This is a genomic window from Collinsella sp. LCP19S3_A6, assembly GCF_052122015.1.
Taxonomy (GTDB): domain Bacteria; phylum Actinomycetota; class Coriobacteriia; order Coriobacteriales; family Coriobacteriaceae; genus Collinsella.
On record NZ_JBQKDD010000001.1, the window covers coordinates 1 to 115,343 of the forward strand.

General features: G+C 61.1%; 98 protein-coding genes, 4 tRNA genes and 1 other RNA gene. 19 read left to right on the plus strand and 84 right to left on the minus strand.

The features are described 5' to 3' along the window. Window positions 1–118 precede the first annotated feature (118 nt). The gene (thrS, locus tag ACTQVX_RS00005; protein WP_441559849.1) at window positions 119–1,882 is read right to left on the minus strand and encodes a threonine--tRNA ligase; all 1,764 of its coding nucleotides are present in this window, start codon (window positions 1,880–1,882) and stop codon (window positions 119–121) included. A 259-nt stretch (window positions 1,883–2,141) separates the two neighbouring features. Next, the gene (locus ACTQVX_RS00010; RefSeq protein WP_035138069.1) at window positions 2,142–2,573 is read right to left on the minus strand and encodes a double zinc ribbon domain-containing protein; all 432 of its coding nucleotides are present in this window, start codon (window positions 2,571–2,573) and stop codon (window positions 2,142–2,144) included. A gap of 797 nt (window positions 2,574–3,370) precedes the next feature. On the opposite strand from ACTQVX_RS00010, the gene ACTQVX_RS00015 reads away from it, so the two are divergent. The 4 genes from ACTQVX_RS00015 to ACTQVX_RS00030 all read left to right on the plus strand — a co-directional run bounded on the left by ACTQVX_RS00015 (window position 3,371) and on the right by ACTQVX_RS00030 (window position 8,223). Beyond that, window positions 3,371–4,843 (plus strand): NAD(P)/FAD-dependent oxidoreductase, encoded by a 1,473-nt coding sequence (locus ACTQVX_RS00015; protein WP_441559851.1) that lies wholly within the window; start codon window positions 3,371–3,373, stop codon window positions 4,841–4,843. Window position 4,844: 1 nt separating this feature from the next. Further along, window positions 4,845–6,266, plus strand: coding sequence for an NAD(P)/FAD-dependent oxidoreductase (locus ACTQVX_RS00020; RefSeq protein WP_441559853.1), 1,422 nt, complete (start codon window positions 4,845–4,847; stop codon window positions 6,264–6,266). A 2-nt stretch (window positions 6,267–6,268) separates the two neighbouring features. Then, window positions 6,269–6,667: a DUF1667 domain-containing protein gene (locus ACTQVX_RS00025; protein WP_427728710.1), complete on the plus strand. Its 399-nt coding sequence runs from the start codon at window positions 6,269–6,271 to the stop codon at window positions 6,665–6,667. A 467-nt stretch (window positions 6,668–7,134) separates the two neighbouring features. Beyond that, window positions 7,135–8,223, plus strand: coding sequence for a M24 family metallopeptidase (locus ACTQVX_RS00030; RefSeq protein WP_427796221.1), 1,089 nt, complete (start codon window positions 7,135–7,137; stop codon window positions 8,221–8,223). A 239-nt stretch (window positions 8,224–8,462) separates the two neighbouring features. Here the strand turns inward: ACTQVX_RS00030 and ACTQVX_RS00035 are convergent, their stop codons facing one another. The 29 genes from ACTQVX_RS00035 to ACTQVX_RS00175 form a co-directional block, all read right to left on the minus strand. Further along, window positions 8,463–9,806, minus strand: coding sequence for a bifunctional folylpolyglutamate synthase/dihydrofolate synthase (locus ACTQVX_RS00035; protein WP_441559854.1), 1,344 nt, complete (start codon window positions 9,804–9,806; stop codon window positions 8,463–8,465). Window positions 9,807–10,083: 277 nt separating this feature from the next. Then, window positions 10,084–12,780 (minus strand): valine--tRNA ligase, encoded by a 2,697-nt coding sequence (locus ACTQVX_RS00040; RefSeq protein ID WP_441559856.1) that lies wholly within the window; start codon window positions 12,778–12,780, stop codon window positions 10,084–10,086. A gap of 227 nt (window positions 12,781–13,007) precedes the next feature. Continuing rightward, complete coding sequence (clpX, locus tag ACTQVX_RS00045) at window positions 13,008–14,423, minus strand: ATP-dependent Clp protease ATP-binding subunit ClpX (protein WP_427794736.1); 1,416 nt, start codon at window positions 14,421–14,423, stop codon at window positions 13,008–13,010. Between the two features lies 1 nt (window position 14,424). Further along, on the minus strand, window positions 14,425–15,045 hold the full coding sequence (locus ACTQVX_RS00050; RefSeq protein WP_022095182.1) for an ATP-dependent Clp protease proteolytic subunit: 621 nt from the start codon (window positions 15,043–15,045) through the stop codon (window positions 14,425–14,427). A gap of 163 nt (window positions 15,046–15,208) precedes the next feature. Beyond that, window positions 15,209–16,510, minus strand: a complete 1,302-nt coding sequence (tig, locus tag ACTQVX_RS00055) for a trigger factor (protein ID WP_441068066.1) — start codon at window positions 16,508–16,510, stop codon at window positions 15,209–15,211. 88 nt (window positions 16,511–16,598) lie between these two features. Next, a tRNA-Leu gene (locus tag ACTQVX_RS00060) sits at window positions 16,599–16,682 on the minus strand. A gap of 265 nt (window positions 16,683–16,947) precedes the next feature. Further along, the gene (locus ACTQVX_RS00065; protein WP_441559857.1) at window positions 16,948–19,779 is read right to left on the minus strand and encodes a molybdopterin-dependent oxidoreductase; all 2,832 of its coding nucleotides are present in this window, start codon (window positions 19,777–19,779) and stop codon (window positions 16,948–16,950) included. Continuing rightward, entirely contained in the window at window positions 19,779–20,681 is a 903-nt protein-coding gene (locus tag ACTQVX_RS00070; protein ID WP_441559859.1) for an FAD binding domain-containing protein, read from the minus strand. The genes ACTQVX_RS00065 and ACTQVX_RS00070 overlap by 1 nt, the downstream gene beginning before the upstream one ends. A gap of 133 nt (window positions 20,682–20,814) precedes the next feature. After that, window positions 20,815–22,170, minus strand: coding sequence for an NADP-specific glutamate dehydrogenase (gdhA, locus tag ACTQVX_RS00075; RefSeq protein WP_154515369.1), 1,356 nt, complete (start codon window positions 22,168–22,170; stop codon window positions 20,815–20,817). A 256-nt stretch (window positions 22,171–22,426) separates the two neighbouring features. After that, the gene (locus tag ACTQVX_RS00080; RefSeq protein ID WP_441540684.1) at window positions 22,427–22,822 is read right to left on the minus strand and encodes a DUF3343 domain-containing protein; all 396 of its coding nucleotides are present in this window, start codon (window positions 22,820–22,822) and stop codon (window positions 22,427–22,429) included. A 15-nt stretch (window positions 22,823–22,837) separates the two neighbouring features. Then, window positions 22,838–23,470, minus strand: coding sequence for a molybdenum cofactor guanylyltransferase (mobA, locus tag ACTQVX_RS00085; protein WP_441540683.1), 633 nt, complete (start codon window positions 23,468–23,470; stop codon window positions 22,838–22,840). Between the two features lie 155 nt (window positions 23,471–23,625). Further along, window positions 23,626–23,722 (minus strand) — tRNA-Sec (locus tag ACTQVX_RS00090). 36 nt (window positions 23,723–23,758) lie between these two features. Continuing rightward, window positions 23,759–25,726, minus strand: coding sequence for a selenocysteine-specific translation elongation factor (gene selB / locus ACTQVX_RS00095; protein WP_441540682.1), 1,968 nt, complete (start codon window positions 25,724–25,726; stop codon window positions 23,759–23,761). Further along, on the minus strand, window positions 25,723–27,180 hold the full coding sequence (gene selA / locus ACTQVX_RS00100) for an L-seryl-tRNA(Sec) selenium transferase (RefSeq protein ID WP_441540681.1): 1,458 nt from the start codon (window positions 27,178–27,180) through the stop codon (window positions 25,723–25,725). The genes selB and selA overlap by 4 nt, the downstream gene beginning before the upstream one ends. Window positions 27,181–27,232: 52 nt before the next feature. Next, window positions 27,233–29,350 carry a molybdopterin-containing oxidoreductase family protein gene (locus ACTQVX_RS00105; RefSeq protein WP_441540680.1) on the minus strand — a complete coding sequence of 706 codons (2,118 nt, stop codon included), beginning with the start codon at window positions 29,348–29,350 and terminating at the stop codon, window positions 27,233–27,235. A 160-nt stretch (window positions 29,351–29,510) separates the two neighbouring features. Then, window positions 29,511–30,350 carry a formate/nitrite transporter family protein gene (locus ACTQVX_RS00110; protein ID WP_441540679.1) on the minus strand — a complete coding sequence of 280 codons (840 nt, stop codon included), beginning with the start codon at window positions 30,348–30,350 and terminating at the stop codon, window positions 29,511–29,513. 39 nt (window positions 30,351–30,389) lie between these two features. Continuing rightward, window positions 30,390–30,893, minus strand: a complete 504-nt coding sequence (gene hycI / locus ACTQVX_RS00115; RefSeq protein ID WP_117820333.1) for a hydrogenase maturation peptidase HycI — start codon at window positions 30,891–30,893, stop codon at window positions 30,390–30,392. Beyond that, complete coding sequence (locus tag ACTQVX_RS00120) at window positions 30,893–31,474, minus strand: formate hydrogenlyase maturation HycH family protein (RefSeq protein WP_099431578.1); 582 nt, start codon at window positions 31,472–31,474, stop codon at window positions 30,893–30,895. The genes hycI and ACTQVX_RS00120 overlap by 1 nt, the downstream gene beginning before the upstream one ends. After that, window positions 31,475–32,257 (minus strand): NADH-quinone oxidoreductase subunit B family protein, encoded by a 783-nt coding sequence (locus ACTQVX_RS00125; RefSeq protein WP_006234107.1) that lies wholly within the window; start codon window positions 32,255–32,257, stop codon window positions 31,475–31,477. Window positions 32,258–32,259: 2 nt separating this feature from the next. Then, window positions 32,260–32,976 carry a formate hydrogenlyase complex iron-sulfur subunit gene (locus ACTQVX_RS00130; protein WP_441559861.1) on the minus strand — a complete coding sequence of 239 codons (717 nt, stop codon included), beginning with the start codon at window positions 32,974–32,976 and terminating at the stop codon, window positions 32,260–32,262. A gap of 1 nt (window position 32,977) precedes the next feature. Continuing rightward, complete coding sequence (locus tag ACTQVX_RS00135) at window positions 32,978–34,750, minus strand: hydrogenase large subunit (RefSeq protein ID WP_441540677.1); 1,773 nt, start codon at window positions 34,748–34,750, stop codon at window positions 32,978–32,980. 3 nt (window positions 34,751–34,753) lie between these two features. Next, window positions 34,754–36,331, minus strand: a complete 1,578-nt coding sequence (locus ACTQVX_RS00140) for a hydrogenase 4 subunit F (protein ID WP_441540676.1) — start codon at window positions 36,329–36,331, stop codon at window positions 34,754–34,756. Window positions 36,332–36,335: 4 nt separating this feature from the next. Continuing rightward, complete coding sequence (gene hyfE / locus ACTQVX_RS00145) at window positions 36,336–36,989, minus strand: hydrogenase 4 membrane subunit (protein ID WP_441540675.1); 654 nt, start codon at window positions 36,987–36,989, stop codon at window positions 36,336–36,338. 10 nt (window positions 36,990–36,999) lie between these two features. Next, window positions 37,000–38,457, minus strand: coding sequence for a hydrogenase 4 subunit D (locus ACTQVX_RS00150; RefSeq protein WP_441540674.1), 1,458 nt, complete (start codon window positions 38,455–38,457; stop codon window positions 37,000–37,002). Between the two features lie 15 nt (window positions 38,458–38,472). Next, window positions 38,473–39,399 carry a respiratory chain complex I subunit 1 family protein gene (locus ACTQVX_RS00155; RefSeq protein ID WP_022095201.1) on the minus strand — a complete coding sequence of 309 codons (927 nt, stop codon included), beginning with the start codon at window positions 39,397–39,399 and terminating at the stop codon, window positions 38,473–38,475. Window positions 39,400–39,411: 12 nt separating this feature from the next. Continuing rightward, window positions 39,412–41,430 carry a hydrogenase 4 subunit B gene (hyfB, locus tag ACTQVX_RS00160; RefSeq protein WP_441540673.1) on the minus strand — a complete coding sequence of 673 codons (2,019 nt, stop codon included), beginning with the start codon at window positions 41,428–41,430 and terminating at the stop codon, window positions 39,412–39,414. After that, window positions 41,423–42,040, minus strand: coding sequence for a 4Fe-4S dicluster domain-containing protein (locus ACTQVX_RS00165; RefSeq protein WP_441540672.1), 618 nt, complete (start codon window positions 42,038–42,040; stop codon window positions 41,423–41,425). Before ACTQVX_RS00165 ends, hyfB begins: the two co-directional genes overlap by 8 nt. 78 nt (window positions 42,041–42,118) lie before the next feature. Further along, a complete protein-coding gene (gene fdhF, locus ACTQVX_RS00170; RefSeq protein ID WP_195239652.1) occupies window positions 42,119–44,341 on the minus strand; it encodes a formate dehydrogenase subunit alpha in 2,223 nt (740 codons plus the stop codon). A 75-nt stretch (window positions 44,342–44,416) separates the two neighbouring features. Beyond that, window positions 44,417–44,935 carry a 4Fe-4S dicluster domain-containing protein gene (locus ACTQVX_RS00175; protein ID WP_441540671.1) on the minus strand — a complete coding sequence of 173 codons (519 nt, stop codon included), beginning with the start codon at window positions 44,933–44,935 and terminating at the stop codon, window positions 44,417–44,419. A 426-nt stretch (window positions 44,936–45,361) separates the two neighbouring features. Here ACTQVX_RS00175 and ACTQVX_RS00180 point away from each other — a divergent pair, with 426 nt between their 5' ends. Both ACTQVX_RS00180 and ACTQVX_RS00185 read left to right on the plus strand, forming a co-directional pair. Next, on the plus strand, window positions 45,362–45,685 hold the full coding sequence (locus tag ACTQVX_RS00180; RefSeq protein WP_441540670.1) for a type II toxin-antitoxin system RelB/DinJ family antitoxin: 324 nt from the start codon (window positions 45,362–45,364) through the stop codon (window positions 45,683–45,685). Continuing rightward, entirely contained in the window at window positions 45,678–46,133 is a 456-nt protein-coding gene (locus ACTQVX_RS00185) for a PIN domain-containing protein (RefSeq protein ID WP_441540669.1), read from the plus strand. The genes ACTQVX_RS00180 and ACTQVX_RS00185 overlap by 8 nt, the downstream gene beginning before the upstream one ends. Window positions 46,134–46,859: 726 nt before the next feature. Here the strand turns inward: ACTQVX_RS00185 and ACTQVX_RS00190 are convergent. The 15 genes from ACTQVX_RS00190 to ACTQVX_RS00260 all read right to left on the minus strand — a co-directional run bounded on the left by ACTQVX_RS00190 (window position 46,860) and on the right by ACTQVX_RS00260 (window position 61,122). Further along, window positions 46,860–46,933: transfer RNA gene (locus ACTQVX_RS00190), tRNA-Gly, on the minus strand. 6 nt (window positions 46,934–46,939) lie between these two features. Then, a tRNA-Pro gene (locus ACTQVX_RS00195) sits at window positions 46,940–47,016 on the minus strand. 91 nt (window positions 47,017–47,107) lie between these two features. Beyond that, window positions 47,108–48,466: a branched-chain amino acid transport system II carrier protein gene (gene brnQ / locus ACTQVX_RS00200; protein ID WP_441540668.1), complete on the minus strand. Its 1,359-nt coding sequence runs from the start codon at window positions 48,464–48,466 to the stop codon at window positions 47,108–47,110. A gap of 67 nt (window positions 48,467–48,533) precedes the next feature. Further along, window positions 48,534–49,673: an aminotransferase class V-fold PLP-dependent enzyme gene (locus ACTQVX_RS00205; RefSeq protein ID WP_441540667.1), complete on the minus strand. Its 1,140-nt coding sequence runs from the start codon at window positions 49,671–49,673 to the stop codon at window positions 48,534–48,536. Next, a complete protein-coding gene (locus tag ACTQVX_RS00210; RefSeq protein WP_427795782.1) occupies window positions 49,670–49,921 on the minus strand; it encodes a DUF3343 domain-containing protein in 252 nt (83 codons plus the stop codon). The genes ACTQVX_RS00205 and ACTQVX_RS00210 overlap by 4 nt, the downstream gene beginning before the upstream one ends. Window positions 49,922–49,940: 19 nt before the next feature. Then, window positions 49,941–50,567, minus strand: a complete 627-nt coding sequence (gene yedF, locus ACTQVX_RS00215) for a sulfurtransferase-like selenium metabolism protein YedF (RefSeq protein WP_441559863.1) — start codon at window positions 50,565–50,567, stop codon at window positions 49,941–49,943. Window positions 50,568–50,627: 60 nt separating this feature from the next. Next, a complete protein-coding gene (selD, locus tag ACTQVX_RS00220) occupies window positions 50,628–51,677 on the minus strand; it encodes a selenide, water dikinase SelD (RefSeq protein WP_441540665.1) in 1,050 nt (349 codons plus the stop codon). Window positions 51,678–51,761: 84 nt separating this feature from the next. Further along, window positions 51,762–52,526, minus strand: a complete 765-nt coding sequence (locus ACTQVX_RS00225) for an acyl-CoA dehydratase activase (protein WP_441068084.1) — start codon at window positions 52,524–52,526, stop codon at window positions 51,762–51,764. Between the two features lie 155 nt (window positions 52,527–52,681). Next, window positions 52,682–53,845, minus strand: a complete 1,164-nt coding sequence (locus ACTQVX_RS00230; protein WP_441540663.1) for a double-cubane-cluster-containing anaerobic reductase — start codon at window positions 53,843–53,845, stop codon at window positions 52,682–52,684. Window positions 53,846–53,993: 148 nt separating this feature from the next. Further along, window positions 53,994–55,277 carry a double-cubane-cluster-containing anaerobic reductase gene (locus ACTQVX_RS00235; protein ID WP_441540662.1) on the minus strand — a complete coding sequence of 428 codons (1,284 nt, stop codon included), beginning with the start codon at window positions 55,275–55,277 and terminating at the stop codon, window positions 53,994–53,996. A gap of 429 nt (window positions 55,278–55,706) precedes the next feature. Then, the gene (locus ACTQVX_RS00240; protein ID WP_441540661.1) at window positions 55,707–56,777 is read right to left on the minus strand and encodes a sulfate/molybdate ABC transporter ATP-binding protein; all 1,071 of its coding nucleotides are present in this window, start codon (window positions 56,775–56,777) and stop codon (window positions 55,707–55,709) included. A gap of 3 nt (window positions 56,778–56,780) precedes the next feature. Continuing rightward, window positions 56,781–58,223: a molybdate ABC transporter permease subunit gene (gene modB, locus ACTQVX_RS00245; RefSeq protein ID WP_441540660.1), complete on the minus strand. Its 1,443-nt coding sequence runs from the start codon at window positions 58,221–58,223 to the stop codon at window positions 56,781–56,783. 68 nt (window positions 58,224–58,291) lie between these two features. After that, window positions 58,292–59,164, minus strand: a complete 873-nt coding sequence (modA, locus tag ACTQVX_RS00250) for a molybdate ABC transporter substrate-binding protein (RefSeq protein ID WP_441540659.1) — start codon at window positions 59,162–59,164, stop codon at window positions 58,292–58,294. A 205-nt stretch (window positions 59,165–59,369) separates the two neighbouring features. Then, window positions 59,370–59,849, minus strand: coding sequence for a MogA/MoaB family molybdenum cofactor biosynthesis protein (locus tag ACTQVX_RS00255; protein ID WP_427794485.1), 480 nt, complete (start codon window positions 59,847–59,849; stop codon window positions 59,370–59,372). A gap of 10 nt (window positions 59,850–59,859) precedes the next feature. Beyond that, on the minus strand, window positions 59,860–61,122 hold the full coding sequence (locus ACTQVX_RS00260; protein WP_441540658.1) for a molybdopterin molybdotransferase MoeA: 1,263 nt from the start codon (window positions 61,120–61,122) through the stop codon (window positions 59,860–59,862). 209 nt (window positions 61,123–61,331) lie between these two features. Between ACTQVX_RS00260 and ACTQVX_RS00265 the strand changes: the two genes are divergently transcribed. Then, a complete protein-coding gene (locus ACTQVX_RS00265) occupies window positions 61,332–62,753 on the plus strand; it encodes a chloride channel protein (protein ID WP_441540657.1) in 1,422 nt (473 codons plus the stop codon). Between the two features lie 86 nt (window positions 62,754–62,839). Beyond that, window positions 62,840–63,802: a diacylglycerol/lipid kinase family protein gene (locus tag ACTQVX_RS00270; protein ID WP_441559865.1), complete on the plus strand. Its 963-nt coding sequence runs from the start codon at window positions 62,840–62,842 to the stop codon at window positions 63,800–63,802. Window positions 63,803–63,835: 33 nt separating this feature from the next. Here ACTQVX_RS00270 and ACTQVX_RS00275 read toward each other — a convergent pair whose 3' ends face one another. From ACTQVX_RS00275 to ACTQVX_RS00290, 4 genes are all read right to left on the minus strand, one after another. Continuing rightward, window positions 63,836–64,216 carry a peptide chain release factor family protein gene (locus ACTQVX_RS00275; RefSeq protein ID WP_441559867.1) on the minus strand — a complete coding sequence of 127 codons (381 nt, stop codon included), beginning with the start codon at window positions 64,214–64,216 and terminating at the stop codon, window positions 63,836–63,838. A gap of 83 nt (window positions 64,217–64,299) precedes the next feature. Next, window positions 64,300–64,878, minus strand: coding sequence for a xanthine phosphoribosyltransferase (locus ACTQVX_RS00280; protein ID WP_441540655.1), 579 nt, complete (start codon window positions 64,876–64,878; stop codon window positions 64,300–64,302). A gap of 58 nt (window positions 64,879–64,936) precedes the next feature. Beyond that, window positions 64,937–65,224: a hypothetical protein gene (locus ACTQVX_RS00285; RefSeq protein WP_441540654.1), complete on the minus strand. Its 288-nt coding sequence runs from the start codon at window positions 65,222–65,224 to the stop codon at window positions 64,937–64,939. A gap of 141 nt (window positions 65,225–65,365) precedes the next feature. Then, window positions 65,366–66,649 (minus strand): O-acetylhomoserine aminocarboxypropyltransferase/cysteine synthase family protein, encoded by a 1,284-nt coding sequence (locus ACTQVX_RS00290; protein WP_427719685.1) that lies wholly within the window; start codon window positions 66,647–66,649, stop codon window positions 65,366–65,368. A gap of 230 nt (window positions 66,650–66,879) precedes the next feature. Between ACTQVX_RS00290 and ACTQVX_RS00295 the strand changes: the two genes are divergently transcribed. Beyond that, window positions 66,880–67,326: a C-GCAxxG-C-C family protein gene (locus ACTQVX_RS00295; protein ID WP_441031849.1), complete on the plus strand. Its 447-nt coding sequence runs from the start codon at window positions 66,880–66,882 to the stop codon at window positions 67,324–67,326. Between the two features lie 67 nt (window positions 67,327–67,393). Here ACTQVX_RS00295 and ACTQVX_RS00300 read toward each other — a convergent pair whose 3' ends face one another. From ACTQVX_RS00300 to rpsA, 3 genes are all read right to left on the minus strand, one after another. Continuing rightward, complete coding sequence (locus tag ACTQVX_RS00300) at window positions 67,394–68,032, minus strand: YigZ family protein (protein ID WP_441540653.1); 639 nt, start codon at window positions 68,030–68,032, stop codon at window positions 67,394–67,396. 354 nt (window positions 68,033–68,386) lie between these two features. After that, window positions 68,387–68,748: RNase P RNA component class A (rnpB, locus tag ACTQVX_RS00305), an RNA gene on the minus strand. Between the two features lie 343 nt (window positions 68,749–69,091). After that, a complete protein-coding gene (gene rpsA, locus ACTQVX_RS00310) occupies window positions 69,092–70,258 on the minus strand; it encodes a 30S ribosomal protein S1 (RefSeq protein ID WP_154515317.1) in 1,167 nt (388 codons plus the stop codon). Between the two features lie 313 nt (window positions 70,259–70,571). Between rpsA and ACTQVX_RS00315 the strand changes: the two genes are divergently transcribed. Then, on the plus strand, window positions 70,572–71,330 hold the full coding sequence (locus tag ACTQVX_RS00315) for an HAD family hydrolase (protein WP_441016252.1): 759 nt from the start codon (window positions 70,572–70,574) through the stop codon (window positions 71,328–71,330). Here ACTQVX_RS00315 and ACTQVX_RS00320 read toward each other — a convergent pair. After that, entirely contained in the window at window positions 71,327–72,646 is a 1,320-nt protein-coding gene (locus ACTQVX_RS00320; RefSeq protein ID WP_441559870.1) for an L-cysteine desulfidase family protein, read from the minus strand. The two genes, ACTQVX_RS00315 and ACTQVX_RS00320, sit on opposite strands and share 4 nt — an antisense overlap. Window positions 72,647–72,915: 269 nt before the next feature. Here ACTQVX_RS00320 and rpiB point away from each other — a divergent pair, with 269 nt between their 5' ends. Beyond that, the gene (rpiB, locus tag ACTQVX_RS00325; protein WP_427719257.1) at window positions 72,916–73,383 is read left to right on the plus strand and encodes a ribose 5-phosphate isomerase B; all 468 of its coding nucleotides are present in this window, start codon (window positions 72,916–72,918) and stop codon (window positions 73,381–73,383) included. Between the two features lie 177 nt (window positions 73,384–73,560). On the opposite strand, the gene ndk is transcribed toward rpiB, so the two are convergent. The 4 genes from ndk to ACTQVX_RS00345 all read right to left on the minus strand — a co-directional run bounded on the left by ndk (window position 73,561) and on the right by ACTQVX_RS00345 (window position 77,531). After that, window positions 73,561–73,965 carry a nucleoside-diphosphate kinase gene (gene ndk, locus ACTQVX_RS00330; protein WP_055251725.1) on the minus strand — a complete coding sequence of 135 codons (405 nt, stop codon included), beginning with the start codon at window positions 73,963–73,965 and terminating at the stop codon, window positions 73,561–73,563. Window positions 73,966–74,350: 385 nt separating this feature from the next. Continuing rightward, window positions 74,351–75,781: an argininosuccinate lyase gene (gene argH, locus ACTQVX_RS00335; RefSeq protein WP_441540651.1), complete on the minus strand. Its 1,431-nt coding sequence runs from the start codon at window positions 75,779–75,781 to the stop codon at window positions 74,351–74,353. A 118-nt stretch (window positions 75,782–75,899) separates the two neighbouring features. Then, window positions 75,900–76,070, minus strand: a complete 171-nt coding sequence (locus tag ACTQVX_RS00340; protein WP_154515301.1) for a hypothetical protein — start codon at window positions 76,068–76,070, stop codon at window positions 75,900–75,902. A gap of 234 nt (window positions 76,071–76,304) precedes the next feature. Then, entirely contained in the window at window positions 76,305–77,531 is a 1,227-nt protein-coding gene (locus tag ACTQVX_RS00345; protein WP_441540650.1) for an argininosuccinate synthase, read from the minus strand. Between the two features lie 554 nt (window positions 77,532–78,085). Here ACTQVX_RS00345 and ACTQVX_RS00350 point away from each other — a divergent pair. Next, the gene (locus tag ACTQVX_RS00350) at window positions 78,086–78,913 is read left to right on the plus strand and encodes a Cof-type HAD-IIB family hydrolase (RefSeq protein ID WP_441068124.1); all 828 of its coding nucleotides are present in this window, start codon (window positions 78,086–78,088) and stop codon (window positions 78,911–78,913) included. A gap of 272 nt (window positions 78,914–79,185) precedes the next feature. Here ACTQVX_RS00350 and polA read toward each other — a convergent pair whose 3' ends face one another. Further along, window positions 79,186–81,936: a DNA polymerase I gene (gene polA, locus ACTQVX_RS00355; RefSeq protein ID WP_441540649.1), complete on the minus strand. Its 2,751-nt coding sequence runs from the start codon at window positions 81,934–81,936 to the stop codon at window positions 79,186–79,188. A gap of 166 nt (window positions 81,937–82,102) precedes the next feature. Here polA and ACTQVX_RS00360 point away from each other — a divergent pair, with 166 nt between their 5' ends. Together ACTQVX_RS00360 and ACTQVX_RS00365 are read left to right on the plus strand one after the other, a co-directional pair. Then, window positions 82,103–83,500, plus strand: a complete 1,398-nt coding sequence (locus tag ACTQVX_RS00360) for an aminopeptidase (protein ID WP_427794724.1) — start codon at window positions 82,103–82,105, stop codon at window positions 83,498–83,500. A gap of 103 nt (window positions 83,501–83,603) precedes the next feature. Continuing rightward, a complete protein-coding gene (locus ACTQVX_RS00365; RefSeq protein ID WP_427727597.1) occupies window positions 83,604–84,413 on the plus strand; it encodes a YaaA family protein in 810 nt (269 codons plus the stop codon). A gap of 40 nt (window positions 84,414–84,453) precedes the next feature. Here the strand turns inward: ACTQVX_RS00365 and ACTQVX_RS00370 are convergent, their stop codons facing one another. Continuing rightward, window positions 84,454–84,969, minus strand: coding sequence for a hypothetical protein (locus ACTQVX_RS00370; RefSeq protein ID WP_427747772.1), 516 nt, complete (start codon window positions 84,967–84,969; stop codon window positions 84,454–84,456). 171 nt (window positions 84,970–85,140) lie between these two features. On the opposite strand from ACTQVX_RS00370, the gene thiC reads away from it, so the two are divergent. Together thiC and thiD are read left to right on the plus strand one after the other, a co-directional pair. After that, window positions 85,141–86,523, plus strand: coding sequence for a phosphomethylpyrimidine synthase ThiC (gene thiC / locus ACTQVX_RS00375; RefSeq protein ID WP_441559872.1), 1,383 nt, complete (start codon window positions 85,141–85,143; stop codon window positions 86,521–86,523). A 129-nt stretch (window positions 86,524–86,652) separates the two neighbouring features. Then, window positions 86,653–87,483 (plus strand): bifunctional hydroxymethylpyrimidine kinase/phosphomethylpyrimidine kinase, encoded by an 831-nt coding sequence (gene thiD, locus ACTQVX_RS00380; RefSeq protein ID WP_441537981.1) that lies wholly within the window; start codon window positions 86,653–86,655, stop codon window positions 87,481–87,483. A 73-nt stretch (window positions 87,484–87,556) separates the two neighbouring features. Here the strand turns inward: thiD and ACTQVX_RS00385 are convergent, their stop codons facing one another. From ACTQVX_RS00385 to ACTQVX_RS00400, 4 genes are all read right to left on the minus strand, one after another. After that, window positions 87,557–88,216, minus strand: coding sequence for an SGNH/GDSL hydrolase family protein (locus ACTQVX_RS00385; RefSeq protein WP_441559873.1), 660 nt, complete (start codon window positions 88,214–88,216; stop codon window positions 87,557–87,559). A gap of 78 nt (window positions 88,217–88,294) precedes the next feature. Further along, window positions 88,295–89,410, minus strand: coding sequence for a TIGR02452 family protein (locus tag ACTQVX_RS00390; RefSeq protein WP_441559875.1), 1,116 nt, complete (start codon window positions 89,408–89,410; stop codon window positions 88,295–88,297). A gap of 136 nt (window positions 89,411–89,546) precedes the next feature. After that, on the minus strand, window positions 89,547–90,242 hold the full coding sequence (locus ACTQVX_RS00395) for a Bax inhibitor-1 family protein (protein ID WP_441559877.1): 696 nt from the start codon (window positions 90,240–90,242) through the stop codon (window positions 89,547–89,549). An 80-nt stretch (window positions 90,243–90,322) separates the two neighbouring features. Then, complete coding sequence (locus ACTQVX_RS00400; protein ID WP_154515278.1) at window positions 90,323–90,661, minus strand: hypothetical protein; 339 nt, start codon at window positions 90,659–90,661, stop codon at window positions 90,323–90,325. 250 nt (window positions 90,662–90,911) lie between these two features. Between ACTQVX_RS00400 and ACTQVX_RS00405 the strand changes: the two genes are divergently transcribed. The 3 genes from ACTQVX_RS00405 (at window position 90,912) to ACTQVX_RS00415 (ending at window position 93,553) form a co-directional block, all read left to right on the plus strand. Beyond that, the gene (locus ACTQVX_RS00405) at window positions 90,912–91,961 is read left to right on the plus strand and encodes an anion permease (protein WP_441559879.1); all 1,050 of its coding nucleotides are present in this window, start codon (window positions 90,912–90,914) and stop codon (window positions 91,959–91,961) included. A 66-nt stretch (window positions 91,962–92,027) separates the two neighbouring features. Then, window positions 92,028–92,651 carry a DUF47 domain-containing protein gene (locus ACTQVX_RS00410; protein WP_441559881.1) on the plus strand — a complete coding sequence of 208 codons (624 nt, stop codon included), beginning with the start codon at window positions 92,028–92,030 and terminating at the stop codon, window positions 92,649–92,651. Between the two features lie 371 nt (window positions 92,652–93,022). Further along, window positions 93,023–93,553 (plus strand): nitroreductase family protein, encoded by a 531-nt coding sequence (locus tag ACTQVX_RS00415; protein WP_441559883.1) that lies wholly within the window; start codon window positions 93,023–93,025, stop codon window positions 93,551–93,553. Window positions 93,554–93,718: 165 nt separating this feature from the next. On the opposite strand, the gene ACTQVX_RS00420 is transcribed toward ACTQVX_RS00415, so the two are convergent. The 20 genes from ACTQVX_RS00420 to ACTQVX_RS00515 all read right to left on the minus strand — a co-directional run bounded on the left by ACTQVX_RS00420 (window position 93,719) and on the right by ACTQVX_RS00515 (window position 115,119). Continuing rightward, the gene (locus tag ACTQVX_RS00420) at window positions 93,719–94,387 is read right to left on the minus strand and encodes a DivIVA domain-containing protein (protein ID WP_154515270.1); all 669 of its coding nucleotides are present in this window, start codon (window positions 94,385–94,387) and stop codon (window positions 93,719–93,721) included. Window positions 94,388–94,449: 62 nt separating this feature from the next. After that, window positions 94,450–94,737: a YggT family protein gene (locus ACTQVX_RS00425; RefSeq protein WP_441041719.1), complete on the minus strand. Its 288-nt coding sequence runs from the start codon at window positions 94,735–94,737 to the stop codon at window positions 94,450–94,452. Window positions 94,738–94,752: 15 nt separating this feature from the next. Then, complete coding sequence (gene sepF / locus ACTQVX_RS00430; RefSeq protein ID WP_154515266.1) at window positions 94,753–95,481, minus strand: cell division protein SepF; 729 nt, start codon at window positions 95,479–95,481, stop codon at window positions 94,753–94,755. Window positions 95,482–95,541: 60 nt separating this feature from the next. After that, the gene (locus ACTQVX_RS00435) at window positions 95,542–96,279 is read right to left on the minus strand and encodes a YggS family pyridoxal phosphate-dependent enzyme (RefSeq protein ID WP_441559885.1); all 738 of its coding nucleotides are present in this window, start codon (window positions 96,277–96,279) and stop codon (window positions 95,542–95,544) included. Window positions 96,280–96,399: 120 nt separating this feature from the next. Beyond that, window positions 96,400–97,257, minus strand: a complete 858-nt coding sequence (locus ACTQVX_RS00440; RefSeq protein ID WP_441559887.1) for a phosphate signaling complex PhoU family protein — start codon at window positions 97,255–97,257, stop codon at window positions 96,400–96,402. A 92-nt stretch (window positions 97,258–97,349) separates the two neighbouring features. Next, window positions 97,350–98,153 carry a phosphate ABC transporter ATP-binding protein PstB gene (gene pstB / locus ACTQVX_RS00445; protein ID WP_089571588.1) on the minus strand — a complete coding sequence of 268 codons (804 nt, stop codon included), beginning with the start codon at window positions 98,151–98,153 and terminating at the stop codon, window positions 97,350–97,352. A 12-nt stretch (window positions 98,154–98,165) separates the two neighbouring features. Beyond that, complete coding sequence (pstA, locus tag ACTQVX_RS00450) at window positions 98,166–99,071, minus strand: phosphate ABC transporter permease PstA (RefSeq protein ID WP_427727613.1); 906 nt, start codon at window positions 99,069–99,071, stop codon at window positions 98,166–98,168. Between the two features lie 3 nt (window positions 99,072–99,074). Next, window positions 99,075–100,001: a phosphate ABC transporter permease subunit PstC gene (gene pstC, locus ACTQVX_RS00455; RefSeq protein WP_441033191.1), complete on the minus strand. Its 927-nt coding sequence runs from the start codon at window positions 99,999–100,001 to the stop codon at window positions 99,075–99,077. 1 nt (window position 100,002) lies between these two features. Continuing rightward, entirely contained in the window at window positions 100,003–100,839 is an 837-nt protein-coding gene (locus ACTQVX_RS00460) for a phosphate ABC transporter substrate-binding protein (protein WP_154515256.1), read from the minus strand. Continuing rightward, the gene (locus ACTQVX_RS00465; RefSeq protein WP_441559889.1) at window positions 100,836–101,636 is read right to left on the minus strand and encodes a polyphenol oxidase family protein; all 801 of its coding nucleotides are present in this window, start codon (window positions 101,634–101,636) and stop codon (window positions 100,836–100,838) included. The genes ACTQVX_RS00460 and ACTQVX_RS00465 overlap by 4 nt, the downstream gene beginning before the upstream one ends. A 210-nt stretch (window positions 101,637–101,846) precedes the next feature. Further along, a complete protein-coding gene (gene ftsZ, locus ACTQVX_RS00470; protein WP_427719199.1) occupies window positions 101,847–102,998 on the minus strand; it encodes a cell division protein FtsZ in 1,152 nt (383 codons plus the stop codon). Window positions 102,999–103,198: 200 nt separating this feature from the next. Further along, window positions 103,199–104,215 (minus strand): cell division protein FtsQ/DivIB, encoded by a 1,017-nt coding sequence (locus tag ACTQVX_RS00475; protein WP_427719196.1) that lies wholly within the window; start codon window positions 104,213–104,215, stop codon window positions 103,199–103,201. 205 nt (window positions 104,216–104,420) lie between these two features. Next, the gene (murB, locus tag ACTQVX_RS00480) at window positions 104,421–105,332 is read right to left on the minus strand and encodes a UDP-N-acetylmuramate dehydrogenase (RefSeq protein ID WP_154515248.1); all 912 of its coding nucleotides are present in this window, start codon (window positions 105,330–105,332) and stop codon (window positions 104,421–104,423) included. Between the two features lie 5 nt (window positions 105,333–105,337). Beyond that, a complete protein-coding gene (murC, locus tag ACTQVX_RS00485; protein ID WP_154515246.1) occupies window positions 105,338–106,756 on the minus strand; it encodes a UDP-N-acetylmuramate--L-alanine ligase in 1,419 nt (472 codons plus the stop codon). A gap of 96 nt (window positions 106,757–106,852) precedes the next feature. Continuing rightward, window positions 106,853–107,968: an undecaprenyldiphospho-muramoylpentapeptide beta-N-acetylglucosaminyltransferase gene (murG, locus tag ACTQVX_RS00490; RefSeq protein WP_441559891.1), complete on the minus strand. Its 1,116-nt coding sequence runs from the start codon at window positions 107,966–107,968 to the stop codon at window positions 106,853–106,855. Continuing rightward, window positions 107,958–109,478: a putative lipid II flippase FtsW gene (gene ftsW / locus ACTQVX_RS00495; protein ID WP_441559893.1), complete on the minus strand. Its 1,521-nt coding sequence runs from the start codon at window positions 109,476–109,478 to the stop codon at window positions 107,958–107,960. The genes murG and ftsW overlap by 11 nt, the downstream gene beginning before the upstream one ends. A gap of 9 nt (window positions 109,479–109,487) precedes the next feature. Further along, window positions 109,488–110,894 carry a UDP-N-acetylmuramoyl-L-alanine--D-glutamate ligase gene (gene murD / locus ACTQVX_RS00500; RefSeq protein ID WP_441559894.1) on the minus strand — a complete coding sequence of 469 codons (1,407 nt, stop codon included), beginning with the start codon at window positions 110,892–110,894 and terminating at the stop codon, window positions 109,488–109,490. Between the two features lie 9 nt (window positions 110,895–110,903). Continuing rightward, complete coding sequence (mraY, locus tag ACTQVX_RS00505) at window positions 110,904–111,923, minus strand: phospho-N-acetylmuramoyl-pentapeptide-transferase (RefSeq protein WP_441540638.1); 1,020 nt, start codon at window positions 111,921–111,923, stop codon at window positions 110,904–110,906. A 3-nt stretch (window positions 111,924–111,926) separates the two neighbouring features. Further along, window positions 111,927–113,351 (minus strand): UDP-N-acetylmuramoyl-tripeptide--D-alanyl-D-alanine ligase, encoded by a 1,425-nt coding sequence (locus ACTQVX_RS00510; RefSeq protein WP_441540637.1) that lies wholly within the window; start codon window positions 113,349–113,351, stop codon window positions 111,927–111,929. Between the two features lie 124 nt (window positions 113,352–113,475). After that, the gene (locus ACTQVX_RS00515) at window positions 113,476–115,119 is read right to left on the minus strand and encodes a peptidoglycan D,D-transpeptidase FtsI family protein (protein WP_427719181.1); all 1,644 of its coding nucleotides are present in this window, start codon (window positions 115,117–115,119) and stop codon (window positions 113,476–113,478) included. Window positions 115,120–115,343 lie beyond the last annotated feature (224 nt).

The following is a 115,343-nucleotide window of genomic DNA, read 5'->3' on the forward strand; positions in this document are numbered from 1 at the left end:
CTGTACCTTTTTGCGCAACAAAAAAGCCGCTCTAACCTGCGGCTCTTCTTCTATAGACAACAAAAAAGGCGACCGCCCGCGAGGACGATCGCCTTTGTTAATTCTTGTATTGATTGTGCTAGGCGCGAGTCTTGATCTCCTCGGTCACCTTGGCAACAAACTCGTCGACGCTCATCTGAACGGTCTCGTTGGAACGATCGCGGACGGAGATGTTGCCGGCCTCGACCTCCTTCTCACCCAGGATGAGCATGTAGGGCACGCGGTCGATGCTGCGGGCCTCGCGGATCTTGTAGCCGATCTTCTCGTCGCGGTCGTCGCAGACCACGCGAATGCCGGCCTCTTCCAGCTTGGCGCACACCTCGTGGGCATAGTCGCGGCTCTTCTCGGAAACCGGAAGTGCCTTGACCTGCACGGGAGCCAGCCAGGTGGGGAACTTGCCCGCAAAGTGCTCGATCAGAATGCCAATAAAGCGCTCGATGGAGCCAAAGCACACGCGGTGCAGCATGATGGGGCGCTTCTTGGTGCCGTCGGCGTCCACGTACTCCAGGTCAAAGTTGAGCGGCATCTGGAAGTCGAGCTGAACGGTACCGCACTGCCAGGTACGGCCGAGCGAGTCCTCCAGGTGGAAGTCGATCTTGGGGCCGTAGAAGGCGCCGTCGCCCTCGTTGACCTCGTAGTCCATGCCCAGCTTCTCCAGAGCGGTGCGCAGGCCCTCCTCGGCGCGCGCCCAATCCTCGTCCGAACCCATGGAGTCCTCGGGGCGGGTAGAAAGCTCAACGTGGTACTTAAAGCCAAACTTCTGGTACACGGAGTCGATAAGGTTGACCACGCCCACGATCTCGTCGGTCAGCTGGTCGGGACGCACAAACAGGTGGGCGTCGTCCTGGTTAAAGCAGCGCACGCGGAACAGGCCGTGCAGGGCGCCGCGCAGCTCGTGGCGATGCACCAGGCCAATCTCGCCGGCGCGGATGGGCAGCTCGCGATAGGAGTGTGGCTTGGAGGCGTACACCAGCACGCCACCCGGGCAGTTCATGGGCTTAATGCAGTACCCTTCGTCGTCGATGACGGTGGAATACATGTTGTCCTTGTAGTGATCCCAGTGGCCCGAGGTCTTCCACAGCTGCTTGTTCATGATGAGCGGCGTGGAGATCTCCACGTAGCCGGCCTTGTGGTGAATCTCGCGCCAGTAGTCCAGCAGCGTGTTCTTAAGGATCATGCCGTTGGGCAGGAAGAACGGGAAGCCGGGGGCCTCGTCACGCATCATAAAGAGGTCCATCTCGCGGCCGATCTTGCGGTGGTCGCGCTTCTTGGCCTCCTCCAGCATGTGCATATGCTCGTCGAGCTCTTCCTTGGTGGCAAAGGCGACGCCGTTGATGCGGGTGAGCATCTTGTTGTCCTTGTCGCCCTTCCAGTAGGCGCCCGAGACGCCGGTGAGCTTAAAGGCCTTGAGGGCCTTGGTGTAGCAGATGTGGGGGCCGACGCACATGTCGATGTAGTCGCCCTGCTGGTAGAAGGTGATGCGGGCGTCGTCGTCCAGGTCGCCGATGTGCTCGACCTTGTACTTCTCGCCGCGCTCCTCCATAAGGGCGATAGCCTCGGCACGGGGCTTCTCGTACACGGTGAACTTGAGGTTCTCCTTGACGATCTTCTTCATCTCGGCCTCGATCGCGGGGAAATCGTCCTCGCTGATCTTGACGCCCTCGGGCAGGTCGACGTCGTAGTAAAAACCGTTGTCGGTCGCGGGGCCGTAGGCAAAATCGGCCTGGGGGTACAGGCGCTTGATGGCCTGCGCCATGATATGCGCGGCGGAGTGGCGGATGACGTGCGTGACCTCGTCCTGCGGGAGCTCGGCCACCGAACCGTCATTGTAGAGTGCCTTCATGGGTATGTTTTCTCCTCTCGGATGCCTTGTGCAAGTGCTGCTTGGCGCCGTGCGGTGTGCATTGCGCTTGCCGGCGCGTGCGTTTTGACTTGCATCATTATAGGCAGGTTACCTAGGTATACAAGCGCCCGCCGCACCTGAATGGCACGGCGGGCGAATTTCTACGCATGCTTCATCGCGTGGGGCGCGTGCGGAGCGCGCGGCGTTCGCGTGGCGCGCGACGTGCCCGTGACTTGCGGCCGGCCCGGCGATGGATGCGCTACTGGATGCGAGTTCGGCAGTAGGGGCAGACCTTCCAGTGCGCGTCGAGCGGGCGATGGCAGCTGGGGCACACGTTGCGAACCTGGGTGTCGCACACCGGGCAGACGACAAAGTCCTTCTCGATGGGCGCGCCGCACTGCGGGCAGGTGCCGTACTGGGCAAGCTGACGCTCGCGCAGGGCCATGTCCAGCTCCTGCTCCTCGCGGTCGGCCGCGTAGGAGTGCGGGCGCAGGACCAGGTAGGCGATGAGACCCACGAACGGGATGAGGGCGATAATGCCCCATGCCACGTAGGCGCTGGCGCCGCGGCGACGAGCGTCGATGAACACATAGACGACCGACAGCACGTACAGGGCGATGATAAAGCCAACAAAGGCATAGACGACGCCCATAAGCTGCGGCGACATGAGCTCGGAGATGTACTTGGACATTACGGGTACCTTTCGGGGTAGTTACAACTCGAGTTAGTGTAACACGGGGGTAAACGATTTGGCAGGTCGCAGGCATGGGCGGATAGAAACATCTCAATCTGTAACAGGTGAGAGCGGAATCCGGGTCCAGATGTTACAGAATTAGACAAACCGATCTCTCCCAGACTTAAATCTCAATCTGTAACATCTTGGCTCCAGAATCAGTCCCTACTGTTACAGATCAAGATGAACGGTGAGCCCTCCGTTAAATATCTCAATCTGTAACAACTAGGGGCCAGAAACCCTTCTATCTGTTACAGATCAAGACAAAGGAAAATGTCCAATCTCAATATCTCAATCTGTAACAACAACTCGGCAAAAACAGGTCAAACTGTTACAGATTTAGACATTTGAAACCGACTGATGGGTTCATCTAAATCTGTAACATCTAGACCCCAAAACGGTCCCGAGATGTTACAGATCGAGACAGATGACCTCTCCCTGACTTTAAATCTCAATCTGTAACACATAGGACCGATTTTCTACTCTTACTGTTACAAATCAAGACAAACAGAGGGCCCGCCTGGCAAACGTCTCGATCTGTAACATCTGGAACCCAACTCTTCTGCTTACCGTTACAGAACGAGACAAACCTTTGACAACAGGGGTGCCAGACGAGGTCACCGATTGACCTGAGTCTCCCCTCGCCTGCCGTTGGCGGATGCAGCGGTGCTGTTCGCCGCATTGCCGCTACGCGGGGGATGCGCACACCGTAGGATAGCCTTATTGACAGCCTGTCAACTCGTCTTGGAGGCACTGTGACAGACACGTTTGATATCGCGATTGTGGGCGCGGGCATCACCGGATGCGCCATCGCGCGGCAGCTCGCACGCTATGACCTGTCCATCTGCGTGGTCGAGGCGGCCAACGACATTGCCCTGGGCGCGTCGAAGGCCAACGGCGGCCTGGTGCACGCCGGCTACGATCCGGCGCCGGGCACGGTTAAGGCCCAGGTCAACGCCCGCGGCTGCGAGCTATATGGCACGTGGGCCCAGGAGCTGGGCTTTTTGTTTTGCCGCACCGGGTCCATGGTGCTGGGCTTTAGCGACCAAGACCGCGCGCAGCTGGAGCAGCTGCAAAGCAACGGGCTGGCAAACGGCGTACCCGAGTTGGCGATCATCGGGGCCGAGCGCATCCACGAGCTGGAGCCGCGCGCCAGCGCCCAGGCCACGTGCGCGCTGTGGTGTCCCTCGACCGGCTATGTCGATCCGTTTGAGGTCGCCATCGCCGCGATGGAGAACGCCGTAGCCAACGGCGTGACGTTTGTGCGCTCCGCACCGGTGGAGACGATCGAGGTAGCTCCCGGCGTTGGCGACAGGAGCGGTGACGGGACCGCTCGTTTTATGCTGGTGACACCGGCCGGTGATGTGCGCTGCCGCTATTTGATTAACGCGGCGGGCAACGGCGCCGCAGACATCTCGCATATGGCGGGCGCCGAGGAGTTCCAGATGGTCTGGCGCCAGGGTAACATTGTGGTGCTGGACAAGGAGCCGCGCGCGCTCATGCCGCTCTACCCCGTTCCCACGCCGGTTTCCAAGGGCGTCATCGTTACGGGCACCGTCCACGGCAACACGGTGATCACCGCGACGGCCGCTGTGCGCGAGGCGGGCGACACGCAGACCTATGCGGGCGACGTAAACGCGCTGTTGGGCGGCGCGCGCAAGCTGGTGCCCGATCTGGATACGCGCCGCGTGGTGCGAGCGTTTGCCGGCGGGCGTCCGGTCATTAAGGGAACGAACGACTTTTTTATTGGACAGTCCGCCGTGGTGCCGGGGCTGTTCCAGGCGGCGGGCATTCAGTCGCCGGGCGTAGCGAGCGCTCCGGCCATTGCCGAGCGCATGGAGCAGGTGCTGCGCGAGGCGGGTGTGGTGCTGCGCCAACGTGGCGACTGGAACCCCGTCCGCCGCGCGCCGGACGACTTCGACCGTGCGCCGCTTGCGCGCAAGGAAGAGCTGATCGAGTCCGACCCCGCGTGGGGGCAGATTGTCTGCCGCTGCGAGACGGTGCCCGAGGCCGAAATCGTGGCAGCGATCCGACGCCGCCCGGGTGCGGTCTCGGTCGAGGGCGTCAAACGCCGCTGCCGCGCCGGCATGGGTCGGTGCCAGAGCGGCTTTTGCCAAAGCCGCGTGGTGGCGATTCTGGCCCGCGAGCTGGGCTGCGATCCCAGCGAGGTACCGTTGGAAGACGATGGCTCCTGGCTGGTAGAGGGACCGTTGAAGGGGGTGCGCTAGGATGGCGACGAGTATCGATATGGGTGCGGTATCGGGCGTCGAGTGCACTTGCGCAGATGCCGACAGGGCATCAATTGCTGCCGGCGCCGTGCAGACGCAGGCGTTTGACGTAGTCGTTATCGGCGGCGGACCTGCCGGCATGGCGGCCTCACTTGCTGCACACAAGGCCGGAGCGCGCGTGGCCATCGTGGAGCGCGAACAGCACCTGGGCGGCATCCTGCGCCAGTGCATCCACCCGGGCTTTGGCCTCTCACACTTTAAGCAGGAACTGACCGGTCCCGAGTACGCACAGCGCTTTATCGACCAGGTGCGCAAAACCGATATCGCACTGTTCCTGGACAGTATGGTGATTGGGATCGACTCAAGCGAAGACAAAGTCGCAGGCGCGGGCGCAAGTGGCGCGGCGAGCGATGCCTCGGCACACACCGTCACGCTCATGAGCCCCGCCGGCATGTTGCAGCTCACCGGACGCGCCGTCGTCCTTGCCATGGGGTGTCGCGAGCGCACGCGCAGCGAGATCAAGATTCCCGGCAGCCGCCCCGCCGGCGTGTTTACCGCCGGCCTGGCGCAGCGATACATCAACATCGACAACCTCAAGCCCGGCTCGCGCGCCGTCATTTTAGGCTCGGGCGACATTGGGCTCATCATGGCGCGTCGCTGCACGCTCGAGGGGATTTCGGTCGAGGGCGTGTACGAGCTTATGCCATACGCCAACGGCCTGCGCCGCAATGTGAAGAACTGCCTGGACGATTTTGGCATTCCGCTGCACCTGTCCACCACCGTCACACGCGTGATTGGGCACGACCGCGTGGAGGCCGTCGAGGTGAGCCAGGTCGACGAAAATCTGGCGCCCATTCCGGGGACCGAGCGCATCGTTCCGTGCGACACGCTGCTGCTTTCGGTAGGTTTGATTCCCGAGAACGAGCTTTCGGTAGGCGCGGGTGTTGAGCTTGACCCGCGCACGCACGGCGCCGTGGTGGACCAGAGCCTGCAGACGGGCGTGCCAGGCATCTTTGCCTGCGGCAACGTGCTGCACGTGCACGACCTAGCCGATAACGTGACGGCCGAGTCCGAGCGTGCCGGTGCAGCCGCGGCGACGTACGCGCTTGGGACCGGCGCGGATGTCGAGACGGGCGCTGGCTGCCAGCTCACGGTCTCCCCTGCCGGCATCGCCGGCTACGCGCTGCCGGGACGCATTACGGCCGTGGCACTCACCAGGCTCAACTTCCGCGTGCGCCGGCCGGTCGATGCCGCCCGCGTGCGCATTCTGGCGGACGACGAGGAACTGCTTACGGGCAAGGTCCGCGCGTTTAAACCGAGCGTTATGGAAAGCTTCCCGCTGCCGGCAAAGGTGATACAGCGAGCGCTCGACCTGGGTGCCAGCGAGATTATCCTTTCCGTCGAGCCCGTCGAGGAGGCATAGCCATGAGCACAAATGCGATCGAGACGCTACAGTTCAACTGCACCACCTGCCCATCCGAGTGCCTCCTTACGGTGGAAGTGGAGCGCGGGGCCGACGACCGCGTGGCGACGGTGCGCGCCGTGACCGGCAACAGCTGCCCGCGCGGCGATAAGTTCGCACATCAGGAGCTCACCTGCCCCATGCGCGTCCTCACTACCACCGTGGCGGTATCAGGCGGCGACGAGGCGCTGCTGCCCGTCCGCACGGCCGAAGCCATCCCGCTCGAACTCCATGCCCAGACCATGGACCTCATCCGCGGCCTAGTGGTCAAAGCCCCCATCCGCATGGGCGATGTAGTCCTCCCCAACCTCCTAGACACCGGTACCGACCTCATCGCCAGCATGGACATCGACCCGGCCTAAGCAGCTCGTTTGGGACGGTGCTCTTTTAGCTACCCCGCCATCCACCCCGCCCCTCCTCAATTGCGGTGAAATAATTCCCGATTTCCGCCAAAACCCCGGCATCAAGGAACTATTCCACCGCAACTTGCCTTGGGATCGGTATTTAGCTTGTGCCTACTTTAGTGCCATTTCAAAACTATGCCGGATTACGGGGCTGATTCGGAGACCCCCACCCATACCGGCAATTTTCGATTTTTGATAAGCCTTCTACCTGCGGTTTTAATTTCGCGATTTTTCCCATGGTCAAGTAATACAGGTCCAGCCCCGTAATCCGCCATAGTTTTGAAACCAGCCCATTTGGGACGGGACCATATTGACTACTTTTACCTATCAGCTCGCATGTTTGACGCAGCTAAAATAGCCCCGTCCCAAATTGACTACCCTGGCATTGGGGATACCATGGTGGCAACCTAACGAAAGGACGATGTATGGCACATGTCGATGACCAGCGCGTGGCACGCGTGCTCGATGCGCTCGAGGCTCAGCACCCCGGCGCGCAGCTGCTCGTAAACGACCCGTGGTCGATTTATTACCTGACCGGCTTTTATGCCGATATGTTCGAGCGTTTTTGCGGCGTACTGCTCGCACGCGGTAGCGAGCCCGTGATCTTGGTCAACGCGCTGCATCAGCTGCCCGAGTATGACAATGCCCGCGTCGCGTACCACACCGATACCGACGTCGTGGCCGACGCCATCGCTCGCGAGGTTGATCCGACCAAACCGCTCGGCATCGACACCGTCATGCGCTCCGGCTTCTTGATGCCCCTTATGGAGCGCCATGCCGCGAGCGAATTCTTCCTAGGCGATTTTGCCGTGACCGCCGCGCGAACCTACAAAGACGCCGGCGAGCAGGAGCTTATGCGCGTGTCCTCGGCCGCTAACGACGCCGTGATGGCCGACGCGATCGAGCTCGTCCACGAAGGCGTGACAGAGCGCGAGATCGCCGACCAGATGCTTGGCCTGTATCGCAAGCACGATTGCGAGGGCTTTAGCTTTCCGCCCATCGTGAGCTTTGGCGCCAACGCCGGCGACCCGCACCACGAGCCAGACGATACGGTACTCAAGCGTGGCGACGTGGTGCTGTTCGACATTGGCGGGCGTCGCCGCAACTATTGCTCGGACATGACGCGCACGTTCTTTTGGGGCGAGCCGGACGAGGAGACGGCACGCATCTACGACATCGTGCGCCGCGCCAACGAGGCCGCCGAGGCGCTCATCGCCCCGGGCGTGCGTATGTGCGACCTGGACCGTGCCGCGCGCGACGTGATTGAGGACGCGGGTTATGGCAAGTACTTTACGCACCGTCTGGGACACTCGATCGGCCTGCAAGACCACGAGCCGGGCGACGTCTCGCTCGTCAACGAGCAGGTCGTGGAGCCGGGCATGACGTTTTCCATCGAGCCGGGCATCTACCTCCCCGGCCGCACCGGCGTCCGCATCGAGGACCTTGCCCTGGTCACCGAGAGCGGCGTCGAGATCCTCAACGCCTACCCCCACGACCCAGTCCGCCTAGACTAGGCAATGCGGCAAAGGGACAGCCCCTTTGCCGCATCACATGAATGCCGCCACGAAATGGGCCTATCTACTACGTTTAACCCGCATGGGGCGACCATGCGGGTATTTTTTGAAAATTGGCAAGCCTTCTACCTGCGGTTTTGATTTTGCGATTCTCGGCATGGTTGAGGGTAGCCGGTCAAACGTAGTAGATAGGCCCATTTCGTGGCGAGCAGGCAAACTTGCTACCCTGCGGAAGGAATCTAGCGTAGCAGACCGGCAACTTCGCCGGCCAGGGTGATGGTACCTGCTGCTACGAAGGGCTCGCCTGCGGCCTCAAAGGCTGCGAGGGCCTCGGACACGCTGGGGTACACGCCCGCGAGCTTATCGGAGTCCACCAGGGCAGCAAGCTCCTCCGCCGGCAGGGCGCGATCGGAATCGGTCTGTGTGACGACCACGCGCGGGAAGGCCGGGATCAGCACGTCGACGATACCCGCCACGTCCTTGTCTGCCAGCGCGGCGCACAGCAACGTGGGGCGATTCTCTACGCACGGATCGATCTCGTCCAAGGCGCTCACAAAGTTCTCGCAACTCTGGGGGTTATGGCAGGCGTCGATCAGCTTGAGCGGGTCGGTTCCCAACACATCAAAACGGCCCGGCGTGGCACAGCCCATAAGCGAAGCATCAAGCGCCTCGTGGTCGAGCTCGCGACCCAGATACCCCTCGCAGAGCATAATCGCGCACGCGGCATTCTGCGGCTGATACGCCGGCTTAACCATGCTCGACGTATAAATCGCACGCGGCGTGGTGCAGCTAAACTCAACCGTATCGCCCACATGCGCCGGCACCTTGGTCGTGGCGTGGCTCACCACCAGCGGCACCACACCACACTCGCGACAACGGGTGTCCATAACGCGCTGAACGCTCGGCTCATGCGTGCCCTCGCCCAGCACAACCAGGCGTCCGGGCTTAATGACGGCGGCCTTCTCCCCCGCAATCGCCTCGAGCGTATCGCCCAGAATGCGCGTGTGGTCGAGTCCGATGCCCGTGATGGCAACGGCAACGGGATCGGTCGCGCTCGTGGCGTCCCAGCGACCGCCCATGCCGACCTCGAGCACGGCGACATCCACGCGAGCCTCGGCAAACACCACAAGTGCGGCGGCCGTCAGCAGGTCAAAAGGCGTGATGGTATAGGCACGCTCCCCCGCCACCACGCGGCGCGCATTCACTCGATGCCCCGCCTCAACAGCAGCAGAAACGCCACGGGCAAACGCCTCATCGCTCACGACTTGCCCATCGACCTCCATGCGCTCGGGATAGCGAACAAGCTGCGGCGACGTATAAAGCGCAGCCTTGAGCCCCTCGCCGCGAAGGATAGCAGCCGAAAAACGCGTGGTCGAAGTCTTGCCATTGGTACCGGCAACCTGAATGCAATCAAAGTACTCGTCCGGCCGCCCCAGCTCATCGAGCATATCGACAACCGTCTCGAGCAGAGGACCAGCATCCCCAGAAATCCGCCCCGTATCGGCAGCAAGCCCAACAGCCTCATCAAACGAAAGCAACTCAAACGAGAAAGGAACGACATACGACCCAGAACGCTTAGCCATAACCCAAAGTCCCCTCAACATAAAAAGAGGCCCGAATCAACAACGAGCCCTTCCCATTCAAAATATCAGCCAAACACCGCTTTGCAGCAGAATCAAGGCCACAGCCAAGTGGCCTAACCCACCAGTTGCAAACAACCACGTAAACGACCTGGGAGCGGTTTGGGGCTTTGCTCGATACAAGTTCCGCACGAGCCGAAGGCCACTTAATGTGGCCTTCGTGCGAGCAGGACTGTCCGCAGTAGCGAGCAATGCCCCAAACCGCGCCCCCAAGTAAACCTTACGAGAAGTCAGCAACCTGAGCAGTCAGCGCCTCCAGGATCTCCTTGAGCTCAGCTGCACGGTCCCTCTTCTTCTGGACCACCGCGGGCGCGGCCTTGGCCACAAAGCCCTCGTTGGCGAGCGTCTTCTCGCAGCCGGCGAGCTCCTTCTGGGCCGCGGCAATCTCCTTCTCCAGACGTGCCTTCTCGGCCGAAAGGTCAACCTTGCCCTCGAGCACCACAAAGACCTCGACGCCGCTGTCGACCACGGCGATGCTCGCAGCCGGCTTCTCAACATCGGTACCCATGACCAGCGAGGCGGTATTGGCCAGCGGCTCGATGGTCGAGCGCAGGCTCTCGAGCTTCTCGATGTCCTCGGCACCGGCACGCACGACCACGTCGAGCTCGGCCTTGGGGCTCAAGCGATAACGCGAACGCGTGGCGCGGGCGGCAGAAACGACGGTGCGACACAGCTCAAACGCGCGCTCGGCGTCCTCGTCGACATACTTGACGTAGTCGGCGGGCTCGGGCCACTTGGCGATCATGAGCGCCTCGGCGCGGTCCACGTTGCCCTCGGCGTCCAGGTCGAGCACGCTCGCCGGCATGTTGTCCCAGATCTCCTCAGTGACAAACGGCATGAGCGGGTGCATCAGGCGAATAGAGGTATCGAGCACAAAGATCAGGTTTCGCTGCGCCTGGAGACGGCCCTCGCCCTTCAGGCGCGCCTTGGTGACTTCGACGTACCAGTCGCAGACCTCGTTCCAGAAGAACTGCTGAACACCGCGGGCCATGTCGCCAAAGGTGTAGTTCTCGATGCCCTCGGTAACCATCTTGACGGCCTTGGCCAGACGGCTGAACATCCAGGCGTCGGCCGGCGTCTCCACGACGGGCTCGCCGGGCGTGTAGCCCTCCATGTTCATAAGCAGGAAGCGGCTGGCGTTCCAGATCTTGGTCACAAACGACTTGGCCTGCTCGGTACGCGGGCTGTCGATAAGCTTCTTGGTCTTCTTGTCGATGTTCGCGTCGAACTTGACGTCCTGGTTGTTGGTGCAGAGCGTCAGCAGGTTGAATCGCATGGCGTCGGCACCGTACATGCCAATGAGGTCCATGGGGTCAACGCCGTTGCCCTTGGACTTGGACATGCGGCTGCCGTCCTTGGCAAGAATCGTCGGGTAGATGACGACATCCTTAAACGGCACCTCGTCCAGGAAGTACAGCGAGCTCATGACCATGCGGGCGACCCACAGCGCGATGATGTCGCGCGCGGTGACGAGTGCCGTCGTGGGGTGATGTCCCTCGAGCAGCTCCGGCTTTTGGGGCCAGCCCTGCGTGGCGAAAGTCCACAGCTGCGAGCTGAACCAGGTGTCCAGCACGTTCTCGTCCTGATGCACGTGATGACCGCCGCACTTAGGGCACACGTCGGTGTCCTCGGTAAGGGCATCCTCCCAGCCGCAGTCCTCGCAGTAGAACACGGGAATACGGTGGCCCCACCACAGCTGGCGGCTGATGCACCAGTCCTTGAGGTTCTCCATCCAGGTGGTATAGGTCTGCGTCCAACGCGCGGGGTGGAAGGTCACCTTGCCGGAGTTGACGGCATCGAGCGCCGGCCCCTTGAGCTTGTCGACGGCCACAAACCACTGCTCGGACAGCCACGGCTCCAGTGCGGCATCGCAACGGTAGCAGTGCATGACGGAGTGATCGTGATCCTCGACGTGATCGAGCAGGCCGTGCTCCTCAAACCACTTGATGACGGCCTCGCGGCACTCCTCGCGGGTCATGCCGGTAAACTCGCCGTAGCCCTCGACGACCACCGCATGCTCGTCAAAGATGTTGATCTGCGGCAGGTCGTGGGCCTGACCCATGGCGTAGTCGTTGGGGTCGTGGGCCGGGGTGACCTTGACAAAGCCGGAGCCAAAGTTGGCGTCGACATGCCAATCCTCAAAGATGGGGATCTCACGGTCGACGATGGGGAGCTTGACGGTCTTACCCACAAAGGCGGCCTTCTCGGGGTCCTTCGGGGAGACAGCCACGCCCGTGTCGCCGAGCATGGTCTCGGGGCGCGTAGTGGCGACGACGATGTAGTCCTGGCCGTTGACCGGCTCGGTCAACGGGTAGCGCAGGTGCCACAGGTGACCCTTCTCGTCCTTGTACTCGGCCTCGTCGTCCGAGATGGCGGTGGTGCAGTTGGGGCACCAGTTGACGATGCGCTTGCCGCGGTAGATCAGGCCGTCGTGGTACCAGTCGCAGAACACCTTGCGCACGGCCTGGGCGTAGTCCTCGTCCATGGTAAAGCGCTCGTTATCAAAGTCGACGGAGCAGCCCATACGCTTGATCTGCTCGACGATGATGCCACCGTACTCGTGGGTCCAATCCCAGCAGGCGTCGACAAACTTATCGCGGCCGATCTCCAGGCGGCTGATACCCTCGCTCTTGAGCTTCTTGTCGACCTTGGTCTGCGTGGCGATACCGGCGTGGTCGGTACCGAGCACCCAGCGGGTGGACCTGCCGCGCATGCGGGCCATGCGGATGATGGCATCCTGGATGGAGTCGTCGGTGGCGTGACCCATGTGGAGCTTGCCGGTCACGTTGGGAGGCGGAATGGTGACAGTGCAGTCGCCCACGCCCTCACGGCGCTTGTAGTAGCCGCCGTCGAGCCACTTCTGCAGGATCGCCGGCTCGTTGGTCGACGGATCGTAGTTTTTGGGCATCTCTTCCATATATCTCTCCCGTCCCACCGGGGAGGAATGTAGGCCCGCCAGGGTCTGCATTCCTCCCCTTAGGTATCGATTACTTCAGTCTGATACGACTTCGCTGAGGCTTAAACAAACACACAGAATAACACAGGTAGTTGGGGTTATTGCGTATATATAAAATAGCCTCCGACCGCGGGTGGTCGGAGGCTATTCAAATTCACATTTGCGAAACCTACCATTTAGGGACAGGTTTACCCGTAGATGCGCTGGGGCTGTTCGGTGCCCTTTACGGAGGCTTCGGTCACGATGACCTTGGCGACTCCTTCCTCGCTCGGCAGGTCGAACATCGTCTGCTGCAGCACGTCCTCGCAGATGGAGCGCAGGCCGCGGGCGCCGGTCTTGCGGGCAAGCGCCATGCGGGCAATCTCGTGCAGGGCGGCGTCCTCAAACTCAAGTTCAACGTCCTCGAGCTGGAACATCTTGCGGTACTGACGCACAACGGCGTTCTTTGGCTCGGTCAGGATCGATACCAGGTCGTCCTCGTCGAGCGCCTGTGTCTGGGTGACGACGGGCGTACGTCCCACAAACTCGGGGATCATACCAAAGGCGTTGAGGTCCTGCGGGAGCACCTGACGCAGCAGGTCGTTCTCGTCGACCGAGGTGGGGCCGGCGATCTCGGAGTTAAAGCCCACGCCCTTGTTGCCCACGCGATCAGCGATAATCTTGTCCAGACCCACAAAGGCACCGCCGCAGATAAACAAGATATTGGTCGTGTCGATCTGCAGCAGCTCCTGCTGGGGGTGCTTGCGGCCGCCGGTGGGCGGAACGCTTGCCACCGTGCCCTCAAGGATCTTAAGCAGCGCCTGCTGAACGCCCTCGCCCGAAACGTCGCGGGTGATGGAGAGGTTCTCGGCCTTGCGGGCGATCTTGTCGATCTCGTCCACGTAGATGATGCCGACCTGCGCACGCTCGATATCGCCATCGGCAGCATTGATGAGCTTGAGCAGGATGTTCTCCACGTCCTCGCCCACGTAACCGGCCTCGGTGAGTGCGGTGGCGTCAGCGATGGCAAACGGTACCTCGAGGATGCGCGCGAGCGTCTGGGCGAGCAAGGTCTTACCGGTACCGGTGGGACCGAGCAGCAAGATGTTGGACTTGGCGAGCTCCACCTCGTCCATATCGTCGTCGAGCCGCGAACCCGCACCCGAGGCCTCGTCAAAGGCCGAAAGCGCGGCGCCGCCCTCGATCACGCGACGGTAGTGGTTGTACACGGCAACCGACATGGCGCGCTTGGCGTCTTCCTGACCCATGACATAGGCCGAAAGCTCGTCATAGATCTCGTGCGGGGTCGGCACGTGCGTGATGACCTGACGTACGTCGTCCTCGAGCTCAAAGCCCTCGGGCTCGGGATCCATGGCAGGCTGCCCGGCAGCCTGACCGTGGTCGTTGAGGAAGCCCGGCAGCTTGCCGTTGCAGGCGGCATCCATAAAGTCCGAAGCCAGCGACTCCTCCAAGATCTCGGAGCAGGCGGCAACGCACTCGTCACAGATAAAGATGTTGGTAGGGCCCTTTACAAGGCGGCGCACCTGACCCTGCTCTTTTCCGCAGAAGGAGCAGCGGATGGGGTTGCCGTTCTCGTCAAAGTTGTCCTGCATGTTACCGGCCATCCTAGGCGTCCTTCGCGGCAAGATCGCGCGAGGTGACGATACGGTCGATCAGGCCGTAGTCAAGCGCCTCGGCAGCGGTCAGGTAGTTGTCGCGCTCGGTATCGGCCTGGACCTTCTCGATCGGCTGGCCCGAGGCGTCGGACAAGATCTGGTTGAGCTCGCGACGGGTCTTCTTGATCTCCTCGGCCACGATCTCGATCTCGGTCTGCTGACCCTGGGCACCGCCACTGGGCTGGTGAATCATGACCTTGGAGTGCGGCAGGCAGAAGCGCTTGCCCTTGGCGCCGGCCGAAAGCAGCACGGCGGCCATAGACGCGGCCATACCGACGCAAATGGTGGAGACCTGCGGCTTGATAAAGTTCATAGTGTCCAGAATCGCCAGGCCGGAGTAGACCTCGCCACCGGGCGAATTGATGTAGAGCGAGATATCCTTCTCGGCATCCTGGCTCTCAAGATGCAGCAGCTGGGCAACGACCAGGTTGGCGCTGACGGAGTTGATCTCCTCGCCCAAGAAGATGATGCGGTCGTTGAGCAGGCGCGAATAGATATCGTAGCTGCGCTCGCCGCGCGGCGTCTGCTCGATAACGTATGGCACGAGGGCGGAATCGAACTTAGCGATCATACGCATCTCCATTTCTCTCTTGCGGACCAAATTGGTTATAGATAAACGAACGGTGCCCGCATGCTATGCATTGGCTGGCACCGTACGAAGCAACCGAATAACCGGTTTATAACTTTACCCCATCACGGGCGCCTGCATGCGCTCGCGAGAAAGGTGGCGAGAATTACTCGGCGTCCTTGGCGGTCTCGTCGACCTCGGTCACCTTGGCGTTCTCGACCAGGTGGTCGACGGCCTTGGAGCGACGGATGGACTCGCGGACGGCAGGCATGCGTCCATCGGCGATGAACTCGGCCTTGGAAGCCTCGACGTCCTTGACGCCAGCCTTCTCGAACTCGGCGTTGACGTCGTCCTCGGTGACCTCGATCTTGAGCTCACGGGCGAGGGCGTCGAGCGCCAGGGACTCGCGGGCAACGTCGTTGGCCTGCTTGTGCAGGTCGCCGATGAACTGCTCCATGGTCAGGCCGGAAGCGGGCAGCCAGGTGTCCAGCGTCATGCCGCGGGCAGCGAGGTTGGACAGGAAGTTCTGGCCAAGCTCCTCAAAGACAGACTGCTCGTAGTCGGCGTCCATCTCCTCGAGCTGCAGACGCTCGGCGAGAGCGGCGACGCAACGGTTCTCCTTCTCGGCCGGAAGGCGGGAAGCCTTGTCCTGCTCGATCTCGAGCTTGATGGCGTCGCGCATAGCGTCGATGCTGTCGAAGCCAAAGTCGGACTTGACAAGCTCGTCGGTGAGCTCGGGGGTGTTGCGGACCTTGATGCCCTTGACGGTGACCTCGACGGTGTGGGTCTCGGCCTCCTCGCCCTCCTCGACCTCGTCGGTCCAGGTGACGGTCTTGACGTCGTCGACGTTAGCACCGATCAGAGCCTCGTTGAACTCCTTGGGGTTGCTGTCGCTACCGGCAATGAGCATGCGGCCCTCGGCAGCGAAGTTGTCGGCGTTCTCGACGGCCTTGAGGTCGACGGTAACGTAGTCCTCGGCCTCGACGGCACGATCCTCGACGTCCTCGAAGGTGGCACGGTAGTTGAGGAGCATCTCGACCTGGTTGTTGATCTCGGACTCGGTGACCTCCGCGGGAGGCATCTCGATCTCGACGGCGTCGTAGGAGGAGAGCTCGGCGGCAGGACGCAGAGAGAACTCGACGGTGTAGGTGTAGTCCTCGTGATCCTTGGCGAGGTCGAGCTCCTTGTAGTCACCGTTCTTGGTGGGGACGATGTCCAGCTCGTTGAGGACGGCGGGCTCGTTGGCGGCGATCAGATCGTTGGTGGCCTGAGCGAGGGTGGCCTCGGCGCCAAGAGCAGCGTCGATGACCGGACGGGGAGCCTTGCCGGCACGGAAGCCCGGGAAGCGGTACTTCTTGGCGGTGTCCTTGTAGGCCTTCTTGATCGCGGCGTCGACGTCGGCGGCCGGGATGGTGACCGTAGCGGTGAGCTTGGCGTCCTTGACGTCAGAAGCGGTGATGTTCAACACGTTCCTCCTCATACTGCCCAGCTTATCTGAGGTGCTGGTACCTTTATGCAACAAAGTGTCGCGACGGCCGAGGCCGACGCAGGTGCGTTGGTGCGGGCGAAAGGACTCGAACCTTCACGGGAATCCCACCAGAACCTAAATCTGGCGCGTCTACCAATTCCGCCACGCCCGCATGAGCGCACAGACTAGGAATGATAGCAGATACGAACGGCAAGCGCACGCACACCTTTTTAGGCCCACGCCCACCCACCTAGATACAGCGAAACAGGTTAGCTATTTGGGCCGGGGGGTTTTTAAGCACCCCCCAACGGGGGGTTACAAAAAAAAGCCCCGTCCCAAATTAGCTACCCCCATCGGCTATCTCCCGCAGCCCACAATTCGGTTGAAAAGTGGGCTGCGGTTTCCTCGGGCTTGCCAAAGAGCGGCGGCTGCCTCGCCTACTCCCCCAGGAGGGCCTTCTCGGGCGTGATCGGCAGCGAGCGAACCTGGTGGCCGGTGGCGTGCGCCACGGCCGAGGCAACGGCGGCGAGCGGCGTGTTGATGACGACCTCGCCGATCGACTTGGCGCCAAACGGGCCCGTCGGCTCGTAGCTCGGCTCAAAGGCCACGCGAATGCTGCCGATATCCAGGCGCGTGGGCAGCTTGTAGCTCATAAAGTTACCGGTGCGCAGGCGGCCGCGGTCGTCGTGCTCGACAATCTCGTAGAGTGCGTGACCGATGCCCTGGGCAATGCCGCCCTCGGCCTGGACGCGCGCGAGTGCCTCGTTGATCACGGTGCCGCAGTCCACAGCCGCCGCATAGTCCACCACAGTCACCTTGCCGGTGGCCTTGTCGACCTCGACCTCGGCAATGCCGGCCATAAACGGCGGAGGCGAAACGGGCAGGCAGGCAGAAGCATGCGAGGTGAGCGCGTCGCCGCCCGCGATGTTCTTGACGCACAGGTTGGCAAAGTCGCGCAGCGTGAGGTAGCGACCGCACTCGCGAGCGGCGCGCTCGTCAGACAGACGCACGTACTGGCCGTCGAAGACCACGTCGGCGGCGTCCACGTCCCACATCTGGGCGGCCTTGGCGCAGATCTTCTCGCGCAGCTCGGTCGCGGCATTCTTGGCTGCCAGGCCCGTCACGTACGTGCCCGAGCTCGCGTACGAGCCGGCATCGAACGGCGAGACGTCGGTATCCACGCCGCGCACCACGATAAGCGAGCTCTCCACGCCCAGCTCCTCGGCGGCAATCTGCGCCAGGATCGTGTCGACACCCATGCCGTTATCGGTGGCGCCGGTGCCGATGGTAATGAAGCCGTCCTCCTCCAGGCGCATGTCGATGCCGCCGATATCCACGTTGGAGATGCCCGAGCCCTGCATGGTGAGCGCGCAGCCCAGAGCACGCACGCGGTCGCCCAGGTCCACGGCCAGCGGCTTGTCGCGCCAGCCGATCATGTCCATCGCACGCAGCAGGCAGCGGTCGAGCGCGCAGGCGTTGAGCTTCTCGTTGTAGTACTGCGGCATAATCTCGCCCTCGCGCACGATGTTCTTAAGACGCAGGTCGGCGGGATCCATGTGCAGCATGTCGGCGAGCTCGTTGACGGCGCTCTCCACGGCAAACTGGCCCTGGGTGGCGCCGTAGCCGCGATACGCACCGCCGCGGTTGGTGTTGGTGTAGACGGCGTCCCACCTAAAGCGGCTCGCCTTCACGTGGTTGTAGATGGGCAGGCTCTTGTGACCAGAGAGGCCGATCGTCGTGGTGGCATGTTCGCCATACGCGCCGGCGTTGGACAACGTGTGCAGGTCGATGGCCGTGATGGTGCCGTCTTTCATGGCGCCCAGCTTGACGGTCATCTGCATCTGGTGACGCGAGTTGCCCGCAGTGATGGTCTCCTCGCGGGTGTAGCAGCAATAGCTCGGACGGCCAGTCTGCTGCGTCACGAACGCCACGAAGATCTCGCAGCAGCCCGTCTGCTTGGAGCCAAAGCCGCCGCCGATGCGCGGCTTAATAACCTGCACCTGCGACTGCGGAATGTCGAGCGACTGCGCGACCATGCGGCGCACATGAAAGGGCACCTGCGTGGAGGTGGTCACCGAGATGCGGCCGAACGCGTCGGTCGTCGCGAAGGCACGGAAGGTCTCCATGGGCGCGGTCTGCGTGGCCTGGCTGGTGTAAGTGCGCTCAAAGACGATGTCGCTCTGGGCGAAGGCCTCGTCCAGGTCGCCAAAATCGCTGGTACCGCTGCACACCAGGTTGCGAGCAACGTCGCCGCCCTGCGGGAACATAAAGGTCACGTCGCCCTCGGGGTGGACCACGATGTCGTTATCGAGCGCCTGGGTAAAGTCGAGCAGGGGCTCGAGCACCTCGTAGTCGACCTTGATGAGCTTGAGTGCCTTGTCGGCGGCCTCCTCGGTCTCGGCGGCGACGATCGCCACCTCCTCGTTTTGGTAGCGCACCAGGTTCTCGAGGATCAGGCGGTCGTAGGGGCTCGGCTGCGGATAGCTCTGGCCGGCGATGGTAAAGCGGCGCTTGGGCACATCCTCGTAGGTGTAGACGCCCACCACGCCGGGCACCTTCAGGGCGCGCGACGTATCGATGGAGCGGATCTTGGCACGGGCATACGGGCTGCGCTTGAGCTTGACGATAAGGGCGCCGGCGGGCACCAGGTCTCCTGTGTAGACGGGACGCCCCTCGAGCAGGGCCTTCGAGTCCTTCTTGGGCTGCTTATGGGTGATCTGCTTGTACGAGACGCCATCGCAGCTGGTGTCGTTGACCGGAAGCTCGGGCATCTCAAAGCCCACCTGCACGCCGGACTCGTTAAGGAAGCGGACGATGGCGCGCAGCTGGCTCTCGTAGCCGCTGCAACGGCAGAGGTTGCCGGCGAGCTGGCGCGAGAGCTCCTCGCGCGTGGCGACGAGGCTCGGGTCCTCCTTGGCGGCGCGGGCAAGCGCCAGCACGTTCATGATGAGGCCGGGGGCGCAAAAACCGCACTGCTCGGCGCCTTCGGCAGCCATTGCGTGGGCGAGCGCCTCGGACTCGGCCTTGAGGCCCTCGAGTGTGGTGACGGAGCGGCCCTCGACGCGCGCAGCGGGAACCGAGCAGCTCAGCACCGGGTCGCCGTCGAGCCACACCGTGCACAGGCCGCAGTTGGTGGTTTCGCAGGCGCAGCGCACCGACGCGCAGCCCTGCTCGCGCAGCAGCGCAAAGAGCATGGTGTCGGGGGCAATCTGAACCTTGACCTTGCGGCCGTTGAGCGTAAAGGAAAGATCGATGAGTTTGGCAGCCATTAGCGCACCTCGCTAGAATCGACGCCGGGCACGCGGCGGCAGGAATACTCGTCCGTGGCAAACTTAGGCACTTGCACGCCCTCGAGCTCGCAGGCAAGCGAGGCCGAAAGCTCGATGCCGGCGGCGCGGCACACGGCCTGAATCGCCAGCGGCGCCGAGATGCAACGGCGATAGTCGGCCGAGCCCCACAGGTTGGTGCCGTAGCTCAGTGCGCGTACGGACGCGGCCAGGGCGCGCAGCTCGTCCTCGGAAGGCTGCCCGCTCACCAGGCCACATGCCTCGCCCTGCAGCAGGGTCGCGCGCAGCGGGCGGGCGCCCACAGTGACATGCCATCTGTTGTCCCACCAGGCGGCGGTGACGTTTAAGGAGGGGAAGTCGGTCGCGGCCTTGCGCACGGCCTCGTAGCTTGCACGGTAATCGTGCTTAACGACCACGACGCGCTCAATCACGTCGCGCACGTAACCCATATCCACGAACTCGGCGAGCGGCACGCGACCGGCCCCCGTCAGCTCAACGTATGAATCGAGCGCCAAAAAGGCCGAGAGCACGTCCGAGAAACCAAAGCGACCGTAGATGCTGCCGCCCACCGTGGCGGTGTTGCGCAGCTGCACGCCCACGATATCGTGGACGGCGAACTCAAAGACATGGTTGACAAGCGCGTTGAGCTCGGCATGGCGCTCGAGCTGGCGCAGGGTGCACATGGCACCGATGCGAAACTCGGTCTCGGTCTCCTCGATCTGATCGAGTCCGCAGGCCGAAAGGTCAATCGCCGTCGCCACGCGACGCGAACCCAGGCGCATCCAGATGCCGCCGCCCACAATCTTGTTGTTGCGGTTCTTCTGTAAGAGCTCATAGGCTTCGGCCGCGTTTCCAACGCGAACGTAGGTACCGAACTTGAGCACGTTCTCCCCCATCTCTTCACTTGTCCAGTACCTCTAAGTGTACCAAACGAGGGCGCACAGCCCTCGCCACCATAGAAAAAGGCTCCCAGCCGGATGGCTGGGAGCCTCATCACATGCTATGTCAAGCGAAGATTTAGCAGACGCCCTGGGCGAGCATGGCGTCGGCGACCTTCAGGAAGCCGGCGATGTTAGCGCCCATGACAAAGTTGCCCTCCTGGCCGTACTCCTTGGCGGTGTCGTCCACGTTGTGGAACATGCCGCGCATGAGCTGCTCGAGCTTGCCGTCGACCTCCTCGAAGGTCCAGGACAGGTGCTCGGCGTTCTGGCTCATCTCCAGGCCGGACACGAGCACGCCGCCGGCGTTGGCAGCCTTACCGGGCATAAAGGCGACGCCGTTCTCCTGGAAGTAAGTCGTGGCCTCGATGGTCGTGGGCATGTTCGCGCCCTCGCCGACCACCTTGCAGCCGTTGGCGACGAGCGCCTGGGCGTCCTCGAGCAGCAGCGTGTTCTCGCGAGCGCAGGGCAGCGCGATGTCGCAGGGCAGCTGCCACACGCCGCGGCCGTCGCCCTCGTGCCACACGGCGTTGGGCTTCTCGTCAACATACATGGCGAGCGTGACGCCCTTGTCGTGGCCGGAGCGCTTCTTGTTGTAGACGTGCTCGAGCACGGTGTAGTCGATGCCGTCGGGATCCTCGACCCAGCCGTGGGTATCGGAGCAGGCGAGCACCTTGCCGCCGAGCTGAGCGACCTTCTGGACCGCGTAGATAGCGACGTTACCGGAGCCGTGAACGACAACGTTCTTGCCCTCGAAGGAGTCGCCGCGGCTCTTGAGGTACTCGTCCACAAAGTAGACCAGACCGTAACCGGTGGCCTCGGTACGGGCGAGCGAGCCGCCAAAGGAGAGGCCCTTGCCGGTAAGGACGCCGGTCCACTCGTTGGTCAGGCGCTTGTACTGACCGAACATGTAGGCAACCTCGCGGCCGCCAACGCCCAGGTCGCCGGCGGGAACGTCGGTGTTGGGGCCAATGTGGCGATAGAGCTCGGTCATGAAGGACTGGCAGAAGTGCATGATCTCGTTGTTGGACTTGCCCTTGGGGTCAAAGTCGGAGCCGCCCTTGCCGCCGCCCATGGGAAGGGTGGTCAGGCTGTTCTTGAGGATCTGCTCCAGACCCAGGAACTTGAGCATACCCAGGGTGACCGTCGGGTTAAAGCGCAGGCCGCCCTTGTAGGGTCCAATGGCAGAGTTGAACTCGACGCGGTAACCGCGGTTGACCTGAACCTTGCCCTGATCGTCGACCCAGGGAACACGGAACATGACGATGCGCTCGGGCTCGACGAGGCGCTCCAGCAGGGCGGCCTCCTCGTACTCGGGGTGGGCGTCGAGCGCCGGCTGGATGGTGCCGAGGATCTCGGTCGCGGCCTGGATGAACTCAGGCTGCTCGGGATAGCGGGCCTTGAGCTCTTCGAGAACTTTCTGCGTGTAGCTCATGCTTCCTCCAATGATGGGAAACGAAAATGTCGGTCACGGCACCCTATGCGCCGCGAACTTTATCGTGTATGGATAATATCGCACTGTTGCAGCAAAGTTTCGCATAAGCCGACGAGCAGATGTTTCGTTTTGATTACGATGCAGGTAGAAGCGTTTTTGAGCGCCCGACGTACAAATCGCGTGTTTCGAAGCTGTTTCGTCCACATGTTCCAAACCACAACAAAGGTGCCTGTCCCCAATGTGGTGGTGTGGGTGGTTAGAGGACGAGTTGATGGTAGTCGGCGGGGGTTACGCGGCCTTCGGTAGCAGCGCGGAAGGCGGCGAGCGCATCGCCCGAGAACGGCATGGCCCAGCACAGACCGCAACCTGCGGTAATGGAGCCGGGCAAAGGCATAATGCGCCCGGGCACGCCGGCATCCAGGCACAGCCGCTCGCATTCCATCACATCGAAGGTGCTATCGAACGAAACGATGATCTTGCGTTCGTGGTCGAGGGCATCACCGGACGGGCCTTCGCGGTGTGCCTCACGATACGCCGCGGCGGCCGCTTCCTCTTCCGCAGTATGTCCACAGCCACCGCAACCACAGGTACAGGGCTCGGAACCATCGCAAGTACAAGGCTCTCCCGTGTCGGGGCAAATATCGTGAGACATGGCAACTCCAATCGTCTAGGCGAGTAACTCGGCCGCCGCAAACTCCTCGGGCGTATTGACGTTCTCGAAGCAGAGCGTCGAACCCGCGGACTTAACAATCTGCGGCTCATCCATATAACCAGCCTGAACGCGATTGATCAGGCAGCGAATCCGCTGGCGGTCGCAGGCGAGCAACTCTTGGGCAACCGGCGCACACGCGTCACGGCGCCAGACGGCGCAAAGCGGCTCAATCCCCCGCTCCTCGCGCGGTACGCACACGTCGAGCGCCTCGGCCTCAACACGATCGGCAAGCGTGCCGATGAGCTCCGGCGAGACAAACGGCATATCGCAGGCGACGATCGCCACGAGCGGCAATCGGGTCGCGGCCAACGAGCTCGCGATGCCGCGCATGGCACCCGCCGGCCCTTCAAGGTCCGCCACCACACGCGGCACCAGGCCGCCAAACGCGTGCTCCTCAAGATAGGCAAGCTCGCTGGGACGCGAAGTTGTCACGACCAACTCGCCGGCAACTGGCGCCAGCCGACCCAGCACGCGCTCGATGAGCGGCTCGCCGCAAAACGCCATGCGCGCCTTATCGCAGCCCATGCGCGACGACAACCCGCCCGCCTGGACGACACAAGAAAGATCGGCCCGTCTTACGGTAGTCATACGGCAAACCACCCCCATCGGCATGCTCAAAACCCGGCACACGAAGCCAAATGCCGTCGCCGATAAAGCCGGCGGCACGGCAAACCCATGCAAAAACAAAACAGCGCCTTTGCGGCACGCAGCAAGACCGCGAGCACAAAAGCGCTGGTAGCGTATGGCGGGAACGTATGTGAATCGAACACATCCAAGACGTTTTGCACGCCTCGCAACGGTTTTGAGGACCGCGGAGCCCACCGGAGCCCATCCGTTCCCGAGTGCGGAGGTATTTTACCAAACCGTGCAGCCAATCTAGCGCAGGGACCTCAGGCCGCCGGCATCCTTGTCGAGCACCGTAAAGCGCACGGCGTCTAGATGTTCCAGGATGCTGATAGCACGTTTGCGCGACACCCCCAGAGCCTCGCGCAGGACGCTCGTGGTGGCAGCGCCGCCGGCTGCCTCAATGACAGCGGCAACAAGCTCACGCGCATGGGCCTCGGCAGCAGCGGACAGGGCCACATCGCGCTCGACCTTCACGATTGAGCGGTTGAGCGAAAGCTCGCGCAGGGCACGCGTCATGGTGTCGCGATCGAGCTGCAGCTGCTCGCCCACCTCGGGCAACGTCGGCGCATCGAGGCCGGCTTCGTCCAGCAAGGCAACGATCCGATCGCAAGCCTCTCGCACCACGCGTGCGGCTGCGGCGGCCGAGTGTGGATCGAATACCTCGGCGCCCTCGGCGGCGCACACGCCGCGCGAACAGCCCTCGGCAATCAGAGCCGCGGCAACGCCTTCATCAGCGGCAGGCCACGCAACATGGGCAACGGCGCCGGGCGTAAAGCCCGTCTCCTTGGGAGCCGCCGCATGCATGGCTGACAGGGTCGCCGCCAGTGCATCCATCGCGGCGTCGAGCACCGCAGCGTCCGCCAAGAGGTCCGCGTCACCCGCGGCAAGCTTGCGAACGGAGCCCTGCGCCACCAACCCACGCAGTGCGGCATCGACCTCATCGACACCAAGGTCCAAAGCCTCGGCAGCATCAACCGCCGTAACCGGCAGCGTCTGCAGCGCCAGCCAAGCGCCCACACCGCCCGCGATATCGCCGGACTCGAGCGCCGCATACAGCGAACGCTCCACTTCGGAAAGCTCGCGCGAGCGACGGCAGCGCGAAAGCAGCACACGCCCGCCGCCAATAAGCATCACGGGTGAATAGGACAGCACCACGACATGGTCCCCGGCACGTAGCGGCAGCGAGTTTTCTAAGCGCACCTGAACAATACGGGTTTCGCCCACCGCCATGGGGGCCTCGCCCTCCATGAACATGATGCGACCGACGACCTCGGCCGTACCCGCCATCACGTGCACGCGCGCACCCGACTCGAGCGCGCGCGGTTTGACGCCCTCGCGGCCCAAATACGTAAACGCCATCATAAAGCGCATCGTCTGGCCAAAACGGCCCGCCACACCGAGCATCTCGCCGCGATCGAGCGCGGCGACGCCATCGCCCACCAGGTTGAGCGCCACACGCTGACCGGGCAACGCCCGCTGTGTGTCGCCATGAACCTGAATCCCGCGCACGCGACAGACCGTACGCGACGGCAGCGCGACGAGCTCATCGCCCACCGCGACGGGCGCATCGTGCAACGTTCCCGTCACCACGGTACCGGCGCCCTTGATCGTAAAGCAACGGTCGATGGGCAGACGCGGTGCGGCATCGGTAAGCTCGGCACGGGCACGGCAGGCATCCCAGCAAGCGGCAACCTGCTCGTCGAGCGCAGCCAGCAGGTCATCGATTCCCGCGCCGGTCTTGGATGACACGGGGATAATCGACGCGCCGGCAAACACGGTGTCCGACAAAAAATCATCGACGTCGAGCTCGGCCAGCTCAATCATTTCGTTATCGGCCAGGTCGCACATCGTCAGCGCCACCACCATGTGTGTGACGCCCAGCAGCTCCAGCACATGCACGTGCTCGCGGGTCTGCGGCATAACGCCCTCGACGGCCGAGACCACCAGCACGGCCACGTCGATACCCGTGGCGCCCTGCACCATGGCGCGCAAGTAATGCGCGTGGCCCGGCACGTCGACCAGGCCCACGATCTTGCCGCTCGGCAACGCCAGCTCGCCAAAGCCGAGCTCCACGGTCATACCGCGACGGCGCTCAACCTCCAGACGGTCGGGATTCTTGCCGGTCAGAGCCTCGATCAGTGCCGACTTACCGTGGTCGACGTGGCCCGCCGTGCCAACGATAACGGGACACTCCACCAGCGCTTGAACCTCACTCATCGTGCAACCGCCTTCTCAACGCACGCGACGAGCGTCGATGCCGCCGTCTCGACATCGCGGTCGCCCACGAGCGTGCGCACATCAAACAGAATGCGGTCGTGCGAGGCGCGCGTGACGACCGGCGTATCGAAGTCTTGGACGAGCGAGCGCTTGAGCGCGTCGAGGGACAGGCGCCCGTCGACCGGGCAGACGGCCACGCACATCGTGGGTAGCTCCACGGTAGGCAGCGAGCCGCCGCCGGGAGTCGACGACTCCTCGACGATTTCCACCTGCACGGCGCACGGACAGCCAGCCTTATCGAGGCCCGCCACCATCAGCTCGCGCAGTTTGCGTGCGCGACGCTCCAGATGAGCCTGCGGAAGCGTGAGCATGTTGAGCACCGGCACCTCACGATGGGCCACATCCGCCCCATCCATGTAAATGCGCAGTGTAGCCTCGAGCGCTGCCAGCGCGAGCTTGCCCGGGCGCAGGGCACGCATGAGCGGATGCGACCCGCAGGCCTGGACCAGATCGCGACGGCCCATGATAATGCCCGCCTGTGCGGCACCGAGCAGCTTATCGCCCGAGCACGACACGATATCGAGCCCCGCCGCGACCGAAGCCGGCGTGGGCTCCTCACCGCCGCGCACCAGGATATCATCGGGCAACAGCGCGCCCGAGCCCTGGTCCTCGTAGAACAGCAGGCCATGCTTGTGAGCAAGCGCCGCAAGCTCCCGAGAACCCACCTCCTCGTGAAAACCCTCGATGCGATAGTTGGAAGGATGAACCTTAAGGATCATCGCCGTATCGGGCGTGATGGCGCGCTCGTAGTCGCTCAAATGCGTGCGGTTGGTGGCCCCGACCTCGACGAGTTTGGCGCCCGAGGCCACCATGACATCGGGAATGCGGAAGCTGCCGCCAATCTCGACAAGCTCGCCGCGGCTGACGATGACCTCCTTGCCCGCGGCATGGGTTGCCAACACCAACAGCACGGCGGCCGCGTTATTGTTGACGACCAGCGCATCCTCGGCACCGGTAAGCGAGCGGATGAGTTGCGCGGCATGCTCTTTGCGCGACCCGCGCGAGCAGGTGTCCACGCTGTACTCGAGCGTGCTGTAGCCGCGTGCGACCTCGGCCACGGCCTTGGCGGCCGACTCCGCGAGCGGGGCTCGACCCAGATTTGTATGGATAACAACACCCGTGGCGTTGACGGCGGGACGCAGGCTCGGCAGCGCGGAGCGATGCGCACGCCACTCGATAGCCGATGCCAGCTCGCGCTTAGAGCGCGGGGCGGCACCGGCGCGAATGGCGGCGCGCTCCTCGTCGAGCTCGGCCGTGACGGCGGCATGCACCACCGCGTCGCAGGTCTCCCCCGCCGCCTTCACCACCGGCCACTCGGCAAGCAGCTCGTTGACGGAAGGAATGGCGCGCAGGCGGACGCGCACCTCATCGGACATGTTCTGGCTATCGCTCATGTGCGGCCTTTCAAAAGAAACGTGGATCAGTCAAATACATCAGCTGAGTCAATTACTCGTCATTATCCCCGCGCGCGACAATCTTTTCCACGCGAACGGCGTTTTCCTGGGTGAGCGCTGCACCCGTCAACGGGTCCCAGCGCAGCGGCGTGTGGTCGAGCGGCCCGACACCCAGGGCCTGCCGGCCACCACCCTCAGCACCCAATGCGCGTCCGCCGGGAGCGGCCGAGGTGAAGATGCACGCCGGATGCAGATACGGCGTCGTCTCCACGCGCACGCGATCGCGGCCCATGTCGCTCACAAGCTCGACGACCTCGCCATCGGCGATACCCATGTGAGCGGCGACATCCGCGTTCATCTGCACGGCGTCCAAGTCCGACCCCGCCTCGGTGGCACCGGCCGCCGCGAGCCTGCGCGAGGTATGCGACTCAAAGGGTCGATTGCCGCTAATGAGGCGAAACATCCCCGGGCCAGGCTCCACCATGGGAGCGATCCAGTTGGGTACACGACCCAGGCCGGCTCGTTCCCATACGTCACTTGCCAGCGCAATTTTGCCGCCATCCAAGGGAATCGCCGGCTCGCCCGTACGCGACGGCAACGCAACACCCGTGTCGGCCCAGCCGCGCTCCTTGAGTGTGGCAAGATCAATCCCAAACGGAGCCACCTGAGCAGCGGCCAGATCGTCGAACGTAAAGTCGAAGCACTCGCCAACGCCGCAGGCCGCAGCCAACCCGGCAAAAATCTCCCGCCCCGGTCTCGTGTCGTCATGCAAAATGGGCAGCACGGCGTTGCGGTAGAACACGCGCGAATCGTTGACGCCCACGACCGTGCCCACGCCGCGGTCGGCCTCCAGATACGTCACGTCGGGCAGCACGAAGTCAGAAGCACGCGCCGTCTCGGACCAGCGAATATCAATCGTCACGAGCAAGTCGAGCTGCTGCAAAATACCCAACCAAGCCTGTGCATTGCCATAGCCCGCACCGGGGTTACTGGCATAGACGATGAGCCCACGCAAATCGCCGGCAAGAATCGACTGACCGATGGTCGTGCACAGGCCGCGCACCGGATCGACCAGTGGATAACGCTCGGACCCCAGCTTGGGCCTGCACGGCACCGGCGGCGTCGCAAAGCGTGCGGGATCGAGATCGCCCAACACAAGCGGCGTGGGCGGATTGAGCGCACCGCCCTCATGCCCGATGCAGCCCAGCAGCACATCGACCAAGCAAATTGCGCGCGCGGTCTGGGTGCTATTGGCATACGCGATACCGATGCCGCCATGAAAGCCCGCATCCACCACAGTGGCAGGCGCTGCGGCAGCGAGATCGCGCGCCGTGGCGACAATCTCTGCGGCTGGCACGTCGCACATCGACTCGGCCCACTCGGGCGTCCAAGCACTGGCCGCCTGCGCCAGCTCGTCAAAACCCGTGGTATAGCGGTCCACGAACTCGTGATCGTACAGGCCCTCGGCAATCAACACGTGGACAATACCCAACAGTAGCGCCAAGTCACAGCCCGGGCGCACGCGGAGCCAGCGATCGGCAAGCGCGGCCGAGCCGCTGCGCCGGGGGTCAACCACGATGATCTTCGCCCCGCGCCGGCGCGCATCGTTGAGCGCATCGACGGCCCCCATCGTCGACGAATCGACAATGGAACGCCCCAGGTACATGATGCAGTCGGTATGCGCCAGGTCGGAGGCGGGACTATAGCCCAGGCTGTGCTCCCAACCGGTAAGTCGGCTCACCTCGCAGGCGCCATCGGCACCGTACACGTTGGGCGAACCCAGCGCATGCATAAAACGATACGCCCAGTAGCGGTCGAACGAGGGCACACCAAGTGTCATGCCCAGCGCACGGGGCCCGCGCTCGTCAACAATCCCCAAAAGGCGCTCGGCAATCTGCGCGAACGCCTCGTCCCAGGTAATCGCATCAAACCCCGAGCCATCCCGGCGGCGTCGCATGGGGTGCACGATGCGGTCGCGCTCGTCAAACGGCATTGCCAGGCGATGCCGTCCGCGGGCGCACAGGGCACGCGCCGCGCACGGATGTCCCGGCACTGGCAACTCGGCCACCACACGCCCATCCTCAACATGGGCCGCAAAGGCGCAATCGGCATAGCATCCCCCGCATGTCGTCACCACGGAGCGACCGTCATGCATAGCTCTCGATGCCATCTCGATTATTCCTTCCAGCTCAGGGGTTCAGGCCCCACCACACCACAGTTCTGCCACCAGCTGCCGCGACGCAAAACCCGCAGCATCTACCGCAGCAAGACACGAAGAGCCTCCCAAAAGGCAGACGCCCCTCGGGAGGCCCGTACGTCATTCCGGTTTATTACGCCTCGGACTTCTTGGCGTAGATAAACGAGTAGCCGAGCGCGACCAGAACCGCGCCGCCCACGATGTTGCCCAGCGTGGCGGCGGACAGGTTAAACGCAATGCCCGCGGCGTTGAGCGCATCGGCGCCGGCGACGTCGGCACCATAGCCGCACGCGTGCATCACGGCACCCATGGGCAAAAAGTACATGTTGGCGACGCAGTGCTCAAAACCGCAGGCCACAAAGGCGGCGATGGGCAGCAGAATGCCCACAACCTTATCGACCACGGTCTTGCCGGCGGTACCGATCCACACGGCCAGGCACACAAAGATGTTGCACAGGATGCCGCGGAAGAAGATCGTCACCCAGTCGATCGTCACCTTGCCGGCGGCGACGCTCACCATGGAATTAGCGACCGCCTCGCCGTTGAGCTTGTAAATGCCGGCCATGTACACCAAAAAGACGATGAACAGGGCACCGACAAAGTTACCGACCCATACGACGACCCAAGCCTTGAGCATCTGGACCAGGGTGATCTTTTTGCTCTTGAGTGCGCAGACCATAAGCGAATTGCCGGTAAACAGCTCGGCGCCGCACACCAGCACCAGCACCAGGCCCAGGCAAAAGCACAGGCCGCCCACGACGCGCTGGGCGCCCCAGCCCAGCGTGCTATCGCTCAAGAACACGGTAAAGAACAGGCCGCCGAAGGCAATGAACGCGCCGGCGAACATTGCCAACAGAAAGGCCTTTGCGACCGGCAGGTTGGCCTTGGTCACGCCGGCGGCCTCGGTCTTGACCTCGATCGCGGCGGGCGCCAGGCAATCGGGAGCGGGGTACTCCACCTTGGAATCTGCCATGTCAATCACTTCTTTCCTAATCAGCAGGGACAAGCGCTCCTATTGCTCTTGCCCCAAGCGGACAAAGTGGGAAAAGTCGTTGGCTGCCACGGCGTCGTACACGGCGTCGACGGCGTCAAAGACTTCCGGGGACATGGGGTTGTAGAACTCCGTGTCGCCCGGCTGAATCCCTATGAAGACGATATCTTCGCACGATTGCTCGATTTCCTCGATCAGAATCGACAAAGGGAGCGAATGCGTGGTGAACATCGACTTGCGGGCCACATCACGTTTGTCGAGCAGGCGGATGGCGCCGACGGGCAGCGCCATATCGGCAGCATCGACCAAGACCAGACGCGGCGGACGCTCGCGCTTGACCTCGATGATGTCGTCCTCGGGCGTCTGACCGCCATCGATGGTGTACCAGCCAGCAAGCGGCGCGTCCTCCATCTTTTTGGAGAGCACGGGGCCGGCAGCATCGTCGGCACGCAGCACGCTTCCCGCCGTGAGCACGATACCCGCAAACGGGGCGCCGTTCACACGACCATCCACAACGCGACCCATTACTGCAACCTTCCCGTCAGATACACACCCGAAACATCGCGCACGCGTTCCACCAGATCGCGAAACTTCATTAAGAACGCGACCTGCTGGGCATGCAGGCCAAAGTCGTCGTCGAACACCGAGATGCCGGCCTTGGCCGACCCGCGAAAACCGCGCTCGTCGAGCAGCGCATCGCAGGCCTCGAGCAGCGACGGCACCGCCGCCTTGTCGAGCTGGCACTCACCAAAGGAGCGGATGGCCTCGAACTTGGTTTTGGCCTCCCCCTCCGGCAGCGCGTCGACGAGCGAATAAAACACATCCACCGGCACCGACAGACGCGGCTCAAAGCAGTCGAGCACGCCGGTGTGGTGGCCCACGGCGAGCGTGTAGTAAAGCACGTCGCAGGCCTCCTGGGGAACGTCTTCCTCGGTCTCCACAAACTTACGCGTGAGCTCGTAGAAGACCACCTGGTCGGGCGCATGGCCCAGGCAGGGGTCGGCGACGCCCTCGGCGGCCTCGTCGCTTGCGCGCGAGGCATCGCCAAAAGAGCCGCCGAGCATGCCGGGGCCCGCAAAGTAACCAGAGCGGTCCGTGAGCTCCATCTAGCGACCTCCGGCCAGCACCAGATCCTGCAGCGCCGAGTACACCTCAACACGGCGAGGATCATCCTGCTTGTCGATGAGCAGCGCCATGGCACCGCGGATATCGCCCTTGGGCGCGCCCTCGAGCGTATCCATAAACTCGTTGGCCAGGTCGCGGCCGTAACGGTAGCCGCTCATGGCGCGAGCTTCGCGCTCGATGGCAACGCGCAGCTTGTACGGCACGCCGGGGTGCAGGATATCGGCCTGCTCGCCGGCGGCCTCCACCGTGGTCTCGGCATGGAGCTTTTGGTCCAGCAGACCGAGCGCCATGGCAAAGCCGTAGACGGTCTGCGCGGGGCTGGGCGGGCAGCCGGGGATGTAGACATCGACCGGCAGAATCTTATCCGTGCCGCCCCAGACGCAGTAGTTGTCGTAGAAGATGCCGCCGGTGCAGCCGCACGCGCCATAGGACACCACGATCTTGGGATCGGGTGCAGCCTCAAAGGCGCGCAGGGCCGGCATGCGCATGGCACGCGTCACGGCACCGGTGTACAGCAGCACATCGGCGTGACGGGGCGAAGGCACGACCTTGATGCCAAAGCGCTCGACGTCGAAGACGGGCGTGATGGAACCGAAGATCTCGATCTCGCAGCCGTTGCAGCCGCCGCAGTCAACGCGGTAGACGTACACCGAGCGCTTGATCTTCTTAAGAAGGGTCGCCTTGGCCTTCTCGATGCTCTCGTCGAGCTCGATCTTGGTCGGGCGGTACTGAAGCCGCTCGGGCAAAAGCGTGGGTTCGGCCATGGTTACTCCTCCTTCGTATCAAAATCCATGATGATGCCCTCGACCGGCGCCGGACCGGCGGGAATCTCGGGCGCATCGGGGTTGAGCTCGCGGTCGATATACTCCGGGTTCACGCCGTGGCCGCCCAGATACTCCATGCCGGGGCCCTGGGGCTCGCCGGACGCAAGCGTCTCGTTGGCGGCCATGCCGGCAGCGTTGCCGGTCTTTACGGCCGAGGCGGCGCGCAGGGCGTCGAGCTCGCGCTTGCACTCCTGGCACATACCGACGGTACGAGCGGCCTGCTCGGCCTCCATGCCGCCGGCCTTTTGCAGCAGGCGCTTGGCGTAGTCGATCTCCTTGTGCGGGGCAAACGGCTTGCCGCAGCGCGAGCAGTGCTCGAGCGTGTGGACGCTCTTGCTGGTGAGGTCGTCCTTGCTCATGACGGCCAGCTCAAACTCCTCGGTGAGCTTGATGGCCTCCATGGGGCAGGCTTCCTCGCAGCGGCCGCAAAAGATGCAGCGGCCGTAGTCGATCGACCAGGTGATGGTGTCGGCCGCAAGGTCGGTGTCCATGCGAATGGCATCGGCCGGGCACGCCACGCCGCAGGCTCCGCAGGCGATGCAGAGCTCGGCATTGTGCTCGGGCTTGCCGCGCATGTCCTTGTTGGTGGGGAACGGCGCAAACGGGTACTTGACCGTCGCGTCGCCGGCCTTGGCGTTAACCTTCCAAAGCTGCAGCATATTAGAGCGCCTCCTCATCGAGCGGAGCGGCCATGGTGCCCTCGCCCGCAAGCGGCGACTTGTCGCGCCAGACGTTCTCGAACTGCTCCTTGTCGAGCACGTGGTCGCGCTTGGCGGCGATATCGGTCACCGTCACGCGGTCGGTGCAGGAGTAGCACGGGTCGAGCGAGCCGACGATCAACGCAGCGTCACCCACGGTGTTGCCGCGGAACATGTAGCGCAGGACCGGCCAGTTGCTGTACGTGGCGGCCTTGGCGCGCCAGCGGTAGCACTTCTGGTTGTTGCCGAGCATGGCCCAGTGCACGTCCTCGCCGCGCGGCGCCTCGGTGGCGCCGATGGCGTACTTGTGCGGGGTGTACTCCCAATCCGTGGTGAGGATGGGGCCCGACGGGCAGTTCTCGAGCATGGTCTCGATCATGTCGATCGAATCGTAGACCTCCTGGATGCGAACGGCGGTACGGCCGAAGGCATCGCAGGTGTCGGCCGTGGCGGCGTGCATCTTTTGAACGTCCGGATCGGCGTAGCCGTCGAAGGGATGGTCAAAGCGCACGTCGCGGGCATAGCCCGAGCCACGCATGAGCGGGCCGACCGGCGAGAAGTCGCGTGCAATCTTGCGGTCCAAGATGCCGATACCGCTCGTACGCTCAATAAAGTTGGGCGTGGAGAGCAAGACGTCGACGAGTTCCTGAACCTCGGAGCGCAGCTGGTGGATGGTCGTGAGCGTGGAAAGCTTCTGCTCGGCCAAAATGTCGCGACGCACGCCGCCGATCACGTTGAGGCCGTAGGTCTTGCGGTGACCGGAGAGCTTCTCGGCCAGATCCATGGACTTCTCGCGGACGCGGAAGAACTGCTGGAAGCCGGAGTCGAAGCCCGTGTAGTGCGACGCAAGGCCAATGTTGAGCAGATGCGAGTGCAGGCGCTCGACCTCGAGCATGATGGCGCGGATGTACTGGGCGCGCGGCGGGACATGGATGCCCTGGGCGCGCTCGACGGCCTCGGCATAGGCCACCGAGTGGGCGCAGCCGCAGATGCCGCAGATGCGGTCGGCGAGGAACGTCACGGCGTCATAGTTCAGGCGCGTCTCGGCGACCTTCTCCATGCCACGGTGCACGTAGAACAGACGGTAGTCGGCGTCGACGATCGTCTCACCCTCGACGAACAGGCGGAAGTGGCCAGGCTCGTCGGAGGTAATGTGCAACGGGCCCATGGGGACAAGCGTCGTCTCCTTGCCCTTGGTATCGGCCAAGAACTCGTAGTTTTCCATGTCACTCGCGGGAGCGGGACGGAAGCGGTAGTCCATGGAGTCCTTGCGCAGCGGGTACAGGCCGCTGGGCCAATCGTCGGGCAGCACCAGGCGACGACGGTCGGGCAGACCCTCGGGGATCAGGCCGAACATGTCGCGAAGCTCGCGCTCGCCCCACACACAGGCGGGGACGAACGGTGTCACGGACGGGAACGTCATCTTGGCGGGATCGACCTCGGTGCGCACGGTCACCCAACCGGGGTCCTCCCCCTCCATGGAGATGACATAGTACACGGCGTAACGGCCGCACAGGCTGCGCTCATCGTTGCCGATGATCACGGGAATCCAGCCGTAGCGCTCGTAGTACAGGTAGTGGACGGCCTCGGGCAGATTGTCCTGCTTGACGGTAATCGTCAGCTGGTCCTCGCACTGCCACTCGACCTTCTCGATGCAGCCCGGAACGGCGCGGCGCAGGGCCTCGACATGGCTCTCGCAGCGACGGGCATACACCTTGTTCTCAGTTTCAATCATTCGTTACTCCACCTCGCTCTGAGCGGTCTCGGAGCCAAAGAATTCGCGGAACATCGGGGCCGTATGCAGGGCATCGGTATCCTGATCGAGCACGATAGCGACGGCGTTCTCAACACCGCGCACAACGGGCAGAGGCGTGGCAAGACCAAACCAGATCAGGCACACGGCAAGCAGGGCCTCGGGGACGAGCATCCAGACGCTCGACTCGCGACGCTCGGTATCGACGGGCTCATGCAGGGTCTTACCAAAGACCGACGAGATGACGACGCGCGTCAGGCCGCTGATGGCAACGGTCAGGGCGAGCGCCACGATCACGACAAGCCACCAGGGGCTACCGGCGGCAAAGGCCGCCACAAAGGTGCCGAACTCCGAGATGAACATGGCAAAGGGCGGAAAACCGGCCAGCGCCAAAAAGCCGATGACCATAAGGGCGGCCGTAATGGGCGCACGCTCGACGATGCCGCGGATCTGGGTAAGGTCGCGCGTGCCAAAGGCATGCTCGACGTTCTCAGTCAGGCAGAAGCACAGGGACTTGGCAAGGCCGTGGAACATGCTGTGCAACAGAGCCGCGGCGATACCAAGCGGACCGCCGATACCCAGGCAGAGCATGATGACGCCAGCGTTCTCGCACGAAGAATAGGCCAGCTTGCGCTTGATATCGGTCTGCGCAAAGAGTGCAAAGCTCGAGAACACGATCGACAGCACGCCGATCACCAGCAAGAGCAGGCTCGGGAAGTCGTTGCCGATAGCATGGGAGGCGAGCATGTCAAAGCGGATGATGATGAGCATGGAGCACTTGAGCACCACGCCCGACAGCAGGGCCGAAATGGAACCCGGTGCCTGGGAGAGCGTATCGGGCATCCAAGTGTGCATCGGGAAGACCTCGGCCTTGGTGCCAAAGCCAATCACAATAAACGCGAACGCCAGGCGCACGATCGCCGGGTCGAGCTTGTCGGCCTCGGGAAGAATGCCCGAGAGGAACGCGGCCATGTGCGGGTTCGAGATCACGTCGGCGGCGTTGGCGTAGATCAACAGCGTGCCGAACAGGCCAAAGGCCACGCCCGCGGTGCAGACCATGATGTATTTCCACGTGGCCTCGAGGGCATGGCGCGTGTTCTTGAGCGCCACGAGCAGCGCCGAAGCCAACGTGGTGGCTTCGATGGCCGCCCACATAATGATGATGTTGTTGGTCGTCGCGGCCAAAAGCATCGTGAACAGGAACAGGCTGTAGAACGCGTAGTACTGCTTTACCTGCGAGGGACCATAGGTGCCTTCGGCGACGAGCTGACGAACAAGGCCAACCGAGTACACGGCGATGCAAAAACCGATGACGCCGATGATAAGCACGAACAGGGCACCCAGGGCGTCGACATGGAACCAGGGGTCGAGTGCCCAGATCTCGCCGCCGTCCGTAAAGACGGGCAGTGCGATGGCGATCGAGCCGGCAAGCACGACAACCGCCGAAACGGCATGGCAGAGCTCAAAGACACCACGCGCCGCGGTCTTGGGAACGATGGCCATGATGGCGGACAGGGCCAGGGGGCACACAACGAGTGCCAATAGCATTGTAGAAGTATCCATGTGCCTAGCCCCTCAGATCGGAAAGGTCGTGCGAATCGAGCGACTGGTAGGTACGCCAAATCTTGAGCACGACGACGGACATGATGATGACCGCGAAGATGGCATCGGTTGCGATACCGGTCTCGACGATCTCGGGAGCCGTGGGCGCCAGCAGGGCGAGCGTCACGTGGCTGCCGTTTTCCATAAGGCAGTATCCAAAGATCTGCTTCATGATGTTGCGCTGCGTGATGATGCAGGATAGGCCCACAAAGAAGTGGGCAAAGCTGATGGCCAGGGCAGGAGTGGCGACCTCGGCCGTGGGAAGCTTGATCTGCGTCACGACGGCAAAGCAGACGGCCACCTCGACGGCAATGAGGCAGATGGTCCACGCCGGCTTGGTGCTGTGCGAAAGCCCCAGATCGCTCGGCTCGCCCATCTTACGATAGGCATACGAGAGGATGAGCGGCACCAGGACGACCTTGGTCACAAATGCCGACACGGCCCACATGAGCAGCTCGGAGGCGCCGGTGACGTTGCCGAGGGTGGCAAGCAGGCCCACCAGAATCAGCGACTGCACCGCATACCAGCGGATGGCGACTTTAATTGACTTGCTGATGACGACCATGGTCGAGGTAACGATCAAAAGGCCGCCCAGCAGGTTGACAAGTTGGTAACCCATGTTCTACCTCCTAACCGATCCAGCTGGCCGAAAGCGGGCCGCTGACGATGACCATGATGACGAGCACGATGAACACGAACGCCATCGCGCGGGGAAGCGGGGCTCCCGCAGCGACCTCTTCGCTCGGCTCGCCGGGCAGGCAATAGCCCATCCACTTGAGGAACCAGGCGAAGGTGGCGACGGTCTCGGCAACCATGATGCACACGAGCACCAGGATCGCGACGTTGCCGGCACCCACGGAAAAGCCGCCGGCGATAATCTGGAACTTCGAGAAGAACGTGTTCATGGGCGGCACGCCGGCAATGGCGAGCGCGGCGACACCAAAGCCCACGCCCGAGATCGGGTACTTCTTCACGATGCCGCGAAGCTTGGGCAGCATACGCGTACCGAGTGTAAAGGAGAACGAACCGGCGATCAGGAAGAACAGGGTCTTAGCGAAGGCGTGGTTAAAGATGTGGCACACGGCACCGTCAAAGGCCAGCTGGCTGCCAAAGACCGAAAGGCCCAGACCAAAGAACACATAGGAGAGCTGGGCGATCGTGGAGAAAGCCAGCAGGCGCTTCATGTCCTTTTGAGGCAGGTACATAAGGAAACCAAAGAGCATGGTGACCATGGCGTCGATAATGGCGACCCAGCCCACGATCTCGGGAACCTCGCCGGCAGAGACGAGCGCACGCGCGAACACGCACACGCCGACCTTAACCATCGAGGCGCCATGCAGATAGGCCGAAACAGGCGTCGGTGCCTCCATGGCCGAAGGCAGCCACATGTACATGGGAACCTGTGCGGACTTGGCCCAGGCCGCAAACAGCACGAGCAAAAGGACGATAGCCTTGAGCTTGGCGTCGAGGCCGGCAATCGCGGTGATGGCGAAGGTGCCGGTGTGGGCAAACACGATGGCGGCGCCCAGATACAGGCCGAGCGCACCGATATGCGTAATGATCAGGGCCTTCATGCCGGCCTTCTTGGCCGTAGGCGACATGTAGTAGCTAATGAGGCCCCAAGAGCACGCACCCGTGATCTCAAAGAACACGAGCTGGCCCAAAAGGGTCGAGCTGTACACAAGGCCGGCCATGGCGCCGATGAAGGTCGCGAGGTACGCGTAGAAGCGACGACGCGGTGCGTCGGGATGCTCACGGTTATTCTCGCTCATATAGGGAATCGAATAGATCACGACAAGCAGGCCGATACCCACAAAGGCGGGCGCGAGCAGCGTGCTCATGCGATCGAAGGTGAATCCCATGACGAGGGTCTGCCCAAACGAGATCAGGGGGACCTGCGTGTCGGGCATGCCGGCGCCAGCGAAATTCGCGGCGAGGGCGATGGTGCAGACCGTCGAGACGGCGGCACCCAAAACGCTGAACCACTTGGCGTACGGACGGGGGAACAGGGCGACGAGCACCGAGGCCACCATCGGGGCCGCGATAGCGACCAAGCCGAGAAGGGACAGACTGACTGCAAATGACATTGTTTCTCCCTTCTCCTACACGCCGACGACCACGAAGACAAACGCCAGAACGGCGATGCCCACGACGGCCCAGGTCTGATTGCCGAGCACCTTAAAACGCGAGCGCGAGCAGGAGTTCTCGATCACGCCGCACACGACAAAGTCGATCAGGCACTTCACCAGGAAGATGACTGCACCCAGAACGGCGGCGGCGCCCACGGTCGCGGGCTCGCCCCAGGGGACGAAGATCGCGCAGAACCAAGCAACGACCAGGACCTGCTTCATGGACATGGCAAGTTTGGCCATGGCGAGCGACGGGCCGGAAAGCTCGGCAAGCGGGCCTTCCTGAAGCTCCTGCTCGGCCTCGGCCTGGTCAAACGGCAGCTTGCCGAGCTCCATGTAGCAGGCAATCGCAAAGGCGATGCCGGCGAGGATCACGGCGACCGGCGCGTCGATAGCGCCCGTCATGATGTGCTGACCCATGGTGGCGATGTCGGTGGAACCGCACACCAGGGCGGCGGCAAACAGCGCCAGCAGCATGGACGGCTCGATGAGCACGCTCATGAGCAGCTCGCGGACGCCGCCGATGCCGGCGTAGGCGTTGGACGAATCCACACCGCAGAGGGCGAAGAAGAAGCGGGCGAGCGCCAGGCTGTACATAATGGTGATGGCGTCACCAAAGACCGGGATGGGGCTTTGTGCCGTAAAGAGCGGCAGGCCCATCGCGAGCATAAAGGCGACGGCGAAGAACAGCGGCGGCATGATGCGCAGCGCAAAGCTCGCATCCTCGCTCTGGGACTCGGGGCGCGCAAAGAGCTTGGCCAGGTCGCGGTAGTCCTGCATGATGCTGGGGCCGCGACGGTTGTGCATCTTGGCGCGGATCACGCGGCCGAGACCGGAGAAGAACGGTGCGACGGCCATGACGACCACGCCCTGCAGAACGGCAAGTACGATGTTGTTCATGCTCTCCCCTCCTTAACCCATTTGCACGGCGAGCACGAGGAACACCACGAGTGCCGCGACGATGTAGCAGATATAGATGCTGTAGTTGCCGCCCTCGAGCTTAGTCGCGAGGTCGGCGAGCTTCTCGACACCCTTATGCGGGGCATCGACGAGAACCTTGTCGGGTACGGGCTCCACAGCCTCGGCCACACCGGTGAGCTTCTGGAAGAAGTGCGCGATGGACCAGCAGACGGCCGTGCAGCGGTCACGCAGCGTATAGAGCGGCTGCATAAACCAGGACACCTCGGAGGCAAAGGTCGTGGCCACGACGGGCATATGCTCGTTGGGAGCATAGCCGCATGCCCACGGCTGGGACTTCTGCACCTTGCCGACGGTCTTGAGCTTGCGATAACCGCAGGCAAGGCCGACGAGCACCACGAGCGCAATGGCGATCGCGGGCGTGGAGGTGGCAGCGCCGGAGTACTGGTTCATGAGCTCCATGCCCTCGGCGGCAAACACGCCACCGTACGGATGCAGCACGGACGCGGCGACATCGACCAGCACGGGCGCGATCACGGGAGCGCCAATGCCCAGCACGACGCAGATGGCCGCGAGCAGGCCCTGCGCAAACACCATGGGGGCGGGAACCTCCTTGGCATTGGCCGCGGCCTCGGAGCGGGGCGCGGAGGCAAAGGAGACGCCATAGGCCTTGACGAAGCACGTGACAGCCAGCGCGCCGGTAACGGCAAGCGCGACGGCAGCGAACACGGCCACGATTATGACGGCCTTGTCGCCCTGCATGGCGGCGTTAAACAGCGACTGGTAGGTAAACCACTCGGACACAAAGCCGTTGAAGGGCGGGATGGCCGAGATGGCAAGCGCGCCAACGAGAAAGCAGATGGCCGTTGCCGGCATACGACGGAACAAGCCGCCCATCTTCTCCATATTGCGCGTACCCGTAGAGTACAACAGCGCACCAGCGCCCAGGAACAGCTCGCCCTTAAACATCGCGTGGTTAAACGTGTGGTAGAGGGCGGCCATCAGGGCCAGGACGGCGATGCCGACCGAGTCGAGCGCCATGGCGGCCATGGAGGCGCCGACGCCGAGCAGAATGATGCCGATGTTCTCGACAGAGTGATAGGCCAGCAGGCGCTTGATGTCATGCTCCTGCAGGGCGAAGGCCACGCCGAGAACCGACGAGATCGCACCGAACACCATGACCATCAGGCCCCACCAGACCTGAACGCCCGAGGCGGAGAGCAGGTCGAGGCCCACCTTGAGGATGCCGAAGATACCGATCTTGATCATGCCGCCGGACATGAGGGCCGACACGTTGGACGGCGCCTCGGGATGTGCCTTGGGCAGCCAGCCGTGCAACGGGATGATACCGGCCTTGGCGCCAAAGCCAAAGAAGGCGAGCACGAAGCACACGGATGCGACCGCGGGGCTAAACTGCGTGGCGCGGAAATCCGCAAAGGCAAACGAGCCACCGGCGAAGTTGGTCATGGTGAGGAAGCTCGCCATGATGAGCACAAAGCCCACGTGCGCGATTACAAAGTAGAGCCAACCGCCATGGATGGAGTTCTCGTTCTCCTCGATCACGACCAGGAAGTACGAGGTCAGCGACATGAGCTCAAAGGCAACCAGGAACCAAAACACGTTGTCGGCGGTGATGACGAGCATCATGGACGCCACGAAGGTGTTAAAAAAGAAGCCGGCGCGGCCCTTTTTGCCCGGGTACTCATCAAAGTAGTTGAGACCGTAGATCGAACCGGCAAACGCGAGCACCGAGATGAGCGCCATGAACAGGCCGGACAGCTGATTGAGCAGCAGCTGGAAATGGGCAAACGGGAAGAACACGATGGTGTCGACCGACGTGACATCGCCCAGCACGGCCTGGATACCGGCCACAAACGAAAGCACCGCGGCGGCGGCGCCGATAAGGCATCCGGCGGTCTTGGCGGCGTTATCGGCCTTGATCAGCAGAACCGAGGCGAGCGCACCGATGCACGAGACGGCAAGCGATGCGATAAACAGCGTCATGCTATCCATTGTTTACGCTCCCTTCTGCTTTCTCGGACAGACCCTGGGCCACGGCGGTAACGTCGACGGCCGGACCGTTTTCGATCGAGCGCAGGCGCTTGGCCTCGTCGAGCTCGCGATCGACCGCGCCGCCCATGACGGTCAGTGCCTTGGTGGGGCACGCCGCCACACAATGCGGGCCGTCCGGATCGAAGGCGCACAGGTCGCACTTGACGGCGCAGGTGTACTGGCCGGGAGCCCACGTAAGCAGGCTGCTCAGGGACTTAGGATACGAAGGCGTCGGGTCGCACATGCCTGCGACACCGGCGATAGACGTGCCATCGGGATGGATGGCTCCGAAGGGGCACGCGATGGCGCACAGCCTGCACCCGATGCACTCCTGCTCCTTGACGTGGATGCGATCGCCATCGTGCTCGATGGCATTCACCGGGCAGACCTCGGCGCAGGGGGCACCCTCGCAATGGTGGCAGGCAAGGGCGGCCGAAATACCGCCGGTCTTCACGAGCGCCAGACGCGGCGTATCCTGAAGACCCTGCATCCGGTGGGCGTCGGCACAGGCGGACTGGCATGTTCCGCAGCCGATGCACCTCTCCGGGTTGATGTCGATGAAGCGGTTCATCCCCACTTCCTTTCAAAATAACGGGCCGGGCTCCCGAACGTACGGGACGCCCGGCCCAATAAGCCAACGAGAACGGGACTACACGATTTGGTTCACGTGCGTCTCGTCGTCGAACTTGGCGGCGCCGGGCTCAACGTCCTGGGGAGCGGCGGCGTCCACCAGAGCCTGCTTGAGCTCGGTGTACTGACGCTCGACTTCGCCCTCGGCCCAGACCTGGTCGGCGATAGCGTCGACCTGGCAGGCGGAGAACTTGTCCTCGGGCGTGTGCGAGACCGGGTCGACCTTGTGAATGGTCAGCTCGTTGCATTTGCCGATCCACCACTGGTAGGTCATGTAGACCGTGCCCTTGTTGATGCGATCGCTCACGTCGGCACGGCTGTATACCTGGCCGCGGCGGCTGTGAATCGAGACGATGTCGCCATTCTTGATGCCGCGTGCCTCGGCGTCCGCGGGATTCATGCGGACAAAGCCGGGCTCGTCGGCAAGCAGCGCCAGCGTCTTGCAGTTGCCGGTCATCGAGCGGCAGCTGTAGTGGCCGACCTCGCGGACGGTGCACAGGATGAGCGGGTACTCATCGTCGGGAAGCTCGGAGGGCGCCTCCCAATCGTGCGCCATCAGGTTGGCGCGGCCGTCCTTGGTGGTGAACTTGCCACCAGCGAACATGTCGGGCGTACCGTGGTCGTTCACATCGGTGCTCTTGACGGGCCACTGGGCGTAGCCGCCCTCGGGAGCCATCTTCTCGTAGGTCGCGCCCACAAAGTTGGGGCACAGGCTAATGCACTCGTTCCAGATCTGCTCGGTGTTGTCGTAGTGCATGGGGTAACCCATACGCGTGGACAGGTCCGCGAAGATCTCCCAGTCGTGACGGCACTCGCCCTTGGGCGGAACGGCCGCGTCAAAGTGCTGGAAGCTACGGTCGGATGCGGTAAAGACACCCTCGTGCTCGCCCCAAGAGGTAGCGGGCAGGATGACGTCGGCGAGCATGGTCGTCTGCGTCATAAAGATGTCCTGGCAAATGAACAGATCCAGCTCGGAGAGCGTCTTGCGCATACCGGCCGAATCGGGCTCGGTCTGCACCGGGTCCTCGCCGTAGTTGTAGAAGCAGTGCACCTTGCCCTCGTCGACCAGGTGGCCCAGGTCGGTGAGCTTGTAGCCCTCCTCGAGCGGGAGCTTTTCCTCGGGCACGCCCCATGCCTTGGCAAACTTGGCACGCACTGCCGGGTCGGTGACCTTCTGGTAGCCAGGGTACAGGTTGGGCAGCATGCCCATATCGCAGGAGCCCTGGACGTTATTCTGACCGCGCACGGGCGCGAGGCCGGAATTGGGTTTGCCGATCTGGCCGGCAACGCAGGCGATGGAGGCGATGGTGTGCACCGTCTTCAGGTTCTGCTTCTGCTGGCATACGCCCATACCCCAGCCAATGATGGCAGAGGGCTTCGCCGTGGCGTACATCTCGGCAGCTTGGTGGATCAACGCGGGCTCGACACCCGTGATGTCCTGTACGGATTCGGGAGTGTAGTTCTTGATGGTCTCCCACCACTCGTCAAAGCCGTTCGTGTGCTCGGCGACGAATTCCTTGTCGTAGAGGCCATCGTTGACCAAGCAGTTGGCAAAGGCGTTGAGGAACGCAACGTTGCAACCGTTCTTGATCGGAAGGTAGAGATCGGCGATACGCGCGGTTTCGATATGGCGCGGGTCGGCAACGATGATCTTGCAACCCTTTTCTTTGGCTCGCACGATACGCCTTGCGACGATGGGGTGCGAATCGGCAGGGTTATAGCCGAAGAGGAAAATGCAGCCCGCATCCTCCATACCGGGGATGGAGCATGACATGCAACCTGAACCAACCGTGTCCATCAGACCGAGGACAGTAGGGCCGTGTCAAGTACGGGCGCAGTTGTCCACGCTGTGGGTGCCGATGCACGCGCGCGTAAACTTCTGCATGACGTAGTTCGCCTCATTGCCGCCGCCTCGCGAAGAGCCGGTGGTCATGACAGCGTTAGGACCATATTCGTCAATTATGGCCTGCATCTTAGATGCGGTGAAATCCAGTGCCTCGTCCCAGCTTACGCGCTCAAGATCCGCGCCCTTGGTGCGGCGGATCATCGGGTGCAGTACGCGAGGAGTCAAGATCTTGGTGTCGTTGATGAAGTCATAGCCGCTCATGCCCTTAAGGCACAGCTCGCTCTGGTTGGTGATGCCGTTGAGCGGTTCGGTGCCCACGACCTGGCCGTTTTGGACCAGGAGGTTAAACTGGCAACCGGCGCCGCAATACGGGCAGATCACTTTATGCTTCTCCATGACACCCTCCTTCCTTTTTCTGCTACCGATTACTCGGTACTAATTTGACAATCATTGGGCCTGTCGCCCCAACGCTTACGCCTCGTTTTCGATGGTGGCGCGGGCACGCTCGGCAGTCAGTTCTGCCAGGCGCTCCTCGTCTACCAGGGTGAGGCCCTTGGTCGGGCACGCCTCGGCACACGCCGGACCGCCGGGACGGTCCACGCACAGGTCGCACTTGAGCACGAAGCTCTTGATCTGCGAACCCACGCGAACGTCGCCCATCAAGACCGGAACCTGCGTGGTCGCCACACTCACGGCGCCAAAGGGGCAGGCCATGACGCAGCTCTTGCAGCCGATGCAGTTGTCCTCGTTAACACCGATGCGATGGTTCTTTGGATCAAAGAACAAGGCGCCCGTGGGGCAGGCCTTCGCGCACGGGGCATCCTCGCAGTGATGGCAAGCCACCGGTGCGGAGATCTCGTACGTACGCGTCACGCGCAGGCGCGGCGCGGCGATGTTACCGGGGATGTCGTGCGCCTCGATACACGCCGCCATGCAGGTTTGACACCCAATGCAGCGCGAAGAATCGGCTACGACTCGCTTATTGCCCATGTTGTTCACTCCCTCCTGAATCCCTTGCCGGAGAGACCCTGTCGGCATTGACCCAAGCCGCCCGTGGCCTGGCATCGACGAATCGAATGCATGCGGCGAAACATGCACTCGGTAGAGTTTCTCCAACGATATACAGGTTAAATATACGCAGTTGCAGGGGGCAAACTTGAGCATAGGCCCTGCAATACGGGTGTATTGCAGGGGTTTTGGCAGGTTGGAATTATTCTCTAGAAGCTATAAAGGTGAGTGTATTACATGCGTACGCCTCAGAGATTTTTATGCGCTCTCATTTTGGATGTACTACGCTTGTATTCGTGTTTATGGTTATCAACTTGAGTGAAATAAAGCAATCGTTATAAGATGCTCAAGTATCGGCACATGCCGCATATGACCGACTATATTGCACGCTCATTAAGGGGGCCAGTGATGTCATCGACTCAAAAAAGAGCCATCCTGCAGGTGCGCATTCGCGAAGAGGACAAACAGCATGCCGAGCATCTCTACGATGCCATGGGCACATCGCTCGCCGAGGCTGTCCGCTTATTTGTCGCGCAAAGCATTTTGATGCGCAAGCTCCCCTTTCAGCCGGTCGCCGTGCGCTCAAAGAACGGCACCGCCGCCTATGGATCGCTCAAAGCATATGGTGACCCCAATCGCCGCGCCGAGGAGCGCAATGCCTGGATTGAATACCTTGCCACAGAAAGCGACGATTCGGTTTTGGGCCCCGAGGAAGTAGATATCCATGAGTAGCACCATCATCGACGAGACCGTCATCCTACGCTACCTGCTTGACGACGACGAAGTTCTGTCACCGCGCGCCGCCAAGGTCATCGCCACGCGCACCGCTCGCGTCTACCCCGAAATCATCACGCGCGTCGCCGTTACGCTGCGCGACGTCTACAAGGTCCCGCGCGTGGAGATTGCGACGGCCATGACCAAGCTGCTCGATGACGTCATGGTCGACGAGCCCACCGTTATCGCCCTTGCCATCAAACTCTTTGGCAAGACCCATATGGACTTTACCGACTGCCTCCTCGCAGCCCGAACCGCCATCTATAACGACGACGTCGTGAGCTTTGGCAAGCCCATCATCCAAGGCATGATCGACTACCGCCGCCAGCGCCAAACCGCCGCCGACGCCCGCAGCCGAAGCACCGACTCCACCATCGACAAGCTCCGCCACCGCCCCCGCAGCTAACCCCATCCTCCTTAAGTTGCTGTGAAATAGTTCCTGTTTTCAAGCTTCCACGGGTCTTTTAGGAACTATTCCACCGCAACTTCCAGGTTGTCCATCCGAAACCGGCAACCTTGGACCGTGAATCCTACTGTTCGCCACGACATGGGCCTATCTACTACGTTTAACCGATTACCCTCGACCACACCGAAATCCGAAATATCAAAACCGCTGGTAGACGGCTTACCGATTTTCCGAAAATGCTGCTTTGGTCGACCCCTGCGGGCCAAACGTAGTAGATGGGCCGCTTTCGTGGCTCAGCACCAGACCAGTCATTTTGGAACAGGGGTTTTTGACCACATTTGCCAGCCGATCGCTAGAGTAGTCAAAAAGCCCCGTCCCAAATTAGCTACCCCAGCCTTCAATAGGTTCACAAAAGCCAATAGACAGTCCGTATTTCACCGCAACTTAGGAGGGAATGTGGGGTTCACGGCATGTATATGAAAATGCTCTGCTTCCAAAAGGAAGCAGAGCCATTCATCTATCTTGTGGAACGGGCGACGGGAAGTCCAAGGGTTTGCTTCGCAAACCCTTGTTTCGCTGCGGGCCATTGGCCCTTGCGTGCTGCGCTGGAAAATGCTCACGCATTTTCTCAGCTTCGCACCCTGCCGGGTTCGATCCCCGTCGCCCGGCACGCTTATGAAAACGGCTCTGGCAGCAAATGGAGCCAAAGCCGTTAAAACTATCCTATGGAGCGGGCGACGGGAATCGAACCCGCGTCATCAGCTTGGAAGGCTGGGGTTCTACCATTGAACTACGCCCGCAAGATATGGTCGGGACGACAGGATTTGAACCTGCGACATCCTGCTCCCAAAGCAGGCGCGCTACCAAACTGCGCCACGTCCCGAAGGTGTTGAGCAGCTAAGGTCTAAACCTTGCGTGTCCCAAAGCGAAGGAAATTATAGGGGAGACTTCCCGCCTGTGCAAGCGACGATACCCTAGCTCCTCGAATGTGCGACAAACTGGCTATGAACCAGACCGATCACAAACGCCACCACGGCGACCGGCGCCCAAGCAGCGCCGATATCTGCCAGCGGCAGCGCATCGAACGGCAGCCACGCGCCCGCAAAGAACGCGTCGCGGACCGAGGTGATCACGCTCTGCACCGCGACGACGCCGCCGACCCAGACCCACACCTGCGGATGCGCATCGCAAAAACCGTGCACCAGGCCCATAAGCACCAGCACGATGGCAACGGGATACAGGGCGTTGAGCATGGGCACCGAGAACATGAGGATCGCGTCGAGGCCCACGTTGGAGAGCACGCAAGAAAACGCCGCGAACACAAAGGCGAGAACCGCGAAGGGACGGCGCATAGCCTCCTCGGAAGCCCCCGCTCCCCCTTCGACCACATACGTCTCGCAGAAGTAGCGCGAGCAGCAGCTGATGAGGCCGATGCACACGTTCATGCAGGCGAGGAAAAAGATCGCAAAGACCACGACCGTGCCGGCAAGACCAAAGTGTATGGAGGCAGAGCGGGCAAGGATGGCGGCGCCGTTGGTAGCGTCGGGTATAACCGTGCCGAGCTGCATGCCGGCAAGCGCCAGGCCGCAGTAGATGATGGCCATGAGCACACCGGCGATCACACCGGAACGCGAAATCTCGAAGGCCACGCGCTTGTCATCGGTCACGCCCAGCTCGTGGATGGTCTCGGCGATGATAATGCCAAAGGCGAGCGACGCAAGCAGGTCCATGGTCTGGTAGCCGGTCAAAAACCCCTGCACGGCAGCGCCTGCGTCGTAGGGAGCCTGCGGCGCGCCAGCGGGACCCAACGGCGAGACCACGGCGGCACCCACGACCAGCACGATGAGCGCAATGAGCGCGGGGCCCGTAATGCGGCCGAGCACGCGCGTGATAACGCCCGGACGCAGCGTGAGCGCAAACGCGACGACAAAGAAGCCAACGGCAAACACCAGGCGAGCCGTGCCGAGCGAGACGCCCTCGGGCAGCAGCGGTACCAGCATCTCGAAGGCCGTGGAGCTCGTGCGCGGAATAGCCAGGCACGGGCCGATGGCTAGATACACCGCCGCAACGAAGAATTCTCCAAATTTAGGATGCACACGCCCGGCCAGCTCGCGCGCCGTTCCGGCAAGCGCCACGGCGATAAAGCCCATGACGGGCAGACCGATGGCGGCGATGAGAAAGCCGAGCATGGCGAGCGGCGTGGCAGAGCCTGCCTGCAGCGCCAGCAGCGGCGGAATGATGAGGTTGCCGGCGCCAAAGAGCATCGAGAACAGGGCGATGCCGACGGTAACGACATGGTCGGAGCGCAGGCCGCGCGGGGCGGATGAGGCCATGGGACCACCTTTCGGGTCGAAACAAAAACGGGACGGGCAAAAGACCCGTCCCGCAAGTATATACGCTCTAGCAGGCTAAATCGCGGAGCGCGTCAATCGCGGTGTCGACTTCCCCGTCCGTGTTGAAATACCCAAACGAGAAACGAACGACACCCTGACGCTCGGTCCCGAGCGCGCGGTGCATGAGCGGGGCACAATGGGCGCCGGGGCGCGTCGCAATCCCCCACCCCTGCATGAGCGCGTCCGAAATCTGGGCAGAGTCGATATCGCCCACGTTGAGTGAGACGATCGCCGAGCGCACGGGCTGGTCAAAGGCACCGTAGAGCTTAATCCCCGGAATCTCGCGCACGCCGGCAAGGAAGCGCTCTGCAAGCGAGCGCTCATGCGCCGCAATCGCCTCGATCCCGCCCTGGGCCTCGATAAAGTCGAGGCTGGCAGAAAGGCCCGCGATACCGTGACCGTTGAGCGTGCCCGCCTCAAGGCGCGTGGGCCACTCAAGCGGCTGCAGCGCATCGAAGCTGTGTACACCGGTGCCGCCCATGGCCCACGGTGCCACGTCAATGCCTTCCGCCACGGCTAGGCCGCCGGTCCCCTGCGGACCCATAAGCCCCTTGTGGCCGGTAAAACACACCACGTCGAGCCCCATGGCGTGCATATCGATATGCGCCGTGCCGGCAGACTGCGAGGCATCGACGATCACCAGCGCACCTGCCGCATGGGCCATAGCCGCCACGCGCGCAATGTCGACTGCGTTGCCGGTTACGTTGGAGGCGTGCGTCACCACCACAGCGCGCGTGTCCGGCGTGACCAACCGCTCGAGCTCGTCGTAGTCGAGCACGCCGTTCGCGTCGCAGCCCGCATGCTCAACCGCCACACCCTGTTCCGCCGCCAGGCGGTTGAGCGGACGCAGCACCGAGTTGTGCTCGAGCACCGTCGCAACCACACGGTCGCCGGGGCGCACCACGCCACAGATGGCGGTGTTGAGCGCAGCCGTGGAGTTGGGCGTAAAGCACACATGGTCCGCTCTCGGGCAACCCAAAAGGCGCGCGAGCTTAGCACGGCAACCGTGAATCGTACGAGCCGCATCGAGAGCACCCGACGTGGCGCCGCGCCCGGCATTGCCGAGCGAGCACATCGCCTGCGTCACGGCATCGATGACCGTCTGCGGCTTATGCATGGTCGTCGCCGCGTTATCCAGATAGATCATCGCACGACCTCCCACATGTCAATCACCGTAAAGCCCTCGGTGGGAACACCAGCTGCGGCAAGCTCGGCGCGCAGCAGCTCCTCATCGGCAGGCAACGCCTTCCACGCCAAGCCGCAGCCGGCAGCGACCTCCCCGGGCACGGGAATCGTGCGCCCGGGAAGGCCGCGCTCGATGCATAGGGTCTCGCAGCCCATGGCGGCCGCCGTGGTGGGAAACGTGATGACAAGCGCCGGGCGCTTCTCCCTCATGGCAACTCCAACCAATACGCTACGGGCGCACGACGCGCACGGCCTGCTCCATCTTCTCCACGATCACGTACATGTTGGTGACCTCGCCCACCGCAAGCTGGTCTTTAATGCCAAAGTGGTCCAGGCAGGTACCGCAGGTGAGAATCTCGACGCCATGCTCGGCCAGACCCTTCAGGTCATCGAGCACCGGCGAGCCCTCGACGGTAAGTTTAGCGCCGCCGTTGTAGAACAGCATGGTCGCGGGCAGCTCCTCCTGCTGAGTCACGGCAAAGATGAACGCCTTCATGAGCTTGTGGCCCAACTCGTCGTCGCCGCGGCCCATGCAGTCGGTGTAGACGGAAATGACGAGCTTGCCCTTGCCGGCGCTGGCATCACAGAAGGCAGCACCGTCCTGCTCGGGGTCCGCAACGGCCACGGCACTGGCGGTCGCCACGGTCACGTGCCACTCGGCGTCAGAAACCTTCTCGACCGAGGCCGTGCAGCCCTTCTCCTGCGCCATCTTGGAGATGTTCTTGACGGCGGTCTCGTTATCGACCGAGGTCACGACAACGCCCTCGCCATCGAGCTGCTTGAGCGCCTTAAGCGTCTTGACGACGGGCAGCGGGCAGGCATCGCCCATGGCATTGACTTCAATCTTGGTAGACATAGCATTTCCTTTCGAAAGAACCGTTCTAGAGAACGGTAAACAGTTACATAAACGTGCGGGCTAGCGGACAACGTGGACGGCAGAACCGCCCGGCACCGGCTCGCACACGAGGCCGACGACGGAGGCGATACGTCCTTCGGCATGCAGACGGCGCGCAAGCTCATCCACATCGGCAGCAGGTGCCGCGATAAGCAGGCCTCCCGAGGTCTGCGGATCGTACAGCGCATCCAGCATCCCCGGCTCCAGACCATCGTCGACCGCCACGCGCGAGCCAAAGAAGTCCTGGTTGCGGTAGGCGCCGGCAGGGATAATGCCCAGACGTGCCATGTCGAGCACCTGGTCAAAGAGCGGCACCGCCCCCGACACAAGCTCAATCTGCACGCCCGAGCTCTCGGCCATCTCGCACGCATGTCCGATCAGGCCAAAGCCCGTGATGTCGGTGCAGCCATGAAGCTCGAGGTCCTCGGCCAGACGAATCGGAGCCTCGTTGAGGGTCCGCATCGAGTCAAACATGGCTGCGGCCTCGTCCTGTTCGATGAGCTCGCCCTTAATGGCCGTAGTGATGATGCCCGAGCCGATCGCCTTGGTCAGCAGCAGAACATCGCCTACGCGTGCGCCGCTGTTGGCGAGCATACGGTCAAGCGCGACAAAGCCACTCACGGACAGGCCGTACTTGGGCTCGTCGTCGTTGATGGTGTGGCCGCCCGCGATGGCACAGCAGGCCTCGACGCACTTGTCGGCGCCGCCCGCCAGAATCTGGCCGGCAACCTCAACGCCCAGGCAACTGGGTATGCAAAGCAGGTTCATGGCATGGCTCGGCCGCCCACCCATGGCGTATATGTCCGACAGCGAGTTTGCCGCGGCGATCTGGCCAAACAGGAACGGGTCGTCGACCATCGGTGGGAAGAAGTCGATGGACTGCACGAGGCCCAAGTTATCGCCAACGCGGAAGACGCTCGCATCGTCGGAGGTATCGAACCCCACGAGCAGGTTGTCGTTATGTACATTGGGTAAGTCGCCCAGGACCTGGGCGAGGGCTCCAGGAGCCAACTTAGCGGCTCAACCGCTCGCGGCAGTCATCTGCGTGAGCTTCATGAGATCGTCAGCCATCGATTCCTCCTCTCATCGGTCAATCAGTTCCTCCCAGTATACGCATGGCGGCGCCGAGAGCGGACAATTTATCGCACCGGCCCCCTACGCGAGCGCCTGGGCGCGAATGGCCGCACCGATGGCACCGGCAAAGCGGGCCTGGGGCGAGGTGGTGACCGGCGAGCCCACCAATGCGCCAAGACGCTCGACGACATAGGCGTTTTCGCACAGACCACCGGTCAGATAGTACGGGGCGCCCGCGGCTTGCGAGGCCATGGTCGCCACACGCGACACGACGCTCTCGATCACACCGCGGGCAATGTTCTCGCGCGGCTCGCCGCGGCCGATCAGACTAATGACCTCGCTCTCGGCAAACACCGTGCACATGCTGCTGATCTTGGTGGGCTCGCCGGAACGCGCCAGGTCGGCCATCTGCTGCTGGGTAATGCCCAGGCGGTCGGCCATGATCTCCAAAAAGCGCCCCGTACCGGCGGCGCACTTGTCGTTCATGGCGAACTTTGCCACGCGGCCGCCCTTGATCGTAATGACCTTGGTATCCTGGCCGCCCACGTCAATCACCGTGCCATGGTCGCCAAACAGACGCACGGCACCGGTACCGTGGCAGGTAATCTCGGTCACAACCTTGTGTGCATAGGGCACGGCGACACGACCATATCCGGTCGCGACCACGCGCACATCATCGGCAGCCACGTCATAGCCAGCCGCGGCAAGCTCGCCACGCAGACGCTCGGCCGCATCGACCGACGAGAACCCGGTTGGCTGCACGCACGTCCACGCCACCAAACCCTCCCCATCGACCACAGCGGCCTTAGCCGCCGTAGACCCAATATCGATCCCGATCCCTATCATGGCTCTCTCCCAATCTAAACATCAAAGGTAGCGGCGCGTTCAGGCGCCTTAGCTCTAGGTTTCTCAGGTGCCGGAGATTGCCCCGAAAGAGGAGCGCAGCGTACTTTGGGTACGCAAGCGACGGTTTGAGGGGCAAGATCCGGTGCCTGAGGAAACTAGAGGGTTTCGATGAAGGCGGCGATGCGCGTCTCAATCTGGCCCATGTCGCCATTGCTGTAATCGGTCTCAATCTTCATATACGGAATGCCTGCGCCCTCAACGGCCTCCTGCATGCGTGCACTCTCCACGTTAAAGGTGTGACAAGCCTGCAGCACGTTCTCCACTACGCCATCGACGTGGTACTTCTCGCACATGGCCAGCGTGTTCTGCATACGACCGTCGTTGGGCGTCATGACCGAGCAGTTGATGTCCAGGTAGCGGTCGGCGATGGCGCGCAGAATGTCGGGTGCATCCGGGTCGATCATCATGGCCGCCGTGCGCTCACCCGAGCAGTCGTCCATGCACACGACCACGCCGCCGTTGGACTCGATGGTGCGACCGATCTTGTTGATCACGCCGCCCACCGGGCAGCCGGTGATCAGAATGCGCTTGGCATCCGCCGCAACCGGACGCTCGCCCGCGTTGTAGGCCTCGCGCAGCTTGGCAACCTTTTGCTCTAGCTGCTGCGTATAGGCCTCGATATCAAAGCTGAACGTACCGGCAAACATGGTGCTCATCAGGTCGACGCCGCTCATGGCCGCCGGCTGATTGGCCTGCAGCGCAAACATGTCGAGCTGGGCCGCACGCAAGCGGTTGCGACGACGGACGGCAGCGCGCAGGTCATCGTCGGTAATCGTGATGCCGTAGAAGCCCTCGAGCTCCTCCTTGAGCAGGCGGCACTCCTCGTACCAGCCTTCACGCTCGTAGGCGCGGTCGCGACCCTGAGGAAGATGCAGAATGTGCGTGCGCTTGAGCTCCCCCAGCAGCTCGTACATCTTCTTCTTGCCGTCGCAGGTGGTCTCGCCGATGATCATGTCGCTAAAGTACGTAAACGGGCACTTTTGCGAGTAGGCAAAGCCGTACGTCGACTTGATGAGCGGACATAGATTTGCCGGCAGCACCTTCTCGGCCTCGGGAATCACCTCGTCGGACGTACCGCACAGAGCCACGCTTGCAGCCCCCGCGGCATCGATAATCTCGAGCGGCGTATAGCTGCACAAAAAGCCGACCAGGCGATTACCCGCCTGCTTATAATCCTTGACGCGAATAAACGCCGCCTTGCGCTGCTCGTTGAACTCCTCAAACGTGGACGGCAACGGCTGCTCAATTTTTTCCGACATATAACTCCTAAACTTTTTACCAACCAAGGAAACGGCTTTCCCAGGTGCCCGAGGTTGCCGTGAAAGAGGAGCGCCGCATACTTTGGTAGCAAGCGACGGTTTGAACGGCAAGATCGGGTGCCTGGGGAAACCGCCGAGACGGATAGCCCTAAATGGTTTCCAAGAAAGCCTCAATCCTGGTTTGCAGTTGGCCTGCATCCTCGCCGGCGTAGTCGGTCGTGATGTGCATAAACGGAATGCCGGCCTCCTCGGCGGCCTTCTCCACGGCAAACGACTCCATCTCGTAGAGCGTGCAGAACTGCAGGGCCACGTCGACGATACCGTCGGCATGCAGGTCCTTGGCCATCTGGACAATGTCCTTCATACGCTGGTCGTTGGGCGTAAAGACAGCACAGTTGATCTTAAAGTAGCGCTCGGCGATGGCGTCGAGCATCTCGTCGACCGTCTCACCGGACTCGTCGACCAAGTCCTTGTAATAGCGCGAACCCGTGCAGGACTCCTCGCCCACCACGACGCCGCCGGCCTTCTCGATGAGGTTGAACAGCTTCCAGTTGGGCACGGCCATGGGCGTACCGGTGTACAGGATGCGCTTGGTCCCCTTGGGCGCCACGCCCTCGCCGGCCTCGACACGCTGCTCGCACTCATCCGCCATATCGTTAATGGCTCCGGTCAGACGCGGCGTGTCGTCCATAAAGGCGGCCTGGACGGTTAGCAGGCTGTCGAGACCGCTGATGGGCGCCGGGTCGGCAGCGCGTGTGGCGGCGAGGCGCTGCAGGGCGCGACGCTTCTCATTGACGGCGTGGATGGCGGCCTTCAGACGCTCGGGCGTAATCTTGACGCCGCACTCTTCCTCAATCTTGGCGGCGAGCTTCTTGACCTCGGCCTTCCAGGTCACGAGCGTCGACTCGTTGTGTACGTTGGGAATATCCATGACGTACATGTTCTTTTGCGTGGCAAAAAACTCGTAGGCCTTCTTCTTGCCATCGCAGGTGTTCTCGCCCACCACCAGGTCGCTCGACTCAATATAGGGGCAGACCTCGCCCAGCTTAAAGCCGGCAAAGCTCTTGATAAGCGGACAGGTGTTGCGGGGCAGGTGCTCCTCGACCTTATCGGTTGCCCAATCGGCACCAGAGCACAGACCCACGGGGATACCGTCGCAGGCAAGTACGATCTCCTCGGGCACGTAGACGCAGAACGAACCGACGATCTTGGTGGCCTCGCCGGCCTCCTTCTTGTCGAGCATCTCCTTAATGCGGCCGCTGTGGATGTTGGTGGCGACAAAGTCCAGGTAGGACGTGGACTTGGGACGGTTGTTCTGCGTCAGGAACATGTCGCCGTACATCTGGCCCACGGCGCCCAGCAGCATGTCGTGGTCGGCAAGATTCATGCCGAGGCTCTCCCACATCGGATGGAAATCGAATTCTTCAGCCATAACGGTTCCCCTCTCGAACCAAAAACGGATAACAGCGGTATCGATGCACGACGGACGGCGATTGCCCGGCCGTGCTCAAACCCGGAATTTTGGGGAACCTGCTTTGCAGCTGATTATTTAGTTGTGCGTCGTCTCTCCCGGAGCCGTGAACATACCTGCTCATATGCGGCTCCGAGCCATATATAGGGCACGCGCGGCAACGCGGCGAATATATGTCGTCTGCGGCATGTGCGCACCCTCCTTAACCAGTTGAGGTCAACTATATCAACGGTCATCGACCATGCGAACACCGTTGACATTCGTACGACAGCATCGTGTGCCGTCGTTTAATAAATAATTATCTTGATTGATAAGAGTTTGTCATCCCTTATTCGGCGAACGGCAAGGCAAAGCCGCCGAGGCTTATATCCCCGACGGCATTACCCGGCGCTATCGACAGACCAAATGGATCCTACTGGCATCAAAATGCATGCGCAGCGTCTCGCCCGCTTGCGGCAGCCCGTCGACAGGCACGCCCACCTTGTTGACCTTCCACTGCAGGCGCGTGGGCGCATCGACGCGCGGTACGTCCAGCAGCACCAGCCGCTCAAAGCGCGAATCGCTCACGCGGGCCACATGCAGGTCGTAGCTGTTGCGACCCCGCTCGGCACGGTTGTCAACATGGAAGTAACTTGCGCGAATGCCCAGGTACACCACATTATCGGGAACCTCGCGACCCACGTTAAAGGTCATGCCCCAGTCGAGCGCCTCAACTTCCTCGGGCCCGATCTTTCGTGCGCGGCTTGTGTTCTTGCAGCCCGTCAGGCGCAGCGCCGCCAGCGTCTGCGGACGGCGAACCACGTCCTCGACAGAACCGATCTCCTCGACGCGCCCGTTATGCATCACGCAGATGCACTGGCAGAGGCGGCACGCTTCGTCGATGTCGTGGCTCACGTAGAGCACGGTGCGGTTGCACACATCGAACAGGTCGAGCATGTTCTGCTCGAGGGCGCTCTTAAGATAGGAATCGAGCGCGCTCATGGGCTCGTCGAACATAAAGATGCCCGGATGCGCCGCCACCATGCGGGCGAGCGCCACGCGTTGCTGCTGTCCGCCCGAAAGGCGCGCGGGATAGCGGTCGGCAAAATCGGCCAGGCCGAAAATGCCCAGATAGCGCTCCGCCAACCTTTTGCGCGCCGCGGCGTCGCCCGCGTCCTTTACACCAGCACATACGTTATCGGCCACCGTCATGTTGGGAAACAGCTGATAGTTTTGGAACAGCAGGGCGCATTTGCGCTCCTGGGGCGACAGGTTGATGCCCGCCGCCGAGTCAAAAAAGGTCACGCCGTTGACGACGATCTTGCCCTCGTCGGGCGTCTCCACGCCGGCAATGCAGCGCAACGTACAGCTCTTGCCGCAACCCGAGGCGCCCAGCAGCGCCACGCGCTCCTCGCCGGCCTCAAGCTGCATGTCGAGCGTAAACCCGGGATAGCGCTTTTTGATATCCAGAACGAGCGACATGGCCTATCGACCTCCCTGCAAAGCGGCATCATCGCGCATGAGCTCGGCCAGCGCCTCGCGATCGATACGCAAGGCATCGCCGCCCGCCGGGTCGAGCGAATCGCCCCGTCCGGCGAGATCTTTGGCCTGCTTGCGCTCCGCACGGGAAAGGCCGCGCTCGCGATACTTTTGCGAATGCGCGGTGTACATGTTGATAAACAGAATGACCAGGAAACTGAACATGATTACGACCACGACCCAAAAGAGGGCCACCGACGTGTTGCCGCCCATCCATTCAAAGTAAATGGCGATGGGAATGGTCTGCGTAATACCGGCGTAGTTGCCCGCAAAGAACAGGGTGCAGCCAAACTCGCCCATTGCGCGGGCAAAGGCGAGGACCGTACCGGCGGCGATGGAGGGCCAGCCAAGCGGCATCATGAGCTTGGCAAAGATGCGACGTTCGGACCATCCCAAGGTTCGCGCGGCGTCGAGCATCTGCGTGTCGAGGCTCTCGAAGGCACCGAGTGCCGTACGGTAGACCAGGGGAAACGACACCACCACGGCAGATATCACCGCCGCCGGCCACGTAAAGACGATCGAGATGCCGTGCGCGATAAGCCACTGGCCCACCCCGGTCGAGCGGCCAAACAGCATGAGGAGCAGAAAGCCGCAGACCGTGGGCGGCAGCACCATAGGAATCGTAAAAACCGAATCGAGCAGGCCCTTGATGCGACTCGAGGTACCCATAGTCTTCCACGCGGCGAACAGCCCCAGCGCAAAGGAGATCAGCAGGGCAAGGCCGCTCGTTTTTATGGACACCCAAAACGGGCGATAGTCGATGTCGCCCAAAAAGGAGGCCAGAGAGGTCAAGGGCCCCCGCTCATCCCGCAACACGACAGACGACGCTTCTACCATTTGAGCGCTATCAAGCCAACGCGCGCCGCCCTTGGCATCACCCGAGGCTGATGCAATCACCACATAGCGGTCCCCATCCGCACCGCGCTCGTCAAAGCCATAGGTATACCCGCCGGATTCAAACGTTGTTTCCGCCGTAACATACCAAGGAAGATCCACGTCCTCTAGCTGCGCACCTCCCATGCAGTTTGCGCTGTCGAGCTCACAGACGAGGGCCTTGAGACCCGATACGCACTCGTTGTCCTGCGGATCCAATCCATACTTCTCGACCGCCTTGGGCGACATCCACACCACAACACGATCGGCAGCAGGCACCACTACAAGGTCCACGTCCTCGTCAACGGGAAACCGGTAGCCCTCAGGCTGGCCCTCCATGGCACGAGCGGTCCCCTTGGCCAGCCGCTCAAAACCCTCGATCCCATAGGAAAGCCCATGAGCGGTCGCAGCAACCTGGGCCCCGTCCTCAGCGTCCCCAGCAAACGCAAATCCCGGCACCCAGCAAAGCGCGAAGGTCAAAGCACAGGCGACAAGCATGCGGAATCTATTAAGCACAAAAAGCTCCAAGCGAATACAAGGACGGAGTGAAACACAAAACGATGGAATTATCGCGCCAAGCCGCGCTACTCGGAAAGCTCAAAGCCGTACTTAGCCCAAATCTTCTGAGCCTTCTTGTTGGTCAGACAGAAGTCGATGAACGCCTTGGCCTCGTCGGCGTGCTCGGAGCTCTCGGCAACGGCGCCCGGATACACGATGGGCTTGTGCGAATCCTTGGGGCACACGAAGGCCTCCTCGATGCCGTCGTAGCGGAAGATATCGGAGCTGTAGACAAAGCCAGCCACGCAGTCGCCCGTGGACACATAGGCGGCGGCGGTACCAACTTTGTCGGCCAGGGCCACCTTGTCGGCGATCTCGGGCGCATACTCGCCGTCGTCGCCCTCGGTGCCGGTATAAAGGCCCACAGAAGCCAGCGCCTGGTTGGCGTACTTGCCGGCCGGAACGGTCTTGGCATCGCCGATGGCGATCTTGCCGTCCAGGTTCGCGACGTCGGCGATGGCCTCGACCTTGGTGTCGGAGCCCTCGGCACGAATGACCACGAGGTCGTTGACGAACATGTCCTCACGCGTGTCGGCGTCGACGAGCTCGGCGGCCTCGGCGTCGTCCATGGTGCCCTTGGAGGCCGTGATGAGCACGTCGACGGCGGCACCGGCGCGCATCTGCTCGACAAGGTCGCCAGACGCCTTAAACTGCGTGTCGGCAAACGTGGTGCCGGCCTGCTCTGTGTAGAGCACCTGAACCTCGGGCAGGGCCTTCTCGAGCGAGTTGGCAGCAAAGACTTGCAGCTCGACAGCCTTCTTGGAAGATGCCTTAGCAGAACCGGCATCGGAGCCAGTCGGCCCAGACGTCTTGCTGCCGGAACAGCCGGCAAGGCCAAGGCCGGCAGCGGCGACAGCGGAAAGTGAAACGAACCCGCGGCGAGAAACCATATCGAACATGTTCAACCCTTTCGAACGCTACGCCCGGGCACCCCGCCGCAAGCTTTATTCTGTTACTAGATTATACTTTTGCGCGAATAGTGTTTGTGATAAATATTTCTCGTCTAATAATTTTCCTTTACCGATAACCACGAGACAGCCCGCACTGTCGCTGCATAAAAAAGGCGGAGCAGCCCGTAAGGTCACTCCGCCGCAGGTAATGCGCTTATTTGGCGTGCCCGCCGCCCGCCGTCATTTGAGCTGCGTGCTCCAGCTGGTCGCTCACAGCCTCCCAGCTTTCACGGGCCGCTTTCGTTGATCCCGGAAAGTTGATGACAAGCGTATGCCCACGCTGCATGCACACGGCGCGCGAAAGCATAGCGCGGCGCGTCTTGGTCATGGAGTACGCACGGATTGCCTCTGCAATACCCGGTACATCGCGGTCGCAGACGGCACGCGTCGCCTCGGGCGTCACGTCGCGCATCGAAAGGCCCGTGCCGCCGCAGGTGAGCACGACATTGGCGTGGCACTCATCGGCCGCTTCCACAATGGCATCACCGATCTCGCTGACATCGTCGCGCACGACCACATGCGAGGCGACCGTCCAGCCCTGCGCCGCGATGAGTTCCTCGAGCGCAGCACCCGCCTCGTCCTGGGCAAGATCGCGCGTATCCGAGCACGTCACAATCGATATCTTCAGCTCCATAGCATTCCTCCTATAGCACCGCGCCCTCAGGCAAGTCGACACGCACGACATCAACGACGTCGCCCGCCTTGAGGTCACACGGGCCTTCGTCAATACGCAGCAGGCAGTTGGCCCGCTGCATCGTTCCGAGCAGCGCCGAATTCTGCGTCTTGGCCTCGGTCACCAACAACTCACCGGTCTCGGGGTCACGCAAAACCGTAGCGCGATCGAAGAAGCGACGATCCTGTCGCTTTTTCACGCCGTGCGTGAGCGTCGCCCGCTGCACGGGACGCACGCCCTCGGCAAAGCCGCGCATCTTGCGAATCGCCGGACGGGCAAGCATCTCAAAGCCTACATACGCCGCGGCCGGATTGCCCGAAAGTCCCAGGTAGGGCTTACCTGCGAGCAAGCCAAACGTAATGGCCTTGCCCGGACGCATCGAGATGCGGTCAAACAGCACCTCGCCCTCGCGCCGGACGAGCGCCGTCACGAAATCGTAATCGCCCGCCGAGGCGCCACCACTCGTAATGACAAAATCGCACTCCTGCACGGCACGATGCACCAACTCGGCAATCGCCCGCTCATCATCGGGCGCAATGCCGTAGAACACGGGCTCGGCGCCGGCATCGAGTGCCTCGGCCATCAGCGCCGAGGAGTTGGAATCGCGAATCTGACCGCGCGCCGGCACCTTACTCGGTGCGACCAGTTCCGTCCCCAGCGAGATAATGCCCACACGCGGCGCGGCGTGCACCTTCACGCTTGCATACCCGGCGCTTGCCAGCAGACCCGCGCCCGCCGGGGCCACAACCTCTCCAGCACGCATCACGACGTCACCGGCATGGGCCTCCTCGGCGGCAGAGCGAACGTTCTCCCCTACCTTGGCAGGCGCCGAAAAGCGAACGTGCGAGCCCTCGTTTCCGTCACCGTCGACCACATCGACGATCTCGTACTTCACCACGGCATCGGCACCTTCGGGTACCGGCGCGCCCGTCATGATGCGGACCGTCTCGCCCGCGCCGATTGTGCCCTCAAACACATGGCCCGCGGCCTCGTGTCCGATAACGTCGAGCGTCACCGGCGCCTCGCCAGATGCCTGCGCCAAGTCCGCCGAGCTCACGGCATATCCGTCCATAGCGCTGTTGGCAAACGGCGAGATGTCGATATCGGCCACCGCGTCCTCGGCCAAGGGAAGACCGGTGGCCTGCCACACGGGAATCTCGATGAGATCCATCGGAGCAACGTGCGACAGGACAATCGACTGCGCATCCTCCAGCGGAATGAGTTTCTCAGCCATATGCACCTCTTAATGCCACGGCGCACAACAGGGGCGCCAATTCTTTATGCTTGTCTCAGTATAATCCCCGATGCCCGACCGCGACTCGACCTGCACCCGCAAATACACCTGTCGGTTGCAGGCAGCGAAACAGAATGGTAACCAACCCACCGGCTTGTCGCGTTTACCGCGTTTTATAATGCTTGCGTTGCAACCTAAAAGAGGAACGTATGGCTCATAACGACAAACCCGAAAGCGCAAACGAGGCGCAGGATCATTCCCAGCCGCTCGACGACGGCGGCTTTTTCTCCCTGAACGACGTCATCATGGCAGGCAGGCAACAGCTCACCCGCTCCGAGCATCTCTTGGCTGCCGACACGCGCCGCAACGCCCGCAACCTACTCGCGAGCGCCAAGCTGCTCGTACTCGTCGTCATCGTCTCGCTCGCCATGGGCGTTGCCGCTTGGGCGTTTTTGGCCTCGTTGAATATCGCGACCGACTATCGCGAGCACCATGCGTGGGTCTACGCCTTGCTTCCCGTTGTGGGCGTTGCCACCGCGTGGGTCTACAAAAACCACGGTCTTGCCGCCAAACGCGGCAACAATCTGGTCATTGACTCCGCCCTGGGTACACGCCTCATCCATATGCGCATGGCCGTCCTCACCTTCGTCTGCTCCACGCTCACGCACCTAACGGGCGGATCGGCCGGTCGCGAGGGAGCCGCGGTGCAGATCGGCGGCACCATCGCCAGCAACATCTCGAGCCTCGCCCACCTCGAAAAGCATGACCACCACGACCTCATGCTCGCCGGCATCTCGTCGGCCTTTGGTGCCGTATTCGGCTCGCCCCTTGCCGGGGCTTTCTTTGGCATGGAGATGTGCTTTATCGGCAAGATCGACTACACCGCGGGCATCTACTGCCTGGTAGCCTCGTTTACCGGCTACTTTACATCACTCGCCCTGGGTACCGAGTACGAGGCGAATGTCATCGCCAGCGTTCCCACCATGACGCCCAAAACGGTTGTCATCGTTGTTATCAGCGCCATCATCTTCGGTCTGACGGCACGCCTCTTTGCCTGGTCGGTTCGAACCGTCAAGAGCCTGTACGGTCGCTTTATCACCAATTACCTCGTTCGCGCACTCATAGGCGCACTCGTGGTTTTGGCCGCCTATGCCCTCCTCGACGCCTGGGACTACGCCGGCCTTTCCACGTGGCTTTCCGGCGCCGGATTTGCCGGCAACACCACCCTGACGGACGCAGCCATCAAGTTGGTCGTCACAGCGCTTACCCTGGGCGCAGGCTTCCAAGGCGGCGAGGTCACGCCCCTGTTTGGCATCGGCGCGGCACTCGGTGGCTGGATCGGTTGCCTTACCGGGCTCGACCCCAGTTTTCTGGCGGCTCTCGGCATGCTCGGCGTGTTCTGCGCCGGCCTCAACGTGCCCATCACCACCTGCATGATGGCCATCGACCTGTTCCACGGCACGGCCGCCGGGTTCTTTGTCATCGTGGCCTTTATCAGCTATCTCGCCGGCGGACACCGCGGCGTGTACCCTGCCCAGCGCATCATCTCTCCCAAGCGCCGCTCGCTTATTGTGGATGAGGGCGGTACGGTAGCGGATGCTATCGAGCGCCACAACGACCTGATAGAGTAGATGTAATAATCGCCGTGCAGCCACAATCAGGGGCAATTCGACCTGAGCGCGACCGCACTGCCATGTCACACGCCGGGAGTCGCCCCATGCACGCAACTGATTTTGGTCGCACGCTCATCATCGCCAACCCAGCCGCCCAGTCGGGTGCGGCGCGCGAAGTTGCCGAGCGCCTGCAACGCTTTTTGGACATGACTGCACGCGCATCCCAGTTTGACCTGGTATTGACCGAGCGTATGGGGCACGCCAAGGAGCTGGCCGCACAGGCTCAGGGCTATCGCACCGTTATCGCCCTTGGCGGCGACGGCGTGATCCACGAGGTCGTCAACGGACTTATGGCACAAAAGGAGGACCCCCGCCCCGCTCTTGCCATCCTACCCGTGGGTTCCGGCAACGATTTTGCCCAAACGCTCGGTATAGAAGATTTCTCCGGCAAGGATTTTGGCGCGCTGCTCACCTGCGAGCTGCAGCGTCAGGACATCGGTCGCATTCGCTCATGGAACCCCGCAAGCGGTAGCGGCGAGGCTTCCGTTGAGTACTACGACCAGACGCTCTCCGTCGGTATTGACGCCGCCATCGGCCTGGGCACCACCGAGCTGCGCAAAAAGACGGGCCTCACCGGCGCTCCGCTCTACACCCTCTCGGGACTTGAACAGTTTGGCCTGCGCTATCGCAACTACCCCATGACAGTCAGCTTTGACGGCGCGCCCGCCGAGCGCGTGAGGGCGATCATCATGGCGATTCAGCTGGGCCCCACGTATGGCTCGGGCTATCGCATCTGTCCCGACGCCGACCCGTGCGACGGCATGCTCGACGTTTGCTACGCCTACGGCCCCGTTCCGCGCGCGGTCGCGCTTCCCATGTTCCTTTCGGCCAAGGACGGCCACCATACCAAGTTGCCGCCGGTTTGCATGCGCCGCTGCCGCCATGCCGTGCTTACCTTTGAGGAGCCCGACTACCCCATCCAGGCCGACGGCGAACCTGTTATCGCCTCGCGCATCGAAGTCGACATCCTACCCGGCGCCCTCCAAGTCTGGCGTCCAACCCGCTAACCACCCCTATTTCACCGCAACTTATCGAGAAGATCACTCCTCCCCGCCCGGCTTGCGGCGGTTGGCCTTTTTAATGGCGTTGAAGTGCTTGTCATTAAGTCTGCGCTGGCGAGAGCGCTGAGGCACCTTGGTCTTTACGCGTCGACGCGGTGGACGCCCGCGACGCTCAAGCTCAGCGCGTAGCTTACGCAAACAGCAGCTACGATTTTGGAACTGGCTGCGACTCTCGCGCGCCGTCACGGTAATCCCCGTAGGGATATGTTTCATGCGCACCGCCGAGTCCGTCGTGTTCACGCCTTGCCCGCCCGGACCCATCGCGCGAAACACCTGCACCTCGCAATCGCGCGCCAGCTCCTCGACCGACATCTCGACATAGCGCGCATACTCACGCCATCCCATCTTGTTCTCATCCATATCAACACCTCCCCTCATACAAAAAATGTGACAAAGGGACAGTCCCTTTGTCACATCGCATACCAATCGCTTGTGTTGCGCGCTTAGGCGAAGGTGATCTCGCCGTTCTCACAGTCCATATCGGCGATACGGGCCAGGCTCTCAACACGGAAGCCGCGCTCGCGGAGCTTATCGCCACCGCCCTGGAAGCCCTTCTCCACTGCAATGCCAATGCCGGACACCTCGGCGCCTGCGGCCTCGCAGATCTTGATAAGACCCTCGAGCGCGCATCCGTTGGCCAGGAAGTCGTCGATAATCAGGACCTTGTCGCTCTCGGACAGGAAGCGCTTGCCAACGATGACCGGGTACTCCCTCTGCTTGGTAAAGGAGTAGATGGTCGTGGCATACTGCTCGCCGTCGAGGTTGATGGACTGCGCCTTCTTGGCAAAGACCACCGGCACGCCGCCAAAATGCTGGGCTGCAATGCAAGCCATGCCAATGCCCGAAGCCTCGATCGTAAGGATCTTGTTAATCTCGACATCCTCGAACAGACGGGCCCACTCGGCGCCCATGTGGTCAAACAGTTCAACGTCGCACTGGTGGTTGAGGAAAGCATCAACCTTAAGGACATTACCGGCCTTTACGATGCCGTCATGGCGAATACGGTCCTCAAGCTCCTGCATGGCGCAACCCCTTCTCACGGCAACGATACCGCGCGATTAATAAACGTTGCTCGATAGTCTACCACGGACCGACCCCCGCCCGCCCCACAAGCCGCATCGCACCACAAAGCCGCATCGCCGCACAAGCCGCAAGCAGATAAACCGAGCTTACCAGCTGAATGCGATCGAGGCCCACGCCCAGCTCCTTTTGCATCACGGGCAGCGCCACGGTCACGACGGTCGAATCCAGACACACCATAAACGTCATGATGAGCACCGTAAACAGAATCGCCCATTTGTTCTTGACATGGGTGTCTCCCTCAAGAGCGATGTGTTCGCGGCGCAGTTGCTCTGCGGTTTTCTCCATATCCATCCTTTCGAGTGGCGCAACACAAAAACGGGGCCCCAATCGCCTGCAAACAGTCGCGATTGGGGCCCCGCCTACGGTATCGGAGCTAAAGGTCGCCGAAGCTTTCTGCCGGCATCGGCGCCTTGCACGAACGCTAGCCTAGCACTGCTCGAGCGCCTGCTCAAGGTCGGCAATCAGATCGGCCGTGTCCTCGAGGCCGCACGACAGGCGCACCATGTCGGCGGAGATGCCACAGGCGATAAGCTCCTCATCGTTCATCTGGCGGTGCGTGGCGTTAGCGGGATGCAGGCAGCAAGTGCGGGCGTCGGCCACATGCGTGGCGATCTGAGCGAGCTTGAGGCTCTTCATAAAGGTCTCGGCCGCCGCGCGACCACCGTTAAAGCCAAAGCTCACAACGCCGCAGGTACCGTTGGGCATGTACTTTTGAGCTAGGTCATAGTACTTGTCGCCCTCCAGACCCGGATAGCTCACGAAGCGCACCTTGGGATGGCTCTGCAGGAACTTGGCAACAGCCAGGCCGTTCTCGCAATGACGCGGCATGCGCACATGCAGGCTCTCGAGCGAGCTGTTCAGGAAAAACGCCGCCTGCGGGTTCTGCATGGGGCCGAGGTCGCGCATGAGCTGAGCGGTTGCCTTGGTAATGAAGGCGCCCTCGCGACCGAACTTCTCGGCATAGGTCACGCCGTGGTAGCTCTCATCGGGCGTGGTGAGACCCGGGAACTTGTCCGCATGGGCCATCCAGTCAAACTGGCCGTGGTCGACGATCACGCCGCCCAGGCAGGCCCCATGTCCATCCATGTACTTGGTGGTGGAGTGCGTAACGATATCGGCGCCCCACTCAAAGGGACGGCACATCACGGGCGTCGGGAAGGTGTTGTCGACCATCAGCGGCACGCCGTGGTCATGCGCGGCCTTGGCAAAGCGCTCAATATCGAGCACGGCAAGGGCGGGGTTGGCGATCGTCTCGCCAAAGACGAGCTTGGTATTGGGCTCAAAGGCTGCCTCGAGCTCCTCATCGGTGCAATCGGGCGCAACGAACGTGCAGGTAACGCCCATACGACCCATGGTATGGGCAAGCAGGTTGTAGGTACCGCCGTAGATGGCCGAGCTTGCGACCACATGATCGCCGGCGCCGGCCACGTTAAAGATCGCGAGGAAGTTCGCAGCCATGCCCGAGCTCGTGAGCATCGCAGCGGTGCCGCCCTCCATCTCGCAGATCTTGGCGGCAACCAGATCGCACGTAGGGTTCTGCAGACGGCTGTAGAAATAGCCAGACTCCTCCAGGTCAAACAGCTTGCCCATATGCTCGGACGTGTCATACTTCCACGTGGTGGACTGGTAGATGGGCACCTGGCGCGGCTCCGCGTCTCCCGGGTGATAGCCGCCCTGAACACATGTCGTACCGATGGTCTGCTCGCTCATATCTAGCTCCCTTGCCTGGGTTACATTTTTATCCGGTTCACGATACCGCTACCCCGCACCCCTCTCAACCCATCCCCAAGGTAGGTTATGAGACAAATCTACCGGGGGCATTTATCGCAGATCTTGGCATTTATTCGATAGATAAAAATGAGGCATACATGAGGCTTTCGATGAACAAATGCATCGGCAAGGGTACCATAGGCGAGTACACCGTTACCGAGGAGACAACGATGAAGCAAATCGATACTGCCCAGCTCGACATCACCGCCTGTCAGGCTCAGGCTGCCGAATACCACGCCCGTGGCTTTAACTGCGCACAGGCCGTCGCCTGCACGCTCGCACCCGCCGTCGGGCTCGACCCCCAGACCGCCTTTATCCTCACCGAGGGCTTTGGCGCCGGCATGGGCGGCATGACCGAGACCTGCGGCGCTATCTCGGGCGCCGTGGCCATCATGGGCTTTGTAATGAGCGACGGCATGGAAAACCCCAAGACCAAGGGCCAGACTTACAAGCTGTCGCGCGAAATCGCCAAGCGTTTTAAAACGAAAAACACGACGACCGTCTGCGGCACGCTCAAGGGCATCGGATCGGACAATGGTCCGCTCCGCAGCTGCCCCGGCTGCATCGACGACGCCATCGAGATCGCCTGCGATGTGCTAAAGCAGCTCGCCGAGTAAACGGCGGCAACAGAAAACGACGGCCGGCGTGCTTAGGATTCATCCAAAAGCACGCCGGCCGTCGCCGTTAGAACTCGGCAAATTTGGGAGCGCCGACCTCAATCTCCTCGCGCCCCGCCATAAGCTCGCGCATCTTAGCGCAAAACGGCTCCTGCTCCCCCGCCTTAAACACCAAATGAATCGTCACGGCATCCGCGTAATCGGTATCCGAAACCTTGGCACCCGAATCCTGCGCCAAACGAAGCACCTGCTCATACTGCGGATAGGCCACGTGCACGTCAACAGGCACGACGCTCGTCATCTCAACGACCTGCCCTGCCTCCTGAGCAGCTGCCACCGCCGCCTGCGTCGCCGCGGTATAGGCGCGCACCAAGCCACCGGGCCCCAACAGCGTGCCGCCAAAATAGCGCGTCACCACGCAGCAAACATTTTTGAGCCCAGCGCCGCGCAACACCTCGAGCGTCGGCATGCCGCTCGTGCGGCTCGGCTCACCGTCATCACTCTGACGCTCGCGTCCATCGACCAAAATCCACGCGGGAACATTGTGTCGAGCGTCGTAATGACGCTTGCGAACCATCTCGATGAAGGCATTCGCCTCATCCTCGGATTCAATATGGACCAGCTGGGCAATAAACCGGCTCTTGCGATCCACAAACTCGCCAGAAGCCTCAATATTCGATTGCAGAGTAAGATAGCTGTCCAACAAAGCCCCTCAACAGAAAAAGCACGGCAACAAACAGCCTCAATAATACGGCAAAGACAGCACCGTTGCCCTCGCCAACAAGAGCGGAAACGCCAATGAGGCCGTCACCAACAGCGAGAACCCGCCAGCGCGAGCAAGGTGCCTTGAAAGACGAGATTGCAACAGAAATGAAGCTGCCGATGACCAGGCAAAAACAGCGAGATGCCAAGAACGGAACCGCCGATGATTCCGTCAACGAAAGCGAGAACCCGTCAGCGCGAGCAAGGTGCCTTGAAAGACGAGGGCATTGACCTTATGGTCATGCCCGAAGGCTTGAAAGGCAGATTGTCGCGCTGACGGGTTCGCAGCGTCAACAAAGTGCCGAGTGGGCCTATAAGCCGGGTTCTGTCGTGAACGGTCATTTATCTTGTCTGCACGTTACCGTGCAGCTCCACGCACGCTACCCGAACGCGGACCGGGCCGGCCCATTGCGTTCCTATTCGCGCTTGCTCCGGATGGGGCTTGCCAAGCCGCCGTGTTGCCACGACGCTGGTGGTCTCTTACACCACCGTTTCAGCTTTTCCCTTTACGCCTTGCAGCGCAGGTGGGAGTCTTCTTTTCTGCGGCGCTTTCCGTCGGATCACTCCGCCCGGCCGTTAGCCGGCATCCCGCCCTCTGGAGCCCGGACTTTCCTCACGCGTGCCGCAAGCAGCACATCGCGCGACCGTCTGGCCCACTCAGCAGTGCAAGAGTGTAACACACCGTTGCCGCAGGCAAAGGCACAACACAAGCGTTCGACACGATATACCAAGAACCATGCCATGCGGTACAATAGGGTCGTCGATGGGCAACGTCGCCAGTCGAGACGCGACCGCGCTCCGCACCCCTCCGTCTACTCGGTGCGTTCCCGCCTCCTCCCCGAGGCGGGATGTCGGCATTTTCATGCACCGACAACCCAATAGCCCCCGTGAACAGCCCGGACAGCATTGCGCACGAGTAGCATTGCGCACCTCACCGGCAAACGCAAAAAGGGACCCGTCCATTGCGGACGGATCCCTTAAAGCAAGTGATCGTCAAACCGATTTACTCGGCGTCGGTCTCCTCGTCCTTCTTCTCGGAAGGCAGCGGGGTAACCTCGATCTCGACGCCCAGAGTCTCAGCAGCGGACTTCATAGACAGGGAGATACGACGACGGTCGAGGTCGATCTCCATGACCTTGACCTGAACCTTGTCGCCCACGTGGGTGACCTGAGAAGGCTGGTCGACGTGCTTGTTGGCCATCTCGGAGATGTGCACCAGGCCCTCGATGCCCTCGCCCAGATCGACGAAAGCGCCAAACGGGACAAGCTTGGTCACAGTGCCCTCGACGATAGCGCCGACGGGGTACTTCTTGACCAGTGCGCGCCACGGATCCTCGGTGGTCTGCTTGAGACCCAGGGAGATGCGCTCGCGGTTGAGATCGACGTCGAGAACCTCGACCTCGACCTCCTGGCCGACCTTGACAACCTCGGAAGGATGGTTGACGTGGTTCCAGGAGAGCTCGGAGATGTGGATGAGGCCGTCGATGCCGCCGAGGTCGACGAAGGCGCCGAAGTCGACGATGGAGGAAACAGTGCCCTGGAGACGCATGCCAGACTTGAGCTTGGACAGGATCTCGGAACGCTCGGCCTTACGGGACTCCTCAAGCACGACGCGACGGGAGAGAACGACGTTGTTGCGGTTGCGGTCCATCTCGATGACGCGGGCCTCGATGCGGGTGCCCATGTAGGAGGTGAGGTCCTTGACGCGACGGAGGTCGACGAGGGAAGCGGGCAGGAAGCCACGCAGGCCGATGTCGAGGATCAGGCCGCCCTTGACAACCTCGATAACCTCGCCCTCGACGTTCTCGCCGGAGTTGAACTTCTCCTCGATGCGGTTCCAAGCACGCTCGTACTCGGCACGCTTCTTGGAAAGGACCAGACGACCGTCCTTGTCCTCCTTCTGGAGAACCAGGGCCTCGATGGAATCACCGAGTGCAACGATGTCTGCAGGGTTAGCGTCCTTGCGGATGGACAGCTCGCGGACCGGGATAACGCCCTCGGACTTGAATCCGATGTCAACGAGCACCTCGTCATGCTCGATCTTAACGACAGTACCGTTAACGAGATCGCCCTCATCAAAGTCGGTAATCGTACCGTCGATGAGGTTGTTCATCTCCTCCTCGTTGACATCGTCAAGAGAGAAAATGGACGAGTTCTGAATCTCACTCAAAGGTGGACCCCTTTCGAACTACGGGGCCCCGATTGCTAGGACCTACAGAAGGGTGCGACAAGCACACAACGTTTAGGAACACTCGGGAGCCGACAGATACTAATGTGACGCTTATGCAATCACGTTCGTATAGGTTACGTGGAAATCACTTCGATTTCAAGCGTGAACTGCGATTTTTTACTCGTATGGAGACTTTTTCGCAATCTTGTGAACGACTGTCTCCATAAGTTGACGATAAGCAGTTGAGTATACGGCTTTGGGGTAAAGTATCCGGAGCCAACGTTCTAAACGATTTTTCGAGAAAGGTGCCCGCGTGCTCAAAGCAGTCGTTTTCGATATGGACGAGACGCTTCTCAGCATCAATCTCAACGCGTTTATCCTTCGCTATTTTAAGGATGTCTCGTCAATGCTCGCGGATATCGGACGATGCAGCCGCGGTGGCACGATGGCACGCCTCGGCACCATCCTGGTCGACCTCAACGCCAATCGCCGAAGCGGCACGGACAATCGCACCAATCTTGAGTTTTACCGCACCGAGGTCGAGCGCAGGTGCGGCATCTGCCTCTCGGACCCACTCATCTACGAGGCGTTTACCTACTATGAACGCGAAGTTCTCCCGTACAAGAATGACGATGCCATCAATGCCCACGCCATGCCGGGTGCACACGCCGCACTCCAGGCTGTACGGGACGCAGGACTGCGTTGCGCACTCTTTACCAACCCCAGCTTTCCCCAGGGGGCCATCGAATGCCGCATGGGTTGGGGTGACCTGGCCGACGCCCCCTTTGAGCTCGTGACGCACATGGGAAACGCCACCCGTTGCAAGCCCGATGCCACCTATTACCTGGAGCAGCTGCAGGCCATGGGGCTCGAACCGCACGAGGTCCTTATGGTGGGCAACGACCCCAAGCGCGACTTCCCCAGCCCCGCCTGCGGTATTCAAACTGCCTATGTTGGCCAGGGAAAACCCAGTCGAGCCACCTGGCGCGGAACCATGGAAGACTTCGCCCGCGACTTTAACGCCGTAATCGATGCCTTCTACGAGCACCAAGTAGCCAACGAACGGTCCTAACAAACTTGGGTTTTGCCGATCATGATGTTGAGGATCTCGACGTCGGTGTCCTTCATACCCACGCGACCCACATAGCCCATGCTGGCGATCGTCTGCTCAACGGTATCTTGGATCAGGCCCTCGCCGGCGCGGAAGCCACGGCCCTGCATGGCCATATCGTGGCCCAGAATCGCCGCATCAACGGCTGCGGAAATCTTGGCGGCACAGCTCGCCTTGGCGCCATCGCACACGATGCCGCCCACGTTGCCGAGCGTATTCGAGACCGTCGCGCCGATCTGCTCGCGCGTGCCACCGCACAGCCAGGTAATCGCCGCGCCGGCACCGCACGCGGCGCAAATAGCACCGCAAAACGCCGAAAGTGCACCAATATAGCTTTTGATATGCACGGCAATAAGATCGGACAGCATCACGGCGCGCACCAGGCGCTCGTGGTCGCAGCGCAGGTACTCGGCATATTCCATAACGGGCAATGCACAGGTAATGCCCTGATTGCCCGAGCCGCACACAATGGCGACCGGCAGTGCGCAGCCGTTCATGCGGGCGTCGGACCCGGCGGCTGCACGGGCACGGGCACGGCAGGCGACGTCATCGGCACGAGCGCCCAGCAGCGTACGGCCCACCTCGGCGCCCCAAGCGTGCGCCAAGCCCTCTGCGCTAATGGCGCCGTTCAGCTCGATCTGACGCTCAACGGCAGCGCGAGCACCCTCAACATCGCCGTCCTCAATAAAGTCGATGATGGTCTCAATCGACATGGGCGTGTCGGCGCTATCTGCCGCGCGCTCGGCCACCACGCGCTCGGCGCAGGCGGCACACTCCCCCACCGACTTGCCGCATACCGGGATACCGTCGAGTGTATGGCACGTGACATTGGTGTGGTGGTCGGTAATCTCGACGACCGCGGTATGCCCCCCGGCTGTGGCAGTCACCTTGATGTAGAGGTTGGGCACGCCCTCGACAAGCGACACATCGCAGTAGCCGGCATCGGCGAGGAGCTCGGCCACGCGAGCACGGTCTTTATCGTCAACACTCTCGAGCACCTCGAGCGCGCTCTTGGCGTCGCCGCCCACGGCACCCAGCACGGCCGCGGCTTCAATACCATGCATACCGCCCGAGTTAGGCACGGTCACGCTCTTTACGTTCTTGATGATGTTGCCCGAGCAGACAACATCCATATGATCGGGTTCGCAGCCGAGCGTCTGGCTCGCCAGCGCCGCTGCATAGGCAACGGCAATGGGCTCGGTGCAGCCGAGCGCACAGACAAGCTCGCGGTTCAAAACATCGCAAAACGCGGTATCACGAAGGGAATCGGCAGGCATAGGTATCTCCTACTTGTATAACGGGCTGGGCTCTCAAAATAGTTCGCTATTTTATTTGATAACAATGCATCAAAAACCACAACCATGGTTCCGGCGGACGGCGCTCGAGCACAAATTGGCGGCATTATTCATGATAGGCCGGTCTTATTGCATGCTAAAGCGTTTGAGCAAAAAACGCCCGAGCGTTTACACAAAAGTCGCGCTATCATGCAGTCGAACGCGGTAAAACCTTTAGCAATCTCGCCGCACAGACCAGAGAGGAAGCATCCATGAAGATCGGTATCGGTAACGACCACGCCGCCGTCGAGCTCAAGAACATCATCTCCGAGCACCTGAAGGAGCGCGGCTGCGAGGTCGTGAACTTTGGCACCGACACCTCCGAGAGCTTTGACTACCCCATCGCCGGCTACAAGGTGGGTAAGGCCGTTGCCAACGGCGACGTCGACCTGGGCATCCTCATCTGTGGCACCGGCGTCGGGATTAGCCTGGCTGCCAACAAGGTCGAGGGCGTACGCGCCGTCGTGTGCTCCGAGCCCTTCAGCGCCAAGCTCTCCCGCATGCACAACAACACCAACGTGCTCGCCTTTGGTGCCCGCGTCGTGGGCTCCGAGCTCGCCAAGATGATTGTCGACGAGTGGCTCGACGCCGAGTTTGAGGGCGGCCGCCACGAGCGTCGCGTCAATCTCATCAACGAGATCGACCAGACCCGCGGACTCAAGGTCGTCGACGAGGCTTAAAGACCTACAAAGCCATACGCTAACGCCAGCCCCCGCCCGGAAGAAACATCCGGGCGGGGGCTGTTTAGTAGATTTTTGGGATATACCTAGAAATCTACTGGAATAAAAAGGGCGCCGCGGATGGAATTCCGCGGCGCCAAAGCCACACGCTAACAGCTTTGAGGAGTCAAAGCTGGTTTAGCCAAAGAAGCGCTTGATCTCGATCTCGGCGTTCTCCAGGCAGTCGGAGCCGTGGATCACGTTGGCGTTGACATCGACAGCGAAGTCGCCGCGAATGGTGCCGGGGGCAGCGTCAAGCGGGTTGGTAGCGCCCATAAGGGTACGCATCTTGGAGACGGCGGAGAGACCGGAAACGACCATCTTGACGACCGGACCGCTCGTCATAAAGTCGCAGAGACCGCCAAAGAAGGGCTTGTCCGCCAGATGGGCGTAGTGTTCCTCGACGGTAGCACGCTCGAGCGTGGTCATCTCCATGCGCTCGATGACAAGGCCGCTACGCTCAATGCGAGCGACGATCTCGCCGATCTTGCGATCGCGCACAGCGTCGGGCTTAATCATGATGAAGGTCTTCTCGATAGCCATAAGGTAGCCTTTCAAGTAGGTTCGCGCGTGCCCAAGTCCCATTCCGGCACCCGCCTGGACTGCATCGTAACAGAGTTTTAGCTGCAGTTAAACAAAAAACTGTTTATTGAAACGCTACAATTTATTAAAACGTTCCATATGTGTCACTTCTGTTTCGAAGCCCGATTAGAGTACCATCCGACCGCGCATCAACCGCACCGAACCGAGCGGACGGTCGGTTGCCGCCCGTGAACGTAGCCCCTTCACAACCTGCCCAAAGGTCCTACAGAAGTTCTCGACAAGCCCCTTCCCCATTGCAACAAAATACGGGCGCCCGCAGCAACAGACGCCCGTAAAAGCAAAAACGATTTATCAATAAATGGCCAAAGCCGCTTCAACTAAACCCTTACTTTGCCCCGTGGCCCATCTCGACGACCTTGGTCAGCGATCCAAGCACACCTTCGTCGGCAACGAGTTGTGCCTGGGCACGCTGCAGCTGCACGGCAACGGCGGCAGGGGCGGTACCGCCCTCGGTCGTGCGTGCAGCGACAATCGACGGAATGTCGAGTGCCTCGGTAATGTCGTGCTCAAAGAGCGGGCTTGCCTCTTGGAACACCTCAAACGGCAGGTCCTCAAGATTGCAGCCGCGCTTCTCGCACATCAGGACCAAATGGCCCACCACGGCGTGGGCCTCGCGGAACGGCAGGCCACGCTTGGCCAGGTAATCGGCAACATCGGTGGCGGCAAGGTGCCCCACGCCGCACTCGCGCGCCATGGCATCCTCGTTGACGGTCCAGGTCGAAATCATACCGGCCATAACGGACAGGCACTGCATGAGCGTATGGGCGGTATCGAGCGCGCCCTCCTTGTCCTCCTGCAAGTCCTTGTTATAAGCGAGCGGCAGGCCCTTCATGGTCACGAGCAGCTGCACCAGGTTGCCATAGACTCGGCCGCTCTTGCCGCGGATAAGCTCGGCAAAATCGGGGTTCTTCTTCTGCGGCATGATGGACGAGCCAGTGGAATACGAGTCGGAAAGCGTGATAAAGCCAAACTCGGAGCTCGACCACAGCACGATCTCCTCGGAAAGACGCGACAGGTGCATCGCCATGACGGAGCCGGCGTAATGCAGATCGAGGAGGAAATCACGGTCGGAAACCGCATCGAGCGAGTTGGGAATCACGCCCGCAAAGCCAAGTTCGGCGGCCGTCATCTGACGATCGAGCGGATAGCTCGTACCGGCAAGCGCGGCAGCGCCCAGCGGGCAGTTGTCGGCAGCATCAAAGGCGGCCTTCAGGCGTGTAAAGTCGCGCGCGAACATCCAAGAATACGCCAGCAGATGATGCGACAGCAGCACGGGCTGAGCATGCTGCATGTGCGTGTAACCCGGCAGAATCACCTTGTTGCACTGTTTGGCCGCATCCACCAGCACGTGGCGCAGCTCAAGATTGGCCTCCATGAGCTCCTTGGCCAGCGCCTTGACGCCCAGGCGCGTATCGGTCGCCACCTGGTCGTTGCGCGAACGCCCGGTATGCAGGCGCTTGCCCGCCTCGCCGATGCGACGGGTCAGCTCGCTCTCGATGGACATATGAATGTCCTCGTCGTTGATATCGAAGGTGAAGTTGCCGGCATCGATATCCTGTTCGATTGCGGTCAGACCCTCGGCAATCGCCTGCTCGTCCTTTGCACTGATAATGCCCTGGGCCGCCAGCATCTTGGCATGTGCCTTAGAGCCAGCGATATCCTGCTTATAGAGATGTTTGTCGACCGGCAGCGACGCGCCAAACTCCTGCGTGACCTCGGCCACGCCTGCCTCAAAACGACCGCCCCAAAGAGCCATGGAACCGTCCCCTTTCTCTAAATACCAAAACAAGCGCCCAAAGCAAAGCGCCATGTCGCTAAAGCGATTTATCAACCGCTAGTTTTGCACATTCCCCACCGAGCGCGAGACCATGTGGCTAATTTGCAAAGAAGTGACGCACCAGGCACTTGGCGCCCATCGACTCCCGCCAGCCGTTGCTTGCCGAGCCGTCAATCCATGCCTTCAGGCTCATAGGGACATCCTCGACCTTTGCAGCATCGAACTCGGGCGCGAGGGCAAGTAAAGCATGCGCGATAGCATTGAACATAATGGATACCCCTCAGATATATATAGGCGCAGAGCCGCCAAATTGATAGAAGGAGCCCCGCCGGACAACCCCGGCGGGGCTCGGACTCAGCCGCAGACGCGGCATCATATATGCGGGCGGAATGTAGGGGCCACCGATGTTAAGAAGTGTCAGCAAGCATAACGAAAGGTAGGGACCCCATGCGCCCGTTATGTATCACGCGGATGGGCCGCGCGGATACCAAGGGAGAAAGACTTAAGCCTGAGCGGCAGCAGAGCTGGGACCCTGGACCTTGGCCCACGTCTTGAGCGACAGCGTGTCGATCTCGATAAAGCCGGCGCTGGCCTTCTCGTCAAACGTGGTGTCGCGGTCGTAGGTGGCCAGACCGTAGTCATAGAGGCTGAAGGGGCTCTTGCGGCCGACAACATGGCAGTTGCCCTTAAAGAACTTCAGACGAACGGTACCGGTCACGAACTTCTGGGTATCGGCCATAAAGGCGTCGAGTGCGTTTTTGAGCGGGCTGTACCACTGGCCGTTGTACACGGCGGTGGCCCAATCCTGCTCGAGCTTAATCTTGGTCTTGAGCAGATCGCCCTCGACACAAATATCCTCGAGCGCCTTGTGGGCGGTGATAAGCGTCAGGGCGCCGGGAACCTCATAGCACTCGCGGCTCTTGAGGCCCACCAGACGATCCTCGACCAGGTCGAGACGACCAAAGCCGTTATCGCCCGAAATCTTGTTGAGGGCGATGACGATCTCGGAGAGCTTCATCTTCTTGCCGTCGACGGCGACGGGCTTGCCGGCCTCAAACTCAATCTCGGTGTAGGTCGGGGTGTCGGGCGTGTCCTCGGGATTCTTGGTCATAACCCAGGCGTCGTCGAGCGGCTCGTTCCAGGGATCCTCCAGGTGGCCGCACTCAATGGCACGACCCCACAGGTTGTCGTCAATGGAATAGGGGTTGTCGTTGGCACCCTCGGGAACCGGCACGTTGTGGGCGTGAGCATAGGCGACCTCGTCGGGACGGCACTTCAGATCCCACTCGCGAACCGGGGCGATAACCTTAAGCTCGGGGTCGAGGGCCTTGACGGCAGCCTCAAAACGAACCTGGTCGTTACCCTTGCCGGTGCAGCCGTGGGCGACGTAGGTCGCGCCAAACTCGTGGGCGACCTCGACAAGCTTCTTGGCGAGCAGCGGGCGAGACAGAGCGGAAAGCAGCGGGTACTTGTTCTCGTACATGGAATTTGCGGCGATGGCCTTGGTCAGGAACTCATCGGAGAACTCATCGCGCAGGTCGAGCACCTGGCAATCAAGAACGCCCAGGTCAAGCGCTTTCTGTTTCCTGGCATCCAGGCCGGTCTCCTCCTGGCCCACGTTGCCGCAGACGCAAACGACATCGAGATTCTTCTCGTCCTGGAGCCACTTGACACATACGGATGTATCAAGACCACCGGAATATGCGAGAACGACTTTTTCCTTGCTCATGGCTGTTTCCTTTCGCCCTTGGTAGCTAGTTAGAACATCGGTCAGTTGCAAGTCATTTCAAGGTCACATGTCGTGCAATATCAGGTTAAATAGCAAAAATCAGCACATACATGCCCTAGAAACATGCAGCAATGTCGTGCTAAAACCCAACGACCTTAAAATGACTCTGTTGAGGCAATTCGCCCCATGCGGACAGAGACGATTGTTATCGTCGTCGGGAAATTGCGCGCTGGCGTCGGATGGCATTGTCTGCAGTGGTGATGATCTTTACGAACTGCATCTGCCTCTCCTTTCACCTATCGCCGGGCGCAATTCTAATATCGCAAACGGTACCTTTTCCTCGGTAAGCGGCTCTTTTGCCGTCTCCGTTTTCGATGGTCGCTATATTACGCTAAAGTGCCCGCTGCACAAGCGACAAATTCAAATTTCTGAAAAGTTTTTTCATTAGTTTGTGAAATGCAGTGCAAATACGCTCCGTTCCTGCGAAAATACGCCTGGTTACGAGTTGATGGTTATAACGTCTGAAACAATTTCGAAACGAAAGGCTCGCTTTTATGCAAACTTACGAATCGGACGCCAATATCGGAAACATTAAGCTCATCGCCGTCGACATGGACAAGACGCTGCTGACCGACGAGCGCGTGCTGCCGCAAGGCCTTGACGAACGCCTGGACAAGCTCGCCGAAGCCGGCATCGTATTCTGCCCCGCCAGCGGACGTCCCGCCCCCAAGCTCGAGGAGATGTTCGAGGACATCAAGAACCGCATCGCTTTTTGCCCCGATAACGGCGCGTGCGTGATATATCGCGGCAACTATATCTATAAGAGCAATATCGATGTGGCGCTGTATCAACAGGTGCTCGCTCGTGCCTCGGAGGATTCTCGCGCCGTTCCCGTCCTGTGCTGCTTCGACGAGTTCTACGTGCTTGCCCGCGACCATCAATACCACGACGAGATCAGCGTCTACTACAACACAATCAACTACGTCGACAGCTTTGAGGGCATTGATTTCGAGTCCAACAAGATTTCGATCTTCTTCCCCGCCTACGACGCCGAGCCTGCGTTCCGCGAGACCTATAACCCCGCGTTCTCGGATCAGCTCTACGTCACCAATGCGGGCCGCGAGTGGATCGACTTTATGAACCTGGGCGTCGACAAGGGCGCCGGCGTCGCGCACCTGTGCGAGCACTTGGGCATCGATATCGCCGATGCCGCCGCCGTGGGCGACACCTACAACGATATCCCTATGCTCGAGCGCGTCGGGCATAGCTTTATCGTGGACAATGCCGAAGAGCATATGAATGCGCACGCCAAGTGGCGCATTCCGAGCAACAACGACGGGGGCGTACTGACGCTCATCGACGCCATCTTGGCGGCTCGGTAATCTATCTCGTCGCCATGCCCGGGGCCGGCCGTTTGATTTTTGCTCGGTCAGGTCCTGGGCTCGCTCGAAGGCCACATTAAGTGGCCTTCGGCTCGTGCGGAATCTACAAAAATCAAACGGCCGGCCCCGGGCATGGCTATGTTGACTTGCTTGCCGCCTAGATGGCGTCTTGGGTGTCTAGATACTTGGCTGATTTTTTGGAATGAAGGGGGCTCCTTGTTGGCAAGGAGCCCCCTTCTGCCTTTAGTTACTTTGGAATTGTGGGCGCTTTCCTATTTCGCGTCGGCCCAGGTTATGCCGGTGCTGGCTTCGGCGATGAGGGGCACGCGGAGGTCTACGACGTGCTCCATGACGTCTTGGACCATGGCGGTCAGGCGCTCGACTTCGTCGACGGGGCACTCAAAGTCCAGTTCGTCGTGCACCTGCAAGATCATGTGGGCGGCAAAGCCCTCTTCTTCCAGGCGGCGGCTTACGCGGGCCATGGCGATCTTGATGATGTCGGCCGCAGTGCCCTGCATGGGATGGTTCATGGCCGTGCGCTCGCCAAAGCCGCGGAGCTGTGGGTTTTTGGCCTTGAGCTCCGGAATATGGCGACGACGGCCATACATGGTCTCGGCATAGCCCGTCTGCTTGGCGCGCGCCACCACGTTGTCGAGGAACGTGCGAACGCCCGGGTAGGCCTCGTAGTAGCGATCGATCATGCCACGCGCCTCGGCCATCGAGATATGTAGCGACTGCGACAGACCGTACGCCTGCTGACCATACACAATGCCAAAATTCACGGCCTTGGCGCGACTGCGCAGGTCGGGCGTTACCTCGGACACCGAAACGCCAAACACGCGCGCGGCCGTCTCGGCATGGAAGTCCTCGCCCTCGTTAAAGGCGCGCACCAGGTGCTCGTCACCCGAGAGATGCGCGAGTAGACGCAGCTCGATCTGCGAGTAGTCCACCGCCAAAAAGACGCTGCCCTCGCCTGCTGAAAACGCCGTCTTAACGGTACGGCCCAGCTCAGAGCGCGTCGGGATGTTCTGCAGGTTCGGGTCGCTCGAGGACAGGCGACCCGTTGCCGTGATGGTCTGGTTGTACGTGGTGTGCACGCGACCGTCACCACGGCGCAGCGGACCTAGCGTGTCCAGATAGGTCGACTTGATCTTGGACTTCTCACGCCAGTCCAAAATCAGGCGCACGATTTCGTGGTCACGGGCAAGGTCGCTCAGCACTTTGGCGTTGGTCGAATAGTACCCGCGCTTGGTCTTTTTGAGGCCCTTGGTCGGAAGCCCCATAACGTCAAAGAGCACGTGCGAGAGCTGCATGGGACTGCCGATGTTAAACGTCTCATCACCTGCCAGGTCGCGAATGCTGCGCTCGACCTCGGTGATCTGGGTCGCCAGGCCCTCGGACAGGCTGCGCAGCCGGTCGGGATCTACGAGCATGCCCGCGCGCTCCATCTTGGCAAGCACCGGCACGAGCGGCATCTCAATGCCATCGAACACGTTGGCGGCGTTCTCGCGGGCCATGCGGTCGCGAAGCGGCGCCACGAGTGCCAGCGTCAACGCCGCGGTACGGGCAGCAGGAGCAGGAGCGTCCTCGCCAGCACCATCCGCACCGCGCGCCGCAGGCAGCGCCATCTGCAGATAGGTATCGGCCAGATATGCCTCGTCAAACTCGGAACGGTCGGAATCCAACAGGTACGCGGCAACCACGGTATCAAAGATGCGCACGGAATCGACTGCCAGCGGGTCCATGAGCTCGGGCTCAGAAGAATCGATGGGCGAAAGCTCATGCAGCAACGCCTTCATGTCCGGGCTCGCCACGCGGCCCTCCATAAACAGGCGCGCGAGCACGCCAGCGATAACGCCGTGGGCAGAATTGAAGCCCTCGACAGCGGCAGGCGTGCCGTCATCGGCTTCCTCGAGCGCAAAGAGCCCCTTGGGCGTCGCCAGCCACAGCGTACGCGTCAGGCCAAAGAGCGCACCCTCCTCCTTGTCATCGTCCACCACGGCGGCGACCCACTCGCCCGCATCAATCGCGCGAGAGATCTCGGCCGCCACAGCAACAAGTGCCTCAGCATCGCCGGCGGCGGCACGCGAAACCGCGGGTATCTCGAACGCGCTGGCAGCGGGCACGACCCCGCCCTCGCCGCCAATCAGCGCCAGGAAGCGGTTCTGCATGGCCGTAATGCCAAGTGCGCCCAGCGCCGCGGACACCTCATCGGCAGAAAACGATGGGAAGGACGTCGCGTCAAAGTCGAGCTCGACAGGTGCGTCGGTGCGGATGGTCGCAACCTTGCGGCTCAGCAGCGCATCGTCGATGTGTGCACGCAGGTTCTCGCCCATCTTGCCCTTGACCTCGTCAGCATGCGCAATGACCTCGTCCAAGCTGCCGTACTGCGCGATGAGCGCGCTCGCCTTTTTGGGGCCAATGCCCGGTACGCCGGGAATGTTGTCCGACGTATCGCCCTTCAGGCCGTAAAAATCGGGCACGAGCGCCGGCGTAATGCCGTGATACAGGTCGTCCACGCTCTCGGGCGTCATGATCGCCACGTCGGACAGGCCCTTGCGAGTCGAGACCACGTTGACGTGCTCGGTCACAAGCTGATACATGTCACGGTCGCCGGTCACCAGCAGCATGTCGCAGCCGGCCTCCTCACCCAGGCGCGCCATGGTTCCCAGAATATCGTCGCCTTCCCAGCCCTCGGACTGCAGAATTGGCACGTTGATCGCCGTGAGCAGCTCCTTAATCATGGGAAACTGCGCATGCAGATCGGGGTCCATGGGCGGGCGCTGCGCCTTATACTGCGGCAGCATCTCCATGCGCACGCGCGGCTTGCCCTTGTCAAACGCCACGACCACACCGTCGGGGCTAAAGGCATCGATCATCTTAAGAAACATGTTCAGAAAGCCAAAGATCGCGTTGGTGGGACGACCGTCCGGCGCGTTCATGGTCGGCGGCACGGCGTGGAAGGCGCGGTGCATGAGCGAGTTGCCGTCGATAACGGCAAAGGTGCGGCGCTTGTCAGACATATTGAATACCTCGCTTTGGACTGGGCACGGCTTGCTCACTCCAGTTTACACGCTCCCCGCCCCGCGGCCACCGCACATCAAGCTCCCCCGCCACCGTGAGCCCACGCGTGATACGATGGCTCACGGTACAACAACCAGCACGATCGATCCGAAAGGAGCCTGCGTCATGGAGCGTCCCTGCGCATGGAAAAAGTACACGCCACAGCAAATCGAGGAGCTCGAGGAGCTTTGCCGCGGCTATAAGCAGTTTTTGAGCGAGAACAAGACCGAGCGCCTGTGCGTCAAGACCGGCATCAAGATGGCCGAGGAGGCGGGATACGTCGACCTGGAGACCGTGATCGCCGAAGGCCGCGAGCTCAAGGCAGGCGACAAGGTGTACGCCGCCAACCACGGCAAGGATCTTATGCTCGTCAACCTGGGCACCGCCCCGCTCGAGCAGGGCTTTAACATCCTGGGCGCCCACGTGGACTCGCCGCGCCTGGACCTCAAGCAGAATCCCGCCTTCGAGGCCGGCGACATGGCCTACCTCGACACGCACTACTACGGTGGCGTCAAGAGCTACCACTGGGTGGCCTCCCCGCTCGCACTCGTGGGCGTCATCTGCAAAAAGGACGGCACCACCGTCGACATCAACATCGGCGACAAGGCCGACGATCCGGTCTTTACCATCTCCGACCTGCTGATCCACCTCTCGAGCGAGCAGATGTCCAAGCCCGCCAAGGACGCCGTCGACGCCGAGATCCTCGACGTGATCGTGGGCGGCCGTCCCGTAAAATTTGACGAGGACGACAAGGACGCCCCCACCGAGCCCGTCAAGCAGATGTTCCTGGATATCCTCAAGGAGCAGTACGACGTCGAGGAGGAGGACTTCCTCTCCGCCGAAATCGAGGTCGTGCCCGCCGGCCCCGCCCGCGACATGGGCCTCGACCGCTCCATGATTTTGGGCTATGGTCACGACGACCGCGTCTGCGCCTACCCCTCCATGCTCGCCCAGATCAATGTGGCCAACGTGGAGCGCACGAGCATCACGCTCATCGTCGACAAGGAGGAGATTGGCTCCGTGGGAGCCACCGGCATGACAAGCCGCTTCTTCGAGAACACCGTCGCCGAGATCATGACGCTCGCCGGCGAGGGCAGCCCGCTGGCCCTGCGCCGCGCACTCGCCCGCAGCCGCATGCTCTCCTCTGACGTATCCGCCGGCTTCGACCCAGGCTACGCCGGCAAGTTCGAGACCAAGAATGCAGCCTTTATGGGTCGCGGCCTGTGCTTTAACAAGTACACGGGCAGCCGCGGCAAGGGCGGTTCCAACGACGCCGACGCCGAGTATATGGCCCTCATCCGCGACATTATGGACGAGGCCGGCGTGGACTTCCAGACCTGCGAGCTCGGTCGCGTCAACGCGGGCGGCGGTGGCACCATCGCCTACATCATGGCCAAGTACGGCATGAACGTCATCGACTCCGGCGTTGCCGTCCTGTCCATGCACGCCCTGTGGGAGGTCGCCAACAAGGCCGATATCTACGAGGCCTATCGCGGCTACAAGGCCTTCATCGAGCGCGCCTAATCAACCCTTCATCAGTTGCGGTGAGATACGGACTAAACTGGCCCATAAACGGCCAAAACAGACCGTATTACACCGCAACTTCCTTTTTGGCAGAGGAGAGTCCATGCTGCAGGTCATCATTTCGCCCGCCAAGCAGATGCGCGCGGCCCAAGATGCTTTTGAAGTCCTGGGCATTCCACCCTTTGTGCGCGAGACGGCTCGCCTCCACCGCGCACTGCTAGATATCGAGCGGAATGAAGGCAGCGGCAGCCTGCAGGCGCTGTGGAACGTGAGTGACAAACTGCTGGGGCCCTGCCTCAACACCCTGCATGAGTTCGAGCCCATCTTGCAAAACGGCGATCTCGACAATCCCGCACTCGCCCGTCACCTCTCCCCTGCCGTCATGTCCTATCACGGCATTCAATACCAAAGCATGGCGCCCGAGGTGATGGATTCCGCACAGCTCGCATGGCTGCAAGACCATCTGTGGATCCTCTCGGGCCTTTACGGATGCGTACGCCCCTTTCATGCCGTTGAACCGTATCGGCTGGAGATGGGCGCGAAGCTTGCCGTCGACGATGCCCGAGACCTCTACGCGTTTTGGGGCGACAAGCTCGCACGGGTCATCGCTCCGGCAGGCTCCAACGCCACGATCGTCAACCTCGCCAGCGCGGAATACGCCAAAGCCGTTCTGACCCGCCTCACCACCGACACCACGGTCGTCACATGTCTCTTTGGTGAAGGCATCCGCAACGGCAAGCCCATCCAACGCTCGACCGCCAGCAAAAAAGCGCGCGGCTCCATGGTGCGCTGGATGGCAGAAAACAAGTTCGAGGATGTAAGCGGGCTCACCGCGTTCGACGTTGGTTATCGTTACTTTCCCGAGCTTTCAAATAAAAACACTTTGGTCTTCCTGAACGAACAGGCCTTGTAGGACTACCACTACTTTTGAATGTGCTGCCTAGGCACGGCGTCTATTCCGCCAGGCCGTCGGCTTTTGCAATCTCGGTCGTCGAGCCATCTTGGTAGGTAACCTTAACGTGCTCCACCTCGGACGCCTCAACACCCGACGGAGGCTCCAGGCGCCATTCCGTCAGGGCTATATCCATGGTCGTGGGTACATCCCCCTGATCTTTGAGCTCGACCGACAGCGTCCTAAGCGACGCATCGAAGGTCACACGCTCGATCTCTTCACCAGGAATGGAACCACCGCTCAGCTGCAGTTGCACAAACTTGTCGCGCGGATACCAATAGTCGCCAGGCGCGGCAACGGTATTGCCACCCGCGACCTTCGCCGTCATAATCGGCAGGCTATCGTCCGCCTCAAACGTCCAGGAAACTCCCCCACGCCCGCCAAACGTCCAGATACAACAGGCAATCACCATCACGACAAGAATCGCGAAACCAATTGCGACCAGCCCATGATGGGCGCGGCTCTCCTCGGCCGACACATCCCACTGCGTCTCTCGATACAGATGCTTGTCTTCCATGTTCGCCTCCCCGCGGGCATGCTCGTCGCGTCAATCGTACCCATTCGAGCTATACTTGAGCCCGCCACATAAACGGGGAGCTTGCAGGACAAGACGGCAGGCTGAGACTGGGCGCGCCCGCCCTGACCCGCAAACCTGATATGGGTAATGCCAACGAAGGGAGCCGTGCCAATGAGCACACAGACCGAGCCCAAGCTCGTCACGCAAATCGATTTCGCCCGCGCCGGGCAAATCACACCGCAGATGAAGGAGGTTGCCGAGCGCGAGCATCGCGACCCCGAGTACATCCGCGAGCGCGTGGCCGACGGCCGCATCGCCATTCCCGCCAACATCGTGCATATCAAAAAGGGCATGCGCGCCTTTGGTGTCGGCGAGGGCCTGTCTACCAAGGTCAACGTCAACCTGGGCATCTCGGGCGACAAGGCCGATGCCGCTGAGGAATGGAAGAAGGTCAAGATCGCCGAGGACTTTGGCGCCGACGCCATCATGGACCTCTCCAACTCGGGCAAGACGCGCCAATTCCGCCAGCAGCTCATCGACGAGACGCCGCTCATGGTGGGCACCGTCCCCATGTACGACGCCATCGGCTACATGGAAAAGCCGCTTGTCAAGCTTACCAAGGACGACCTGTTCGAGGTCGTGCGCGCGCACGCCGAGGACGGCGTGGACTTTATGACCATCCACTGCGGCATCAATAAGTCGGTCACCAAAACCTTTAAGGAGACCGGCCGTCTCATGAACATCGTCAGCCGCGGCGGCTCACTGCTGTTTGGCTGGATGGAGGTCACCGGCAACGAGAACCCCTTCTACGAGTACTTTGACGAGCTGCTCGAGATCTGCCACGAGTACGACGTGACGATTTCGCTCGGCGACTCCTGCCGCCCGGGCTGCCTCTACGACTCCAACGACGCCACCGAGACCGCCGAGATGATCGAGCTGGGCAAGCTGTGCAAGCGCGCTTGGGCCGCCGGCGTCCAGGTCATGGTCGAGGGCCCGGGTCACATGGCGCTCGACGAGATCGCCGCCAACATGAAACTGCAGAAGCGCCTGTGCCACAACGCCCCGTTCTACGTGCTCGGGCCGCTGGTGACCGATATCGGCGTGGGCTACGACCACATCACCGCAGCCATCGGTGGCGCCATCTCCGCGAGCTCGGGTGCCGACTTTTTGTGCTACGTGACACCGGCAGAGCACCTATGCCTGCCTAACGCCCAGGATGTGCTCGACGGCCTTATGGCCACCAAGATTGCCGCACACGCCGCCGACATCGCCAAAAAGGTGCCCCACGCCCGCGACATGGACGACAAGATGGGCCAGGCACGCCGCAAGCTCGACTGGGACGCCATGTGGAAGTGCGCGCTCGACCCGGTCACCGGCAAGAAGCGCTACGAGGAATCCCCCGCCGCCACCGAGGGCACCTGCACCATGTGCGGCAAGATGTGCGCCGTCCGCACCGTCAACAAGGTGTTCGAAGGCACGACGATCGACCTCGGCATGGAGGACCAACTCGTCACCGGAGCCATAATCGGCCACAAGGCGTTCGTCAATTGTTGACGTGTGAACATTTTCTTACATTTACGTAAAGATTGCACCACCCGCCCGGGATCGGCATACAGCCGGCCCGGGCAACTTTATAATGTGGGCAGGAGACCCATTTGAATCCGACCGAACAAGGGAGCGAACATGGATCGCAGTAAGGTACCAGCCGTTCTATCCATCGCAGGATCCGATTCCAGCGGCGGTGCCGGCATTCAGGCCGACATCAAGACCATCACGGCGCACCGCCTGTATGCCGAGACGGTCATCACGGCCATCACCGCACAGAACACCCTAGGCGTCACCGCCGTGCAGAACATCTCCCCGGATATTGTCGCGGCGCAGATCGATGCCGTTTTTGACGATATCCGCCCCAGTGCCGTCAAGATCGGCATGGTTTCTTCTGCCGAGATTATCGAAGTCATAGCCGACCGCCTGAGCGCCTGGGACGCACAAAATATCGTCGTCGATCCCGTCATGGTCGCCACTTCGGGCGCTCGTCTCATCGCCGAGGACGCCGCCGAAGCGCTTACACGCCGCCTGTTCCCACTGGCAAGCGTTATCACGCCCAATATTCCCGAGGCCATGGCGCTGCTCGACTACGAGGTCGATTCCGAGCGCACACAGCAAAACGCTGCCATGCTCCTCACCCGCCGTTTTGGCTGCGCGTCCCTGGTTAAGGGCGGGCATTTTGTCAACGAGGCCAACGATGTGCTAGCAGAGCCCGCGCCGCTCGATGACGAGGGCAACCACCTAGGCGATCCGCTCACCACGTGGTTCCGCCACAAGCGCATCGAGACCGACAACACGCATGGTACCGGCTGTACGCTTTCGTCCGCCATCGCCTGCGCGCTGGCCCAGGGCATGGATCTTGCCGATGCCGTCAACGCCGGCAAGGCCTACCTAACAGGAGCTCTCGCCGCCGGCCTGAACATGGGCAAGGGCTCCGGCCCCGTCAACCACATGTGGCAGTACTAAATAGCCAGCAACCAAAACCACCGCACAAACCACCACGAAGGCGCCCGTCCCTTTGTGGTGGTTTGGGGCTGCGCTACTCACCGAGCATCTCTTGGAGCTTGACTGCCACGGCGTGGCCCAGGCTCTCGTGGCTTTCGGGCATCATGTGCAGATAATCGATATCGCCCGGCTCGGCAAAATCGGCGGCATTCAAAAAGTCGCAGCCAAACTGCTCAGCGACATACGCATAGTATTCGGCAAAATGCTCCGAGGCCTCGACGGAGCGCTCGTCAAAGTCGGTCATGTACACATCGGCGATCTGCGGTTTAATCTTGATAGGCGCCATCAGCAGAATGCGCGGGCAGGGCGCAGCGTCGGTCCACGGGAACGCGCGGACGGCGCGAATCAGCGCCATGGCGCCACGGGCGATATCGGAAGCTGTCACGTTAAAGACCGTCTTGCAGTCGTTGGTGCCCAGCATGATCACAATGGCGTCCAGCGGCTTATGGGCCTCGAGCAGCATCGGCAACGCGCGGATGCCATTGAGATTGGTGTCCAGATGACACATATCGTCGCGCACCGTTGTGCGGCCGTTTAGGCCTTCCTCAATCACATGCCAGCCCTCGCCCAGGTCGCGCTGGGCCACGCCGCACCAGCGCACATCGTGCGCATAGCGCACCGCGGTGCCATCGCGCATGCCCGCCGGATCGTAGCCATAGGTATTGCTGTCACCAAAGCACAGGACGTTTTTCATCGCAAACCCCTCCTTCAGCAAAAAGCCGACGGGAGCAGCCCCTCCCGCCGGCTCGACCTATCTGTCAGCGCGCACCGATTACAGATACTTGCGCCAGTCGTCATCATCCTCGTCGTCCTCGGCAGCGGCATGAGCCTGCTCGGCGGCACGGGCGGCCGCGGCACGGGCGGCAACCTGGGCATAGGACTCCTCGTTGCGCTCGGGGAAGCTTGCCAGCACGTGCTCGAACTTGGCAAAATCCTCGTCCCAGCGCGTAGAGGGCACGGCAAAGAAGACCTGCTTGACCTTAAAGTCGCCCGATGCGAGCTCCTTGCGGAAGAGCTCGGCCACGGCCTCGGCGTCAAAGCCGTTGTTGTCACAGCCCCAGGCGCCCAGCACGAGCTTCTCGCGACCAAGCTCGTCGCAGATGGCCAGCACAAAGCGGATACGATCGCGCAGGGCGTCCAGCAGGGCATCGTCACCCACGCGATACTCCTGGCGAGCGCGCTTGGCGTTGGGCGCAGCTGCAACGATCACGTCGGCGTACGCATGCACGTGGTTGCGTTCGAAGCGCACCGCAGGCACCACCAGCGCGCGGTTGCGGTACAGCTCACAGTTGATGTTGCGGCGACGGTTCTCGCCGTACCATTTGCGCTGCTTATCGAGCACATTGTACAGATACGAATCGGCACAGAGCGTGGCCTCCTGACCCAGATAGCCCTGGATGTAGCCACCGCCCGGGTTGGTGAACGAGGCAAAGGCGAGCACGGCCATGTCGCAGAACTGCGCGTAGCCTCGGCCGTTATCCAGAATGGCCTGCGTGGCAGAGGCGTCGAGCACGGTGACCTCGGGCAGGACCGGAGCGGGCTCCTCGGCAGCAGGCGCGGGCTCGGTCTCCGTGGCTTCCTCTGCGGGCACAGGCTCAGCCACGACCTCGGTCTCGGCAGGCGCAACCTCGGTGGCCTCAGACTCATCGGCAACCTGCTCTTCGGCAGCAGCCACCTGGGCCTTAGCCTTCATCGCCGCGACAAATCCGGCAGGCATGCCCTCGAACTCGCGCACGCCGGCAAGCGAGCGCTCGATATCCTTTGCGCACGCTTCGGACACAGTCGCCACGTGACGCTCGGCGGCCTTGGCACGGGCCTCGCGCTTGGGATTGGGCTGTCCCGCGCGGTTGGGCCTACGGTTACGGTTCCTGTTGTCGACGTCTGCCATAAGTGGTCACCTTTCTCGGTCGCTGCCGCTATCGGCTTTTCCCATCCATGATACCCCGCCGCGTACAAAAAAGGCGGCCCCGAAGAACCGCCTTTCGCATCGATTTGCGCGCGGCAAGCACCGCTGCAATCTGGCACTAGTCGCGACGACCAAGGATGTTCAGGATGCGCAGGAACACGTTGATAATGTCCACGAACAGGTTGGACGCCATGAGCACGGCGTTGGGCAGCGTGGGCGGCACCGTCGTGGCCACATAGGTGTCGTAGCCAATAAAGCCGGCGAACACCACAATTACGATCAGGTCGGTGATGGTCTGCGAGACGCCCATGAGCATCAGCACGATCTCGACCAGAATCGTGGCAAGCAGAATGCCAAAACCAATGCCGTACACACGCTGGAAGAATTTGGGGAAGGTCACGCCCAGTGCGCCAAAGACAAAGGTGATGGCGGCAGTGGCGATAAAGGCGGTGTTGATGGTGGGCAGGTCGTAGTTGGCAAGGCCAAACGACGCGGTCAGACCAAAGGTGCTCGCAAAGATCGCGTAACCCGCGAGCGACAGGCCCACGGACTGTTTGCTGGCGGCGGCCGACATCATGACGATGCCGACAATGGTCAGGATAAACGAGCCAAAGACCAGCGGCAGGGCGGCGCCACTCATCATCATGCGCGCAAACGACATGGTGCCCGTAAAGTAGGCGCCAGCGCCCATAGCGCAAAAACCCAAAAAGATCAGGGCAGACATGGCAAGGTTGTACGCGCGCGGCGACATCTCCTTGGCACGGCTTGCGCCGGTCTCGATGGGGCCGTTCTGATAGCCCTGGATATCGTTCATAATTTCGTCCTTTCAAAAAGCGCCGCGACAGCGCCGTAGGTGACAAGATTTCTGCCATTGTACCCGAATGGCGCGCGCTCTTACCCGCGGCGCTCACTCTCGAGTGTGCGGTCGAACGCCCACACCCACCACCGCATCAGATGAGCCTGCGAGCCATCCGGTCGCTCACGCGCCTGGTCTTCCAGATACAGCTCGGTCGTATGTCCGCCAAAACGAACCTTATAGGTTGCCGTACGAATGCCGTGAACCGTCAGGCCAAAACCGGTAGACGAGACAATCTCGTCAATCGTAAAGCAGCGACCGTCGACCCAGCAGACGGTAACCGGCACAACTTGTCCGCCCGCGAGGATGCGGGCCACGACGTCCACATACTGCTTGTGCACGCGCCGAGTTTTGCCATCTGTCTGTCGATATTCCATGCCCCCTATTATCGAACGCATGTTTGCATATTGTAAAGCGAACAGACTGTGGTTTTGGGGTGTCGGAGCGAGTGCACGTGTCCTCACGGCGTGTTAGCAAAAAGAACACCCGCGGTCAACAGGGTTAATATTCAATTTTAGTGCCAAAAAATTCACTTCTCCCGTCAGAACTCGGTAAAGAAACCCGCAGGAGATGATACGATTTATCATGTTTTTGTAACGTGTCTGTAAACTTCGAGAAAGCCCATATATGGACGTAACGTTCTCAGCCTTCCTCGGCCAACTTGTTTCGAACCCAGTCCTTGCCGTCACCGTGTTCCTCGCGCTCGGCGCCATCTTCGTCAACGGATGGACCGACGCGCCCAACGCCATCGCGACCTGTGTCACCACGCGTTGCATGCCCGCCCGCGCCGCCATTCTCATGAGTGCCGCGTTCAACTTTTTGGGCGTGCTCATCATGACGCACTTTAATGCCAGCGTTGCTAACACCATCTCCCATATCGTCGACTTTGGCGGAAACAGCACCATGGCGCTCGCGTGCCTCTGCGCGGCCCTGTTCTCCATCGTCGTCTACGGCGTCACGGCATCGCGTTTTGGCATCCCCACCTCGCAGAGCCACAGCCTCATCGCCGGCCTGACCGGCGCTGCCATCGCCCTCGGCGGCGCCAGCAGCGTCAATGTCCACGAGTGGATGAAGGTCATCTACGGCCTGGCGCTCTCCATCGGTCTGGGCTTTGTCATGGGCTGGGTCCTGTGCAAGCTCGTCTCGATTCTTTTCGCTGCCGCCAACAGGCGACGTGCCAACGTCTTCTTTAAATATGCTCAGATCGCGAGCGCCGCGGCCATGAGCTTTATGCACGGCGCGCAGGATGGGCAAAAGTTCATCGGCGTGCTCTTTTTAGGTGTCGCCTTTGCCAACGGACAGACCGGCGTCGGCGACGCCGGCATCCCCATCTGGATCATGCTGCTGTGCTCGGCCACCATGGGCATCGGCACCAGCGTGGGCGGTGAGCGTATCATCAAGTCCGTCGGCCAGAGCATGGTTAAGCTCGAAAAGTATCAGGGCTTCTCTGCCGACCTGGCAGGAGCCGCAAACCTGCTGCTTGCCACGCTCACCGGTATCCCCGTGTCCTCCACGCACATCAAGACCTGCGCCATCATGGGCGTCGGCGCCGTCAAGCGCCTCTCGGCCATCAACTTCGGCGTGGTCAAGGACATGATGTTCACGTGGTTCTTCACCTTCCCCGCCTGTGGACTCATCAGCTTTGTCATGGCCAGGCTGTTCATGATGTTCCTCTAGTCAAACCGAATGTCCATCCGGACCGCATTACCTCGCCCACCCGTCTTCGCCCCGAAAGGATCACTCATGGCAAAGAAACCCGATTCGTTCTACTTTGACAACTACGTCGCCTGCGCCGACTTCGCCGTTCAGGCAGCCGAGCTGCTCACCAAGATTTTTGAGAACTTTGACCCCGCGCAGATCCACGACATGCTCGAGAAGATGCATGCGATTGAGCATGCAGCAGACAAGAAGCACCATGAGCTCGAAGACGCCCTGCTCACGGCCTTTATCACCCCGCTTGAGCGCGAGGACCTTAACCTAATGAGCTGCTCGCTCGATACCGTGCTCGACCGTATTGAGGGCGTCGTGCAGCGCCTCTACTTCACCAACATCCAGAGCATCCGCCCCGATGCCATCGTGATTGCCCACAAGGTGACCGACGCCTGCCGCGCCATGAAGGACCTGATGGTCGAGTTGCCCAACTACCGCAAGTCCAAAACGCTGCGCGAGCTCGTCATCCAGATCAACACCATCGAGTCCGAGGCCGACGAACTCTACATCAACGCCATGCGTAACCTGCACGTCAACGGCAAGGACCCGCTCGAGGTCATCGCCTGGCGTGACGTGTACGCCTTCTTGGAGTACTGCGCCGACTGCTGCGAGAATGTGGCCGATGTCGTGGATTCGATTGTCATGAAGAACAGTTAATTGGGGGTACGCGTCCCACCGGTCGCGAGCCCGACCACTGATAACCTTTTTTCACTCCGGCTGCAAGCAGAGTCGTTCGAAAGCGGTTAATTAGTGGTATGCGTCCCACCGGCGAAGGCCCGACACCTATTTGCTTTCTCTCTCCGGCTGCACGGCAGAGTCGTTCGAAAGTAAATAGGTGTCGGGCCTTCGCCTTGCGTACCGCCATTGGGAACCTTGGCTGATGATTTGAATTCAATGGGGGTTTGGCTGATGCGGCCTTTTATACCTGATTGAATACTTTGGAACTGCACCGAGCGTTTAGGTGGATGGTGCTTTGGGTACCCTTTGTTTTACTTTGGGTTGATTTGCTGACTTTGGAGGGTTTGGTTATGGGGTATTTGGATCTGGCTCGGTCTCGGTATTCTTGTCGTTTGTTTGAGGATCGTTCTGTTGAGCAGGCTGTGGTGGATACCATTGTTGAGGCTGGGCGCATTGCTCCTTCTGCTTGCAATAATCATCCAACCCGTGTGATGGTGTTGGATACGCCTGAGCTTCTGGAAAAGGCAGCTGCTTGTCAGCCTCGGTTTGCTCGTGATGGGTCCATCTTTGGCGCTCCGCTCATCTTCCTCGTTTGCAGCGTTACCAACGATGCTTGGGTGCGTCCCTATGACCAGATGAACTCCAGCGCTATCGACACCTCGATTGTTTGCGATCAGATGATGATGGAGGCCGAGGAACAGGGCCTGGGAACGTGCTGGGTATGCCATTTTAAGCCCGAGCTAACCCGCGAGCAGTTCAACCTGCCCGAGGGCGTTTATCCCTACCACATGCTCGTCTGCGGCTATCCCGCCGACCATATCGCCGACCCCGAGCATCGCGAGGCCCGCACCATTCCCCTATCCAATTTCCTCCTCAAGTAGTTTTTGGCCCATGCCCTAAAACCTACCTTTTACCGCTCAAACGTTCGCCGAGTTCTGCCCTATCGCACGCAGAGCTCGGCGTTTTGCTTCCCAACCCGTATACAGCTACAAAAAAGGAGCTCGCAAGCGCGAGCTCCTTTTAAGAGCTAGATTGTAGTTTTGGCGCTAGTCCAGGTCGTCCGCGGCAAAGTTGTCAATCGGGGCGAAGGGGTCGGCCACGGGGACAACCGGATCAGCGACAGGCAGCGGCTCGGCGGCAGGCATGGTCACGGCAGGAGAAGCCGCGGAACCGACCGGCGTAGAAGCCAGCAGATCGGCCGGGAAGGAATTCTGAGCATCGTCCATAAAGTGCTGAATGAGCTTAAGATACTCGGCCTTGAACTCCTCGCGGGAAGCCTTCAGACGGTCAATCTCCTCGAGCTCGGCCTGCTTCTCGGTCAGGGCCTGACGGATGACCTCGCGGGCCTTAGCGTCGGCCTCGTTGCGGATGCGGTCAGCATTCTCGTTAGCGTCGTTGACAATCGCCTCGGCGGTCTGCTGAGCCGCGATGAGAGCGGCGGAAATCTGACGCTCCTGAGCGGAGAAATCGGGAGCGGGAGTGGCGACAGGGGCAGCCTGAGCGGCAGAATCTTGGGCCTGCGCAAGCTGAGCCTGCGTATCGGCAAGCTGCTGCTCGGTGGCGGTCAGGCGACCCTTAAGATCAACGATCTTGGCAAGCATAGCGTCGACCTCGGAGGACAGGGTCTCCAGGAAGACGTCGACCTCGGCGGGATCGTAGCCGCGCTTGGCCTCAGAGAAGGTCTGAGCCTGGATGTCAGCAGGGGTAATAGCCATAACAAGTTCTCCTTTATCATCGCCTTGGCGCTAAGCGCCCGACATAGGTTACTGAGCCAGTCCTATACGAGTATACCTATAAGTAGCTGCAGAATGAGCTTCTGCACCAACTGCAACGCAATAATCGCAACGACCGGTGAAAAATCGATACCGCCCATCGGCGGCATAAACCGGCGAAACAGGTTGAGCCAAGGGCCGCAAACGCCGTCGAGCACCGCCGCGATATCCTGTAGCAAACCACCCTGCTTCATGGGAATCCACGTCATAAAGCAGTAGACCACAATCAACGTGGAATAAAAATTAAACAGCGTGTTGACAAGCTGAACGATGGTGTAGATGTTGATAGGAATCTCCTCACCTTGTCTTTACTTGAGATAGCCGTCGGCGCGAAGCTTCTTGAGATCCGAATCCTTGACCTCGCAGCCGGCGGGCAGCACCATAAACACGCGATCGCCCACTTCTTTGACCGAAGCGCCCAGGCCGCAGGCAAAGCCATAGCTAAAGTCCAGGACGCGTTTGGCGACCTCGGTGCGAACGCCCACAAAGATCAGCGCGACAGGCTGCTTGGTACGCACGCGGCGCACGACCGTCTCCACGTCGTCATAACTCTCCGGACGAAGAACGTAGGCCGGCAACTGAGGCGTGGCGTTGATGATATTGCTCGCATAGGCAGAGGCATCGCTCGGCGTTGAAGCAGGAGCGGGCACAGCGGCCGCGCGGACCCGAGCGTTCTCGGCGTAGCTTGACGGCGTGTCATAGGCGCCGGGACGATAACCGCCCGCAGCGGCATCCTGAGAGCGCGAAGGCGGATTGTACGTCGTAGCGTGACGGGAGTCGTCGCCGATCAGTTGACCGGAACGCGTGTACACAGCAACCGACTCAGCCTCTCCGCGGCGTGTCTGCCCCAGCAGTCCATTGCTCGGTTCATCTTGCGTGTAGAAGCCCTCGCCCGAAGCACCGCTGTAGCCGTTGTTCTGATAGCCGTCGTCATAGCCGTCATCGTAACCGTAGTCATCATCCTGGCCATAACCCTGGTCATAACCCTGCTGGCCGCCTAGGTGCATTTTATTTTTAATTTCGTCAAGGAAACCCATGGTTGTGTCCTCTCACGGTCTAATGCAGGCGCTCTGACAATCAGCGCGCACTTCAGGCCCTTATTTTACTTCAAACTCCGGGCTAAATACTACCCTGCCCAGGCGAACAAGCGTCGAGCCTTCCTCAAGGGCAGGCTCAAAGTCCTCGCTCATGCCGCAAGATAGCTCAGGCAGACACAGATCGGGGTGTGCCGTCTCCAGCTCATCCCTCAACTCACGCAGCCCGGCAAAGGTGCGGCGCGCCACATCCTTATTCCCCCGGGGTGCCATGGTCATAAGCCCCTGCACACAAATTCCCTCAAGTTCCGCAAGCTCGCCAGCCGCGGCACGAACCTCATCGGGCGAAAAGCCGCCCTTGGACTCCTCCCCGCTTACATTGACCTCTATCAGCACCCGCTGGGGAGCAGAAAGCTCGCCCGCTTTCATCTTGCGGACGGCACGGCTCGAGATAGCCTGCGCCAAATGAAGCGACCCCACCGAATGAATCAGCTCGGCCGCACCCAGCACCGCATTGATCTTGTTGGTCTGAAGATTACCGATCATATCGAAGCGCACCTCGGGCAGTTCCGGATGCTCCGCCAACCCCGTAAGCTTGCGAACAAGCTCCTGCGGACGGTTCTCGGCAAAATGACGATACCCTGCCTGGATGGCGGCAACGGTCTCATCGACGCCAACGGTCTTGGAGACGGCAATCAGACGTGCGGCATCGTGAGAACGGCCCGCGCGATCGAGTGCGGCATAAAAGCGTTCGAGAATCTGCTCGCGGCGAGCGCGCATCACGTTCAAATAATTATCCATTGCCAATCGCCTCCGCTAACAGCCATACAAGTAGTCCCATGCTAACGCAAGAGCGCGGCCCTGCATGTGCAAGGCCGCGCTCACTTAGGTATTTACAATCTTTCGACGAACGGAGCTACCCTACTCCTCGTCATCCTCGGCATCGTCCTCGTCCTCGAGGTGCTCGAGCAGGTAGCGAAGACCCTCGCTCACCTCGTTAGCGGGCACCTTGGCAACAAAGCGCGCATCGACAGCGGGCCTCATGATGACGCCCTCGCCCGAAGGTACGCGCATGCTCTCGAGCTCATCCTCGTCCGTACGGGCGATATCGCCGGCGTTCATGCGCTGGCCGGTCAAAAGGAAGGTCAGACGGCAGGCGGCATCGATGGAAATCGAGGCGATGCGATCGAGGTAGCGCGAAACCATGATGGCGCGGCGCAGATCGTCATAGTTGCTGTCGTCGTCCATAAACTCGCCCGCGTCCATGCGGTTGAAGGTACGGAAGAACTTCTCATAGGCCGCATGCACCGGCTCGTCCTCGACGGCCAAGTTGCAGATGATGGACATGTCGTTGGTGACGAGCGCGGAAAGCGACGAGCCCAGCACCTGGTATACGGCTTCGGCCTCGGCCTCAACCGTACCGACGAGCTCCTGGGGCAGCGAGATATCGGCCTTGACCATATGACGCGTGGCGCGGCAGATCTGGCGAACCTTATCGGTCATGCGCTGCAGGTTAAAGTCGACGTAGATGATTGTCTGCAGCAAACGGAAGTCGGAGGCGACCGGCGACTGCGTAGCGATCAGGTTGTAGCACACGGCCTCCAGGTTGGCGCAGCGCGCGTCAATCGAAAGCGTGCGCTTCTTGGTCTTGGTGGCGAGCTTGCGGTCGTCGGTCACATAGGCCTTCACGGCGTCGTGAAGAGCCAGGTCTACAGCCTCGTAGATGCTCAACATCTCGTGACGAGCCTCGACGAGCTGACGGGAAAACAGTTTGCGCATGGTTCACTCCAATCAGTTGGGTGCGGTCATGCCGCCCGCACAGTGAATACGCACCGGACCAGGTCCGATCGGCTTGGGACTAGTCGCACCGATCAGCCAAAGCGGCCGGTGATATAGTCTTCCGTCCGCGAATCCACCGGGCTGGTGAAGATCGCGTCGGTTTGACCATACTCGATGAGCGTGGCGGGCTCGCCGGCAACCTCCTGCAAGAAGAAGGCGGTGTAGTCGCTAATGCGAGCTGCCTGCTGCATTGAATGTGTGACGATGATGATCGTCATCTCGGGCGCCAGCTCGGCCATCAGATCCTCGACCTTGGAGACGGACGTGGGGTCGATGGCGGAGCAGGGCTCGTCCATCAGAAGGACATCGGGCTGCACCGCGAGCACACGCGCGATGCACAGACGCTGCTGCTGACCGCCCGAAAGCGCCAAACCATCCTTGTTGAGCTGATTGGATACCTCTTTCCAGAGGTTGGCGCGCTTGAGCGATTCTTCCACGATGTCATCGAGGTCGCTTTTGCTAGTCACGCCCTGCAGACGAGGGCCAAAAGCAACATTCTCGTAGATGGATTTAGGGAACGGGTTGGGCTGCTGAAAAATCATGCCCACGCGGCGGCGAAGGTCGACCGGGTCGACGCCCTCGGCATAGATATCGTTGCCGTCGAGCGTCATGGTGCCCTCGACGCGAGTGCCCTCGATAAGGTCGTTCATACGGTTGATACAGCGCAAAAACGTCGATTTGCCGCAGCCCGAAGGGCCGATAAACGAGGTAATGGCGTTTTTGGCGATGTTGAGGTCGAGCCCCGTCAGCGCATGAAAGTCACCGTACCAAAAGTTGAAATCCTTGGCCGTGATGGCCGCTTGCTCCAGCGTGGGAGCGGACTGATAGACGGACATGGGACTCCTTAACTAGCGGCGTTTGCGCGACAGATAACGCGCAAACAGGTTGAAGGCCAGAATAATCGCCATCAGCAAAAGCGCGGTGCCGTAGGCTGCGTTCATGTTGATGCCGTCATTGGCAAGCAGATAAAGGTGAACGGTCATGGGGCGACCGGAATCGAGCGGCGAAATAGGCAGGTTGATGGCCTGGCCCATGGTGTAGAGCACCACGGCGGTCTCGCCGATGGCGCGGCCGATGGCAAGTACGATGCCGGTGGCGATGCGGCCAAAAGCCGAAGGAAGCACGATCTTGGAGACGACCTGCCACTTGGTGGCACCCAGGCCATATGCGCCCCAACGGATATAGCGCGGAACGGCGCGGATTGCCTCCTCGGTGGTACGCATGACAATGGGCAGCATCAGAAGTGCGAGCGCCAGGGCGGCCGAAACCATCGAAAGACCCAGGCCCATGGCCTCGACAAACAAGGCGTAGCCAAAAAGGCCCATAACAATGGAGGGCACCGAGGCCAGGGCATCGGCAGCATAGCGAATGATGTCGACAACCTTGCCCTGCTTGGCATATTCAGCCAGATAGACCGCAGCCAAGACGGCAACCGGCGTGCAGATGAGCATGGCGAGCGCCGTCACGTAGACGGTCGAGACGATAGTGGGCCAAATGCCGCCCTCGGCGTTTACGCCCTGCGGCCAGCCAAAGATAAAGTCGAGCGAGATGTGCGGCAGACCGTTGATAACTACATAGGCGATGATGGCGACCAGCACCAGCGTGGTGATATAGGCCGCGGCACGAAACACGCCGAGCATAATCTTGTTGGACAGATCCTTGTTGATGCGGCCCTTCTTACCATGGGAAAGGGCACGCTTGATGCGTTCGCGCGACGAGGTCGTATCGACCGTCGTGTCAACGGAATCGGACATAGCCTACCCCCTCTTCTTCTTGGAAATCAGACGGACGATGCCCACCAATGCGGCGGAAATGATAAACAGGACCACGCCCATGCCAAACAGAGCCGAGCGGTGCAGGCCCGAGGAATAGCTCATATCGAGCGCGATCTGGCTCGTGAGCGTCGAGATGGGGCTCGAGATGCTGTCCGGGATGACCGGAGCGTTGCCAACGACCATGAGCACGGCCATGGTCTCACCGATGGCACGACCCATGCCCAAGACAATCGCATCGACGATGCCCAACTTGGCTGCAGGCAGCACGACCTTGTAGATGGTCTGCCACTTGGTGGCACCCATGGCATAGGATGCCTCGCGAATGCCCATGGGAATGGAATTGAGGGCATCGATGGTGAGCGTGGTGATGGTGGGAACGATCATGATGGCGAGCACGAGCCACGCTGTCAGCGCACCAAAGCCAAGACCGCCGGTCAGCTGCGCGATAAACGGACGGATGATGACCATGCCAAAGAAACCGTAGATGATGGAGGGGATACCCGCCAGCAGGTCGACGGCGGGGCTGATGAGACTGCGCACGCGCTTGCCGGCGATCTCGACCAGATACACGGCCGTGCCCACACCCAGGGGCACACCCATGGCGAGCGCACCGACCGTCACCAGACCAGAGCCCGCCAGCAGCGACATAATGCCGTAATGGCCCTCGGAGGGCGCCCACGTAAAGCTAAAGAAGTCCGCCAAACCGATGTCGGTAAAGACGGGCAACGCCGAGTACGTGGTAAAGACAAAAATCAGGATGACGGTGACGACCGCCAAGAACGCGCAAGCAAAGAAGATCCACTGCAGCGCCTTCTCTTTGAGATAGGTGCTGCGCGACACCAACGCCAACTCACGCTTTTTGGGCGCCTGAGCCTCTCGCTCAATCTGGGGGGTTTCCTGCGCTTCCATGCTACTCACTCCCCTTTCCGTCGTTGGTGACGGGAATAAAGCCCGCCTCGCGAATCTGCTTGTCCATCTTCTCGGACGTCACATAGTCAATGTAGTCCTGCGCACGCTGCGAAGGCGTACCCTTCACAAAGAAGTAAAGGTCGCGCGAGATGGGGTAGCCGCCACTTGCGACCGTCTTCTCGGATGCCTCGACATGGTTGACCGAAACAGCCTTAACCGAAGTCTTAGCGTTGAGGCTCTCGACAAAACCCAGCGAGATGTAGCCAATAGCACCACGCGAACGGGACACGACATCGCGTACCTGGCCCGTGCCCGAAAGAACGGCAGAGCGACGATCGAACGGCGTGCCGTCCATCACGATGGTACGGAAGGCCTCGCGCGTACCGGACGCCTCATCGCGGTTAATAACCTGAATCTTCAGGTCCTCTCCGCCGACTTCCTTCCAGTTGGTAATCTTACCGGCGTATATGTCGCGAAGCTGCTCGGTCGAGAGGTTGTCGACCGGATTATCGTCGTTCACGATGACTGCGATGCCGTCGTGCGCGATTACAATCGGGGTCAGGCCCAGATTCTGCTCGTCGGCATTGAGGCCACGAGACGAGCTGGCGATGTCAGCCGTGCCGTTGCTGACGGCCTCGATACCGGCAGAAGAGCCAAGGCCAGAGACGAGCACGTCGGTGCCGGTCTCCTCCTTAAAGCCCTCGGCCGCAATCTCGGCAATGGGAAGGCAGGTGGTCGAGCCGGCCACGGTGATAGAAGACGTGGAAGATCCCGAGGAGCAGGCACACAGCGTAAGCGTGAGCACTGCCGCGCTTAGGACCGATGCGATCTTTCTCATAGCATCACGCCGATCGCAGCATGGCGCCCACAGGTGCCACCCTCGTTGCGGTAGGAATAAAAGCGGTCGTTCTGACGAACGGTGGAGAGCTTGGTGTCCACAATGCCGTTCGCTTCGACGCCGGCATCCATCAGCGCCTCGCGAATGGCGGCGGAAAGATCGAGCATACGAGAAGCGGCAGCATCGATGCACGCGAACTCGGAGGCAAAGCGGTCCATAAGTTCTTGGGACACCTCGTACTCGTCACCCAGGATATGGGGCCCAATATAGGCAGAGATGTCGTCTGGCTTGCAGCCAGCCGCCTCGCAGAGCGCTTGGCACGCCTTGGCGGAAATGCACGCAATCGTGCCCTTCCAGCCAGAATGCACCACGGCAAAGCCGCCGGGAGCCACCAGCACAACGGGAACACAATCGGCAAAGCAAAGCATCACGGGCACCTCATGCGCCGTGCAGACGAGGGCATCGCAGCCCTCGGCAATCTGCTCGCGAATGTTCTCAAGATCATCGGCGCCGTTCGAGGTCACCGTCACGACATTGTCACCGTGTACCTGATTGGGGACAAGCAGGTTGTGCTCGCACTCGGCAATACCCATGGCCTCGAGTACGCGGCGACGATTTTCTTGAACGGCAAAGGGGTCGTCGCCAACATGCGAGCCCAGATTGAGTGAGGAGTACGCATCTTCGGAAACACCGCCAGTGCGTTCGGTGAAGGCAAAGCGGACATCGTGCGTCGCGCCCTCTACCAACGTAACTCCATCATGGTCGACACGCGAAACGTTGTCCGCACGTGCTGCCATACTAAAGCCTCCTAATAACACGAGTATCGCGGCCAAGCCGCAGCAGTCCGTGCCATACGGCTGCCATACTTCTACAAAAGGATACCCGCAGCGGTAGGAACCAAACGTAAGGGGAACGTAAAGAGATTGGAGACTTTCGTTTACAAACGAGAAACAAAACGGGGTGCATCCAAATGGATACACCCCGTGCAGGTTGTTGAGAAAAACGAACTAGAAGCTACCACGCTTAAGGAAGTCGGGAAGCTCAAACTGGTCGTTACCAAAATTGGGAAGCTCCGTACCGCCGACATTGCGGGTCGGGGCAGACTGAGCCGAGCTTGCAGCGGGAGCGGTACGCTGAGGCTCGACAACGGAAGCCTTGCTCTGGGACTGCTGGGCAGCGAAGAGCTCGTCCTGACGGTTGACATTAGAGTCGGAGAAGCCCGTAGCGATAACGGTGATGCGCACCTGATCGCCTAGGGACTCGTCGACAACGGTACCGAAGATGATGTTGGCCTCGGGATCGACGGCGTTGGCGACAACGTCGGCAGCGTCGCTGATCTCCTGGATGCCCAGATCCTTGGAGCCGGCGATGGAGAGCAGGACGCGCGTAGCGCCATCGATAGAGCTCTCGAGCAGCGGGCTGGAAATAGCCTGCTGGGCGGCGTCGACGGCACGGGTGTCCCCAGAAGAAGTACCGATACCCATCATGGCGGTGCCGGCCTGCTTCATGATGGTCTTAACATCAGCGAAGTCCAGGTTGATGATGCCCGGGACGGTGATGAGGTCGGTGATGCCCTGGGTGCCCTGGGAAAGGACGCCATCGGCAATCGCGAAGGCCTCGAGCATGGTGGTCTTCTTCTCGGCGATGTCGAGCAGCTTGTCGTTAGGGATAACGATCATGGTGTCGACGCAATCGGAAAGGGTCTTAATGCCCTCTTCGGCGCTCTTCTTACGCTTGCGGCCCTCAAAGGTGAAGGGCTTGGTCACGACGGCGACGGTCAGCGCACCGACCTCGTTCATCGCGATATCGGCAACGATGGGAGCGGCGCCGGTGCCGGTGCCACCGCCCTCACCGCAGGTGATGAACACCATGTCGGCGCCAGCGAGCGCCTCGGCGATGTCATCGCGGGACTCATCGGCGGCCTTGCGACCAACCTCGGGGTTGGCGCCAGCGCCCAGGCCGCGGGTAAGGTCGGTACCGATGTGGACCTTGATATCGGCATCAGAGATCGCGAGCGCCTGAGCATCGGTGTTGATGGCAACAAACTCGACGCCACGAATGCCCTCTTCGATCATTCGATTGACCGCGTTGGTACCGCCGCCGCCGACGCCGACCACCTTAATGACGGCAAGGTAGTTGTTGATCTCTGTCTCGTGCATGTCGGTCCTCCGAACAAAGGTTATAGCCATAGCATGGGTTGACCCCTGCGCACATTAACCTTCAGGTTGAAAGTAAATGCAAAGGTAAACCGTATTATGTTTGCACATTATGAACGTATCAGTCAAATAATTGACCGTGAAAACCAAACAAACCAGATAAACGGCGTGGTATGGCCCCTCAACAAAGCCACGCACCGACGCTAAGCGGTCGGTGCGTTTCTAAACGTATAGTTGCCGGGAGACCGAACGTTAATGTAGGTTACGCCCTCTACCTGCGACAGAAGCTTGGTCACGACGCGTTCCTTCTTGGCGATATCATCAGAATCGCCCAGCGAGACCTCAACGCCATTATCAAGATTCGCCGAGATGGCCTCGACCGAAGGTATAGAAATATCCTTGATCTGCGCCAAGAATTCGCCGGAAAAACCACGCACGTAATCCAGGCCCGCTTTAACGGCCTTGGAAGAAACGGCCCGCCCCGAGACCGGCTCGACATCAGCCGAGACATCGGTAAGCAGCACGGCCCCGTAGTGCTTGGCCAGCGCCAACGCAGCATCGATACCGCTCAATGTGTTGGCGCCCTCACCCGAAGTGACGACATTTCCCTGGTCGTCCACCTCCACAGAGGTCGAAAGCGGTGCGATCCAGGTGTCATCGTCGCCGATGGCCCAGGCAAGATCGTCGGAACTTATATAAGCGATCGCGGTGACCTTGCGCTCCGTCGGCGTAATGACGAGCGTGTGGGGAAACTGCCGTTGAACGTCCACGCCCGAAACCCACGGGTTCTGCTTGAGATCTTCGGTAATCTGGTCGGGATTTACGTTGAAGAGCGATGTGTTCTCGGGCAGACTGATCAGCTGCATGGCATCGTGCTTGGTCACATGCTCGCTGCCCTCGATCTGAATATCGGTAGCGGCAAACAGGCCGGAATTGATAACGACGATGGCAACAACGGCAAGCACGGCCACAGCCGCCAAGATTCCGCCCACGATTTTGCCCTTGCCCTTAACGGCAGAGGCGGCCTCGGACGTCTTACTCGCCATGGCGCCAAGCGACGACAGCGGATTGATACCCTTATTGGTCGCAGGTGCCTTAGTGGCGGGCACCGACGTCAACGAGCGCGGCTTGGCAGCGCCCAACGTACGACCGGGATGCGTCGCTTTAGCCCCCAGCGAGGGCTTGGGCGTCACTATGGGGCGAGAGGGCTTGGCACCCATCGCCGACTTAGACGTCACCGAGGGGCGCGGAGCCGGGTGAACCGTCTTTTTTGCGGCAGTGCGTCCACCAAGTTGCGAGCCGACGACCGGACGTTTGGCGGACCGTACGGATCCAGCGGGCTTGGGGGACACAGGGGGCTTGCGTTGAGGCTGGACGGGTGCGCCGGAACGCCCTCCGGCGCGGCGGAAGGTGGGTTTCGATGCTCTAGAAGCCGAGGAATTTGACTTCCGGTCTGAGCTCGATGCCATACGCCTCCCTCACCTTTCCGTGCACATGCCTGATAACCGCGGCCACATCATCGGCCGAGGCGGTACCGTTATTAACGATAAAATTAGCGTGTACGGGCGAAACTTCCGCACCGCCAACCGAAAAACCCTTTAATCCACAATCCTCAATCAGCTTGCCAACGCTCGCGTCGGGTGGATTGCGAAAGACCGACCCGCAAGAAGCGCGACCCATGGGCTGCGTGCGTTTGCGCCTCGTCAGGTACCGCTCCATACGCTCGCGAATGTCGGCCTTAGGCGCAGGCTTGAGCTTAAGCACGCACTCGAGAATAATCTCGTTACGCGGCAGGCTGCACTCACGGTAGCCCCAGGCAATCTCGGACCCCGCATAATGCTTAATGCCGGATGCCGGGTCAAACGTGACCACATCCTCGACAAGCGAACCTATCCACTCGGTACGCGTACCGGCGTTCATAGATACGGCGCCGCCGACCGAGCCGGGGATGCCAACCGCAAACTCAAGGCCCGAAAGCCCGCGCGACAGGGCATCGTTGACCAGACGTGCGAACATAACGCCCGCGCCAACGGTCAGCGTGCAACCGTCCTCGGCAACAACGGTGCGCTGAAACTCACGCCCCAGCGAAATGACGGCGCCGCGATAGCCCGCATCGGCAACGAGCAGATTAGATCCCTTGCCGATAATGACCCACGGCACCTGCTCACGGTCGAGCACTGCCACGGCACGACGAAGGGCATGATAGCTATGGCACGTCACGAAGAGGTCGGCCTTGCCGCCGATACGATAACTCGTATGACGCGCAAGGCGTTCATCCTCGACTACATCCGTGTCGATCATGCCCGAAAGCGCCATGACGGCGTTAAACAGACCCATAGGGGCTAAGCGTCTTTCTTGGCAGTCAGATACTCGATGAACTCAGGGCCAACGGTCGTAACGTCGCCGGCGCCCATAGTAAGCAGCAGATCGCCCTCACCTACCATCTTCTCGAGCTCACGATTGAGCTCGAGACGGCTGGAGCAGTACACGACCTCCTTGCCAGGGTGCTTGGCGCGCACAGTATCAGCGAGCATCTTGGAGGTTACGCCCGGAATCGGCATCTCGCCGGCAGAGAACACATCGATGAGCAGCAGCTTATCGGCATTGGCGAAGGCATCGGCAAAGTCATCGCACAGCGCCTGCAAACGCGAATAGCGGTGCGGCTGGAACACGACGTCAACATGCTTATAGCCCAGCGACGAGGCGGCGGCAAGCGTCGCCTTGATCTCGGTGGGGTGATGGCCGTAGTCATCGACCACGGTGATGCCGTCAATATCGCCCACATGGGTAAAGCGGCGGCGGACGCCCTCAAAGCTCGAAAGCGCCTCGGCTGCGGCATCGACGTCGAGACCCAGGACATGGGCAACGGTTAGCACTGCCGTGGCGTTGAGCATGTTGTGGCGACCGGGGTTGCTCTTGATCTCGACAGCATGCTCGGTCCCATCCTCAAAGCGAACGATAAAGTCGCTCTGAATGCCCTTGACATCCGGATGCACGCAGACGACGTCGTTGGTTTCGGCAAAGCCATAGGAAAGCACGTGGCGACCCGTCGACTTGGCGAGTTCGACCAGATGCGGGTCCTCACCGCAAACGATGACGGTACCGCTCTCTCCAACCAGGCCCATAAACTTGGCAAAGGTGGCCTCGATCTCCTCGATGCCCGAGTAGTGGTCGAGATGGTCGGCCTCGACGTTGGTCACGATGACCACGTTGGGGTTCAGGAACAGGAACGAGCTGTCGGACTCATCGGCCTCGGCGACAAAGTAGTCACCCGAGCCGTTCTTTCCGTTGGTATCGTAACCCTCGACGATACCGCCGATCAAAAAGCTGGGATCCAGACCCATGCGGTCGAGCATAGTGGCACACATCGAGGACGTCGTGGTCTTGCCGTGCGTACCGGCAACAGCGATGGTGGTGTAGCCGTGGCCCAGAGCCGAGAGCATCTTGGCGCGGGGCCACACAGGAATACCGAGCTCGCGAGCACGCACAAGCTCGGGGTTGGACTCAGGAATAGCGGTAGAGACCACGACCACGTCGGGCTTGACCTCATCGATCGTGGCGGCCTCGTGGCCCACATGAACCTTCACGCCAGCACGGGTAAGCTGACGAATGTAGCGCGAGGTCTTAAGGTCGGAACCGGTAACGGCATAGCCACGCTCGTGCAAAACGAGAGCGATGCCGCTCATGCCGGCGCCACCGATACCGATAAAGTGGGCGCTCTTGAACTCGGGCGCGGAGGTTGCAGTCTGGGAATCAGCCATGTGCTCGTGTACTCCTTGCGTAAACACTGCCTGTAACCCGTTAACTGTACCGCACCTACCTCATCCGCGCGAGCGCAAGCTCGATATCCCGTCTAACTAACGCAAACCCTCTACCGCATCGGCCAAAAGTGCGGCGGCGCGGTCCTGAGCCAACCCGCGCGCCGCCTGACGCATGGCATCGCGCGCTGCGGCGTCATCGACCAGATGCAGCAGCTCCTCGGCAAACGCCGGAGCATCGATATCGGCATCGGCACAAAGCACGCCGGCGCCGGCATCGACCAGATAACGCGCATTGGTCGTCTGGTGGTCGGCCGTGGCATGCGGATACGGCACGAGCACCGAAGGCACGGCGAGGGCGGCAATCTCGGCCACGCTCGAGGCGCCGGAGCGCGAGAGCACCAGGTCAGCTGCAGCTAGCATGTCGCCCATGTTGTCAATGTAGGGCTGGACGCGATAGCGCTTCATCTCATCGGACGTCAGCGCCAAAGCACGCTCGGTGTCCTCAAAGCCGTCGGCTCCCGTCGAATGCAAAATGTAGAGATTCTCGCGGGTCAGCAGCTCACTTTTGAGCGAGGCTACGCGCTCGTTGAGATGCTGGGCACCGAGCGAACCGCCAAAGACGAGCAGAAGCGTCGCATCCTCGGGCACGCCAAGTGCCTCGCGGCCGCGGGCGCGATCGCCCTCAATGACCGAGCGGCGCACCGGATTACCGGTCATGAGCACATGCTCGGGGTCGCCCTCGCGCTCAAAGACAGAGCGCGCAGCCGGCACCGAGATACACACGCGGGCGGCATGGGAGCTCATCATCTTATTGGCCAGGCCCGGAACAGAGTTCTGCTCGTGCAGCAGATACGGAACGCCCGTATCCTTGCACCAGCCCAGCAGCGGGACCTCGACGTAGGCACCAAAACCGATGGCAGCATCGGGCTTGCCAACCTTTGAGAAATGGCTGGCGAGCGAGCGCTTGGCCTTATTGACGCGCCACAGCGAGCTCAGCGCGGTCCAAGGACGGGAACGGTCGAAGCCCGTGACCGTGATAGGTACAAAATCGAACCCGGCCTCGGGAACCAAACGACCCTCGAGCTTGTGCGACTGGCCCACGAACACAACATGATGTCCGCGGTCGCGCAACTCCTCAGCCAAGGCAAGCGCAGGGTTGATATGTCCCGCCGTGCCGCCGGCTGCGATAGCAACGGTCATCTTATCGGTCATGAAAATCCCTTCGTACGCGCGGTCCCTGATCGTCGGTGCGCAGACGCGCCGACGGGTCCGAATTCAAATTGATTCGATTATATCCGCCGCCCGAGCTTCGGGGGTTCGGGCGTTGGGGACGCCCCTGCGGAGCCGTTCGCGGGCGCGTACGAGCCGCCGGCTCGGACGCAGAGCCATCCAAGACGGTAAAACCGTTGCGCGAAGGGCGATCGCCGCGCACATGGGGCACGCCGGCGGTGCTCTCGTCCATAACGGCAAAGCTCTCGCGGCGACGGTCGTACTCATCACGACGGGCGCTCTCGTGCGAGACGCGCAAGATCAGCCCCGCAAGCATAAGCGATACGATAATCGACGAACCGCCGTAGCTGATAAATGGCAGCGGCTTACCCGTCATGGGAAACACGTTGAGGATGCCCAGCGCATTGATCAAAAACTGTACCGCGAGAATGACTGCGGAACCCGATGCCATGAGCGCTCCGCGACGGTCCGCAGCCTGTTCGGCAATGCGAAACGCTGAGTAAATCAGCATCGCAAAGACCAGGAAGAGCAGCGCGGTCCCGACAAAACCGACCTCCTCGCCGATAATGGCCAGAATATAGTCGTTGTGTGCCTCGGGCAGATACGAATACTTCATGGTGGAGTTACCGATGCCGCGGCCGAACAAGCCGCCCGAAGCAAACGCCATGATGGCAAGCGTTGCCTGATAGCCATCGCCATACTCGTCGGCCCAAGGGTTCAGGGCAACCTGAACACGCACCATGCGGTACGGCTCTGCAACAAGCGCAAACACACTCATGACAATGACGAGAATGATCACGCCGATGATAAACTTGGGGTCTAGGCCCGCAAATAACGCCATACACATGAGGGTCAGCGAGATGATCAAGACGGTGCCATAATCGGGCTGGATAAAGATCAAAAAGAGCGAAATGCCCAAGTAGACGACCATCTTACGAAGGAACTCGTTGATGTTGCCACCGGGCGAAAAGAAACGGTCGAGTATGATGGCCGAATACGCGATGGCAAGCGGCTTTAAAAACTCAGACGGCTGGAACTGAATACCGGCGATGTTGAGCCAGCGCGTGGCGCCACGGCTGCCACTGCCGACAAGAAATACCGCAAACAGCAAGAGAATCATGCCGATAAGGAAGACCCTAAGTACATCTTCCCCAAACCAGCTGTCCGGCAAGACGCGAACGATCGCAACCATGGCAAGCACGCCAACCCCGGCAAAGGTAGCCTGTCGAACCAGGAAAAACGTCGCCGAGCCGTTCTCGTGCAATGCCTCGACCGATGACGCCGAGTACACCATCAGCAGACCAAAGCACACTAAAGTAAACAGGCACGCCATGAATATCAAACGAGGGCGCATGATGCGGGCGGGGACGCCGGCAATATAGCGTTCGCTGAGCGTCTGCCCGCCGCGACCGGAACGCGGCGTACTGCGCTGCGAGGAAGCACGGTCCGAGTCGGGCCTCCTCATACCTTGTCGGGGGCTCTCCTCTCTCACCGGCGGCCCCTATTCCATTTGCGATTTCGCTGCGGCGGCAAGCTGGGCCACGTAGTCCTTAAACACGCGGCCGCGCTCCTCGTAGCCCGAGAACTCATCGAACGAAGAACAGGCAGGAGAAAGCAGAATCACGTCGCCTCGGCTCGACAGCGAACGGGCAACGTCGACGGCGTCGCGCAGGTCGTCAGCCTGAGCGATATCAACGTCACCATCGACATCGGCCTCGTCCATAGCGGCGGTAAAGCGCTCGCGCGCATCGCCAAAGCAGACGACCGATCGCACGTTGTCCATGACAACGCGGGCGAAGGACTCGAGTGGCGTGCCCTTATCGTGACCACCGAGCAGCAAGATAACGTCGTCGTCGGGAAACGCCGTCAGGGCCTTTTCGACCGCATCGGTGTTCGTTGCCTTGGAATCGTTGACGTAGCGCACGCCATCGATCTCGCCACAGGGCTCAACGCGGTGCTCCAGCGGCTGGAACGAGGCCAGGCCGCGACACACACCGTCGACATCGGCGCCGACAGCCAGGGCAGCCGTGGCAGCGCACAGGGCATTGATGACATTGTGATGTCCGGAGATTTTGAGCTCGGACGTGGCGATGAGCGGGGTCTCGACGCCCTTCAGGCGAACGACCATCTTGCCATCGCGCACAAATGCGGCGTCCTCGCCCGCAGGCTCGTCAAAGGCGACCTTGCAGATGCGACGACCCGGCGTGTAGACATACTCATCGAATTCATGGATACCGGCATCCTCGACGTCGATAACCACAAGGTCATCATCGACCATATTCTCGAAGAGCTTAATCTTGGCGAGCGCATAGTTCTTATGGCTCTTGTGCCAGCCCAGATGGTCGGGGGTGATGTTGAGCAGCACCGCCACACGGGGGTGGAGTTCCTGGGTCGTTGCGATCTGATAGCTCGAAAGCTCAGCTACAAACCACTCGTTATGCGCGCGGTCGTCGATTTCGTTCACCGGAGGCTCACCGATATTACCGACAGCAACGCTCGCCTCGCCCGCTGCCTTAAGCAGGTAGTCGGTCAGCGACGTGGTGGTTGTCTTGCCGTTGGTGCCCGTAATGGCGATCCAATTTTTGGGAGACAGGCGGTAGGCAAACTCGGGCTCACCCATGATCTGGGCAGCGTGATCGCGGCCAGCCTTAAAGAATGCCGAGAACTCCGAGATGCCCGGACACGTCACGCATACATCAAACGCGCCCTCGACCTGCTCGGTTCCGTAGACAAACGATACCCCGCGCGCCTCGAGCGAGCGCGTGGCATCATTGGGCTCGGACGTGCCGCCGCCGTACACGGTAACGGTACTCACGCGCTCGGGGTGCGCAAGCGCCCAGCGAGCGACATCTAGACCGGACTTACCCTGGCCCAAGACGAGCAGGCTAAAGGAATCTGCAAGAGGCATGAAAAACCACTATCCCAACTGAAAAAACAGGGCAAGGCCCAGAGCGCCAAAAGCGGCAGCGACAATCCAAAAACGGATGACGACCTTAGTCTCGGCCCATCCCTTCTTCTCGAAATGATGATGAATGGGCGCCATAAGGAAGACGCGCTTATGCGTAAAGTGGAAGTAGACGACCTGAATCATGACCGACAGGGTCTCGACGATAAACAGGCCGCCGATGATGAGCGAGACGACCTCGGTGTTGGTCATAATGGACGTGCAGGCAAAGGCCGCACCCAAGGCAAGAGAGCCGGTATCACCCATAAAGATGCTCGCCGGATAGCAGTTGAACCAAAGGAAGCCCAGGCAAGCACCAGCACATGCGGTACAGAAGATAGACAGGTTTACGTCACCGTGCAAAAACGCCATGGCAGCCATGGCAAGCATGGCAATCATGGAGGTGCCACCGGCAAGGCCGTCCAGGCCATCGGTCAGGTTCACGGCATTAGAAAGACCGGCGATCATCAGCCAGCAAAAGACGATGTAGAGCCACGGAAAGGTAAGGCCACCAATGGTGGTCGAGAAGATACCGAGGTCAATCGTCAGACCGCCAGGAAAACGAATCTCGGGGGCAACGCCGCACCAGCTGACGGCAAGTACGGTAAACGTGACGCAGATAATGGTGAGACCGATCATCTTGGCGTGGGGCGTCAGGCCGAGCGAACGACCGTGCGTGACAGAGGTCAAATCGTCGATAAGGCCCAGAACGCCGGTTGCAAGCGTGGCAAGCAGCACGAGCACAAGCTCGGTGGTGAGCTTGCCCATCAAAAGGCACGTCAGCGAAACGGCTACGAGAATGACAACGCCGCCCATGGTGGGCGTGCCCTGCTTAATCAGGTGGCGTTTGGGTCCATCGGCGCGGACCTGCTGGCCGATACCCTCGACCTTAAGAAGCTTGATCCACCACGGCATGAGCAGCAGCGCAATGGCGGCGGCGAGGCCAAGTCCCAAAAAGGCCTGGTATGTAGGATACGCGGGGTTCCCGAACATGGGCTAGCACACACCTTCCACAAAGCGGTCGAGCTCGACAAAGCGAGAGCCCTTGACCAGCACAACGTCATGTTTCTCAAGTGCGCCGGCCATACGGTCGAGCACCTGCTGATAATCGGAGAACACCTGGATGCGGTCCTCGTCCATGCCCATCATGCGCGCGGCTTCGGCCATACGAGCGGCCAGCTCACCGCCCACGCACGCCAGCATATCGAGCTTCTTAGCCGCGGCATAGGCGCCCACCAGCTCATGCATGCGGGGGGCCTCGTCGCCCATTTCGCCCATCTCGCCCAGAATCGCCATTCGAGAGCCAGAACACGAAAGCGAGCACAGCAGGTCAAGGCCAGCAGCCATGGATTCGGCGCTGGCGTTATACGAGTCGTCGATAATGCGGGCACCGCTCTTGGCGTGTTTGATCTCCTGACGATGACCGGTAATCGCGATACCCCTAAAGGCAGCATCGATCTGCTCGGGGGTCACACCCAAACGATAGGCAACTGCGGCGGCCTTAACGGCATTGGGAACGGACTGGACGCCGGGAATGGCGAGCATGGTGTCAACGGACTCACCCATACCAAAGTCAAGCGTAAAGACCGGGCGGCCCTCATCATCAATGTGAATGCCGCGGGCGCAAACCTCATCAACATCCGAAACACCCGCCAGCATCACGTCGATACCCGCGGGCTCGGCAAACGTCTCACGAATGAATGGGGTGAAGTCGTCTTCGCCGCCCAAAACCAGCAACGGGAGAAGGTCGTCGGCGGCACACATGCCCCCAACAATCTCGGACTTAGCGCGGGCGATATTCTCGCGACTTCCCAGGATTCCAATATGAGAGGTGCCGATCTTGGTCACGATGGCAAGGTTGGGATTGGCGGACCGAGAAAGGCGCTCGATCTCGTGAAAATGGTTCATACCCATCTCGAGAACCAGCACCTCGGTGTCGGCAGGAGCGGCCAAAACCGTGAGCGGCATACCGATCAGATTGTTAAAATTACCCTTGGTGGCCCAAACGCGATAGCGCTTGGCAAGCACTGCCGCAAGGACATCCTTGGTCGTCGTCTTACCGATAGAGCCGGTAATACCAACCACTAGGCAGCCAAGCTGCGTGCGATAGGCATGTGCCAGGCGCAGCAAAAATTCCTCGGGATCATCGGTGTGTAGGATGGCGCAGCCCTTACGCTGAGCCAGCGATACAAGCTCGGCGTTGGGCTCGCGCGTCATCACAACAGCGCCGGCGCCCGATTCGATGGCGCGGGAAGCAAAGTCGTTGCCGTCGACTTTTTCACCCGGAAAGGCAACAAAAATCGTGCCTTCCTCAACCTGGCGCGAGTCGATAACGCACCCATGGCATACCCGATCGGCTTCTCCCGTCACGGTTCGGGCCCCTGTTGCGGCCGCGAGGTTGTTGACGGCGATCTCTATCATTGCAGCTCCCCTGTAAACCTAATAATGCTATCGGCGTATTGTATCCCAGCGCCGCGCATGCGTGGTGCAGGGCATGTGAACACCCTCCAGATTAATCGACAGCCCTTTTCAGGATTGTAACCCCCTACTTGGTGCGTGGGATACCCAACACATCGAGCGCGTTAGCCATAATGACCTGGAACGGCACGGCAGCAGCATCCGAACCGCTCGGCGTTCCGTCGAGCGTGATATAGCACAAAACCTTGGGTGCTTGCGCCGGGGCAAACCCCATAAAGGACGACATATAGCTCGCTTTGAGGTAGCCGCCTTTTTCATCGGCGCGCTCGGCCGTACCGGTCTTACCCGCCACGTCGTAACCGTCGACGGCGCCCCCGACACCCGTGCCCTCGGAAACGACCGTCTGCATGCACGATATCACCTGGGCGGCGGCGTCCTCAGAAATCGCCTGCTCGCCCTCGCCCCAGTCCTTCTCCTCGCCTTTGCTGGATTTATAAAAGTGCGGCGTCATCATCACGCCGTCGTTGGCAATGCCACCCACGGCGCGCGCAATCTCGATCGGCGAGACAGACAGCGCTTGGCCAAAACTCATCGAGCCCAACGTGGCACCGTCATACTGGTCACGCTCCTTGACAATGCCAAGGCTCTCGCCGGGAAAATCGATGCCCGAACTGTGTCCAACGCCCCATTTGTCCACGTACGCGGCAAAATCGTCCGCGCCGATCTTATGCCCGACCAATACAAAGCCAACATTGGATGAGCGGCGCATCATCTCGCGCACATCCATGGTCATGGCGTAGTCACGCTTATCGGCATCGGTGACGGTATCGTCGCCGACCTTAATGCTCGCCGGCACCTCAAACGACGTACTCGAGCGCACGACGCCCAAGTCGAAACCCGCACCTGCAACGAGCGTCTTAAAGACCGAACCGGGTTCATACGCATCGGTGACCAAGCGCAAGTTCATATCCTCGGTCTTGGCGTTCTCCAGATTGGTCGGGTCGTAGGTCGGATACGAACAGGCGGCCAGAATCTCGCCGGTAGTAGGGTCTGTCACCAAAGCCGAACCGTTCTTGGCTTTGGTCTTCTCGACCGCCTCCGCCAGAGCGTCCTCTGCTGCACGCTGGATATTGACATCCAGCGTCGTCACGATGTCAACGCCATCGATGGCGGCGACTTTTTTATAGGCGCCACCCGCAATATAGCTATCGTCCCTCGCACGCTCTCGTACCAGCGTGCCGTTTGTTCCGGTCAGCAATTTGTCATATTGCTTTTCAAGGCCCGTTAGGCCCACGTTGTCAACGTTCACCACGCCTAGAACCTGCGAAGCCAGATTGCCGTATGGATACACCCGCTTCATCGCCTGCTCAAAGAGCACGCCGGGCAGATTTTTCTTCTTCAATGCCGCGGCATCGTCCTCGTCCACCTGGCGCTTGATATACACCCAGGTGCCATCGGACTGAACCAGCTTGCGGCAAGTCTTCTTATCGATTCCAGTCGCCTTAACCAAGGCCGATACCGTTTTATCGACATCCTCGATCAACTGTGGATTCACGGCGACATTGCTGCACTCGACCGACGACGTCAGCACGTTGCCGTTTCGGTCGTAGATCGTGCCGCGTTTGGCGTAAAGCGTCTCCGCAAGCAGGCGTCGAGCATCGGCGCGCCCGCGCAACTCATCGGCATTTACGATCTGGTAGTCGGCAAGGCGAATGGCGCCCGCAGCCAGGCCCAAACCGATACAACCCATGACGGCATTACGGCGAGGCAATGGCGTCCCCGTAAGCCATTCGGTCGAAGATCGTCTATTCGATCTGCTATTGCGTACTTGAGGGTCATCCGAGCCGCGAAGGCGCGACGTTGGGTCGTTGCCACGATTCGACCCCAAGTTGTAAGATGACCGACCCGATCCTTGATAACCAGAACGTCCCCGCGAAGAGGGACGTCCCTGCCCGCGACTCCCGTCTGGACCGCGGCGATAATCATTTGTCATAC

What these genes read in the sequence shown, in the direction of transcription:
- ACTQVX_RS00390 (WP_441559875.1), bottom strand. Translation starts at nt 89,410, where the DNA reads ATGGCAGACGTCGACAACAGGAACCGTAACCGTAGGCCCAACCGCGCG.
- ACTQVX_RS00440 (WP_441559887.1), bottom strand. Translation starts at nt 97,257, where the DNA reads ATGCGCAAACTGTTTTCCCGTCAGCTCGTCGAGGCTCGTCACGAGATG.
- ACTQVX_RS00365 (WP_427727597.1), top strand. Translation starts at nt 83,604, where the DNA reads ATGCTGCAGGTCATCATTTCGCCCGCCAAGCAGATGCGCGCGGCCCAA.
- ACTQVX_RS00185 (WP_441540669.1), top strand. Translation starts at nt 45,678, where the DNA reads ATGAGTAGCACCATCATCGACGAGACCGTCATCCTACGCTACCTGCTT.
- clpX (WP_427794736.1), bottom strand. Translation starts at nt 14,423, where the DNA reads ATGGCCGGTAACATGCAGGACAACTTTGACGAGAACGGCAACCCCATC.
- ACTQVX_RS00285 (WP_441540654.1), bottom strand. Translation starts at nt 65,224, where the DNA reads ATGGAGAAAACCGCAGAGCAACTGCGCCGCGAACACATCGCTCTTGAG.
- ACTQVX_RS00035 (WP_441559854.1), bottom strand. Translation starts at nt 9,806, where the DNA reads ATGGCTAAGCGTTCTGGGTCGTATGTCGTTCCTTTCTCGTTTGAGTTG.
- ACTQVX_RS00295 (WP_441031849.1), top strand. Translation starts at nt 66,880, where the DNA reads ATGAAGCAAATCGATACTGCCCAGCTCGACATCACCGCCTGTCAGGCT.
- ACTQVX_RS00110 (WP_441540679.1), bottom strand. Translation starts at nt 30,350, where the DNA reads ATGGCAGATTCCAAGGTGGAGTACCCCGCTCCCGATTGCCTGGCGCCC.
- ACTQVX_RS00465 (WP_441559889.1), bottom strand. Translation starts at nt 101,636, where the DNA reads ATGGCAGCACGTGCGGACAACGTTTCGCGTGTCGACCATGATGGAGTT.
- ACTQVX_RS00125 (WP_006234107.1), bottom strand. Translation starts at nt 32,257, where the DNA reads ATGGCCGAACCCACGCTTTTGCCCGAGCGGCTTCAGTACCGCCCGACC.
- ACTQVX_RS00120 (WP_099431578.1), bottom strand. Translation starts at nt 31,474, where the DNA reads ATGGAGCTCACGGACCGCTCTGGTTACTTTGCGGGCCCCGGCATGCTC.
- ACTQVX_RS00175 (WP_441540671.1), bottom strand. Translation starts at nt 44,935, where the DNA reads ATGGGCAATAAGCGAGTCGTAGCCGATTCTTCGCGCTGCATTGGGTGT.
- rpiB (WP_427719257.1), top strand. Translation starts at nt 72,916, where the DNA reads ATGAAGATCGGTATCGGTAACGACCACGCCGCCGTCGAGCTCAAGAAC.
- ACTQVX_RS00025 (WP_427728710.1), top strand. Translation starts at nt 6,269, where the DNA reads ATGAGCACAAATGCGATCGAGACGCTACAGTTCAACTGCACCACCTGC.
- ACTQVX_RS00395 (WP_441559877.1), bottom strand. Translation starts at nt 90,242, where the DNA reads ATGAACGATATCCAGGGCTATCAGAACGGCCCCATCGAGACCGGCGCA.
- pstA (WP_427727613.1), bottom strand. Translation starts at nt 99,071, where the DNA reads ATGTCCGATTCCGTTGACACGACGGTCGATACGACCTCGTCGCGCGAA.
- ftsZ (WP_427719199.1), bottom strand. Translation starts at nt 102,998, where the DNA reads ATGCACGAGACAGAGATCAACAACTACCTTGCCGTCATTAAGGTGGTC.
- ACTQVX_RS00260 (WP_441540658.1), bottom strand. Translation starts at nt 61,122, where the DNA reads ATGGCTGAGAAACTCATTCCGCTGGAGGATGCGCAGTCGATTGTCCTG.
- argH (WP_441540651.1), bottom strand. Translation starts at nt 75,781, where the DNA reads ATGGCTCTTTGGGGCGGTCGTTTTGAGGCAGGCGTGGCCGAGGTCACG.
- gdhA (WP_154515369.1), bottom strand. Translation starts at nt 22,170, where the DNA reads ATGAGCTACACGCAGAAAGTTCTCGAAGAGCTCAAGGCCCGCTATCCC.
- mraY (WP_441540638.1), bottom strand. Translation starts at nt 111,923, where the DNA reads ATGTTCGGGAACCCCGCGTATCCTACATACCAGGCCTTTTTGGGACTT.
- hyfE (WP_441540675.1), bottom strand. Translation starts at nt 36,989, where the DNA reads ATGGGTTACCAACTTGTCAACCTGCTGGGCGGCCTTTTGATCGTTACC.
- ACTQVX_RS00280 (WP_441540655.1), bottom strand. Translation starts at nt 64,878, where the DNA reads ATGCAGGAGCTTGAGGACCGTATTCGCCATGACGGCATCGTAAAGGCC.
- mobA (WP_441540683.1), bottom strand. Translation starts at nt 23,470, where the DNA reads ATGACTACCGTAAGACGGGCCGATCTTTCTTGTGTCGTCCAGGCGGGC.
- ACTQVX_RS00135 (WP_441540677.1), bottom strand. Translation starts at nt 34,750, where the DNA reads ATGATTGAAACTGAGAACAAGGTGTATGCCCGTCGCTGCGAGAGCCAT.
- ACTQVX_RS00410 (WP_441559881.1), top strand. Translation starts at nt 92,028, where the DNA reads ATGGCAAAGAAACCCGATTCGTTCTACTTTGACAACTACGTCGCCTGC.
- murD (WP_441559894.1), bottom strand. Translation starts at nt 110,894, where the DNA reads ATGCCTCTTGCAGATTCCTTTAGCCTGCTCGTCTTGGGCCAGGGTAAG.
- ACTQVX_RS00290 (WP_427719685.1), bottom strand. Translation starts at nt 66,649, where the DNA reads ATGAGCGAGCAGACCATCGGTACGACATGTGTTCAGGGCGGCTATCAC.
- modA (WP_441540659.1), bottom strand. Translation starts at nt 59,164, where the DNA reads ATGTTCGATATGGTTTCTCGCCGCGGGTTCGTTTCACTTTCCGCTGTC.
- pstC (WP_441033191.1), bottom strand. Translation starts at nt 100,001, where the DNA reads ATGGAAGCGCAGGAAACCCCCCAGATTGAGCGAGAGGCTCAGGCGCCC.
- thiD (WP_441537981.1), top strand. Translation starts at nt 86,653, where the DNA reads ATGGATCGCAGTAAGGTACCAGCCGTTCTATCCATCGCAGGATCCGAT.
- sepF (WP_154515266.1), bottom strand. Translation starts at nt 95,481, where the DNA reads ATGGGTTTCCTTGACGAAATTAAAAATAAAATGCACCTAGGCGGCCAG.
- ACTQVX_RS00270 (WP_441559865.1), top strand. Translation starts at nt 62,840, where the DNA reads ATGCACGCAACTGATTTTGGTCGCACGCTCATCATCGCCAACCCAGCC.
- ACTQVX_RS00340 (WP_154515301.1), bottom strand. Translation starts at nt 76,070, where the DNA reads ATGTTCAATGCTATCGCGCATGCTTTACTTGCCCTCGCGCCCGAGTTC.
- brnQ (WP_441540668.1), bottom strand. Translation starts at nt 48,466, where the DNA reads ATGGCCTCATCCGCCCCGCGCGGCCTGCGCTCCGACCATGTCGTTACC.
- pstB (WP_089571588.1), bottom strand. Translation starts at nt 98,153, where the DNA reads ATGTCCGTCTATCAGTCCGCTCCCACGCTGGAGCAAGCGGCCATCACG.
- ACTQVX_RS00350 (WP_441068124.1), top strand. Translation starts at nt 78,086, where the DNA reads ATGCAAACTTACGAATCGGACGCCAATATCGGAAACATTAAGCTCATC.
- ACTQVX_RS00415 (WP_441559883.1), top strand. Translation starts at nt 93,023, where the DNA reads ATGGGGTATTTGGATCTGGCTCGGTCTCGGTATTCTTGTCGTTTGTTT.
- ACTQVX_RS00265 (WP_441540657.1), top strand. Translation starts at nt 61,332, where the DNA reads ATGGCTCATAACGACAAACCCGAAAGCGCAAACGAGGCGCAGGATCAT.
- ACTQVX_RS00400 (WP_154515278.1), bottom strand. Translation starts at nt 90,661, where the DNA reads ATGGAATATCGACAGACAGATGGCAAAACTCGGCGCGTGCACAAGCAG.
- ACTQVX_RS00370 (WP_427747772.1), bottom strand. Translation starts at nt 84,969, where the DNA reads ATGGAAGACAAGCATCTGTATCGAGAGACGCAGTGGGATGTGTCGGCC.
- ACTQVX_RS00275 (WP_441559867.1), bottom strand. Translation starts at nt 64,216, where the DNA reads ATGGATGAGAACAAGATGGGATGGCGTGAGTATGCGCGCTATGTCGAG.
- ACTQVX_RS00420 (WP_154515270.1), bottom strand. Translation starts at nt 94,387, where the DNA reads ATGGCTATTACCCCTGCTGACATCCAGGCTCAGACCTTCTCTGAGGCC.
- ACTQVX_RS00155 (WP_022095201.1), bottom strand. Translation starts at nt 39,399, where the DNA reads ATGAACAACATCGTACTTGCCGTTCTGCAGGGCGTGGTCGTCATGGCC.
- hycI (WP_117820333.1), bottom strand. Translation starts at nt 30,893, where the DNA reads ATGGGTCGCGTTGTGGATGGTCGTGTGAACGGCGCCCCGTTTGCGGGT.
- ACTQVX_RS00460 (WP_154515256.1), bottom strand. Translation starts at nt 100,839, where the DNA reads ATGAGAAAGATCGCATCGGTCCTAAGCGCGGCAGTGCTCACGCTTACG.
- murG (WP_441559891.1), bottom strand. Translation starts at nt 107,968, where the DNA reads ATGACCGATAAGATGACCGTTGCTATCGCAGCCGGCGGCACGGCGGGA.
- ACTQVX_RS00235 (WP_441540662.1), bottom strand. Translation starts at nt 55,277, where the DNA reads ATGGCTGAAGAATTCGATTTCCATCCGATGTGGGAGAGCCTCGGCATG.
- ACTQVX_RS00150 (WP_441540674.1), bottom strand. Translation starts at nt 38,457, where the DNA reads ATGTCATTTGCAGTCAGTCTGTCCCTTCTCGGCTTGGTCGCTATCGCG.
- ACTQVX_RS00180 (WP_441540670.1), top strand. Translation starts at nt 45,362, where the DNA reads ATGTCATCGACTCAAAAAAGAGCCATCCTGCAGGTGCGCATTCGCGAA.
- ACTQVX_RS00240 (WP_441540661.1), bottom strand. Translation starts at nt 56,777, where the DNA reads ATGTCGCTCGTTCTGGATATCAAAAAGCGCTATCCCGGGTTTACGCTC.
- ACTQVX_RS00360 (WP_427794724.1), top strand. Translation starts at nt 82,103, where the DNA reads ATGGAGCGTCCCTGCGCATGGAAAAAGTACACGCCACAGCAAATCGAG.
- polA (WP_441540649.1), bottom strand. Translation starts at nt 81,936, where the DNA reads ATGTCTGACAAGCGCCGCACCTTTGCCGTTATCGACGGCAACTCGCTC.
- thrS (WP_441559849.1), bottom strand. Translation starts at nt 1,882, where the DNA reads ATGAAGGCACTCTACAATGACGGTTCGGTGGCCGAGCTCCCGCAGGAC.
- ACTQVX_RS00510 (WP_441540637.1), bottom strand. Translation starts at nt 113,351, where the DNA reads ATGATAGAGATCGCCGTCAACAACCTCGCGGCCGCAACAGGGGCCCGA.
- yedF (WP_441559863.1), bottom strand. Translation starts at nt 50,567, where the DNA reads ATGTCTACCAAGATTGAAGTCAATGCCATGGGCGATGCCTGCCCGCTG.
- ACTQVX_RS00040 (WP_441559856.1), bottom strand. Translation starts at nt 12,780, where the DNA reads ATGGAAGAGATGCCCAAAAACTACGATCCGTCGACCAACGAGCCGGCG.
- ACTQVX_RS00230 (WP_441540663.1), bottom strand. Translation starts at nt 53,845, where the DNA reads ATGTCGGAAAAAATTGAGCAGCCGTTGCCGTCCACGTTTGAGGAGTTC.
- ACTQVX_RS00080 (WP_441540684.1), bottom strand. Translation starts at nt 22,822, where the DNA reads ATGTCTCACGATATTTGCCCCGACACGGGAGAGCCTTGTACTTGCGAT.
- ACTQVX_RS00105 (WP_441540680.1), bottom strand. Translation starts at nt 29,350, where the DNA reads ATGGCATCGAGAGCTATGCATGACGGTCGCTCCGTGGTGACGACATGC.
- ACTQVX_RS00030 (WP_427796221.1), top strand. Translation starts at nt 7,135, where the DNA reads ATGGCACATGTCGATGACCAGCGCGTGGCACGCGTGCTCGATGCGCTC.
- ACTQVX_RS00320 (WP_441559870.1), bottom strand. Translation starts at nt 72,646, where the DNA reads ATGCCTGCCGATTCCCTTCGTGATACCGCGTTTTGCGATGTTTTGAAC.
- ACTQVX_RS00255 (WP_427794485.1), bottom strand. Translation starts at nt 59,849, where the DNA reads ATGGAGCTGAAGATATCGATTGTGACGTGCTCGGATACGCGCGATCTT.
- murB (WP_154515248.1), bottom strand. Translation starts at nt 105,332, where the DNA reads ATGGGTCTGTTTAACGCCGTCATGGCGCTTTCGGGCATGATCGACACG.
- ACTQVX_RS00205 (WP_441540667.1), bottom strand. Translation starts at nt 49,673, where the DNA reads ATGATCTATCTGGATAACGCGGCGACGACCATGCATAAGCCGCAGACG.
- ACTQVX_RS00225 (WP_441068084.1), bottom strand. Translation starts at nt 52,526, where the DNA reads ATGATAGGGATCGGGATCGATATTGGGTCTACGGCGGCTAAGGCCGCT.
- ACTQVX_RS00475 (WP_427719196.1), bottom strand. Translation starts at nt 104,215, where the DNA reads ATGGGTGCCAAGCCCTCTCGCCCCATAGTGACGCCCAAGCCCTCGCTG.
- ACTQVX_RS00165 (WP_441540672.1), bottom strand. Translation starts at nt 42,040, where the DNA reads ATGAACCGCTTCATCGACATCAACCCGGAGAGGTGCATCGGCTGCGGA.
- ACTQVX_RS00435 (WP_441559885.1), bottom strand. Translation starts at nt 96,279, where the DNA reads ATGGATAATTATTTGAACGTGATGCGCGCTCGCCGCGAGCAGATTCTC.
- hyfB (WP_441540673.1), bottom strand. Translation starts at nt 41,430, where the DNA reads ATGGATAGCATGACGCTGTTTATCGCATCGCTTGCCGTCTCGTGCATC.
- ACTQVX_RS00065 (WP_441559857.1), bottom strand. Translation starts at nt 19,779, where the DNA reads ATGGCTGCCAAACTCATCGATCTTTCCTTTACGCTCAACGGCCGCAAG.
- ACTQVX_RS00020 (WP_441559853.1), top strand. Translation starts at nt 4,845, where the DNA reads ATGGCGACGAGTATCGATATGGGTGCGGTATCGGGCGTCGAGTGCACT.
- selB (WP_441540682.1), bottom strand. Translation starts at nt 25,726, where the DNA reads ATGAGTGAGGTTCAAGCGCTGGTGGAGTGTCCCGTTATCGTTGGCACG.
- thiC (WP_441559872.1), top strand. Translation starts at nt 85,141, where the DNA reads ATGAGCACACAGACCGAGCCCAAGCTCGTCACGCAAATCGATTTCGCC.
- ACTQVX_RS00050 (WP_022095182.1), bottom strand. Translation starts at nt 15,045, where the DNA reads ATGATCGCTAAGTTCGATTCCGCCCTCGTGCCATACGTTATCGAGCAG.
- ACTQVX_RS00385 (WP_441559873.1), bottom strand. Translation starts at nt 88,216, where the DNA reads ATGAAAAACGTCCTGTGCTTTGGTGACAGCAATACCTATGGCTACGAT.
- ACTQVX_RS00010 (WP_035138069.1), bottom strand. Translation starts at nt 2,573, where the DNA reads ATGTCCAAGTACATCTCCGAGCTCATGTCGCCGCAGCTTATGGGCGTC.
- ndk (WP_055251725.1), bottom strand. Translation starts at nt 73,965, where the DNA reads ATGGCTATCGAGAAGACCTTCATCATGATTAAGCCCGACGCTGTGCGC.
- selA (WP_441540681.1), bottom strand. Translation starts at nt 27,180, where the DNA reads ATGAGCGATAGCCAGAACATGTCCGATGAGGTGCGCGTCCGCCTGCGC.
- ACTQVX_RS00405 (WP_441559879.1), top strand. Translation starts at nt 90,912, where the DNA reads ATGGACGTAACGTTCTCAGCCTTCCTCGGCCAACTTGTTTCGAACCCA.
- ACTQVX_RS00345 (WP_441540650.1), bottom strand. Translation starts at nt 77,531, where the DNA reads ATGAGCAAGGAAAAAGTCGTTCTCGCATATTCCGGTGGTCTTGATACA.
- ACTQVX_RS00130 (WP_441559861.1), bottom strand. Translation starts at nt 32,976, where the DNA reads ATGCTGCAGCTTTGGAAGGTTAACGCCAAGGCCGGCGACGCGACGGTC.
- ACTQVX_RS00210 (WP_427795782.1), bottom strand. Translation starts at nt 49,921, where the DNA reads ATGAGGGAGAAGCGCCCGGCGCTTGTCATCACGTTTCCCACCACGGCG.
- murC (WP_154515246.1), bottom strand. Translation starts at nt 106,756, where the DNA reads ATGGCTGATTCCCAGACTGCAACCTCCGCGCCCGAGTTCAAGAGCGCC.
- ACTQVX_RS00140 (WP_441540676.1), bottom strand. Translation starts at nt 36,331, where the DNA reads ATGGATACTTCTACAATGCTATTGGCACTCGTTGTGTGCCCCCTGGCC.